114 protein-coding genes, 1 tRNA gene, 1 pseudogene and 1 other annotated feature (2 of these 117 only partly in view) are annotated in these 115,343 nt (G+C 49.0%); of the genes and pseudogenes, 85 read left to right on the top strand and 31 right to left on the bottom strand.

The window, feature by feature from the left end:
* The 9 genes from ACZGCQ_RS10320 to ACZGCQ_RS10280 all read left to right on the top strand — a co-directional run.
* Positions 1-140, top strand: the 3' end of a protein-coding gene (locus tag ACZGCQ_RS10320) for an Nramp family divalent metal transporter (protein ID WP_481266186.1). The gene continues 1,105 nt to the left of window position 1, outside the view; only the last 140 of its 1,245 coding nucleotides appear in the window; its start codon lies beyond the left edge, outside the window; its stop codon occupies positions 138-140.
* A gap of 200 nt (positions 141-340) precedes the next feature.
* A complete protein-coding gene (gatC, locus tag ACZGCQ_RS10315; protein WP_023469336.1) occupies positions 341-631 on the top strand; it encodes an Asp-tRNA(Asn)/Glu-tRNA(Gln) amidotransferase subunit GatC in 291 nt (96 codons plus the stop codon).
* Between the two features lie 15 nt (positions 632-646).
* Positions 647-2,089 carry an Asp-tRNA(Asn)/Glu-tRNA(Gln) amidotransferase subunit GatA gene (gene gatA / locus ACZGCQ_RS10310; RefSeq protein WP_029342575.1) on the top strand — a complete coding sequence of 481 codons (1,443 nt, stop codon included), beginning with the start codon at positions 647-649 and terminating at the stop codon, positions 2,087-2,089.
* Positions 2,090-2,103: 14 nt separating this feature from the next.
* Positions 2,104-3,537, top strand: a complete 1,434-nt coding sequence (gatB, locus tag ACZGCQ_RS10305) for an Asp-tRNA(Asn)/Glu-tRNA(Gln) amidotransferase subunit GatB (RefSeq protein WP_481266185.1) — start codon at positions 2,104-2,106, stop codon at positions 3,535-3,537.
* 147 nt (positions 3,538-3,684) lie between these two features.
* On the top strand, positions 3,685-4,647 hold the full coding sequence (locus ACZGCQ_RS10300) for a diacylglycerol kinase (RefSeq protein ID WP_481266184.1): 963 nt from the start codon (positions 3,685-3,687) through the stop codon (positions 4,645-4,647).
* A 25-nt stretch (positions 4,648-4,672) separates the two neighbouring features.
* Entirely contained in the window at positions 4,673-6,031 is a 1,359-nt protein-coding gene (gene rlmD, locus ACZGCQ_RS10295; RefSeq protein WP_035396153.1) for a 23S rRNA (uracil(1939)-C(5))-methyltransferase RlmD, read from the top strand.
* A 128-nt stretch (positions 6,032-6,159) separates the two neighbouring features.
* Entirely contained in the window at positions 6,160-6,354 is a 195-nt protein-coding gene (locus tag ACZGCQ_RS10290; protein WP_481266183.1) for a hypothetical protein, read from the top strand.
* A 22-nt stretch (positions 6,355-6,376) separates the two neighbouring features.
* Entirely contained in the window at positions 6,377-6,529 is a 153-nt protein-coding gene (locus ACZGCQ_RS10285) for a hypothetical protein (RefSeq protein ID WP_481266182.1), read from the top strand.
* Positions 6,530-6,611: 82 nt separating this feature from the next.
* On the top strand, positions 6,612-7,085 hold the full coding sequence (locus ACZGCQ_RS10280) for a hypothetical protein (RefSeq protein WP_481266181.1): 474 nt from the start codon (positions 6,612-6,614) through the stop codon (positions 7,083-7,085).
* Between the two features lie 57 nt (positions 7,086-7,142).
* Here the strand turns inward: ACZGCQ_RS10280 and ACZGCQ_RS10275 are convergent, their stop codons facing one another.
* Together ACZGCQ_RS10275 and ACZGCQ_RS10270 are read right to left on the bottom strand one after the other, a co-directional pair.
* A complete protein-coding gene (locus ACZGCQ_RS10275; protein ID WP_481266180.1) occupies positions 7,143-9,272 on the bottom strand; it encodes a bifunctional glycosyltransferase/CDP-glycerol:glycerophosphate glycerophosphotransferase in 2,130 nt (709 codons plus the stop codon).
* Positions 9,273-9,373: 101 nt separating this feature from the next.
* On the bottom strand, positions 9,374-10,531 hold the full coding sequence (locus ACZGCQ_RS10270; protein WP_047393095.1) for a helix-turn-helix domain-containing protein: 1,158 nt from the start codon (positions 10,529-10,531) through the stop codon (positions 9,374-9,376).
* A gap of 445 nt (positions 10,532-10,976) precedes the next feature.
* On the opposite strand from ACZGCQ_RS10270, the gene ACZGCQ_RS10265 reads away from it, so the two are divergent.
* Together ACZGCQ_RS10265 and ACZGCQ_RS10260 are read left to right on the top strand one after the other, a co-directional pair.
* Positions 10,977-11,399 (top strand): CBS domain-containing protein, encoded by a 423-nt coding sequence (locus tag ACZGCQ_RS10265; RefSeq protein WP_029342568.1) that lies wholly within the window; start codon positions 10,977-10,979, stop codon positions 11,397-11,399.
* Between the two features lie 138 nt (positions 11,400-11,537).
* Entirely contained in the window at positions 11,538-14,324 is a 2,787-nt protein-coding gene (locus ACZGCQ_RS10260) for a putative bifunctional diguanylate cyclase/phosphodiesterase (RefSeq protein ID WP_481266179.1), read from the top strand.
* 296 nt (positions 14,325-14,620) lie between these two features.
* Here ACZGCQ_RS10260 and ACZGCQ_RS10255 read toward each other — a convergent pair whose 3' ends face one another.
* Positions 14,621-16,327: a M3 family oligoendopeptidase gene (locus ACZGCQ_RS10255; protein ID WP_047393102.1), complete on the bottom strand. Its 1,707-nt coding sequence runs from the start codon at positions 16,325-16,327 to the stop codon at positions 14,621-14,623.
* A gap of 175 nt (positions 16,328-16,502) precedes the next feature.
* Here ACZGCQ_RS10255 and ACZGCQ_RS10250 point away from each other — a divergent pair, with 175 nt between their 5' ends.
* The 8 genes from ACZGCQ_RS10250 to ACZGCQ_RS10215 all read left to right on the top strand — a co-directional run bounded on the left by ACZGCQ_RS10250 (position 16,503) and on the right by ACZGCQ_RS10215 (position 24,915).
* Complete coding sequence (locus ACZGCQ_RS10250; RefSeq protein WP_035396161.1) at positions 16,503-17,006, top strand: PTS sugar transporter subunit IIA; 504 nt, start codon at positions 16,503-16,505, stop codon at positions 17,004-17,006.
* Positions 17,007-17,163: 157 nt separating this feature from the next.
* Positions 17,164-17,925, top strand: a complete 762-nt coding sequence (locus ACZGCQ_RS10245) for an ABC transporter ATP-binding protein (RefSeq protein ID WP_481266178.1) — start codon at positions 17,164-17,166, stop codon at positions 17,923-17,925.
* Positions 17,912-19,828, top strand: coding sequence for an ABC transporter permease (locus tag ACZGCQ_RS10240; protein ID WP_481266177.1), 1,917 nt, complete (start codon positions 17,912-17,914; stop codon positions 19,826-19,828). The genes ACZGCQ_RS10245 and ACZGCQ_RS10240 overlap by 14 nt, the downstream gene beginning before the upstream one ends.
* 97 nt (positions 19,829-19,925) lie before the next feature.
* The gene (locus ACZGCQ_RS10235) at positions 19,926-20,612 is read left to right on the top strand and encodes a response regulator transcription factor (RefSeq protein ID WP_047393119.1); all 687 of its coding nucleotides are present in this window, start codon (positions 19,926-19,928) and stop codon (positions 20,610-20,612) included.
* The gene (locus ACZGCQ_RS10230) at positions 20,609-21,601 is read left to right on the top strand and encodes a sensor histidine kinase (protein ID WP_481266176.1); all 993 of its coding nucleotides are present in this window, start codon (positions 20,609-20,611) and stop codon (positions 21,599-21,601) included. The genes ACZGCQ_RS10235 and ACZGCQ_RS10230 overlap by 4 nt, the downstream gene beginning before the upstream one ends.
* The gene (locus ACZGCQ_RS10225) at positions 21,594-22,358 is read left to right on the top strand and encodes an ABC transporter ATP-binding protein (protein ID WP_481266175.1); all 765 of its coding nucleotides are present in this window, start codon (positions 21,594-21,596) and stop codon (positions 22,356-22,358) included. Before ACZGCQ_RS10230 ends, ACZGCQ_RS10225 begins: the two co-directional genes overlap by 8 nt.
* Positions 22,324-24,255, top strand: a complete 1,932-nt coding sequence (locus tag ACZGCQ_RS10220; RefSeq protein WP_481266174.1) for an ABC transporter permease — start codon at positions 22,324-22,326, stop codon at positions 24,253-24,255. Before ACZGCQ_RS10225 ends, ACZGCQ_RS10220 begins: the two co-directional genes overlap by 35 nt.
* Positions 24,256-24,285: 30 nt before the next feature.
* Positions 24,286-24,915 (top strand): helix-turn-helix domain-containing protein, encoded by a 630-nt coding sequence (locus ACZGCQ_RS10215; protein ID WP_214727674.1) that lies wholly within the window; start codon positions 24,286-24,288, stop codon positions 24,913-24,915.
* 47 nt (positions 24,916-24,962) lie between these two features.
* Here ACZGCQ_RS10215 and ACZGCQ_RS10210 read toward each other — a convergent pair whose 3' ends face one another.
* From ACZGCQ_RS10210 to ACZGCQ_RS10200, 3 genes are all read right to left on the bottom strand, one after another.
* Complete coding sequence (locus tag ACZGCQ_RS10210; RefSeq protein WP_481266173.1) at positions 24,963-25,391, bottom strand: hypothetical protein; 429 nt, start codon at positions 25,389-25,391, stop codon at positions 24,963-24,965.
* 66 nt (positions 25,392-25,457) lie between these two features.
* On the bottom strand, positions 25,458-26,657 hold the full coding sequence (locus tag ACZGCQ_RS10205; protein ID WP_481266172.1) for an ABC transporter permease: 1,200 nt from the start codon (positions 26,655-26,657) through the stop codon (positions 25,458-25,460).
* A complete protein-coding gene (locus ACZGCQ_RS10200; RefSeq protein ID WP_047393127.1) occupies positions 26,647-27,540 on the bottom strand; it encodes an ABC transporter ATP-binding protein in 894 nt (297 codons plus the stop codon). Before ACZGCQ_RS10200 ends, ACZGCQ_RS10205 begins: the two co-directional genes overlap by 11 nt.
* Positions 27,541-27,718: 178 nt before the next feature.
* Here ACZGCQ_RS10200 and ACZGCQ_RS10195 point away from each other — a divergent pair, with 178 nt between their 5' ends.
* Positions 27,719-28,657 carry a VOC family protein gene (locus ACZGCQ_RS10195; RefSeq protein WP_069940950.1) on the top strand — a complete coding sequence of 313 codons (939 nt, stop codon included), beginning with the start codon at positions 27,719-27,721 and terminating at the stop codon, positions 28,655-28,657.
* Positions 28,654-29,250 carry an alpha/beta hydrolase gene (locus tag ACZGCQ_RS10190; RefSeq protein WP_047393135.1) on the top strand — a complete coding sequence of 199 codons (597 nt, stop codon included), beginning with the start codon at positions 28,654-28,656 and terminating at the stop codon, positions 29,248-29,250. The genes ACZGCQ_RS10195 and ACZGCQ_RS10190 overlap by 4 nt, the downstream gene beginning before the upstream one ends.
* 59 nt (positions 29,251-29,309) lie before the next feature.
* On the opposite strand, the gene ACZGCQ_RS10185 is transcribed toward ACZGCQ_RS10190, so the two are convergent.
* Positions 29,310-29,777, bottom strand: a complete 468-nt coding sequence (locus ACZGCQ_RS10185) for a hypothetical protein (RefSeq protein WP_029342552.1) — start codon at positions 29,775-29,777, stop codon at positions 29,310-29,312.
* A 333-nt stretch (positions 29,778-30,110) separates the two neighbouring features.
* Complete coding sequence (locus ACZGCQ_RS10180) at positions 30,111-30,851, bottom strand: SGNH/GDSL hydrolase family protein (RefSeq protein ID WP_029342551.1); 741 nt, start codon at positions 30,849-30,851, stop codon at positions 30,111-30,113.
* Positions 30,852-30,893: 42 nt separating this feature from the next.
* Between ACZGCQ_RS10180 and ACZGCQ_RS10175 the strand changes: the two genes are divergently transcribed.
* Positions 30,894-31,955 (top strand): acyltransferase family protein, encoded by a 1,062-nt coding sequence (locus ACZGCQ_RS10175; RefSeq protein WP_214727690.1) that lies wholly within the window; start codon positions 30,894-30,896, stop codon positions 31,953-31,955.
* Between the two features lie 57 nt (positions 31,956-32,012).
* Positions 32,013-32,345: an Asp23/Gls24 family envelope stress response protein gene (locus ACZGCQ_RS10170; protein WP_029342549.1), complete on the top strand. Its 333-nt coding sequence runs from the start codon at positions 32,013-32,015 to the stop codon at positions 32,343-32,345.
* 38 nt (positions 32,346-32,383) lie between these two features.
* Here ACZGCQ_RS10170 and ACZGCQ_RS10165 read toward each other — a convergent pair whose 3' ends face one another.
* Together ACZGCQ_RS10165 and secA2 are read right to left on the bottom strand one after the other, a co-directional pair.
* The gene (locus ACZGCQ_RS10165; RefSeq protein WP_481266171.1) at positions 32,384-33,145 is read right to left on the bottom strand and encodes an SLAP domain-containing protein; all 762 of its coding nucleotides are present in this window, start codon (positions 33,143-33,145) and stop codon (positions 32,384-32,386) included.
* Positions 33,129-35,492: an accessory Sec system translocase SecA2 gene (secA2, locus tag ACZGCQ_RS10160; RefSeq protein ID WP_481266170.1), complete on the bottom strand. Its 2,364-nt coding sequence runs from the start codon at positions 35,490-35,492 to the stop codon at positions 33,129-33,131. The genes ACZGCQ_RS10165 and secA2 overlap by 17 nt, the downstream gene beginning before the upstream one ends.
* 279 nt (positions 35,493-35,771) lie before the next feature.
* Between secA2 and pgmB the strand changes: the two genes are divergently transcribed.
* Entirely contained in the window at positions 35,772-36,443 is a 672-nt protein-coding gene (pgmB, locus tag ACZGCQ_RS10155) for a beta-phosphoglucomutase (RefSeq protein ID WP_481266169.1), read from the top strand.
* 93 nt (positions 36,444-36,536) lie between these two features.
* Here the strand turns inward: pgmB and ACZGCQ_RS10150 are convergent, their stop codons facing one another.
* Positions 36,537-38,024 carry an N-acetylmuramoyl-L-alanine amidase family protein gene (locus ACZGCQ_RS10150; protein ID WP_481266168.1) on the bottom strand — a complete coding sequence of 496 codons (1,488 nt, stop codon included), beginning with the start codon at positions 38,022-38,024 and terminating at the stop codon, positions 36,537-36,539.
* Between the two features lie 293 nt (positions 38,025-38,317).
* Between ACZGCQ_RS10150 and ACZGCQ_RS10145 the strand changes: the two genes are divergently transcribed.
* The 4 genes from ACZGCQ_RS10145 to chrA all read left to right on the top strand — a co-directional run bounded on the left by ACZGCQ_RS10145 (position 38,318) and on the right by chrA (position 42,194).
* The gene (locus ACZGCQ_RS10145; protein ID WP_029342544.1) at positions 38,318-38,719 is read left to right on the top strand and encodes a Rok-like winged helix domain-containing protein; all 402 of its coding nucleotides are present in this window, start codon (positions 38,318-38,320) and stop codon (positions 38,717-38,719) included.
* A gap of 59 nt (positions 38,720-38,778) precedes the next feature.
* Positions 38,779-39,822 carry a glycosyltransferase family 4 protein gene (locus tag ACZGCQ_RS10140; RefSeq protein ID WP_058705407.1) on the top strand — a complete coding sequence of 348 codons (1,044 nt, stop codon included), beginning with the start codon at positions 38,779-38,781 and terminating at the stop codon, positions 39,820-39,822.
* A 64-nt stretch (positions 39,823-39,886) separates the two neighbouring features.
* The gene (locus ACZGCQ_RS10135; protein WP_481266167.1) at positions 39,887-40,990 is read left to right on the top strand and encodes a DUF418 domain-containing protein; all 1,104 of its coding nucleotides are present in this window, start codon (positions 39,887-39,889) and stop codon (positions 40,988-40,990) included.
* Positions 40,991-41,042: 52 nt separating this feature from the next.
* The gene (chrA, locus tag ACZGCQ_RS10130) at positions 41,043-42,194 is read left to right on the top strand and encodes a chromate efflux transporter (protein ID WP_481266166.1); all 1,152 of its coding nucleotides are present in this window, start codon (positions 41,043-41,045) and stop codon (positions 42,192-42,194) included.
* 62 nt (positions 42,195-42,256) lie between these two features.
* On the opposite strand, the gene ACZGCQ_RS10125 is transcribed toward chrA, so the two are convergent.
* The 3 genes from ACZGCQ_RS10125 to ACZGCQ_RS10115 all read right to left on the bottom strand — a co-directional run bounded on the left by ACZGCQ_RS10125 (position 42,257) and on the right by ACZGCQ_RS10115 (position 44,390).
* The gene (locus tag ACZGCQ_RS10125) at positions 42,257-42,673 is read right to left on the bottom strand and encodes a GNAT family N-acetyltransferase (protein ID WP_481266165.1); all 417 of its coding nucleotides are present in this window, start codon (positions 42,671-42,673) and stop codon (positions 42,257-42,259) included.
* A complete protein-coding gene (locus ACZGCQ_RS10120) occupies positions 42,648-43,613 on the bottom strand; it encodes an LCP family protein (RefSeq protein WP_481266164.1) in 966 nt (321 codons plus the stop codon). The genes ACZGCQ_RS10125 and ACZGCQ_RS10120 overlap by 26 nt, the downstream gene beginning before the upstream one ends.
* Before the next feature lie 135 nt (positions 43,614-43,748).
* Positions 43,749-44,390, bottom strand: coding sequence for a YigZ family protein (locus tag ACZGCQ_RS10115; protein ID WP_047393173.1), 642 nt, complete (start codon positions 44,388-44,390; stop codon positions 43,749-43,751).
* Between the two features lie 99 nt (positions 44,391-44,489).
* Between ACZGCQ_RS10115 and ACZGCQ_RS10110 the strand changes: the two genes are divergently transcribed.
* The 14 genes from ACZGCQ_RS10110 to ACZGCQ_RS10045 all read left to right on the top strand — a co-directional run bounded on the left by ACZGCQ_RS10110 (position 44,490) and on the right by ACZGCQ_RS10045 (position 55,387).
* Positions 44,490-45,662: a sensor histidine kinase gene (locus tag ACZGCQ_RS10110; RefSeq protein WP_029342538.1), complete on the top strand. Its 1,173-nt coding sequence runs from the start codon at positions 44,490-44,492 to the stop codon at positions 45,660-45,662.
* On the top strand, positions 45,659-46,351 hold the full coding sequence (locus ACZGCQ_RS10105) for a response regulator (protein ID WP_029342537.1): 693 nt from the start codon (positions 45,659-45,661) through the stop codon (positions 46,349-46,351). Before ACZGCQ_RS10110 ends, ACZGCQ_RS10105 begins: the two co-directional genes overlap by 4 nt.
* A 134-nt stretch (positions 46,352-46,485) precedes the next feature.
* A complete protein-coding gene (locus ACZGCQ_RS10100) occupies positions 46,486-47,334 on the top strand; it encodes a DegV family protein (RefSeq protein WP_481266163.1) in 849 nt (282 codons plus the stop codon).
* Positions 47,335-47,563: 229 nt separating this feature from the next.
* Positions 47,564-48,772 (top strand): helicase-related protein, encoded by a 1,209-nt coding sequence (locus ACZGCQ_RS10095; protein ID WP_481266162.1) that lies wholly within the window; start codon positions 47,564-47,566, stop codon positions 48,770-48,772.
* 140 nt (positions 48,773-48,912) lie between these two features.
* Complete coding sequence (locus ACZGCQ_RS10090; protein ID WP_336798429.1) at positions 48,913-49,410, top strand: ComF family protein; 498 nt, start codon at positions 48,913-48,915, stop codon at positions 49,408-49,410.
* A gap of 81 nt (positions 49,411-49,491) precedes the next feature.
* Positions 49,492-49,833 carry a hypothetical protein gene (locus ACZGCQ_RS10085; protein WP_481266161.1) on the top strand — a complete coding sequence of 114 codons (342 nt, stop codon included), beginning with the start codon at positions 49,492-49,494 and terminating at the stop codon, positions 49,831-49,833.
* A gap of 36 nt (positions 49,834-49,869) precedes the next feature.
* On the top strand, positions 49,870-50,118 hold the full coding sequence (gene flgM, locus ACZGCQ_RS10080; RefSeq protein WP_047393186.1) for a flagellar biosynthesis anti-sigma factor FlgM: 249 nt from the start codon (positions 49,870-49,872) through the stop codon (positions 50,116-50,118).
* Between the two features lie 96 nt (positions 50,119-50,214).
* Positions 50,215-50,622, top strand: a complete 408-nt coding sequence (locus tag ACZGCQ_RS10075) for a flagellar protein FlgN (RefSeq protein WP_481266160.1) — start codon at positions 50,215-50,217, stop codon at positions 50,620-50,622.
* A gap of 12 nt (positions 50,623-50,634) precedes the next feature.
* Positions 50,635-52,161 carry a flagellar hook-associated protein FlgK gene (gene flgK, locus ACZGCQ_RS10070; RefSeq protein WP_481266159.1) on the top strand — a complete coding sequence of 509 codons (1,527 nt, stop codon included), beginning with the start codon at positions 50,635-50,637 and terminating at the stop codon, positions 52,159-52,161.
* Between the two features lie 7 nt (positions 52,162-52,168).
* The gene (gene flgL / locus ACZGCQ_RS10065; RefSeq protein WP_481266158.1) at positions 52,169-53,107 is read left to right on the top strand and encodes a flagellar hook-associated protein FlgL; all 939 of its coding nucleotides are present in this window, start codon (positions 52,169-52,171) and stop codon (positions 53,105-53,107) included.
* Positions 53,108-53,120: 13 nt separating this feature from the next.
* Positions 53,121-53,699, top strand: coding sequence for a DUF6470 family protein (locus tag ACZGCQ_RS10060; RefSeq protein WP_481266157.1), 579 nt, complete (start codon positions 53,121-53,123; stop codon positions 53,697-53,699).
* 4 nt (positions 53,700-53,703) lie between these two features.
* Complete coding sequence (fliW, locus tag ACZGCQ_RS10055) at positions 53,704-54,144, top strand: flagellar assembly protein FliW (protein ID WP_481266156.1); 441 nt, start codon at positions 53,704-53,706, stop codon at positions 54,142-54,144.
* A complete protein-coding gene (gene csrA / locus ACZGCQ_RS10050; protein WP_029342527.1) occupies positions 54,144-54,368 on the top strand; it encodes a carbon storage regulator CsrA in 225 nt (74 codons plus the stop codon). Before fliW ends, csrA begins: the two co-directional genes overlap by 1 nt.
* Positions 54,369-54,562: 194 nt before the next feature.
* Positions 54,563-55,387 carry a squalene/phytoene synthase family protein gene (locus ACZGCQ_RS10045; RefSeq protein WP_195864500.1) on the top strand — a complete coding sequence of 275 codons (825 nt, stop codon included), beginning with the start codon at positions 54,563-54,565 and terminating at the stop codon, positions 55,385-55,387.
* A 50-nt stretch (positions 55,388-55,437) separates the two neighbouring features.
* On the opposite strand, the gene ACZGCQ_RS10040 is transcribed toward ACZGCQ_RS10045, so the two are convergent.
* The 5 genes from ACZGCQ_RS10040 to ACZGCQ_RS10020 form a co-directional block, all read right to left on the bottom strand.
* A complete protein-coding gene (locus tag ACZGCQ_RS10040) occupies positions 55,438-55,605 on the bottom strand; it encodes a hypothetical protein (RefSeq protein WP_156772520.1) in 168 nt (55 codons plus the stop codon).
* Between the two features lie 15 nt (positions 55,606-55,620).
* Positions 55,621-56,517, bottom strand: a complete 897-nt coding sequence (locus tag ACZGCQ_RS10035; RefSeq protein WP_133207712.1) for an alpha/beta hydrolase — start codon at positions 56,515-56,517, stop codon at positions 55,621-55,623.
* A gap of 23 nt (positions 56,518-56,540) precedes the next feature.
* Positions 56,541-57,422 (bottom strand): YitT family protein, encoded by an 882-nt coding sequence (locus ACZGCQ_RS10030; RefSeq protein ID WP_035410093.1) that lies wholly within the window; start codon positions 57,420-57,422, stop codon positions 56,541-56,543.
* 86 nt (positions 57,423-57,508) lie between these two features.
* On the bottom strand, positions 57,509-60,334 hold the full coding sequence (locus tag ACZGCQ_RS10025) for a sensor domain-containing protein (protein ID WP_481266155.1): 2,826 nt from the start codon (positions 60,332-60,334) through the stop codon (positions 57,509-57,511).
* A 197-nt stretch (positions 60,335-60,531) separates the two neighbouring features.
* Complete coding sequence (locus ACZGCQ_RS10020) at positions 60,532-61,689, bottom strand: hypothetical protein (protein ID WP_481266154.1); 1,158 nt, start codon at positions 61,687-61,689, stop codon at positions 60,532-60,534.
* Positions 61,690-61,819: 130 nt separating this feature from the next.
* Here ACZGCQ_RS10020 and ACZGCQ_RS10015 point away from each other — a divergent pair, with 130 nt between their 5' ends.
* Together ACZGCQ_RS10015 and ACZGCQ_RS10010 are read left to right on the top strand one after the other, a co-directional pair.
* Positions 61,820-62,476 carry a response regulator transcription factor gene (locus ACZGCQ_RS10015; RefSeq protein WP_174316549.1) on the top strand — a complete coding sequence of 219 codons (657 nt, stop codon included), beginning with the start codon at positions 61,820-61,822 and terminating at the stop codon, positions 62,474-62,476.
* On the top strand, positions 62,473-63,738 hold the full coding sequence (locus ACZGCQ_RS10010; protein ID WP_481266153.1) for a HAMP domain-containing sensor histidine kinase: 1,266 nt from the start codon (positions 62,473-62,475) through the stop codon (positions 63,736-63,738). Before ACZGCQ_RS10015 ends, ACZGCQ_RS10010 begins: the two co-directional genes overlap by 4 nt.
* 83 nt (positions 63,739-63,821) lie before the next feature.
* On the opposite strand, the gene ACZGCQ_RS10005 is transcribed toward ACZGCQ_RS10010, so the two are convergent.
* The gene (locus ACZGCQ_RS10005) at positions 63,822-64,325 is read right to left on the bottom strand and encodes a hypothetical protein (RefSeq protein ID WP_029342519.1); all 504 of its coding nucleotides are present in this window, start codon (positions 64,323-64,325) and stop codon (positions 63,822-63,824) included.
* A 137-nt stretch (positions 64,326-64,462) separates the two neighbouring features.
* Here ACZGCQ_RS10005 and ACZGCQ_RS10000 point away from each other — a divergent pair, with 137 nt between their 5' ends.
* From ACZGCQ_RS10000 to ACZGCQ_RS09950, 11 genes are all read left to right on the top strand, one after another.
* Positions 64,463-64,945, top strand: coding sequence for a hypothetical protein (locus tag ACZGCQ_RS10000; RefSeq protein WP_481266152.1), 483 nt, complete (start codon positions 64,463-64,465; stop codon positions 64,943-64,945).
* Between the two features lie 63 nt (positions 64,946-65,008).
* Positions 65,009-65,839, top strand: coding sequence for a GNAT family N-acetyltransferase (locus ACZGCQ_RS09995; RefSeq protein ID WP_481266151.1), 831 nt, complete (start codon positions 65,009-65,011; stop codon positions 65,837-65,839).
* Positions 65,840-66,122: 283 nt separating this feature from the next.
* Entirely contained in the window at positions 66,123-66,515 is a 393-nt protein-coding gene (locus ACZGCQ_RS09990) for a hypothetical protein (protein WP_029342516.1), read from the top strand.
* A gap of 62 nt (positions 66,516-66,577) precedes the next feature.
* Positions 66,578-66,815: a binding site (T-box leader), on the top strand.
* A 98-nt stretch (positions 66,816-66,913) separates the two neighbouring features.
* Positions 66,914-68,422, top strand: a complete 1,509-nt coding sequence (locus tag ACZGCQ_RS09985) for a peptide ABC transporter substrate-binding protein (protein ID WP_481266150.1) — start codon at positions 66,914-66,916, stop codon at positions 68,420-68,422.
* Between the two features lie 164 nt (positions 68,423-68,586).
* The gene (locus ACZGCQ_RS09980) at positions 68,587-69,870 is read left to right on the top strand and encodes a methyl-accepting chemotaxis protein (protein WP_481266149.1); all 1,284 of its coding nucleotides are present in this window, start codon (positions 68,587-68,589) and stop codon (positions 69,868-69,870) included.
* 214 nt (positions 69,871-70,084) lie between these two features.
* Positions 70,085-71,455, top strand: a complete 1,371-nt coding sequence (locus tag ACZGCQ_RS09975) for a flagellin N-terminal helical domain-containing protein (RefSeq protein WP_481266148.1) — start codon at positions 70,085-70,087, stop codon at positions 71,453-71,455.
* Between the two features lie 504 nt (positions 71,456-71,959).
* Positions 71,960-72,316: a flagellar protein FlaG gene (locus ACZGCQ_RS09970; RefSeq protein ID WP_481266147.1), complete on the top strand. Its 357-nt coding sequence runs from the start codon at positions 71,960-71,962 to the stop codon at positions 72,314-72,316.
* A gap of 17 nt (positions 72,317-72,333) precedes the next feature.
* Positions 72,334-73,905, top strand: coding sequence for a flagellar filament capping protein FliD (gene fliD, locus ACZGCQ_RS09965; RefSeq protein ID WP_481266146.1), 1,572 nt, complete (start codon positions 72,334-72,336; stop codon positions 73,903-73,905).
* A gap of 15 nt (positions 73,906-73,920) precedes the next feature.
* On the top strand, positions 73,921-74,289 hold the full coding sequence (gene fliS / locus ACZGCQ_RS09960; protein WP_481266145.1) for a flagellar export chaperone FliS: 369 nt from the start codon (positions 73,921-73,923) through the stop codon (positions 74,287-74,289).
* On the top strand, positions 74,286-74,639 hold the full coding sequence (locus tag ACZGCQ_RS09955; RefSeq protein WP_481266144.1) for a hypothetical protein: 354 nt from the start codon (positions 74,286-74,288) through the stop codon (positions 74,637-74,639). The genes fliS and ACZGCQ_RS09955 overlap by 4 nt, the downstream gene beginning before the upstream one ends.
* Before the next feature lie 27 nt (positions 74,640-74,666).
* Positions 74,667-74,843: a hypothetical protein gene (locus ACZGCQ_RS09950; protein WP_481266143.1), complete on the top strand. Its 177-nt coding sequence runs from the start codon at positions 74,667-74,669 to the stop codon at positions 74,841-74,843.
* Between the two features lie 50 nt (positions 74,844-74,893).
* On the opposite strand, the gene ACZGCQ_RS09945 is transcribed toward ACZGCQ_RS09950, so the two are convergent.
* The 8 genes from ACZGCQ_RS09945 to ACZGCQ_RS09910 all read right to left on the bottom strand — a co-directional run bounded on the left by ACZGCQ_RS09945 (position 74,894) and on the right by ACZGCQ_RS09910 (position 81,910).
* A complete protein-coding gene (locus ACZGCQ_RS09945; protein ID WP_481266142.1) occupies positions 74,894-76,633 on the bottom strand; it encodes a diguanylate cyclase domain-containing protein in 1,740 nt (579 codons plus the stop codon).
* 88 nt (positions 76,634-76,721) lie between these two features.
* Complete coding sequence (locus ACZGCQ_RS09940) at positions 76,722-77,384, bottom strand: DUF2225 domain-containing protein (protein ID WP_481266141.1); 663 nt, start codon at positions 77,382-77,384, stop codon at positions 76,722-76,724.
* A 24-nt stretch (positions 77,385-77,408) separates the two neighbouring features.
* Positions 77,409-77,849: a YaaR family protein gene (locus tag ACZGCQ_RS09935; RefSeq protein WP_481266140.1), complete on the bottom strand. Its 441-nt coding sequence runs from the start codon at positions 77,847-77,849 to the stop codon at positions 77,409-77,411.
* Positions 77,850-77,862: 13 nt separating this feature from the next.
* Positions 77,863-78,753 (bottom strand): flagellin N-terminal helical domain-containing protein, encoded by an 891-nt coding sequence (locus ACZGCQ_RS09930; RefSeq protein ID WP_481266139.1) that lies wholly within the window; start codon positions 78,751-78,753, stop codon positions 77,863-77,865.
* Entirely contained in the window at positions 78,750-79,142 is a 393-nt protein-coding gene (locus ACZGCQ_RS09925; protein WP_481266138.1) for a flagellar export chaperone FliS, read from the bottom strand. Before ACZGCQ_RS09925 ends, ACZGCQ_RS09930 begins: the two co-directional genes overlap by 4 nt.
* Positions 79,139-79,429 carry an EscU/YscU/HrcU family type III secretion system export apparatus switch protein gene (locus tag ACZGCQ_RS09920; protein WP_029342503.1) on the bottom strand — a complete coding sequence of 97 codons (291 nt, stop codon included), beginning with the start codon at positions 79,427-79,429 and terminating at the stop codon, positions 79,139-79,141. The genes ACZGCQ_RS09925 and ACZGCQ_RS09920 overlap by 4 nt, the downstream gene beginning before the upstream one ends.
* Before the next feature lie 15 nt (positions 79,430-79,444).
* Positions 79,445-81,295 carry a hypothetical protein gene (locus ACZGCQ_RS09915; protein WP_481266137.1) on the bottom strand — a complete coding sequence of 617 codons (1,851 nt, stop codon included), beginning with the start codon at positions 81,293-81,295 and terminating at the stop codon, positions 79,445-79,447.
* Positions 81,296-81,403: 108 nt separating this feature from the next.
* Positions 81,404-81,910, bottom strand: a complete 507-nt coding sequence (locus tag ACZGCQ_RS09910) for a competence protein ComK (protein ID WP_029342501.1) — start codon at positions 81,908-81,910, stop codon at positions 81,404-81,406.
* Between the two features lie 251 nt (positions 81,911-82,161).
* On the opposite strand from ACZGCQ_RS09910, the gene ACZGCQ_RS09905 reads away from it, so the two are divergent.
* The 16 genes from ACZGCQ_RS09905 (at position 82,162) to ACZGCQ_RS09830 (ending at position 102,043) form a co-directional block, all read left to right on the top strand.
* A complete protein-coding gene (locus tag ACZGCQ_RS09905; RefSeq protein ID WP_023469248.1) occupies positions 82,162-82,362 on the top strand; it encodes a cold shock domain-containing protein in 201 nt (66 codons plus the stop codon).
* Positions 82,363-82,642: 280 nt separating this feature from the next.
* Positions 82,643-83,206 (top strand): ribosome hibernation-promoting factor, HPF/YfiA family, encoded by a 564-nt coding sequence (gene hpf / locus ACZGCQ_RS09900; RefSeq protein WP_023469247.1) that lies wholly within the window; start codon positions 82,643-82,645, stop codon positions 83,204-83,206.
* 216 nt (positions 83,207-83,422) lie between these two features.
* Positions 83,423-85,942, top strand: a complete 2,520-nt coding sequence (gene secA, locus ACZGCQ_RS09895; protein ID WP_481266136.1) for a preprotein translocase subunit SecA — start codon at positions 83,423-83,425, stop codon at positions 85,940-85,942.
* A 68-nt stretch (positions 85,943-86,010) separates the two neighbouring features.
* The gene (prfB, locus tag ACZGCQ_RS09890) at positions 86,011-87,111 is read left to right on the top strand and encodes a peptide chain release factor 2 (protein WP_023469245.1); all 1,101 of its coding nucleotides are present in this window, start codon (positions 86,011-86,013) and stop codon (positions 87,109-87,111) included.
* 60 nt (positions 87,112-87,171) lie between these two features.
* On the top strand, positions 87,172-87,939 hold the full coding sequence (locus ACZGCQ_RS09885) for a class I SAM-dependent methyltransferase (protein ID WP_481266135.1): 768 nt from the start codon (positions 87,172-87,174) through the stop codon (positions 87,937-87,939).
* On the top strand, positions 87,939-88,442 hold the full coding sequence (locus tag ACZGCQ_RS09880; RefSeq protein ID WP_481266134.1) for a GNAT family N-acetyltransferase: 504 nt from the start codon (positions 87,939-87,941) through the stop codon (positions 88,440-88,442). Before ACZGCQ_RS09885 ends, ACZGCQ_RS09880 begins: the two co-directional genes overlap by 1 nt.
* Before the next feature lie 97 nt (positions 88,443-88,539).
* Positions 88,540-89,409 carry a YitT family protein gene (locus ACZGCQ_RS09875; RefSeq protein ID WP_023469242.1) on the top strand — a complete coding sequence of 290 codons (870 nt, stop codon included), beginning with the start codon at positions 88,540-88,542 and terminating at the stop codon, positions 89,407-89,409.
* Between the two features lie 115 nt (positions 89,410-89,524).
* Complete coding sequence (gene cccB / locus ACZGCQ_RS09870) at positions 89,525-89,896, top strand: cytochrome c551 (protein ID WP_208796364.1); 372 nt, start codon at positions 89,525-89,527, stop codon at positions 89,894-89,896.
* Positions 89,897-90,090: 194 nt separating this feature from the next.
* A complete protein-coding gene (gene ftsE, locus ACZGCQ_RS09865) occupies positions 90,091-90,777 on the top strand; it encodes a cell division ATP-binding protein FtsE (protein WP_035410018.1) in 687 nt (228 codons plus the stop codon).
* Entirely contained in the window at positions 90,767-91,666 is a 900-nt protein-coding gene (ftsX, locus tag ACZGCQ_RS09860; RefSeq protein WP_058704575.1) for a permease-like cell division protein FtsX, read from the top strand. Before ftsE ends, ftsX begins: the two co-directional genes overlap by 11 nt.
* 40 nt (positions 91,667-91,706) lie before the next feature.
* Positions 91,707-93,098: a murein hydrolase activator EnvC family protein gene (locus tag ACZGCQ_RS09855; RefSeq protein ID WP_481266133.1), complete on the top strand. Its 1,392-nt coding sequence runs from the start codon at positions 91,707-91,709 to the stop codon at positions 93,096-93,098.
* Positions 93,099-93,192: 94 nt separating this feature from the next.
* Positions 93,193-94,617, top strand: coding sequence for a S41 family peptidase (locus ACZGCQ_RS09850; RefSeq protein WP_481266132.1), 1,425 nt, complete (start codon positions 93,193-93,195; stop codon positions 94,615-94,617).
* 22 nt (positions 94,618-94,639) lie between these two features.
* On the top strand, positions 94,640-95,803 hold the full coding sequence (locus tag ACZGCQ_RS09845) for a PDZ domain-containing protein (protein WP_481266131.1): 1,164 nt from the start codon (positions 94,640-94,642) through the stop codon (positions 95,801-95,803).
* Between the two features lie 205 nt (positions 95,804-96,008).
* The gene (gene uvrB, locus ACZGCQ_RS09840) at positions 96,009-97,976 is read left to right on the top strand and encodes an excinuclease ABC subunit UvrB (protein WP_481266130.1); all 1,968 of its coding nucleotides are present in this window, start codon (positions 96,009-96,011) and stop codon (positions 97,974-97,976) included.
* 1 nt (position 97,977) lies between these two features.
* Positions 97,978-100,833: an excinuclease ABC subunit UvrA gene (gene uvrA / locus ACZGCQ_RS09835; protein ID WP_133207887.1), complete on the top strand. Its 2,856-nt coding sequence runs from the start codon at positions 97,978-97,980 to the stop codon at positions 100,831-100,833.
* Between the two features lie 100 nt (positions 100,834-100,933).
* Positions 100,934-102,043 carry a DUF4097 family beta strand repeat-containing protein gene (locus ACZGCQ_RS09830; RefSeq protein WP_149427770.1) on the top strand — a complete coding sequence of 370 codons (1,110 nt, stop codon included), beginning with the start codon at positions 100,934-100,936 and terminating at the stop codon, positions 102,041-102,043.
* Between the two features lie 236 nt (positions 102,044-102,279).
* Here ACZGCQ_RS09830 and ACZGCQ_RS09825 read toward each other — a convergent pair whose 3' ends face one another.
* A complete protein-coding gene (locus ACZGCQ_RS09825) occupies positions 102,280-102,663 on the bottom strand; it encodes a hypothetical protein (protein WP_481266129.1) in 384 nt (127 codons plus the stop codon).
* Between the two features lie 126 nt (positions 102,664-102,789).
* Here ACZGCQ_RS09825 and hprK point away from each other — a divergent pair, with 126 nt between their 5' ends.
* From hprK to ACZGCQ_RS09770, 11 genes are all read left to right on the top strand, one after another.
* Positions 102,790-103,725, top strand: coding sequence for an HPr(Ser) kinase/phosphatase (hprK, locus tag ACZGCQ_RS09820; protein WP_035396292.1), 936 nt, complete (start codon positions 102,790-102,792; stop codon positions 103,723-103,725).
* A complete protein-coding gene (gene lgt / locus ACZGCQ_RS09815; protein WP_214807646.1) occupies positions 103,725-104,558 on the top strand; it encodes a prolipoprotein diacylglyceryl transferase in 834 nt (277 codons plus the stop codon). Before hprK ends, lgt begins: the two co-directional genes overlap by 1 nt.
* Positions 104,559-104,561: 3 nt before the next feature.
* On the top strand, positions 104,562-105,218 hold the full coding sequence (ppaX, locus tag ACZGCQ_RS09810) for a pyrophosphatase PpaX (RefSeq protein WP_481266128.1): 657 nt from the start codon (positions 104,562-104,564) through the stop codon (positions 105,216-105,218).
* On the top strand, positions 105,202-105,684 hold the full coding sequence (locus tag ACZGCQ_RS09805; RefSeq protein ID WP_035396297.1) for an acyltransferase: 483 nt from the start codon (positions 105,202-105,204) through the stop codon (positions 105,682-105,684). Before ppaX ends, ACZGCQ_RS09805 begins: the two co-directional genes overlap by 17 nt.
* 30 nt (positions 105,685-105,714) lie before the next feature.
* Positions 105,715-106,095, top strand: a complete 381-nt coding sequence (gene kapB, locus ACZGCQ_RS09800; RefSeq protein WP_023469227.1) for a sporulation phosphorelay system protein KapB — start codon at positions 105,715-105,717, stop codon at positions 106,093-106,095.
* 96 nt (positions 106,096-106,191) lie between these two features.
* Positions 106,192-107,676 carry a tetratricopeptide repeat protein gene (locus ACZGCQ_RS09795; protein WP_047393317.1) on the top strand — a complete coding sequence of 495 codons (1,485 nt, stop codon included), beginning with the start codon at positions 106,192-106,194 and terminating at the stop codon, positions 107,674-107,676.
* 61 nt (positions 107,677-107,737) lie between these two features.
* A complete protein-coding gene (gene trxB / locus ACZGCQ_RS09790) occupies positions 107,738-108,700 on the top strand; it encodes a thioredoxin-disulfide reductase (protein WP_023469225.1) in 963 nt (320 codons plus the stop codon).
* Between the two features lie 111 nt (positions 108,701-108,811).
* Positions 108,812-109,681 (top strand): RNase adapter RapZ, encoded by an 870-nt coding sequence (rapZ, locus tag ACZGCQ_RS09785; RefSeq protein ID WP_029342483.1) that lies wholly within the window; start codon positions 108,812-108,814, stop codon positions 109,679-109,681.
* On the top strand, positions 109,681-110,679 hold the full coding sequence (locus ACZGCQ_RS09780; protein WP_035409984.1) for a gluconeogenesis factor YvcK family protein: 999 nt from the start codon (positions 109,681-109,683) through the stop codon (positions 110,677-110,679). Before rapZ ends, ACZGCQ_RS09780 begins: the two co-directional genes overlap by 1 nt.
* Positions 110,676-111,632, top strand: a complete 957-nt coding sequence (gene whiA, locus ACZGCQ_RS09775; RefSeq protein ID WP_023469222.1) for a DNA-binding protein WhiA — start codon at positions 110,676-110,678, stop codon at positions 111,630-111,632. Before ACZGCQ_RS09780 ends, whiA begins: the two co-directional genes overlap by 4 nt.
* Positions 111,633-111,714: 82 nt before the next feature.
* Positions 111,715-111,951 carry a hypothetical protein gene (locus ACZGCQ_RS09770; RefSeq protein ID WP_023469221.1) on the top strand — a complete coding sequence of 79 codons (237 nt, stop codon included), beginning with the start codon at positions 111,715-111,717 and terminating at the stop codon, positions 111,949-111,951.
* Positions 111,952-112,063: 112 nt separating this feature from the next.
* On the opposite strand, the pseudogene clpP reads toward ACZGCQ_RS09770, so the two are convergent.
* Together clpP and ACZGCQ_RS09760 are read right to left on the bottom strand one after the other, a co-directional pair.
* Positions 112,064-112,648 (bottom strand): annotated as a pseudogene (gene clpP, locus ACZGCQ_RS09765) (ATP-dependent Clp endopeptidase proteolytic subunit ClpP); the annotation flags it as partial.
* Positions 112,649-112,830: 182 nt separating this feature from the next.
* A tRNA-Arg gene (locus tag ACZGCQ_RS09760) sits at positions 112,831-112,906 on the bottom strand.
* A 154-nt stretch (positions 112,907-113,060) separates the two neighbouring features.
* Here ACZGCQ_RS09760 and ACZGCQ_RS09755 point away from each other — a divergent pair.
* The 3 genes from ACZGCQ_RS09755 to ACZGCQ_RS09745 all read left to right on the top strand — a co-directional run.
* Complete coding sequence (locus tag ACZGCQ_RS09755; protein ID WP_481266127.1) at positions 113,061-114,203, top strand: RNA polymerase factor sigma-54; 1,143 nt, start codon at positions 113,061-113,063, stop codon at positions 114,201-114,203.
* Entirely contained in the window at positions 114,194-114,454 is a 261-nt protein-coding gene (locus ACZGCQ_RS09750; protein ID WP_069940926.1) for a glutaredoxin family protein, read from the top strand. Before ACZGCQ_RS09755 ends, ACZGCQ_RS09750 begins: the two co-directional genes overlap by 10 nt.
* 118 nt (positions 114,455-114,572) lie before the next feature.
* Positions 114,573-115,343, top strand: partial view of a sugar-binding transcriptional regulator gene (locus tag ACZGCQ_RS09745; RefSeq protein ID WP_238240119.1) — the 5' portion only. Its footprint extends 255 nt past the window's final position; only the first 771 of its 1,026 coding nucleotides appear in the window; the start codon lies at positions 114,573-114,575; its stop codon lies beyond the right edge, outside the window.

Genomic DNA, 115,343 nt, shown 5'->3' with positions numbered 1-115,343 from the left:
TTCCCTTGATTCGGGCGACAGCGAGTGAACGGTACATGGGGGAACACCGGAACAGTCGGTTCATGAACGCGTTAGCCTGGATCATCGTCTCGATCGTTATCGTCTTTAATGTCTATCTGCTCGTCGATGTATTAGTATGAATATTCAGTATTTTTGTTTCGTCTGATTTAAACCGGGTATTTCATAACTAGAAGCTTTCCGCCCGGAAGCTTTGCTACCCCTATAAGGACGATGGTGCGGACCTCCCCCCGATGCACCATCGTCTTTTTTGTCTGGACGAAAAGTGCTATGATTAGAAATAGTGTAAAATATATTGCAAAAGTTCCGGAGGTGGAATGACATGGCAAAGATTAATGAGGAGCAAGTCCGCCACGTGGCGCATTTGGCACGCCTTGCCGTGACAGATGAAGAAGTAGCACAATTCACAGGACAACTCGAGAAGATTCTCGGGTTCGCCGAACAATTAAATGAACTCGATACGACAGGCGTCGAACCGACGACCCACGTTCTCGATTTAAAGAACGTCCTACGTAAGGACGAAGTACGTCCATCACTTCCGCGTACGGAAGTAGAACGACTCGCACCCGATTGGGAAGACGGACAAGTCCGCGTCCCAGCGGTGTTCGAATAAGGAGGAAATGACCCGATGTCACTTTTTGAACATGGTGTCAAAACACTACACACACTCATTCAGGATGGCGAAGTCAAAGTTTCTGAACTCGTCCAAGAATCCTTTGATCAAATCGACCGTGTCGATGGAAAAATCGGTGCGTTTCTTTCATTGAACGAAGAAGCATTCGAGCAAGCAAAACGAATGGATGATGTCGCGAAACACGAAGCGAATCCATTGTTTGGTCTTCCGATCGGCGTCAAGGATAACATCGTCACGAAAGGGATGACGACGACATGTGGTTCGAAATTCCTTGAGAACTTCGTACCAGCACATGATGCGACGGTCGTCGAGCGTCTGCATGAAGCAGGGGCGATCACAATCGGAAAATTGAACATGGATGAGTTCGCGATGGGTTCTTCAAACGAGAACTCAGCGTACAAACCAGTTCGCAACCCATGGAATACGAAACACGTTCCAGGTGGTTCTTCGGGTGGTTCGGCAGCAGCCGTCGCAGCAGGCGAAGTCTTATTCAGCCTTGGTTCGGATACAGGTGGCTCGATTCGTCAACCGGCTGCCTATTGTGGTGTCGTCGGGTTGAAACCGACATACGGTCTCGTCTCACGTTTCGGTCTTGTTGCGTTCGCGTCGTCGCTTGACCAAATCGGTCCGTTGACACGGACAGTCGAAGACAACGCGTATCTGTTGAGCGCGATCGCAGGACACTGTGAGATGGATTCGACATCTGCGAACGTCGCAGCTACGGATTACACACAAGCGTTGACAGGTGATATCAAAGGTCTGAAGATCGCTGTTCCGAAAGAATACTTCGGTGAGGGTGTCAGTGAAGGCGTCAAAGCCAACATCCGGGAAGCAATCCAAAAACTCGAAGCACTCGGTGCGACAGTCGATGAAGTGTCACTTCCGAACTCGAAATATGCGCTTGCGACGTACTACTTACTTGCTTCATCGGAAGCTTCATCGAACCTTGCGCGCTTTGACGGTATTCGTTACGGAGTCCGTGCCGAAGCGGATGCACTTGAAGATGTCTTCAAGTATTCCCGTTCACAAGGATTCGGAGACGAAGTCAAACGCCGGATCATGCTCGGAACGTATGCACTCAGCTCAGGTTATTACGATGCGTACTATAAAAAAGCACAACAAGCCCGGACGTTGATCAAAAAAGACTTTGACGATGTTCTCGCGAACTATGACGTCATCATCGGACCAACAGCACCGACACCAGCATTCGAACTCGGTGCACAGCTCGACGATCCGGTCACGATGTATGCGAATGACATCTTGACGATTCCGATCAACTTGGCAGGTGTTCCAGCGATCTCAGTTCCAGCTGGATTCGTCGACGGTCTTCCAGTCGGCTTACAAATCATTGGAAAACATTTCGATGAGGCGACGATCTATCGCGCTGCGCATGCGTTTGAGCTTGCGACAGGCGGATTCGCGCTTCCGAAGTTATAAGGAGCGAATGTATCATGAACTTTGAAACGATCATCGGGATCGAGGTCCACGCCGAACTGAGCACGAACACGAAGATGTTCTGTGGTTGTGCGCGGGAATACGGCGCAGAGACGAACACGAAAACGTGTCCGATTTGTCTTGGACATCCGGGCGTCTTACCGAAAATTAACGAAAAAGCTGTTGAACTCGCTGTTCGTGCAGCAATGGCACTTAACTGTCAAGTGGCCGATCAAACGAAATTCGACCGGAAGAACTACTTTTATCCGGATACGCCAAAAGCGTATCAAATCTCACAGTTCGATCAACCGATCGGCTTCGATGGCTATATTGATGCGGAAGTCGATGGCGAAACGAAACGCTTCCGAATCGAACGTGTCCATTTGGAAGAAGATGCTGGTAAGATGAACCACACGGGTGCCAACCACTCGGTCGTCGACTTCAACCGGACAGGCGCACCACTCATTGAGATCGTTAGTGAAGCGGACATGCGTTCACCGAAAGATGCAGTCGCTTATCTCGAACGTCTTAAGGAAGTCTTGCAATATGCAGGCGTCTCGGACGTCAAGATGGAAGAAGGATCACTTCGTTGTGACTGTAACATCTCGGTCCGTCCATACGGACAAGAGAAGTTCGGTACGAAAACAGAACTCAAGAACTTGAACTCGTTCGGAAACGTCTTAAAAGGACTTGAGTTCGAAGAAGATCGTCACCGCAAGTTGTTGCTTGCGGGTGGAGTGATGCGTCAAGAAACACTTCGTTTCGATGAGACGAAAAAACAAACCGTCCTCATGCGTGTCAAAGAAGGGGCGTCGGATTACCGTTACTTCCCAGAGCCTGACCTCGTCAAGCTCGTGCTTGATCACGATTGGAAAGAAGCGATCCGTGCGGGTATCCCAGAACTTCCGGATGCACGTCGCGTTCGTTACCAAGAAGAACTTGGTCTTTCAGCGTATGATGCGAAACAATTGACGGTCACGCGTGAGATGGCAGAGTATTTCGAGGCGACACTTGCAGCAGGCGCAGAACCAAAAGCGGCAGCCAACTGGACGATCGGTGAAATCCAAGGTCACTTGAATAAGTCGACGGAAACGTTCGAAACAGTCAAGATGACACCGGCTCGTCTGGCGGAGATGATCGACTTGATCGCAAGCGGAACGATTTCTTCGAAAATCGCTAAACAAGTCTTCACGGCCGTCATCGAAGAAGGTGCTGAACCGCTTGCATACGTCGAAGCAAACGGTCTTGCACAAATTTCGGACGAAGGATTGCTACGTGGTCTCATCGTCGAGATGTTCGAAGCAAACCCAGCCGTCGTCGAGGAATTACTCGGTGGACGTGACCGGAAAAAAGGCTTCGTCATCGGTCAAATCATGAAGAAAACAAAAGGAATGGCAAACCCTGCCCTTCTCGATCAACTCTTCTACGAAGAGCTTGAAAAACTAAAATAAGTAGCTGATCAAACAGCGTCCGTTCCTCCTTTACTTCTGTGAGGAATCGGACGCTGTCTTTTTTGGCTTTGTAATGTCTCGAGAGTTCATGTAAAATAAAACAGTTATGTATCAAATGAACGGTTGAGTCAAAAAGGAGAAAATCTTATGAGACCTAGAGCGCGCGTGATTTATAACCCGACTTCCGGGAAAGAGATGGTTAAACGAAATTTACCGTATATCCTCGACCGACTCGAAGCAGCGGGTTATGAGACATCTGTCTACTCGACGAAAGCGGTCGGCGATGCGACGTATGAAGCAGCACGAGCATGCGAAGCAGAATTTGATCTCGTCGTCGCAGCAGGCGGCGATGGTACGTTGAATGAAGTGATCAGTGGAATGGCTGCCTACAATAAACGTCCGAAGCTTGGTGTATTACCTGTTGGAACGACGAATGACTTTGGTCGGGCGATGCGTATTCCATTGACGATTGAAGGGGCGATGGATGTCATCTGCACAGGACATACGATGCCGGTCGATATCGGTAAGATCGAAGGCTCCGCAGGCGTCCATTACTTCATCAATATCGCTGGCGGTGGCATCATGACAGAACTGTCGTATGAAGTGCCTTCGAAGCTGAAAACGGCACTTGGACAGCTCGCGTACTATGTCAAAGGGATGGAGAAGCTTCCGCAAATCCGACCGACATATGTCGAACTGGAGCATGAAAAGGGTATATTCAAAGGAGAAGTCATGCTGTTCTTGACATCCAATACGAACTCCGTCGGCGGATTCGAGAAGTTGTCACCGAACGCGTCACTCAATGACGGTCGATTCGATCTCTTCATTCTTAAGAAATGTAACCTCGTCGAATTGATTCGTGTCATGCGTCTTGCCTTAAAAGGGGATCATTTCTCGGACCCTTGCATCGAGCATGTCACGACCTCATTCGTCCGCATGAAGAATACATCAGAGATGAGTTTGAACATCGATGGTGAGTTTGGCGGCATTTGCGAAGGCGAGATGACGAATCTTCGCTCTCATTTCGAAGTCATGACACCAAAGTTCCGGATCGAAGAGATGGAACAGATTAATACACAACTACAAGAAGCAGAAATGAACCTCGCGTGAAGCGAGGTTTTTAAGGAGGATATTCATGATTCCAGTACAAAAGAACGATGAACATGTCGTCGAGATCGTCGACCTGACACATGAAGGGTCAGGGGTCGCGCGCATCGATGGCTATACAGTCTTCATCCCGGGCGCATTGCCGACGGAGCAGGTCAAGATCAAAATCACGAAAACAACGAAGTCTTACGGGTTCGGTCGCATCATCCGTCAAAAGACGAAGAGTGTCGATCGTGTCGAGCCACCTTGTCCGGTTTACAACCAGTGTGGCGGTTGCCAATTGCAACATTTATCATACGACGCAGAACTTAAGTTCAAGCACAACCGTGTTCGTGATGCTTTCGCACGCCTAGCAGGTCTTGAAATTCCGGTTCACGAGACGATCGGTATGGAAGATCCGTGGGGTTACCGTAACAAAGCACAAGTACCGGTTGCATTTCAATCGAACAAATTGATGGCTGGCTTCTATCAAAAACGAAGTCACCGGATCATCGACATGGATTACTGCTTGATTCAAAACAAAGAAAACGACGAAGCTGTCCAAGCGGTGCGTAAAGTCCTCGCTGATTTAAAAGTCCCAGCGTACGACGAGAAGAAAAAAGCAGGCGTCATCCGTCATATCATGGCACGTCATGGTTATCACACGAATGAATTGATGGTCGTGCTCGTCACAAAGGTCAAACAATTGCGTGGGATCGATAAGATTGTCGAAGGGATCTTAAAGGCGTTACCAAACGTTACATCGATCCAGCACAACATCAACCCGGATGATACGAACGTCATTCTCGGGAAAAAGAACGTCGTCTTGTACGGACCGTCCGTCATCCGCGATCAAATCGCTGGATTGACGTATGAGATCTCACCGCATTCGTTCTTCCAAGTCAACCCGCTGCAAACAGAGAAACTCTACGCGAAAGCGCTCGAGTATGCTCAGTTGACAGGCGATGAGACAGTCGTTGATGCCTACTGTGGTATCGGTTCGATTTCCTTGTCACTCGCCAAACAAGCGAAGCACGTCTACGGCATCGAAATCGTACCGCAAGCAATCGATGATGCACGCCGGAACGCACAAGCGAACGGTATCGAGAACGTGACGTTCGAGTACGGTGCAGCTGAGAAGGTCATGCCGGATCTCGTTAAAGCCGGTATCCAACCGGACGTCATCGTCGTTGACCCACCACGTAAAGGCTGTGACGAAGAGTTCTTGCGTGCTGCAGCAGATGTTGCACCGAAGCGGATCGTCTACGTCTCATGTAATGCGTCAACACAAGCGCGTGACGCGAAGTTGTTAACAGAACTCGGTTATACACTCGTTGAAGTGACACCAGTCGATATGTTCCCACATACGACACACGTCGAGAGCGTTGCCTTGTTCGTCCGGAACTAAATCGTTCATGCCTCTTTCCATTAGGAAGGAGGCATTTTTTGATTGACCTGGTGTATAAACGAAAGTAAATGAGAACCTCAATATGGTAAAATAATCAAATTGTATATAAAAATATAGGAGGGTTCGTGATGACGGCTAACGATGTTCAAGTGTACGCAACATTCCGATTGGAGCAAGACGTATTGTATCGCTATCATACATACATTCAGTGGGGGGAAAGTGAGACGTCACTAGGGGCATGTCTGATGTTGAATCCAGGATCTGCGACAGTGAATCCGGCATTACATCCACAACTTGAGATGATAGGACAAGCGACTGGGTGAGGTTGGACAATTAGATAAAACGATGTGTCAGATTGTTCGTATCGTAGAAGGAATCTACGAAGGACAAGCCTTATCGGGGCGCTTTCATCTATACAATCTATTTCCGATGCAACACGGCAATGATGTCACATCGATCAATCGTTTCGAAGAACTCTGTCAGGAAACCTCTTTATGAAAAGCAGACGTTATTTGCGTCAGTCGAAGAACTACGACGGCACCCGTTTGTAATTACAGGATGGGGCGTTCGGAGACATCTTGTGCGCTGGGAACATTTGCGACAAGCAAAAAATGAATGGATGAAGCGTCTCGAAGCGTCGGGTATTCCGCACTTTGGTATCCAGCATCCAAGAACAGATGATTTTTATCATCTGTGTCCGAATCTCGTTGCTAGCCGGGAAACGATCAAAGAGCAAATCATCGCGCGACATCGCGAAGTCATGGTACCGAGTCGGAAACGTCAATGGGAGCGAATCCTTCTGTACCGAATGGAAGGTGGACGTATCACCTTAATGGGACGCAAACGATCTGACGATACGTGGGTCTTCATGAGAACGACGGATGAGACAGCATTACTCGAAGAGGGGGATGTATCTGCGAAGACCTCTTCTGAGATCGTCGAACGATGGGACGACGTGGTAGAACATCTCCTCGGTGAGGTCGTCTTATCGTTACGCCCTAGTTTCGTTCACCCTGAATTTGAAGAGCGGATTGCACCGTATCGTAGACGATGATACGAAAAAGGAGAAAGAGCGCAAAAGCGCATCTTTCTCCTTTTTCATTGTGTCTCCTTATTCAGCATCTTCAGTATCTGCTGAGCTTGTATTCGGGAACAACTCAGCAAGAACACGTTCACTTGCCGTACCATCGTCCAGACTGCAGAACCGTTCGAGGAAGCGGTCGTACTTTTCTTGGTAAGCGATGGATTTCGTATCGATCTGTTCGATATAATCGATGACTTGATCCGTCTCTTTCAAGAGTGGTCCTGGAACGACTGCTTCAAAATCGAAGTAGAATCCACGTAACGTCGAAGCGTATTTCTCTAAGTCATACGTAAAGAAAATCATTGGACGTTGTAAGTGGGCGTAATCGAAGAAGACAGACGAGTAGTCAGTGATCAGTACGTCACTGATCAAGTACAACTCTGCGATATCACCGTACGAAGAGACGTCATAGGCGAATCCTTCGTGTCCACTGATGTCCATGTTTTGCGCGATCAAGTAATGCATCCGGAGCAAGACGACATAATCGTCACCGAGTCGGGCCTGCATCTCATTCAAGTCGAGCTGGAGATCAAAACGATATTTTCCACGAGCGATGAACTCGTCATCTCGCCATGTCGGTGCATATAAGACGACTTTCTTTTCAGCAGGGATGTCCAGGCGTGCTTTGATTTCACTGATTAAACCAGCTTGATCGTCTGCATACAAGAGGTCGTTTCGTGGGTATCCCGCCTCAAGCATCGTGTTTTGGAAACCGAACGCACTCTTGAAAATTTCGCTCGAATAGGCATTCGGAGAAATGAGGTAGTTCCATTCCTGTGCTTGGTTGTAGAAGTTCCGTTTGTAGCGGGTTGCATTCGTTCCTGCCATATGGACTTCTTCCATGTCGAGACCTAGTCGTTTTAATGGTGTACCGTGCCATGTCTGGAGATAGATCGTCTCTTCGCGTTTCGTTAAGCTGAGTGGCTGACGCGTATTGAAAATCCAGTACTTCGCACGTGCCATCGCTTGGTAATACGCGAAGCTGTTTTTGAGCACCCAGTTCGGGCAAGCTTCCTTGACGTCATCTGAAGGCTCATTCGCAAAAATCCAGACGAGCTCAAGTTCAGGACGTTGTTCTTTTAATTTCAGATAAAGAGCCTTCGGATTATCGGAGTAGCTTCGTCCGAGGAAACTCTCGAATAAGACAAGGTTCTCTTTGACCGGCATCTTTTGGAACAAACGATAGAGCATGAGACCGTTCTTGATTTTTTTACGTCGTGCCGTCCGTAACGTTTGTTTTGTCTTAACAGCAGTGATATATGAGCGGAACATGATATACGAACCCGTTGACCATGCCTGCAGGTACTTACTCTGTGCCTTCGTTCGTCTTAAATCGTAAGCGACATGACGGAAGACGTCTGCCTGCTGACTTTTTGAAGAGCTTCGCTCAAGCAATGCACGACCACGTTTTGAGATGAAACGTTTGTACCATGTATTCAAGAACTTTTGAACGTCATGATCCTGCGTATGGGCAGATAACATGCCATAAATTCGTGAGATATCGGACAATGTCGTGATATCGCGTGCTTGGTAGAGCGATTGTCCTTCGAGTGGCGTACTGCGTGAGTTTCGACCATAGACGACGTAACTGACCGATGTCAGGTTCGTCAATTTCGAGATGATCGTATGGGCGATGATCGTATCGGCGAACCATCTTGTCTCAAGAACCGGCAAATCGTTCAACAAATCCTTTTTGATCATCCAACCGTGAATCGTCGTCAGATGACGTGAACTGAACTTCGTACGGGTATAGAAGAAATAACGATCATCGTCGATCGGCATGAGCCATTTCTTCTTGTTGTAGACGGGTGAGACTTTACCGATGATGACTTCACCGCGTGATTTCTCATAGGCTTTGATATACGTATAGAACGCACGTGGTGCGAGGATATCATCACTATCGAGGAAGGTAACGTAATCACCTGTCGCGACTTCAAGACCGCGTCGACGTGCAGCGTAAGTTCCTTGATGCGCCTGTTCCACGATCGTACATGTCGGATAGAGGGAACGGAGCTCATCGATGTATGTGCTCGGACCATCAAAGACGACGACGATTTCCACCGGGATAGATACCTTCTGGTCGAGAACGGATTGAATGGCTGCCTTCGTTTGTGATTCAGTTTGGTAGACAGGAATGATGACACTAATTGAGTTCATGTTGATTCTCCTTTTTGATGAAAGAATCCGTCAAAAACGGATTCACGAAAATAGTTCCTGTTGAATAGGATATCACAAAACGAAAAAAAGGCACGACTCTCTTAAAATTCACTTCGTTGTCGATAATGTGTTGGGGTCTCACCGGTCGTCTGTTTGAAAGCTTGACTAAAATGACTTTGGCTTGAGAAATGCAACTTGTTTGAGATGTCTAGCAGCGAGTCGTCGGAAGAACGTAAGAGGCGCTTCGCTTCCCGGATGCGTTCCCGGATGACGTATCGGGCAAGTGGTAACCCTGTTTCATCTTTAAATAGAACGGACAAATAATTAGACGAGACATGGATGGCTTGACTGATCGATGAGACAGACAATGGTTCATAGAGATGTTGCTGAATATAGCGAATCGCAGCCAGTACGTGTGGGGAATGCCGTAGTGCCTGAAGTTCCTTGACGGCTTCTGCAAATGACACCGTAATACGGACGTGACGATTGCGGAGTTCGGCAATACTCGTCGCTGCTTCGATCGTCTCGATCATCCGGTCGCTTAGAGAGAACGCTTCATCGGGTTCGAGTCCTCCGCGAATCGCAGCGCGTGCGCTCAACAGAACAGTTCCAAGCAACAGATTCTTTTCTGCACGTAACGGCTGATGTCGCGCGAGCGTTCCAAATTCACCATAAGCAGGTAAGGAGTAGGTCGTTGCGAGTCGCTCACTTTGACCCGTTGCGATCCAATCGATGATTTGTTGTTCCCGTTGCCATGCTTTACGATACGCGGTCACACCAGTATGCGAGGGAGCATCTGCGACGAGCGGAATTTCAGCTTCCTGAATCTCAGACAGCTGTTCGATTTCTCGCTTCGGCAATGCTTCCCCGTGCAACAAGCGATACATCAGGTGAGCACAATCAATCAATCGGTTCTCCGTCGTGCGCGGCAAGACCTTATAAAACTGATGATACGCTTCGTCTTGAATGTGCGCCCGAAAAAGAGCGGATTGCAATAAAACAGGTCCAATCCGGTACATTCCTTGTTCCGGAACGTCTAAAAAGAGGTAAGCTGTTCCATCTTTCAGGGTATAGAGTAGAGGAGTCTTCTTAAGTACTGGCCATTCGTTCTCAATCGGCAAGGTTCCGGGATGAGGTGGAGCTTCTGGACGTAATGCAAGCGGAGTACCATGATGATCTCGGTACGTGACGAAAAAACCGGTCATCCCGTAAAGGTGCTCTGCGATTTGCGTCAAGTCAGATGTCGACAAGCGATTCATGACACGACTCCTTTCGAAATAAAGTGGATTGCTTCTAGTGTATGTCCTCTTTCACGGATAGTCGAGAACGAACCAAGAAAAAACGAAGCATTCCGAAAAAGGCTTCGTCTGCACATGCAATCGGAAAAGCCGAGGGATCTTTTGAATCTTTCATCGTCCAGTAGTGCGAGAATGGATTCTTTACACAAAAATATTTCTTCTCAACAGGTAATCTCTTAAATGGATTCATCTGTCAAAGTAAGAATCTAGTCGGCAAGGCTTCTTCCGTTGCTTGCATCAACCCGTTGATGTTACCGGTCAGTTCATCTTTCAGCTTGGAACATCGAAATAGTATAGCTAAATATGAAGGAATTATGTAGAGATTTTCATCATTTGAGAAATGAATCAACGCGGGGTTCATGATAAAATGAAAAGGGTGTCACAGAGTGGCTAGGGAGGAACAGAAATGAATATTGCTTTTTTCTTATTACCTAAAGATGAGGTGAAATATTTAGATCCTGAGTCAACGGTCAGACAAGCACTAGAAAAGATGAAACATCATCGTTTTACGTCGGTCCCACTCGTTGACAATAAAGGGAAATACGCAGGAACGCTGACAGAAGGCGATATCTTGTGGGCACTCGAAGCAAATCTCGAGCATGCCGATTATGACCACGTCTTGCAGACGCGATTAACCGATATCAAACAACGCGTCCGTTATAAACCAGTTTCAATTACAGCGCAAATGGAAGAGATGATTGAAGTCATTACCGATCAAAATTTCGTACCCGTCATTGATGACGGAAGACATTTTATCGGGATCATCCGACGACGTGATATCATCGATTATTTTGCAAAAAAAGTAGCACGAGAGAATGTCAGTTATTAAAAATGAATAAAACTAGTAAAAAAAGCACTTATTTTCACAGAAATGTGGGAAGAAGTGCTTTTTATTGACCCAAAACGACTTCACGAAACGGGAGGAGACGACGATATAGAAGCATAATGACAATTTAGGGAGGACGATGTGTTGCGACGTTTATCACCAGTCTTCATCGTAGAAGCTTTTCGAAGACGCTCCTACTATAAAACGTTCTCATGGATGATTGCGATCATCGGTTTGGTGGCGTTGATCGTCGCGTGTCAGCATTTGACGAAAACGTTGGATGAAGGGTATCGCTTCAAGAAATCGGGTAAAACGATTGCCGAAGTGACACCTTTTAATCGTGCCGAACAAGAAGTGACGCGTTACTATTTTTCATCTTTGTATGACGATACTGATTTGGCGCAAGCTTCAGAACGGGCCAATCGATCGCTCGAACAATTGACGGACCGGCTTCCGGATATGAAAGCGACCGAGTCGACACGCGAAGAAGTCCTGACAGAAATCAAAAAACTACAACGACAAGGATACGAATCGAATCATCGCTTTTTCACGACGATGACGAACTTCAAAAGTGAAATCATCTTCAATCAGCTCGTGCTTAGTAAAGAAACAGGGTCTTATTATAATGTGTTCTCCAATCTGATTTTGATGGAAGAACAACTGGGTAAGTCCGCTGAAATCTTGAAGAATGCCCGACAAAAAGAAGAACCTAGTTCCATAGATCAGTTACGGATTCAACAGATGCGGATCGATTTACCACTGCGACAGGATTCGCTCATCAAATCCTTGTATGACGTGATTCCGCTTCAAAATGATGCAGGACGTCAGGATATCGCAATCATGCGGGAACAGATGGATGCCTACACACAAACGCTCGATGACCTATTACGTGCTCCGAAAGATTCGACGTACGTTGCGTTAGCAAATCAAGCCGAACAATATGAATCCAGCATGTATCGTCTATACGATCAAGAACTTAATCAAGTCGCGCAAGAAATGCAAGATCGAGGCAATCAAATCATTCGTAATGCCTGGCTTCTGTTTGGCGCGACCAGTGTCTTAATTCTTGGATTATTGATATTGACCTTATCGTTATTACGCGCGTTTCGCCAAGATCTTTCTTTACTGAAGGGAGAAGCGAATACCTTCGCGGAAGACCGCCGACAATCCGGTTATAACGTACCAGAGCGAAATGATTTCCAACCCGTCGTCCAAGCCTTTCGGACGATGACGGCCATCATTGCTGGGTTATTAGACCATAGTGATGCGAAGACAAAAGAGATTAAACAAAAGAAAGCGGAAATCGAATCACTCTTTTCCCAAAATACCGATCCAATCTTTGCGATGTCATCGGATTACACGATCGTGAACGGGAATGAACGCTTTCGACAATTAACGGATGCGCCGGCGGGATGGACGATTGAAGAACTGATTCATCCGGCTGATTTGAACCGGATGCGCCGGGCGTTGAGACGATCGCTGGAAGGGCAGAGTCAGACGATTCGTTGTAAGATGCTCTTTAATGAAAAGATTTTGAACATGTTCGTCAATATCATCCACGTCGCAAATAAAGAGGATGACACAGGCGTCGCACTCTACTTATCCTGCCATGATGAGACGGATCAGTTCCGGCGGGAAGAACGAATCACACAACTCGCACTCTTCGATATGTTGACGGGCTTGTTGAACCGGAATGGTTTCGAGCAAAAGATGGCAGATGCCCTAAAAGCACCTCAACCGGGAGAACTCGTCACCATCAGCGTCCGGCAATTCCGACGAATCAATGATATCTACGGACATGGTGCGGGAGATCAGATTCTAAAAGATCTTGCGAATCGCCTCAAGCATCATTTCATCGGAACGGGACAAGCGGCACGGATTGGTGGAGATGAATTCGCCGTGTTGGTCGGACAACAGGATATCGTCGATTACCAGAAATTAAAGCAGGTCATCGAACATGTCTATGAGATCAACGGAGAATACGTCAATGTCAGTATCAGCATGAGCATGGTCCGTTACCCGGATGATGCAGTGGCGGTCACCTCCTTATTATCCTCAGTTGATATCGCGATGCAACATGCGAAACAACAGACAGAGGGTGGACCAATCTGGTTCGAGTCTTGGATGAGTGCGGAGTATCTTGAATCGGTCGCCCTCGAAGGGGAATTACGAGAAGCGATCGAGAAGAACGAGCTACAATTGTTCTATCAACCACAGATTAATCTTGCAACAGGTCAGGTCGATGGCTGTGAAGCACTCTTGCGTTGGTTCCACCCTGAACGGGGAATGATTAGTCCAGCAATCTTCATTCCGATCGCTGAACGATCGATGTTGATTGAAGAGATTGGGATGTGGGTCGTTGCTGAAACGGTTCGACAAGTCGAAGAGTGGAAAGACACGGAGCTCGGAATACTACGTGTCTCAGCGAACTTATCCGTCAAAGAGCTCGTCTCCGGTCGAATCGTCGATTACCTGACCGATGTCAGAGAGATTCATCCGGGGATTGAACAACGGATGGAACTTGAGATCACGGAATCGTTTGGTGTCTTTTCAGACACACGCGTATTTGATGCCTTACAGACATTGCACCAGATGGGATATCGTCTTGCGATTGACGACTTTGGTACGGGGTATTCTTCCTTGTCGTACTTAAGTCGATTACCGATCCAGCGGCTAAAAATTGATCGTTCGTTCATCAGTGGTCCGGATGCATGTTCAAACGCACCGCTCATCGAGACGATCATCAAGCTTGCTCATACGTTGAAGTATGACGTCGTCGCTGAAGGAATCGAGGAACTTGAACAAGCAGATCATTTACGAGTGCTTGACTGTGAGTATGCGCAAGGATTCTATTATTCAAGACCGATTCCAGCTGACGAGTTTCGGGTCTGGTACGGGAAGTACCATGAAAAGCTTTTATCTGAATGAAATGAGTTCTGTCGTCGTTTTACGAACGTTTTTGTCATCCTTGCTTTCCACAGGCGGGAGGTAAGCCGCGGCACCACGCACTCCATGCGGTGTGCCGGGTGTTACCTAACCCTGACGAAAGCGGATGTCATGCTTTCTTTTCCTATAGGAGTCAAGGATGAACATATACGTTCTATAATCATGTAGCAAAAAAGAAGAGGCGTTTTCCAGATGATATTCTGGAAAACGCCTCTTCTTTTATTGATGTTGCTCGAGATGTTCTGACTTTTAGCCAGTACGACCTTGCACGCAAAGAATTAAACGCGATCGAGCACGATGTCGTCTGCTTGTTCAAGGTAGGTTTTAACCGGTGCGACGGCTGCCTCGACCGTACCTGGTGCGAACGGAGACTTCAATCCAGCACGTTCGACGAGCGTGAGGAAGCTTTCCGATCCGCCGGCACGACAGAGATCGAGATACGACTTCCAAGCCGCTTCCCGGTCTTGTTCCATCCATGCATAGAACTGGAAGGCACAAACTTGAGCAAGTGTGTAATCGATATAGTAGAACGGACTACCGAAGACGTGTCCTTGTTGATGCCACCATGCACCTGAATCGAGATAATCGTTCGCTTCGTAATCACGATGCGGCAGGTATTTCTTCTCGATCGTCCGCCATGCTTCGCGACGCTCAGCTGGTGTCAATTCCGGTTGGTTGTAGATGACGTGTTGGAACTCGTCAATCGCAACGCCGTACGGAAGGAATGTGACGCTTCCTGCGAGGTGATTGAATTTGTATTTCGCCGTCTCTTCACCGAAGAACTCTTCCATCCACGGATAAGCGAAGAATTCCATCGACATCGAGTGAATCTCACACGCTTCATACGTCGGGAAAGCACTCTCTGGAGCTGTCAGGTGACGGCTCTCATAGACTTGGAAGGCGTGTCCGACTTCGTGAGTCAGGACATCGATGTCGCCTGCCGTTCCATTGAAGTTCGAGAAGATGAACGGGAGTTTTTCGTCTGCGATGTAGGTACAATACCCACCGCCGGCTTTCCCGGGCTTCGCCGTTAAATCGAGTGCTTCCCGGTCGAGCATGTAGTTGAAGAACTCGTTCGTCTCCGGTGACATCTCCGCATACATCTTTTTGCCGCCTTCGATGATGAATGACTCTTCGCCTTTCGGTGTCGCGTTACCTGACTTGAAGGCAAATCCTTCGTCATAGTAATACAACTGATCGACACCGATCCGTCGTTGCTGGCGCTCTTTAAGTTGTGTCGCGAGCGGAACGATCGTCTCACGGATTTGTTCGCGGTATTGTTCGACCATCGATTGGTTATAATCGACGCGGAGCATCCGTGCGTATCCGAGCTCGACGAACGATGGGAAACCGAGTGTCTTTGCGATGTCTGTCCGGATCCGGACGAGTTTGTCGTAAATCGTATCGATTGCTTCACCATGCTCGTTTAAATAGCCATAGCGTGCTTCAGAAGCTGCTTTACGGACATCACGATCAGGGGATTGAAGATATGGACCGAACTGCGATAAGTTGAGCGTCTTGCCATCGAACTCGATTTGAGCAGAAGACATCAGTTTTGTATATTCACTCGAGAGACGGTTCTCTTCTTGGAGTTTCGGAATGATCTCTTCCGAGAACGTCTTCAGGCTCGCTTCAGCAATCAGGAATAACTGTTTGCCTTGCGTCTGTTCGAGTTCACTGCGGAGTGGGTGCGTCGTCAACGCTTGATAATAGCTTGAGACATATCCTTGATAGATTGCACTCGCTTCATCAAAGAATCCTTGTTCCGTTTCGTAAAACGTATCACGTGTATCAATCGTATGACGGATCTCGACGAGCTGGCTTGCCGTTTCAAATTGATTTCTGAGGGTATTAATCTCAGTGATGGCTGCGTTTGCTTCATCTACCTGTGTGGCTTCCGTCAGTCGAGCGATCGCTTGATTCATTGATGTTTCAAGCAAGGCAAGGTCAGGACGGACATATGTAATTTCTGAAAATGGTAACATGTAAGCGCCTCCTTATGATTTCTAACTATTATCACACAAAAATACTTGCAAAACTAGAGGGACAAACGTATGCTTTTTGTGAGAACGTGAGCGAGCTGTCTAACAGCTTACTCCTATAAAAAATCGAAACTTCCATTCGGAAGAAAAACGATCGAGAAAGTAGAGGGATAGTATCATGGGATTCTTAAAAAAATTGTTTGGTGGTAACGACGCAGGAAACGCGAAAATCGCTTCTGCACTTACAGGTAAAATCGTCAACATCGAGAACGTACCCGATCAAGTTTTCTCTCAAAAAATGATGGGCGACGGTGTCGCGATCGAACCAACAGAAGGTAAAGTCGTCTCGCCGATCAACGCGACGGTCGAAACGATCTTCCCGACGAAACACGCAATCGGTCTTAAAGGTGAAGATGGTCTTGAACTCTTGATCCATGTTGGTCTTGATACCGTTAACCTCAAAGGCGAAGGCTTCACGGCTCACGTCCAGTCAGGTGACAAAGTCAAAGCAGGAGACGTCCTCGTCGAGTTCGACCTTGACTACATCCGTGCGAACGCACCATCGACGATCACACCGATCATCGTGACAAACCACGATCAATTCACGCTTTCAGCTGTACCAGCTGAAGGAACTTCTGTTGTCGCAGGTGACACAGAGCTCTTCAAAGCAACACATAAATAAGATACGATACGCCTCCATCCCTTGCGGATGGGGGCTTTTTTGATGTCTCCTCCCTTGTCTTACCGTTTTGTAAGAGAAGTGAAAGCAAAGTCCATTTTGAGAAAAGCATGGAAGGACTAGACTAAGTGTAATGAATCAAACACAGGAGGCATTACAGATGAAAGCAATCTTACAAGCAGAACAGATTTCAAAAACGTATCAAACGAAAACCGCGCGCCACGAAGCACTGCGTCCGACGACGCTCCGTGTTCACGAAGGAGAGTTCGTCAGTATCATGGGTCCATCCGGTGCCGGGAAATCGACATTACTCAATTTATTATCGACGATTGATCAGCCGACGGACGGCTCGATTTTAATCAACGGAGCAGACGTGACAGCGATGAAGGAAAAACAATTGGCCCGCTTTCGCCGGGAACAACTCGGCTTCATCTTCCAGGATTTTAATCTCCTCGATACGATGACGGTCCGGGAAAACATCGCCTTACCGCTATCACTCGCGAACGTTGATAAAAAGATGATCTTAGAACGTGTCGATCGTGTGGCACGTCAACTTGGTATCGAGGATCTTCTCGATAAACGCCCGGTCGAACTATCGGGTGGACAAAAACAACGGACGGCTGCCGCTCGCGCCATCATTCATGATCCGTCACTCATCTTAGCCGACGAACCGACCGGTGCGCTCGACTCGAAGTCAGCGACAGGATTACTCGAAGCAATGCAATCACTGAACGACGAAGGCGCGACGATCTTGATGGTGACACATGATCCGATGACGGCGTCTTACGCGGAACGAATTCTGTTCGTCAAGGACGGAGAGCTGTTCAAGGAAGTCCATCGCTTCGGTTCGCAGAAGGAGTTCTTCGAACAGATCATGGAAGTCCAGCGTGAACTCGGAGGTGCCGTCCGTGAGCTTGTCTAAACTGGCGTTTCAGAATCTAAAAAACATTCGTCAAAACGTGATGTACCTCGGTGCGGTCACATTTGCGATTCTCATTTACTATACGTTCCTCGCCATTCGATCGAATGAAGCGATGCTTCAGGCGAACGAATTGTACGGAAAACTGGGAACAGTCTTTACCGGAGCCAGTGTCATTCTAGCGCTCTTCTCTGCCATCTTTATCTGGTATTCAAGTGACTTCTTTTTACGCCGCCGTAAGAAGGAAATCGGACTTTATGCATTGCTTGGTTTAGAACGGGGGCAGATTGCTCGCCTGATCTTCCTTGAGACGATGGGGTATGGGGTAATCGGTCTGATCCTCGGGATTGCGATTGGTACCGTCGCTTCGAAATACTTCGTGCAATTGCTGGCTTCTGTCATGGCGATGCAAGTCGATGCGACCTTTACGATCAGCGGAGCTTCCGTCATGCAGACGATTGGTGTCTTTTTGTTGATTTTCCTGATCATCGCCTTACGTTCGGCACGAACGATTTATCGTTTTACATTGATTGAACTGTTCAAGGCAGAACAACAAGCGGAATCCTTACCAAAAGTCCATCCGATTCTGGCCGTTCTTTCGGTCGTTTTGATCAGTGTCGGTTACTATTTAACGGGACAACCATTGATGGATCACTTTACGATCGTCGCACCGCTCTTGATGCTCTGTGTCATTCTCGGGACGTTCGGAACGATGAGTTACTTCACGATCTTCTTATTGCGCGTCTTAAGTAATCAAGCGCGGCACTTTAAAGGGACGAATTTAATTCTGCACGGGCAATTGTTGTCACGGATCAAATCGAATGCCGTCATGCTGTCGACAATCACGGTCATCACTGCGGTGACATTGACGACGGTCGGTACAGCGACATCGATCTATTACTTCATCGACCAGACCGTTGAGGAACAAGTTCCGTACAGTCTATCGATTGCCAGTAAACAAGCGGAAGCGGAAAAGCTGATTGCGAAGTCTGACCAAAAGATCGACAGCCGGACGATGGTCAACGTCAAGAACGTCGACCATGAGATGACCGATCTGCCGAACCCTTTGACGTTTACACGTTACTACGCGACGTATGCATATGAAGACCAACCGGGACAATTCAGCTACGTCAACTATTCGGACTACGTCAAGCTCGCGAAAGCGAACGGGAAAACGGTCATCAAAGAACCGAAACAAGGCGAAGCGATCGTCCTTGAGACGTTCAAAGGAAACGATTTGTTAAAGATGAAAGTCAAATCGCCGGTCGGTGTTAAAATCAAGGACGTTCATGATTCCTTTCGGATCACCGCTGCGACGAATCTACCAATCGCTCAACTTTATGAGAAACAGCGACTTGCCTTCGTCGTAAACGATGATGCGTTCGCGAAGATGCCGGAAAAAGGCTTCACGCTGACGAATTATCAGTTCTCAGATGAACGTCATGACGATGGATTGATGAAACAGTTGACACAACTATATGGAAAACAAGCGGACACGGAGATGGCGGCTTATTATCCTGTCTACGCGATGACAACGGCAACGACGGGCTTACTCGCGTTTGCTGCTGGCTTCCTCGGACTCGTTTTCTTACTTGCGACAGGTTCGATCATCTACTTCAAGATGCTCGCGGAAGCAGAAGAATCGAAACAACGGTTTGCCATCATCCAGAAGATTGGTGTCGATGAGAAGGAACAGACAGGCATCATCCGTCGCCTTGTCGGATTCGTCTTCTCTTTACCGTACGTGCTCGGACTCGTTCATAGTTTAGTGGCGATGCAGGTCTTGCAGAAACTGTTGAACTACAACATCGTTCGTCCGACATTACTTGCGATTGTTTGTTATACGATCGTCTATCTGATCTATTATATCGTCACGGTCCGTGCTTATCGCCGCATCGTCACGTGATGAACTAAATAGGGGGACACAGAACTGGAAACGGAATAATCGTTTCCAGTCCTTTTTGAGTTCGTTATGATAAAGGGAGAAGGAGTTGACATGAACGATGCATACGATTTTATTAGTCGAAGATGATATGAAGATTGCTACACTATTGAAAGAACTACTCGAACGCTATGATTTTAGAGTCGTCGTTGAAGATGGGCGAGGGGATGTCGTCGCGGTCTATGAAGAGACGAATCCGGACGTCATTCTATTAGATGTCAATTTACCGAAGTTTGACGGTTTCTATTGGTGCCGGCAGTTACGGATGAAGACACGGGCGCCGATCCTGTTCATCTCGGCACGGGTCGGGGAGATGGATCAAGTCATGGCGCTCGAATACGGAGCGGATGATTACATCGTTAAACCGTTCCAAGGAGCGGTCGTCATCGCGAAGATTAAAAGTCAGATTCGCCGGGCCTATGGCACGCTGTCGAACGAGACGGATGAGCGAACGGTGACGAAAGAAGGTGTCACGTTGTACTTAGATCGTTATATCGTCGAGTACGGGGAACAGTCAATCGAGCTGTCAAAAAAAGAGGGGTTGATCCTTGAGATGCTGCTGACGGCAAGTCCCCGAATCGTCAGTCGTGGTGATTTACTCGAACGGATTTGGGATGACGAAGCGTTCGTCGATGAGAATACATTGAACGTTAATATCACGCGTGTTCGCAAACGACTTGCCGAGATTGGTGTCGCTGGACTTGAGACGGTGCGAGGCGTCGGTTATAAACTGGTTCTTGAACCATGAAGCTCTTTTTACGGCACGCGATACCAGGCATCATATTCTTTACCGGACAAATGCTGATTTTATATGCCGTCTTATGGCTCTATGATCTTTATCGCCCAGCAGCCTTCTTTTATATCGTACTTTTGAACAGTATCGGTCTCTTGATTTATCTCAGTTATCGTTTCTTCAGCATGCTTCCGTTGCTACGACGGATGCAACAGCCGGTTCAATCGGTCGCAGAACCGATTCGCAGTGATAGTGAAGAACCGATTTCCGTTGCCGTCGAACAATTTTTAGAGCGGCAACAGACATTGTTTCGAAACAGTCTGTTTGCTGAGCGACGAAAAGAAAAGGAACGGCATCGGTATGTCGATCAATGGATTCACCAGATGAAGACACCGTTATCCGTCATCGAGTTGATCCTTGAGCACCCAGGAGAACACTATCAAGCGGATTTACGTCAAGAGGTCGATCGATTGCGCAGTGGACTCGACCAGATGCTCTATTCGTCACGTTTAGAAGCAATCGAGACAGATTTGAAGGCGGAACGATTGGCACTGAAGCCGCTCGTCACGAGTATCATCAATCAAGAGAAACGATTATTCGTTAAAAATCAGGTCTTTCCGAAACTCGATATCGCTGAAGACGTGTACGTATACACGGATGCGAAGTGGTTTCGTTTCCTCGTCCTACAGCTCGTGACGAACGCCATCAAGTATACGACAGGACATGGTCGTGAAGTCGTTCTGACGGCAGAAGTGACAAAGGGGCAAGTCGTCCTTTCGGTTCAAGATGATGGCGTCGGGATTCCAAAACGAGACGTCCCACGTGTCTTTAATGCGTTCTTCACTGGCGAAAACGGACGACGTTACGGAGAATCGACCGGGATGGGGTTGTATTTCGTCCAGCAGGTCTGCTTGAAGCTCGGGCACGAGATTGAACTCGAGAGTGAAGAAGGGGTCGGTACGACATGCCGGATTCGATTAGTAGGAGGTCGCGCACATGATTGAGGTTAAACAATTAGGGAAGGTCTATCCCGGAAAGGTGACGGAACAACCGTTGACTGATTTGAACTTTCGGGTGGAGGAAGGTGAGATGGTCGCGGTCATGGGACCGTCCGGTAGCGGCAAATCAACACTAATCAACTTGCTTGCGACACTCGACGAGCCGAGTTGGGGGTCAATCCTGATCGATGGCGTCGATACAGCGACGTTCAAGCGAAAAGAGATGACACGTTTCCGGCGTGAGACGCTCGGGATCATCTTTCAGGAATTCAATCTACTCGATTCGTTAACGCTCGGTGAGAACATGCTCGTCCCGTTGATGCTGTCGGGGAAAAAGACGAAGCTCGCGCGGGAAGAGATGGAGGAGTTGGCACGTCGTCTACAAATTGATGATCTGCTAGATAAACAGGTCGATGAGGTCAGTGGTGGACAACGACAACGGACCGCGATCGGTCGTGCCTTGATTCATACACCACGTCTGATGCTTGCGGACGAACCGACGGGAGCACTCGACTTCCAAGCGACAAAACACGTCATGGACGTCCTAGCCGAGTTGAACGCGACGGGGATGACGATGGTCATCGTGACACACGATCCACAAGTCGCGTCGTACTGTAACCATGTCTTGTTCCTAAAGGACGGTAGCATTCAGACGGAGTTATTCCGCGATGAACCACGCCGCATCTTTTTCCAACGGGTCATCGAATCACTATCGCTGCTAGGAGGGGATGAGCATCAATTATCTGCAATACGCCCTACGTAATATCCGGCGTTATCAGCGCTTGTATTACGGCTATGCCTTGACGATCATCATCGCGATGACGATCGTGACGAGTTATTGGAACTTGTTGACGAATGGATCATTCCAAAACGTCGCCAAAATCCTTAGTCAATTGAACCAAGTCATCGAGATGACGATCTTCTTCGTCTTCATCGCGGAGCTGATCATCCTATTTTTCAGTGTACTGTTCATCTATTCGACGACCTATACGATGCTTGAGCACCGCAAGAACGATTTACGGACAATGCGGACGCTCGGTAGTGGACTGTCACACTTCTTAAAGTATTTTTTAATTGAAGTCTTGATCGTTGGTGGTCTAGCCATCACTGCGGGAATGATTCTAGGTAATGTCTTGACGAAGATGCTGTTGCTGTCCGTTGTCAAAGTCATGTTCTTACCAGCAATCGAATTCGAATTATCCTTTTATGCGATTCTTGCTTTGATCGGTGGTGCCTTCCTTGTGTTGCTGACGGCAACGGTCCTTGCGATCTACCGCTTTCGTCCCGATCGACCGACACGTTCCCGTTCGCTATTTCGAAAACGAGTCTGGATTCTAACGCAAATCGGAGCGTTACTTCTGTTGATCTATGGTTATGCCTTAGCCTTTGTTCGGACGGAAGGATTTTATATATTCTTTCCGCTTGTCATCTTCATCGGATCATTTTTTATTTGCCGATATGTCTTACCGTGGTTGACCAAGTTATATCGACCACGTCGTTTGTCGCTACGGAAGCTGATCGTCTCGGAAATCGCCAATCAACTCAGAACGAATAGTACGCTCATTGCCCTCGGAACGATTCTGACATCGTGTGCGTTAACAGCAGTCGGACTGGTCTTCTTGTTTCAATTGATCGGACTCGACTTATCATCCCAAAATCAATTCGGTCTCGTCTATTACGAAGAATCCGCTCAACCGACGAAGCGATTGAAGGATATCAAGCAGACGATGACGGAGGCATTCCCGAATCGCTACCAGCAGGATATTGAAGTAAAAGCAGATGGCACACGTGTCCTCTTACCGATTTCGTCGTACAACAAGATGATGCGTCAACTGCATCTTAAAGAGCGAACTGCGACGGGGCGACAAAGTTTCTTTGTACCGGCACGTCCGGTACAACTTGAAGAGAATACACCGACGATGAAAAAAGAGAAGCAGGCGATGAAGAACGCTGACTTTAAGTTACTTCCCGCTGCTTCTCACGATTTAGTATTTGGTTACAATTATCAAATCGAGACGATCTTCGTCGTCAGTGATGCCGTTTTTCAAACACTCAAGCAACCCGTCCGGCAAATCGTCGTCTTCGATACGCCAGCCTACCATGATTACGGAACGAAGGACTGGAAACAGTGGATGAAAATCGTCCGCAACATCCAGTCGGCAGCGAAGCTAGATGAGAAGCAACCGGTTCCTTATCAGTTGATCAATGAGACAGAAGATGAAATCGACGGAATCCGAATCGTGCGACTTGTCACGTTCGTCGTCGTTCTCTTGACGATCTGGTTGTTCGTCATCAATGCGAGTTTTCTACATGTATGGATGCAGATGACGGCGGAACAGGAACAAAAGCGGATGAAGACGTTGTTTGCGTTAGGGTTCGGTTCCGGGAACATTCGCAGCTACTTGTTAATGAAGTATGGTGCTGTTCTGCTCATTCCGTATCTGATTTCTGTCTTTCATGCCTTCTTATTGTTCCAAGTCGTCGTCACACAAGCTGGACTACAGACGGGATCATTTCTTAACTTAGCTGTATTTTGGATCAGTATCGTCACGGTTGGGTATTTCTTAAGTGTCCTACCGATTTGGTTGCGTTACCCGCGACATCTGTTCCGGAATTCATCCGAAAGTTCGATGTATCCGACACCGGATTCAAGGGTATGATGATACCATAGGAATAAGGGAGGGAATCGTATGCTAGACCATTCACCATATCGGGGTTACGGTGACCGGATTCGTATTTTACGGGAGCGTGCCGGGATTACGATCGAACAGCTGGCTGAACGACTCGGCGTCGCACCGTACTTCATCCGCCGGACGGAGCTCAGCGAAGTCTATCCAACCAAACCCTACATCGAAGCATTGGCGGACGTCTTGAACATCGACGCCAGTTATTTGGCACGGCATATCTGGACGGGAGAGTCATTGAAGTTCATCATGCAACAGAATACACCGCTTGAAGAGATGAAGCTTGCTTATGAACAGACGCTCGGACAAGACGGGACGTGGGTCGAAGAACAGCTCGAAGAACGGATGCGCCTGTTTGATTTAATGTATGACGAGGACGTCAAACGGATCGAGCAGACAATGAGTGCGACCGAGCAACGAATCTTCCATGAGCTCGTCGAAGCCGTGATGGAAGCAGGGGAGTTGCAACGCGATCAAGCGGAAGAGACGTATGAGTTGTTCGAGGATAAGTTACCATCGATGATGCAACTGGATGAATACCTCGACCGCATGACGGATGGTGTCTCTTTATCCAGTTCGAACTATTATGCGGATTACAGTGACCGGAAAAGTCGCTCCCGTTATCACCGAAAATAAAAAAGTCGCTGTCTTCTGATTGACGTTCAGAAGACAGCGACTTTTTATTAACGTTGTGGCATCGGGCGTGGACGACGCGTCTTTTGACGGATCCGACCGATGATAAAACCAATGATCGCATTTGCAATGACGAGTACCCAACCGACATAGCCGAAATTGAGAGTTAAGCTACCAAGCATCGCTTGCCATTTGAAAATCATCATCACATCACCACGCAAGACGAATCGCGCGATACAGACGAGTAAGACAGTCAGTCCGGCGATGAAGACACCGACCCAGCTTCCGTATAAACGGGAAGAGTGGCGGCGCACCGCAACGAAGGACCAGCAAAAGAGGCTAGAGACGAACGTCATGCCTCCATAGGCAAGGACGAGTTCCCATGTCGCACTCGCTTGCGGGAATTTCGTGAACATGACAAGTGACGAGACCATGGCAGCAGCTGTGAAAAGGATCGCTGCCCAAAAACGAGACCGCATAACGTAGTTCCTCCTAAAGGCTTTTTCTCACCTAACGATAGCGGAAACGATTCGTCTTGTAAACTGTTACCGGCGACCGCTTAAGATCCGGCGCAACTGTTTGAGTGGATTCGATCCATAGAACAGAACGCCACCCCGGTAGAATTTGGTTCCGACGAATAAGGCGAGCGAGATGCTGATCAGCATCAAAATGAGCGAAATCGACACTTGCCATAGCGGTACATCGGTCAACATGACGCGAAGGAACATGACCATCGGTGTAAAGAACGGAACAAATGACAGGACGACGACGGCTTGGTTCGTCGGTGCATTCAGACTAAACATCGAAATCATGAAAGCAGCGACGATCAACAAGATGACCGGTAACGTCACTTGCTGTGCATCCTCGACCCGGCTGACGAGTGAACCGAGTGCCGCGAGTAACGTTGCGTACAGGAAGTATCCGAGCAGGAAGAAGACGAACAGATAAATGATCGTTCGGGCACTCAAGGAATCAAGTGATAACTGATCGAATAAACTGCTGCTTTGAGCACTGTAGTAGCCGACACCAACGAGAATCGACAATTGTACGAGACTGACCGTAGCGATCGAGAGGATCTTCGCGAGCATGTGTTGGATCGGACTCGCTGCTGAGATCAGCAGCTCCATGACACGGGATGATTTTTCGTTCGCGATTTCTGTGACGATCATTCCACCGTAGATGGCAATCGTGAAGTACATCAAGAACAGCAACACGTAGACAAGCGCTGAGGCAGCGAATAATTCATCCTCGCTTTTTCCGCCAGTCGACGTCAATTCTTGCTTGATGGGAACGGGTTCAGCGAGCGAAGCAAGAACGTTCGGATCGATTTCAGCATCCGTGATGACGGCTTGGTCACGGACTTGTTTGACGACTGTTGCGACCTGTGTCTGTAATTCAGACTCAGGACTAGCGCTGACGAGTGTCACGTCATACGAATCCTGAACGATTGCCACGGCATCGAATGTACCGCGGTCGATTGCCTTTCGTGCTTGTGCGACCGTATAGTCCTTCGTCGTGATGTCTGAAGTGACACCAGCCTTCTTCAAGGCTGGACGAAGATCGGTCGACAATTCACTGACAAGAGCAACTTTCGGATCGTCACCCGAAAACCAGTCGAGAATCCGTTCGATATTGCCGAAGCCGACGAGGAACAGGACCATCAGGACAGTCGAGACCAAAAAGCTTTTCGCACGCAATTTTTGAAGTAGATTGAAGCGATATAAAGTCAGGAATTTACGGTTCATAACGTTTGCCGACCTCCTCGATGAAGATATCCTGCAGGGATAACTGATCCCAAACGAAACGATCGACATGGTGTCCTTGACTGACGATATGTTGGAGAAGTTGATCAGCCGTTTCTTTCGAAGAGACTTGGACGATATGCCCATTGTTATCTGACTCGACCTGGAGCACACCTGGTAAGCTATCCCATAGGAGTGGCGGAGCATCTGTCGTCAAAAGAACACGTGTTTTTCCGTATCCTGCCTTGATGTCAGGAAGATAACCGGCGACGACGGGTTTCCCATGATCGAGGATCGCGACATGTTCGCAGAGTTCTTCGACGTGGTCCATCCGGTGACTCGAGAAGACGATCGTCGTTCCGTCGACGGTCAACTTTTTGACAGCACGTTTCAACTGTTCGGCGTTGACCGGATCGAGTCCGCTGAACGGCTCATCTAAAATCAGCAGCTCGGGTTTATGTAGGACGGCGGAGATCAACTGGATTTTTTGTTGATTTCCTTTTGAGAGTTGTTCGACGCGCATTTTTTCATACTGCGGAATTTGGAAATACTCGAGCCATTCCGTCAAGGCTCGTTTCGCATCCTTCCGTTTCATATCGCGAAGTTCAGCAAGGAACAAGAGCTGTTCATCGACGCGAACTTTTGGATACAGCCCTCGTTCTTCCGGAAGGTATCCGATTTTTGAAGTCGGGATGCGCTCTCCATTCCAGGTGATCGATCCTTCAGTCGGTTGCAGTAGACCGAGCAGCATCCGGAACGTCGTTGTTTTTCCGGCACCGTTCGCACCAAGCAAACCAAAAATTTGCCCTCGTGGCACCTCGATCGTCAAGGCATCAACGGCCGTGAAATCGCCGAAACGCTTCGTGATGTGTTTGATTTCTAACATAAGAACCTCCTTTAAAGACGTCTGTTGCACGACAAGTGTACCATTGTTACCTAGTGTCCTACGGTCGGAAATGGATAAAGGTTCCAGAAAAGAACGAGGGAAGGCTTATCAGTTTACTTTTTGTTCTTTAGTTACTATTATTGTTTTAACAGATACGACTGAAGGAGGAACGCATCATATGAAAACGCAAGGTATCCATCATATCTCAGCGATGGTCGGCGATCCACAAGAAAATCTCGATTTTTACGGAACGATTCTCGGGCTACGATTCGTCAAAAAAACGGTCAACTTCGATGATCCAGGAACGTACCACTTCTACTTCGGTAACGAATCTGGAGCACCGGGAACGATCATCACGTTCTTTCCGTTTGAAGGCATGGCAAAAGGGCAGGTCGGTGCCGGACAAGTCGGAACGACAGCTTACGCGATTCCGGTCGGTGCAGCAGATTTTTGGAAAGCGCGACTGACAGAAAAAAACGTCTCGTTTGAAGAAACGGTTCGGTTCGGAGAGCAACAGATCGCCTTCGAAGATCCACACGGTCTTCAGATTGAACTCGTCGAACGCGAGGCGGGACAAGGCAGTCGCTATGAAATCGACGGCATCACACGTGATGTCGCCATCAAAGGATTTGCGGGAGCGACGTTACTGTCAAGGGATCCATCAGACACAGCAAAATTACTGACAGACACATTCGGACTGACACTCAGCAAACGGACGGAAACCGTTGACCGGTACATCGCAGAAGGCGAGTTCGGGAATGTAGTTGACGTCGTTCATGGTCAAATGCCAGTCGGTCGTCCGGGGACTGGAACGGTTCACCATATTGCGTGGCGGGCAACGGATCAAAAGGAACAACTCGACTGGATGAACGCCATCAACACGTTCGGTTTGTTGACGACTGAAGTGAAGGATCGCAACTACTTCACATCGATCTATTTCCATGACCGCGGTCGGATCCTCCATGAAATCGCGACCGATAATCCAGGGTTCGCGATCGATGAAGAGTTCGAGATGCTCGGAGAAGACTTGAAGTTACCGGAACAATTCGAAGCACATCGTACGGCAATCACAAATCATGTAACACCTATTACTGTACCGAAGGGGAGACTCGTATGATTCATTTATACCAAGCACCAAAAACAGCAGACGCACCGATCTTTTTATTCTTACATGGCACAGGCGGAACGGAACAAGATCTCGTTGGACTCGTCTCGTTGCTCGATTCGGAAGCAGGCTACTTGTCCGTCCGTGGGGAAGTCTCGGAAAACGGGATGCCACGCTTCTTCAAACGACTCGCAGAAGGTGTCTTTGATGAAGAAGACCTCGCTTTACGGACAGCACGTTTAATTCAGTTTTTACGTGACCAGGCAGCGGAGCGCGGTTTTGATCTCGATCGTCTGATTCCAGTCGGGTACTCGAACGGTGCGAACATCGCGGCGAATATGTTGTTCGAAGAAGCTTTGTTCAAACAAGCGATTCTGTTGCATCCGATGGTACCACGTCGTGGTGTGACGCTACCTGACTTATCGGACGTGCGCGTCTTCATCGGCGCCGGAAGCAATGACCCGATTTGTCCGGCTCAGGAAACGGAAGAGTTATCAGCACTCTTGAAGCAAGCCGGTGCATCAGTCGACGTCACGTGGTCGAATTACGGTCACCAACTCGTCATGCCAACGATTGAAGCGGCAACGGATTGGTTAAAACACTAAAAAAGGGCTGTCCCATCTGCTTCTTTCATAGAAGATGATGGGGCAGTCCTCTTTTCGTTTCAAGCGGGATGATCACTTTTTGGTCGGGAGTAGACGATCAGAACACCACGCTCGACGAGCTGGAGTGCAAGAATCTGTTTCACTTCTTCCGATGCTTTCGTCTGCGCAAGATGCCGGTAGAGCAAGCGAAGTTCACGGCGCATCGTCTTACGGATCAGCCACATGCTATCAATCGTCGTACACCAACCGGTCACGGTCTCGTGTCCGATATAATACTGCGTCTGACGTTCGAGATAACGAATCCACCACTCGTCACGCGCCATTTTTAGTACGACACCCGTGAGACCAAGTACAAGGATGGCGAGGGGAATGCTTTCATATAAAGGAAGACGACCAAGAACGGTACCAACATTCGTGACGAGGGCAAGCATCACCCATCCTATGCATCCGATGACAAGCCAATATCCAAAGTTGAGAGTACTTCGATGTCGTAACGTCACTTTCGGCGTAAGCAATGAAGTGGCCATCAGAAACACCTCCTTGTTAAATAATCGAATTTTCTGACAATTTGTAGTTGTCCTTCTACTATAGTTACTTTTTCCCGAATCGTCTAGTCATTAGACATGGAAAATGTGTTTCTTTCTTGACGAAATTCGTGTACGCTAAATGAAGAAGCGAGCGTTTACATAAAGGGGGATATAAAGAAATGATGGATCAAGTGATTTGGATTGCTGTCGGAATCGTTGCCGTTGCTGTTTTCTCAGCATCGAGCGTCGCAGCCTACATGGGTGTCAAAAACCAAGAAGATTAATAATCAAAAAACGGCTCATCTCGGAAATCGGGATGAGCCGTTTTTTGATTTAGTTATTTGCTGTCAAATCGGTTTTCAGCGCATAGGGTTTCAGCGCATCACTCCAGCGCAGGTAACCGCCACCGACGAGGTGGAGTCCGTCGTACGTCATCCGATTTTGTAGGTACCCCTGTTTATTCGTCAAGACAGGTCGCAGATCAACGAATGGTACTTCCACGGATTGAGCGAGGTTTTGTAAATTCCGATTCAATGCTTCGACGTCCCGGTTGATTCGGACGGAGTCCGAATATTTCGGTGCGACAGGAACGGTTGACTGAATGACGACGTCGATGTTATTTTTTCGAAGTGTCGTCACGATCGTCGTCATGTTCTCAGTGATTTGCGGAATCGGTGTATAGTGACGAATATCATTGATACCGCCCATCAAAAAAACGCGTTTTGGTTTCATCTCAATGATCAAGTCGAGGCGAGTCAAAAAGCCTTCTGTCGTATCACCAGGAATCCCGAAATTCACGATCGTCGGATCCTTCATCAAGATACGCCAATCGGCAAAATTCGTCATCGAGTCGCCTAACATGACAGCATTCGCAGATTTTGGGTATTGATAAGTATGGAATAGACTATTCAGACGGACATAGTTTGGATTCTTATCGTATTGGAAGGTCGTGACTGGAGTCGTACTCGTTGCAGGTAAGACGCTTTCGAATAGTTCGAGCGGTTTACGTCCCAGTAACAATGCAAGGAGAACGACGTTCAAGACGACAGATAGAATCAAGAGTGTCTTTTTCATAAACATTCGTTCCTTTCGAGGGAGTATAAGGGGTAGTGTAACATGAATCGGAATCCGTGGTTTGATAATATCAAAGGTTTTCTTGTCATTTTTGTCGTCATCGGTCACATGCTGACGGATTTACGGTTTGATTATGACGGAAAGCTACTCGAGACGGTTTATCTGTTGATTTACTCGTTTCATATGCCATTATTCATTATTTTAAGCGGTTATTTCTTCCGCGAAAACAAGTATTTACGTGTCATCCAACTATTTGCCGTCTACTGCGTCTGGCAAATCTTAATTGGATCGTGGGCGACGATTGGGGAAGGATTGCCACTCTTTTCTGGTGAAAACATCGGTACGCATTTACTACGTCCCTACTGGGCACTTTGGTATCTGTTCGTCATGGTCGTCTGGTACATCGTGACGCCGTATGTCGTTCACTTGCGTGGATACGTCTGGTTTGGCCTTGCGTTCGCCTTGCTGTATGGATTCGAACTCGAAAATACGGGATTCTTGGCACTTCGGAAGCTGATCATGTTCTATCCCTATTTCTTACTCGGGAACTATCTATCGGAACACGAATTCATCCGCATCTTCGAGATGCCGAAGAACTTCAAGCGCCGGATGAACGTCCGCTTGATCGGTGGTGTGACGTTTGCTGCCGTCATGGGATTCTTATTGTTCGAGGCGTGGCGTGACACACCGCAAGAAATCGTCGATTTCGCGAATGCCTTCAAGCACCGTTTCCCGTACGCTGAACAGTATGACAGCGATACATGGATTGGTGTACTCAAGCATAGCGTCATCTATTTCTTGTCGATCGCGGCCTCGCTCGGTTTCATGATGTTGGTTCCGATGCGTCGCCTCCCGCTCATCACACGCGCTGGAGAACTCAGTCTCTACGTTTATCTACTCCATGTCTTTTTCGTCATGGCGTGGCGTCAGTACGTGACGGATGCATTCGTACCGCAACCGTGGCTCGCCTTACTGATCATGATTGGCGTCGCCTTGTTGATCGTTGGTATCATCATACACCCGCTCGTCGTCCGTGTCCTCCGTCCTTTGATTGAGATCGACATTCGCCCGATCGTCGAGAAACGGGAAGACCTTTCAAAATAAGGCGGAATGCATTACACTTTAAGATAGATGGATTACTAGACGAAGGGCGTGGAAGGTATGTCATATAATTTAAATAATGCGGACGGTGTCGTGAACGTCTCGCAACAAGTCATCGAGGTCATCGCAGGGGTAGCCGTTCAAGAAACGGAAGGCATCGCCTTTACAGCAGATGATTCGAAACTGCAGGAAAAACAGATGGTCAAACTCGTGAAAGTCGAAGATGTCGGCGGCGACATTACGGTCAGTCTGTCCGTCCATATCAAATACGGCATGTCGATCATCAAGACAGCTGGAAAAGTCCAAGAACGGATCGCACAAGACATGGAAAACATGCTCGCGTTCCAACCAAAAGCAATCAATGTCCGCGTCATCGGACTCTTAAAAGGATAAGCAAAACGTCTCGGCATCTTGTGTGCCGAGACGTTTTTTTAGGAAGAGGGAGGAAGATAACGGAGACCGAATGCCGGGACATCTGTTGCGGTGCAGGCGAAACGGAGACGAATCGCATGTTGGCTATGAGCGGGTAAGGACAATCCAGGATGGGTGACGTCTGCGAGTGGCGTCTCGCCATTCATCAGTTCGAACGTTAGCGCCTCGAGCGTCAGTGTCTGATCGCTGGCATTACGGACGAGGACGGTCGCCGTCACAGTATCCGGCTCGCGCATGATCGAGACCGGTAAGAGAGACCAGCCATCTGCTGGGGGTGTCGGATGCGAATAAGCGACTTGACGGATGATGCGTCGTTCCGATTCCGTGAAGTCATCGTCGATGAACAGCTCGGTCAGCGTCTCACTTGAGAAGACGAGCTGCAATGGCTCCGTCAACTGTTCGAGGTCGACGAAACAGTCATCTTCTTCGAACGTCAACCAGAGCGGGAGCGTCGCCATCGGAAGGATGACCGGGACTTCTTCGATACTGAGGACTTTGCGAGCGACGAGTTCGTCACCGGATAAGGCAAGGACGACAAGATCATTCAGATGGAACGACTGAGACAACGTGTTTTGGAATAAGGCGATGACGTGAAGCGGACGACGCGATAAGACTTGGAACAGATGGATCGCCATCTGATTGACCTGTAAGTCAGGTAATTGTTTTGCGACGTGACGAAAGACGTATTCATCTTCCTTGACGATTGGCATGTCCTCCGTGAAATAGAGTGGGGGACGGAACGCTTCATTCGACGTGTGCATGGTGCAGCTCTCCTTCGCTATCCTGTGTCTGTTCGGCGCGGCAGATGCCAGAAAGGACCTGTTTCTCAAAACTCGCAATGGCATATTCGAAGTAATCCATGCCTTCTCGTTCGAAGATGCGAACGGGTTGTTCTTGACCGTAACCTCGGAGGTGGATTCCTTCTTTTAAGGTGTTCATGGCTGTTAAGTGGCGCGTCCATTGCTCATCGAGTGCAAGGAGGATGAAGCGTTTGACGGTCTCTTTTTCAGCTTCGACATGGGCAACGAGCAAGGCTTCGGTGTCAGCAATCAGCGGTTCGAGTTGTCGTTTCATCTCGTCGATCGTTTCCAGTCGTTCTAACGTGACCGGTTGATGCAACAGTTGCTCGAGTTCCGTCGTGACGAGTGCCAATGGCCATTCTTCTGGGACGAGATCTTCAGAAAGCGTTTGGTCGATGATCGACGGCAGAACACGTCCGGCAAACGGTTGGACGATGTCTTCAAGTGACATCGCATCAACGATTTTGTTGCGGAGATGATAGATTGCTTGCCGTTGTTCACTGATGACTTCTTCGAGCTGGACGAGTTCATCCCGAACACTCCGATTAACGGATTCACACGTCGACTGAGCAAACTGCAATAGATCCCGGACGTCACGTGAAGCAAGTGGACCGGAAGCATCCCGTACTTTTTGTTGCACGCGTGCGAGACGGTCACGTGCAAAACGACGTGGCAGTTCATCTTCGAGCGAGAGATAAAATTGCGTTAATCCGGGATCGCCTTGACGACCTGCCCGACCGCGGAGTTGGTTATCAATTCGGATCGATTCATGACGTTCGGTTCCGATGACGAACAATCCGCCTTGTTGTTGCGCCGTTTCATCAAGCAAAATATCCGTTCCGCGACCTGCCATGTTCGTTGCGATCGTGATTCGGCCAGCTTGTCCAGCGGCGGCGATGATCCGGACTTCCTGATCGACGGTTTTTGCGTTCAGGATCTCGTAGGTGAGTTTGTGTGCATCGAGTGTCTTCGCAACGCGTAAGGACTGTTCAATCGACGAAGTACCGATCAGAACGGGTCGTCCCGTGACGTGTGCCGATTTTGTCGCAAGCGCGATCGCTTCTAATTTTTCGTCACGCGTCGCAAAGATGACGTCCTCCGCATCGATCCGGATTTTCGGACGGTTCGATGGAATCGTCACGACATCCATCCCGTACGTCTTTTGGAACTCTTCTCGTGACGTCGCCGCTGTACCCGTCATTCCTGCTACCTGATGATAGAGACGGAAGTAGTGCTGAATCGTGATTTGTGCTGTCGTCCGGTTCTCTTCCGTGACCGGGACACCTTCTTTTGCCTCAAGTGCCTGATGTAATCCGTCAGATAGACTGCGTCCTTCCATCAGACGACCAGTAAAGAGATCGACGAGTGCGATTTTTTGATCCTTGACGATATAGTCGACATCTCGTTTGAGGACGACATGAGCACGTAAAGCTTGAATGACGTAATGGAAGAGAACGGAGTGCTCAGCTGCAAACAGATGATCAATCGCAAATGCCTCTTCGATCGCCTCAATCCCATGGTCGGTCAAGGCGACCGCTTTAATCTCTTCGTCGAACGTATAATCCCGCTCGTCTTCGAACGTCTGGACGACATGACGGACGAGTTGCTGTAATCCTTCATGGACACTGTCTCGTTCCGCCATGATGAGTGGCGTTTTCGCTTCATCGATTAAAATGCTATCGACTTCGTCGATCAAGGCGAAATGAAGCGGACGTTGCAGACGTTCCGTCGGCTCCATGATCAGATGATCGCGCAGGTAATCGAACCCGAATTCAGTTCCGACACCGTATGTAATGTCTGCTGCGTAGGCAATCCGTTTTTCCTCAAACGTAGCTTCAGCGGGATTGATTCCGACCTGCAACCCTAAAAAGCGGTGAATCTGACCGATTTGCTCCGCATCGCGTTGTGCCAGATACTCATTGACGGTAATGACGTGGACACCTTTTCCGTGAAGCGCCTGAGTGAAGCTCGCGAGTGAAGCAACGAGCGTCTTTCCTTCACCGGTCGCCATCTCGGCGATTTGTCCTTCAAGTAACGCCAGACCGCCCATGAGCTGCACGTCGTAATGCCGTAAGCCAAGCGTTCGTTTACTCGCTTCTCGGACAAGGGCGAATGCCATTGGTGTGATGGCATCGATTCGTTCCCCGGCTTGTAGCCGCTCACGTAATGAGGCGGTCAATTCACGTAACGCTTGATCGGATGTTTGTTCCATTTCTCGTTCTAGGCTATTGATCGTCGTTACGATTTTTTCATAACGATGAATTCTTCGACTTTGATCATTCAACAACTGTTTGACACGTTGAAACATCTTCGTCACTCCCTCATATGCTATGAGATTCATTATAGCAGTTAAAAAATGTAAAACGAATAGTAAAGAACGAAATAAGTAAAACATTCCCTTAAAATTGAAAGCGTTATCAAAATAAACATGTTTCGCGCTTAAAAATAGAAAATCAGAAATATTTGATAACGCTTGCAAAGATTCGGAAGAACCAGTAAAATTATTCATGAGGCAAGTGCAATCGTTTGCGCAAAGTCATTCGATTTCTTGCCTTTCATGGACGATGGAAGAAAGGATGGATGTCGGATGGCACCAACGATCGAAGCGGTCATTTTTGATTTAGACGGCGTAATTACCGATACAGCAGAGTATCATTACTTAGCGTGGAAACAATTAGGAGAGGATTTGGATATCCCGTTCGACCGGGAATTCAATGAGACATTAAAAGGTGTCAGCCGGATGGATTCACTCGAGCGGATCCTTGCGCTTGGTGGAAAACAGGACGCTTTTTCAGCGGAGGAGAAGCTAGCACTCGCTGCGAAGAAGAATGAACACTATGTCACATTGATCCAACATATTTCTGAACAGGATCTTCTTCCTGGAATCACTGCATTCCTCGATGAAATCCGAAACGCTGGGCTGAAGATCGGAATGGCGTCGGCTTCTAAAAATGCGCTGATGGTCGTCGAGGCATTAAAGGTCCGACACTATTTCGATGACATCGTAGACGCTGCGACCGTTGCACAATCGAAACCACACCCTGAAGTGTTTCTCCGTGCTGCAGAAGCACTCGACGTCGAACCGAGCCATTGCATCGGTGTAGAAGATGCGACAGCTGGCATCACTGCCATCCACGCTGCCGGCATGTATGCCGTCGGAGTTGGACCGGAGTCGGCGCTCCATGAGGCAGACTATCGTGTCGATTCGACAGATTTGCTATCCCTTGAGCAAATCCTCGCTAGTCGCTCCCTTGTCTGAACCATTTCCTGATGGTGAAGGACATTCCTTGAAAGTTATGTGTATGCAAAAAGGATCGCTTCCCTGAGCGATCCTTTTTGATATGGCGTTGACTTAAAGTGAAGCGAGGATGCCGTCCGCGATCGCTTGCGCGTAGCGTGATTGATATGTCGCGTTCGTCAGTTTCGCACGATCCGCGCTGTTCGAGAGGAACCCGAGTTCCGCTAGAATCGACGGCGCTTGTGTACCGCGAATGACAGCGTAGTTCGCGTAGTGAACGCTTCGGTCGCGCATGCCAGCGTATGAGACGAGGCGTTGTTGGACGTTACGAGCGAGGTTGATCGAAGAGGCTCCTTTATAATAGAAGGTCTCTGCTCCGTATGCTTGCGTACTCGTTGAAGCATTGATATGGACACTGACGAAAGCAGTCGTTGCATGACTGTTCGCAAGGGCACTCCGCTCTCCGAGTGACGGGTAGTAGTCGTTCGTATAGCGTGACATCGTCACATCGACTTTTCCGGCAAGACGCTCGGCGACTTGTTTCGTGACAGCAAGGACGATGTCACGTTCAGCAACGCCGTAACGAACTGCACCTGCGTCGTGTCCGCCATGACCTGGGTCAAGGACGAGAAGTGGACGATTCGATGGTGCTGGTTGGAACAACGTCAGATACGTCGCATCGATATAACCGCTTTGACCACTTGCTGTCCGGACGGCGACGAACCCTTTCGTTTGATGACGTGGATTCGTGACGACGACAGGAGTACCGCGTCCAAGACGAGCGATTTGACCACTGAGCGTCGACGCACTCGCACGAAGCGCGACACTATTGCCTGACGGGATTAACACATACATCTTTGAACCACTATAATCGATGTTTCCAGTCGTCGAGGCAGGAACGGAAGTCCCTTTCTTCAGGTACGTTCCCATGACATACCCCGTTTTCCCTTGGTACTGGACTGTATGCCAGTTTGCTTTAACGGCGAGGGAATTGACGGCAGTTCCGCTTGGAATCGTCGTCAGGACTTTTCCAGATGTCGAAGGAGACGAACGGAAATTCAAGCGATCCGTCGTCGTATAGACAGTCGTTTTGGCTGGTGTGGTCACTTTCTTTAAATAAGAACCAGAAACATAACCCGTCTTATTGGCATAGGTCACTTTGTACCAATTACCAGTTTTGAAACTTGATTGTACACCGGCTCCCTTAGGAATCGTCAGTAATCGAGTAGAAGATGTCGTTGCCGCACTGCGCAAGGACAGCGCATCTGTCGTCTTATAAGACGTCTTCGTGAAAGAAGTGCCACTCTCGATTTTTTTCAGATAAGATCCGGTCACATATCCCGTCTTTCCTTTATATGACAACTTATACCAAGAGCCTTTTCGATAGCTCGACGTGACTTTCGTCGTCTTCGGGATCGTCAGCAATTTTTTAGAAGACGTCGAGTTCGAACTGCGTAGATTCAAGGCATCCGTCGTCTGATACGAGGTTTTCGTAAAGGTTGTTCCAGAAGCAGCCGATACAGTAGAAGAAGCAGAGGCGAAGCAACCGGATACCAACGAAAGTACTAGAGCGGTCCGAAGTGTTTTAGGTAATTTGCCCATTAAATTTCCAGTCTCCTTTTCGGTAAAATAATAAAGATATATATTGGATTAGTAGAACTTAAGTATTATTAAAATAGTTAAATGTAGAAATTATATGTTCCGTTTTCACTCCTTTCTGTTAATATGAGGTGTAGCCAATTTATCGGTAAGGATATGAAAATATTACAGGATAATTAAATAATTAAAGAAATTATATATTATCAAGGCAAATTATAGTTTAAAATATTTCAAAATACATACAACTGAAACATGATTGAAACATTAATGTATAAAAAAGGAAAGAGGGGCAAGGAATGGGTAACAGTGAACATATCTACCGCGAACTAATGGAAATCGAAGAGGAATACCGTCGCTTACAGCGACGTGCCGAGTATTTGATCTCGGAATTAAGCCGTGGAACGGGAGAACATTCGCAAGAAGTCGCCGTCACGCATGAACGTCCGTTAAAACAACGTCGCGTCAACCAACGTTATCCACTAGAGGTCTACGTGCACCAAATCAGCGATTTGATGCGCGAGCGTGAATCGATGACAGCACGTGACATCCAAATGGAGCTTGAATTGCGTTACCGTCACCAAATTAGTAACATCTACCAATTGATGGCGAAAGTCGAACAGGCAAACCCTGCCATCAAAAAAGTCGGGCGCGGTATCTATACATATGATCCAGCTGCTGAAGTACCGATCTTCATGTAAGAGCCGCTCGTCGGCTCTTTTTTTTTATGATATAATTCGCGCAGGAGCGTGATGTTACTATGTTATGGACTGCGTCCATCGTCTGTTTTATCGCCGCCTTACTGATCACACCCGTCGTGAAACGCTTTGCGATTGCAGTCGGTGCCGTTGACAGTCCAGACGCGCGAAAAGTACACGTCCGAATCATGCCGCGACTTGGCGGATTAGCGATCTATATCGCTTTCATGATCGGTTATTTTATCTTACAACCTTCGAGTCCGTACGCGACGCATATTTTAGTCGGTGGGTTCGTTATTATTTTGACCGGTGCACTGGATGATCGATTCCAACTCAATGCCCGTTTGAAGCTGATGGGGCAAATCGTTGCTGCCGTCATCGTCCTAAACGGTGGGATTCGGATCGAGTTCATCAATCTACCGTTCGATCAGCAGCTCTATCTTGGATGGTGGAGTGTTCCGCTGACGTTCCTTTGGGTCATCGGGATCACGAATGCTGTCAATTTGATTGATGGATTAGACGGGTTAGCAGCGGGTGTCTCAAGTATCGTCCTGTTGACATTGATCAGTCTTGCCGTCATCCAAGGAAACGTCTACGTGACGATCGTTGCGATTCTCTTACTGATGAGTACGTTCGGTTTTCTGTTTCATAACTTTTACCCAGCGAAAATCTTCATGGGTGATACCGGTGCCTTGTTCCTCGGCTATATGCTTGGTGTGTTATCACTTCTTGGGTTCAAGAACGTGACGCTGTTCTCGCTTGCCGTTCCGGTCATTTTGCTCGGGATCCCGATTTCCGATACATTGTTTGCGATCGTTCGACGGGTGTTGCAAGGAAAACCACCATTTGCGCCGGATAAGGCCCATCTGCATCACCGGCTGCTTGATCTCGGATTTACGATGCGCCAAGCCGTGCTCGTCATCTACGGACTCTGTGCCATCTTCGGGATGACGGCGATTCTGTTCTCGCAGACGAACTCGCTCGGTGCCTTGGTCTCACTCGTCATGCTGTTGCTCGTTCTTGACATTCTCGTCGAGTCACTCGGTTTGCTTGGTGAACGCTATCGACCATTGTTGAATTTGTTGGAACGTTTTACATCGAAATAACGTATATCAAAAAAGACCGCTCATATCCGTGTGAGCGGTCTTTTTTCAGAAAGGGAGTGTTGGAATGAATCAATCATTGAATCAACGCATCGTCTATTTGGATGTGTTGCGTGGTTTTGCACTATGCGGGATATTATTCGTCAACATGCCGAGTTTTCTCGGTGATCGACCGAATGCGATGATGGGCGAGATGGATCAATCGATTCGTCTCATTTTCGATCTCTTCATCCAGACGAAATTCTATACCCTGTTTAGTGTTCTGTTCGGAGCCGGTTTTTATCTGTTCATCAACCGGTTACGACAACGTGGTCTACCGATGACGATCTTCGCAAGGCGACTTGGAATTCTGCTTATCATTGGTCTTTTGCACCTGCTTGTCTGGCAAGGGGATATCTTACATACGTATGCGTTGACAGGCTTCATTTTGTTATTGTTCGCTAAAACAAAGCCGGTCACGAAGCTCTTGTTTGCGATAGCATTTCAAATCTATGCCATTTTGCTTTATCTACTTATTTTCTTTGGTGCTCGTCAATTTGGCGACGCTCCCGTCGTCGAGCTGGATAAGACACTTCAGTCGTTCGTCGCATCGCGCGATCTCCTCGGATTTTTAGCGCATCACGCGACAGTTCAATTACCGGAAGCCCTCATGAATTCCGGTGTCATTTGGCCAGAAATTCTATCACTCTTCTTAATCGGAGCCTATTTGATGGAACGCTTCAGTGCAACGCCCCCAACGAATCGTTTCCTGTGGTGGACGCTTGGGATTAGCTTATTACTGACACTTCCATCATTTGCTGGAATCTTGCAGGCGCATGCTGACGTACCAGACGGATCAATCAATCTATTTTACGTTTGGCTCTCAGGACGCACGCTTGCAATTACCTATGCTTGTGCCGTCGCGTTACTCGTTCGTACTGGACGTATGCAATGGTTTGCTGGACTGGGGCGGATGGCATTAACGAATTATTTGATGCATACACTCGTCTTTACTGTATTTGTCTTCTTCAGTGGACAACATGGAACGACACCGTTATGGCAAGGACTGTTACTCGTTTTCCTGCTTTTGATCGCACAAGGGGTTGCATCAAACAGATATCTCCAGTCTCATCCACAAGGTCCCATGGAGAAATTGTGGCGAAAAGGGACTTATGGAAAGAAAAAACGTTGAAGTTCACAAGAACTTAACATTTTTTGTGTAGAATGAAGGATGGAGGTGAAGCATGAATCGTCTAATCGAAATCTTTCTTGTATCGTTCAAGCTCGGACTGACGTCGTTCGGAGGTCCGGTCGCCCATCTCGGGTATTTTTATGAAGAATATGTCAAACGGAAAAAATGGATTGATGAGAAAGCGTATGCTGACTTAGTTGCGCTCTGTCAATTCCTCCCGGGTCCCGCTTCGAGTCAGGTCGGAATGGGAATTGGTCTGATCCGTGGAGGAGTAGCAGGGGCAATCATTTCCTTCGTCGGCTTCACGTTACCGTCGAGTATCGCTCTGATTCTATTCGCGATTCTTGCGACACAATTCGATGTCGCGGAAGCCGGATTCATTCATGGCTTGAAACTCGTCGCTGTCGCGATCGTTGCTGACGCCGTCCTTGGGATGGGAATGAAACTTGCGACAGGCGTCAAACGGATGACGTTGATGCTACTAGCGCTAGCAGGCGTACTCTTGATCGCACATCCACTGGCGCAAGTCGGTGTCTTGTTGCTCGCAGGTCTTTTTGCGTTCTTCTGGTTTAAAGAAGAGACGGAGACGGGTGGATCCCTGTCAATTCGCGTCCCACGCCTACTTAGTATCACGGCACTCGTCTTATTCTTTGTCTTACTCGCCGTCACACCGTTTCTCGCGCAATCTGCGACGGGAACCGTCCAACTGACGAGTATCATGTACAGTGCAGGTGCCCTCGTCTTTGGTGGCGGACATGTCGTCTTGCCATTCCTTGAGCAAACACTCGTACCTGGATTGATGAACACGGATACGTTCCTTGCCGGTTATGCCGCAGCACAAGCGGTACCGGGTCCACTCTTCACGTTTGCAACGTATCTCGGTACGGTCGTCTCCGGTATTTCTGGAGGAATTCTTGCAACGCTTGCCATCTTCCTACCAGGATTCCTACTCGTCATCGGTGTTTTACCGTACTGGGATCGTATTCGGAAGAATCAAGCAGTCGGACGAATATTGATTGGTGTCAATGCCGCTGTCGTCGGTATCCTACTTGCTGCTCTCTACGATCCGATCTTTACATCAAGCATCAAAAGTGGTCTTGATTTCTTGATTGCCTTCGGTTTGTTCTGTTTACTTCGTTTTTATAAACAGTCGCCGTTACGAATCGTGTTAATCGGAGCCGCTCTCGGATTCCTTTTCTTTTAAAGCGCACAAATAAGCAGCAGACATTGGTCTGCTGCTTATTTGTTTTCGCTTATACCGCTTCATCAGAGTCGAGTCAAAAAAACGAGTTCGATCCCACTACGCCACTCGCGCCGGACTTCTGAAAAGCCGAAACGATTGTAGAGCGAGAGCGCTGGCAGATTACGTGCACCGGTCATGACATGTCTTGTGTGATGTCGCTCCATCACGTGATGCAGTAAGGACTGTGCAATTCCTTGACGGAAGTATGCCGGATCAACGACGAGTCGGGTAATCGTTCCATCAGCAATCGTGACAGCACCAACAATGTCGTCATCAATGACGTAAACGAAACCGATCGGCGCTTCAACGTCGATCTCATCGATCGTTTCGCATAATGGCGGGAAATCAGTAGCGTCGAGTAATGCGGCTTCTATCTGATAAGCGCGACGTTGTACTTCCAGTAGTGACGCATGATCAGTTGCTTGGAGTGAACGAATCATCTACAGCCTCCGACGTGATGCTGTCTGTCGTTTCATCGATTGGCAAATTAAGTTGTTCCTTCAATGTCGTCTTCGCGTCAGCCAGTGATGTTGGATCGAGCTGGTAATAATAAGCGCCATTGATTTTCGCATCGGTACCTTTTAAATCAATCCGGTTGATGGAACCGATTTTTTTGATGAACGGTTGCAGTTGGAACGCTTCTGTCAACGACATGTTCGTTTTGAAGTTGTCTCCAGTAGCATCCATCAGTGTGTTTAGTTTGGTGATTGAACCGAACGATGTCGACTGATCAATGATGGCTTCGACGATCTGTTGTTGACGTTTTGTCCGACCAATATCTCCTTCAGGATCTTGATAACGCATTCGGGCATAGGCGAGTGCTTCCTCTCCGTTCAACGTCTGTTGACCCGGTTCCAATTTAACGCCATTGCGCTTATCGGATGAGTCGAGTGTATCGATTGGTAACTTGACGTCGACATCGATGCCGCCTAATGCGTCGACGATCGCGACGACACCATTGAAGTTGATCGATGCATAATAATCGATTGGAATATCGAGCAACGTCTCGACGGTTTCAATCGTTGAATCGATGCCCCCAAAGGCATAAGAGTGGTTGATTTTATCCTCGTAACCGACAGAAGGGATCTCGACGAGTGAATCACGGGGAATGCTGACCATATCCACAGTTTGATCGTCCTTGTTGAATGTCGCGACGATCATCGTATCAGCACGGGATGAGGTGTCACCAGGTCGTTCATCCGTTCCGACGAGCAGAACGGAAAAGTGATCTTTCGTCAAATCAATGGCTGCTTCTCGTTTCTCGGACTTGTCACCGCGCGCTAAATCGACATTTGCATCGTTTGCGGTCTGGAACGTCTTATACGCGACGTAAGCGAAGGTTGCACCTCCACCTACGAGCACGACCAGAAAACTGATCACGAACACTTTAAACCACGAACGTTTTTTCTTTATCTTTTTTTTATTACTTCGGGTTCGCTCTTCCACTTTTATTAACTCCTAACATTAACTGAATTTTAAAAAAACTTTAAATTTCTTTACAATCAGTATAGCAGGTCAGGAAATAATGTCACGTTCGAGGTAGCGGGTAGAGCCGCTTGACAAATCAGCTTGACCGTTCGTCATGTTCGTCATCCAGTCGAGAAAATCAGGGACATCGGCTGTCTTGACGAGAACGTCGATCTGAACCTGATCGAGGTAATGAATCTGATCAATCGGATGGACACTCGCCCGTAGTTCGTTCTCGAGCTTTCCAAGCCATGTATAGTCGACGTTGACAGAAACGACGGTATGTTCGATCCGCTCAACGACACCGACTGCGTTCAGTGCTTCAGAGACACTCGAACCATATGCTCGAATCAGTCCACCACCACCGAGCTTGATGCCGCCGAAATATCGTGTCACGACGACGACCGTATCACGCAAGTCACGCTTCTTCAAGACTTCAAGCATCGGAACACCGGCCGTTCCGCTCGGTTCACCGTCATCATTCGCTTTTTGGATCTCATTACGCTCACCGATGACATAGGCAGAGCAGTTATGGTTCGCATCGTGATGTTTTTTTTTCAGCTCGGAAATGAACGCCTGGGCTTGTTCTTCCGTCGTTGCGCGAGCTAAATAAGTGATGAATCGTGACTTTTGGATAATGATTTCGTGGAAACCGTTTTCTTTTACTGTATAATAATTAGATAATGTCATAATCAAAAATGTCCTCCTCGTTAACTAGTTCTTTCTAGCATAACGACGTTCCAAGAGAGAGACAACCGTAGACGACTGGCAAGGAATGGAGGGAGTACCATGACGAATGAGATGAGGGAGCGGCTATCCTTGAATGATATCGTACAGAACATCATCGGCGTCGTAGAAGAGAGTCGGGAGGAAATTGTCCGGATCACGGAAAGTTCTCGCGAACAATATGCCGAAATCCAGCAAGAACTGCGCGACCTGAAAATTCGGGTGCACGACTATATAAAAGAAGCAGAACGACTCGAACGCCATATCAAGGATGCGAAGGCGCGACTCGTCGTCGTCAGTAAGAACTTCGACAGCTACTCGGAACAGGATGTCCGGTCGGCCTATGAGACAGCGAACGCGTTGCAACTCGAATCGTTCATCAATCAACGAGACGAGATGAATTGCCGAAAGCGTCGTGATGAACTCGAACGCCGACTGATTCAGCTCGATGAGACGATTGAACGGGCAGATCAATTGATTGGACGTGTCTCGGTCGTCCTCAACTTCTTGACGGACGATATGCAGATGATGAATGAAAAATATGAAAAGGCGATGCAAAAACAGGAAATGGGTCTAAAAGTCTTCCAGTCCGCCGAAAATGAACGCCGCCGCTTATCGCGCGATATGCACGATGGTCCGGCACAGACGCTTGCCCACGTCTTGATTAGGGCCGATTTGATCGAGAAGATTCACCAGCATAATGGGGCAGAGGCAGCTTTTGAAGAGATTCACCGTTTGCGGACGTTGATTCGGGATGGGCTTGCCGATATCCGCCGTATCATATACGATTTACGTCCGATGACGCTTGACGATCTCGGATTCGTTCCGACGCTCGAACGTTATCTTCGCCATATTCAAGAAATTTCGAATATTCCGGTTCACTTCAATTATCTAGGAGGCGGTGAACGGATCGATTCGACGTATGAAGTTGCCGTCTTCCGAATCGTTCAAGAAGCCGTCCAAAATGCAGTAAAGCATTCCAAAGCGAGTGACATTCGTATTATCATAGAACAATATCAACATTCCGTACGAATCCACGTGAAGGATAATGGCGTTGGATTTGATTTCGATTCCATCGTCGCATCATGCGACGAGTCATTCGGACTCGTTGGTATGCGTGAACGGATCGAATTGATCGATGGTGAATTCGATATCGAGACGCAGCCCGGAAAAGGTACGGTCATCAAGGTCAAGATTCCAATCGAGGAATCCGAAGCGAGAGGGGAAACACTGTGAACAACGAGCAAGTGAAAGTAGTCATCGTCGACGATCATCAGTTATTCCGCGAAGGCGTTAAACGAATTCTTGATTTCGAAGAAGAATTCGTCGTCGTAGCGGAAGGGGAAAGCGGAGCGGAAGTCATCTCGCTCGTCGAAACCCATCAACCGGATATCGTCTTAATGGATATCAACATGCCGCAAGTCAACGGTGTTGAAGCAACAAAACGTCTGATGGAAGTCTATCCGGATGTGCGGGTCATCATCTTATCGATTCATGATGATGAGACGTATGTCATGCATGCCCTAGGTGCCGGTGCAGTCGGTTACCTCTTAAAGGAAATGGCGACGGATGAACTCGTCAATGCGATTCGTTCCGTGTACCGGGAAGGCGGATACGTCCACCCGAAAGTCACACCGAACTTATTGCAGGAATATCGTCGTTTGATGAAGATGAAACAAACGATGGCGTCACAACCTGTTGAAAAACGGGTCGCGGAAGCGCCACTTCACGTCTTGACGCGTCGCGAATGTGAAGTCTTGCAATTGTTAGCGGACGGTTTCTCGAACCGTGCGATCAGTGATACGTTATACATCAGTGAAAAGACGGTCAAGAACCATGTTTCATCGATCCTCCGGAAGATGAATGTGCCGGACCGGACCGGTGCTGTCGTCGAATCAATCCGTCGTGGATGGGTCGTCGTTTAATATCTCGAAAGACAGGAGCTCTCGCTTCCGTCTTTCTTTTTTTATCCAGTAAAAAATGCTACACTTAAAAGCGATTGTGGCGTGTCACATTTGGCAGCGTCACGACGGAACTATAAAAGCGAGGAAATTCACGGATGAGCCAGATTGTGATCTTAACGGATAGCACAGCCTATCTGCCAACTACCTATTGTGAAGAACATCAAGTGCACGTCGCACCACTTAGTGTCATCTTCGACGGTGACGCCTACCGGGAAGGGTTTGATATCTCGGTAGCGGAATTTTATGAACGCATCCAGACAGGCAGTCTCCCGACGACCTCACAACCGAACATCGGTGATCTCGTGTCGTCGTTCGAGCAGTTGCCAGAAGGAACAGATATCATCGGTATCACACTATCAAGTGGGATCAGCGGAACGTACCAAGCGTTACATACGATCAACATGATGGTGGATCATGTCAACGTCCATCCAGTCGATTCACGTATTTCCTGTATGCCGCAAGCGTTTCTCGTCCAAGAAGCCGTTCGTTTGCGAGATGCAGGAGCGACGGCAGAGACGATCGTCCAGCGTCTTGAGACATTAAAGGAACAGATTCGTGCGTATTTCGTCGTCGACGATCTCGAACACCTCCAGCGCGGAGGACGTTTGAGTGTCGCGCAGGCATTCGTCGGCTCGTTCCTGAAAATCAAGCCGGTCCTTCATTTCGTTGATGGAAAAATCGTTCCGTTTGAAAAGATTCGAACGTTTAAGCGGGCAGTCAATCGGATTGAGGAAATGATGAAGGAAGATATCAACGGTGACGGAGCAGGTTATGTCATCGGTGTCATCCATGCCGAGGATTCTGCAAAAGCAGAAACAGAGATTTCTGAACTGAAGGCACTTTTCCCGCAGGCACGCATCGAGATGAGTGTTTTTGGACCCGTCATCGGTACACACCTCGGACCAGGGGCAATCGGTGTCACATGGTATCACGCAGCAGAATAAGATAGGAGCGGAAGCAGTAGGAATTCTCTTCATGAGGATACCTGCTGCTTTTGTTTTGTCAAAATCCTCGAAATTCATGAATGATCCTAGGGAAACGACTTTTTAGAGCTTGAAGAATGACGTTATCTCGAATTCTACGAGTCAAAAGCTCGAGTTGAGTAGTGGAACGCTCACAAGGAGATGCCGAACGCCCGCGAGAAAGAGACGAAACAGAAAAGGAGAGATGACGATGGATCTTCGAGGGCGACTCGTACCTGTTGAATGGATCGACGCACCACAAGCGACATACCGATTCAGACCAGCTGTGACATGGCGTTGCCAGCGGTGTGGCGCGCTTCCAGTGCGAGGGGATTGTACTTGTGGTAAAGCCTGTTATTATTGTCGGAAATGTCTTGCTTACGGCAAACTGCGAAGCTGTGGACGACTCGTGACGGATCAGCGGGCACTTGATCCGGTGAGACCAGCCCAACATGGACCGTTGACGTTGACGCCGGCGCAACTACGCGTTGCTCAAGTGATCCAACGAACGGTTCTAACTAAAAAACGGCTTCTCGTCCATGCCGTATGTGGTGCCGGGAAAACGCCGATGCTCTTTCCGGGGATTGCCGATGCGCTCGCAACCGGGCGCCGTGTACTTGTTGCAGCACCACGGGCAGACGTCGTCCGGGAATTGACGGGACATCTAAAACGAGCGTTTGCAGACGCCGCCATCGTCTCCTTGTACGGTGGTTCGTCTGAACGTCTTGAGCTGGGTGATATCACGGTCAGTACGACACATCAATTGATTCATTACCGGGATTGTTTCGACGTCGTCTTTTTAGATGAGGTCGATGCTTTTCCATACCGGCTCGACCGAACGTTACATCGATACGTCAAGCGCGCGATGACGAAAGATGCCGCACTGATTTTATTAAGCGCAACGCCTTCGTTTTGGCATCGACGATTTCCGACGGTTCGATTGATGCGACGCTATCATGGCTATCCGTTACCGGTCCCGAAGCTCGTCGTACCGTATAGCGAACATCTCGTGTTCGATTGGTTGGCGCGTCATAACGCTGTACCACGGCTCGTCTTTGTTTCACGGATCGCAGAGCTCGAGCGATGGCAAAACCGATTCGCGACAGCGGGCTATGACGTCGAGACCGTCCATGCCGCAGATTCGGAACGAGTCGAGAAGGTCCAACGTTTTCGACAGTCGACAGGAATCTTACTGACGACGACGATTCTTGAGCGGGGTGTGACGATTGAAAACGTTCAAGTCGCGATTCTGGATGCTGATCAAGGATTCAGTACGGCAGCCCTGATTCAAATCAGCGGACGAGTCGGACGATCGTCGGCATATCCGGATGGTGACATTATATTTTGCGCCAATGACCGGAGTGATGCGATGTACGAAGCGATCCATGAGATCAAGAAAGCGAACGCCGTGCAACCATGAATCGATGTCTATTCTGTCAAGAGGTCTATCTACCTAGTTGGGAACTTGGAAATCTCTGGACTAGGCAAGTGACCTGTCCGACCTGTAAAATAAAGTTTGTAAAAAGAGGGGAATGCGTTGATTGTGGAAAGCCGGGTCCAGTGTGCTGTGCAGACTGCGCAGAATGGCGAAGACAAGGACTGACGCTTCAAACAGCACCTCTTTATTTATACAATGATGCAGCGAAGGATTTCATGCATCGCTTCAAGTTTCTCGGTGATACTGCGTTGCTTGAGATGTTTACCGATGACTTGAAGAAGGTAAAAATCAAACAAGCAGTTCTTGTGCCGATACCGCTAAGCATCGAGCGTCTCTCGGACCGCCGTTTCAATCAAGCAGAGCTGATCGCACGTCGGATGCGCGGAAAGATTGTTCCGTGTTTAAGTCGTCTCGATGGTCCAGAACAAAGTAAGGCGGGACGACAAGCGCGACTTGCGCGTAGCAACCCGTTTTGCGTAACGAGTGACGTCAAGGGGAAGAATATCGTACTTATCGATGATGTCTATACGACAGGTGCGACGCTTCGCCAAGCGATGTTTCGACTCAAAGAAGCGGGAGCGAAAGAAATTTCTGCTGTAACTTTATTTCGAAGTGTTTAAGAAAGCAACATTCCTGCCGATACTCTATGTGAGGTGAAGGAAATGGATGTCATCAATTGTAAATCTTGCGGGAAGTTATTCATGCGTCAATCTTCAGAACTGTGTATTGATTGCATACGAAAGGATCATACGGATTTTGAGAAGGTACGCGAATTTCTGCGAGAACGACGAAAAATCCGGACTTCACCTAAAGATGTCGAGATCGGAACGGGTGTTAGTCGAGATACCGTCTTCCGTTACATCAAGGAAGGGCGCTTATTGATCTCCGAGATTTCCCAGATGGAAATCATGTGTGAGAGTTGCGGGAAGCCCTCCCGTGAAGGCACGATTTGTGCCGCATGTCGTGATCGTTTACGACGTGACCTCGCCCAGGCGATGCTTGACTCTTCTGACTCTTCGAAACCAAGGACGTATCGGACTTGAACTAAGAATCTTGTAGTCTAGAAAGCAGGTGTTCACATGCGAATTGATTCTACGAAATGGGTGAACATGCCCAAAACGTACGAAAGAACTCAATCAGTAGAAGGAACAAAAAACCAACGTACGAACCGTCCGGACGAAGTCAGTATCTCTACAGAAGCGCGTGCGCGTTTCAACGAGACACAGTCGTCACGGACTGAAAAGATTGAATCCCTCAAACAGGCGATCCAGGATGGAACCTATAAACCAGATGCGAAAAAAATCGCGGAACGTTTCTTGAACCTGTAAGTTGGACATCGTAGACAATGGAGGCGACTCGGGGCACGGATGCGCGGGTCGTTTTTTATATGAATGGAACCTTTTCAATTCGGAAGGAGAAACCGAATGCAACTCATCAATCAACTCAACGAGGCGCATGCTCATTTACTTGCGCTCGCAGAAGAAAAGAAGCAAGTCTTGATCGCAAACGACATGCGCCGTTTGTCTGAAATCGTCAAAGAAGAACCCGTACATATCAAACGAATCGAAGCACTAGAACAAGAACGGCTCGCACTCATGGGGAGCGTGACGATGACGGAATGGATCACGACACATCCAGAAGATGTCGACTCACTCCGAACGTTGTTGCAGACGATCGGTCAGCTGCGACAGTTGAATACACTAAACGCGGAGTTACTGGAACAGTCTCTGCACTATTTGGACTGGCATCTCCAACTCTTGATTCCAGAAGCGGACGACTTCACATATGGACAATCCGCACTGAACCAGACACACTTCAATCGAAACGCGTAAGGAGGAATACGGATGGGATCGACTTTCATGGGGCTTGAGACAGGGCGTCGAGCATTAACGACGAACCAGTGGGCTCTGCAATCGACTGGAAATAACATTGCGAACGCCGGCACGGAAGGATTCTCTCGCCAACGTCTCGTCATGGGAACCACGGAGCAACTTTCGATTTCACTTGGTTCTGGACGAAATGGACAAGTCGGAACCGGGGTCCGCGGAGAAATGCTCGAGCGAATTCGCGACGTCATGCTTGATAAGCAGTATCGGGATGAAGTGACGAAAGTCTCGTATTACGGTACGAAACAAGCGGCATTCGGACGGATGGAAGATATCATCAACGAACCGTCGGAAACGGGTCTTTCGAAAGCGTTCGACGGGTTCTGGGAATCCTTGCAGACTTTATCGACGAATCCGCAAGATTCAGGTGCACGCAGTGTCGTCCGTCAAAAAGCGGAGACTCTCACGCAGACCTTCAATTACATGGCGAAAGCAATCAATCAAGTCAAAGCGGACTTAAAGAGTGAAGTCGAGGTCTCGACGAAAAAAGTCAACGACCTGTTAAAGAAAATCAATAACATCAACGTCGAGATTCATACGGTCGAACCGCTCGGTGCCCTTCCGAATGCGCTCTACGATGAACGTGATCGCTACTTAGATGAACTTTCGCAATACGCTGACTTCGAGAAAGTATCCGTCGACGCGCAAGCAATCGGGAGCGGAGAGATGGGGAATGCGTTACGCAACGCAGAAGGACGGATTGATATTGAACTGAAGATGCCTGACGGGACGAAAATAAAAGCTGTTGATGGAAAAGCCTCGACAGCCGTGACGCTCCGTTTCACCGAAAACGCGGACGGAATCTACAATGGTCTTGAAGTGAACGGAGTAGCGCAGACACTTGATAAGACAAATGGATTTGCGACAGGTCGCTTATCCGGATTGCTCGAGATGTACGGGCAAGAGCGAGACGGTCAAGCTGTCGGTGAATACGTCAAGATGGAAGGTCAACTCGATGAGATGGCAAAGACATTCGCTGATGCGTTTAATGCCGCCCACGCAAAGAACACGAAAAAAGACGGTACACTTGGTACGAATGCTTTCTTCACGTCAACAAGTGTAGAGATCACGGCAGCGACGATTTCCGTCGGTTCGGACATCAAGGCGAGCCTTGATAACATCGCGACGTCAACGGACGGCAACATCGGCGATAGCCAAGGGGCGTTGAATCTAGCGAAGATGAAGACAGCGAGCATCATGTTCGTGAAGTCGAACACGACGACGACAATCGGTTCGTTCTATCAGAATGTCATCGGCGACATGGCAGTCTCGACCGATCAGGTCGGACGCCTGGGTAAGAGTGCCGCTGTCTTGATGGAAAGTGCAGATCAGCGCCGTATGTCGATGTCTGCCGTCTCGATTGATGAAGAGATGACGATGATGATTCAGTATCAACACGCTTATAATGCAGCAGCACGAAATATTACGACCGTTGATGAGATGCTTGATAAAATCATCAACGGTATGGGACTCGTAGGACGGTGATGAATAGATGAGAGTAACACAAACGATGTTGACGAAAACGAATATCGGGCACTTATCCTCAAGCTATCAGCGCTTGAGCACGCTTCAGGAACAATTGATCAGCGGAAAGAAGATTCAACGCCCGTCCGAGGATCCAGTCGTTGCGATGCAAGGCGTACGTTACCGGACGGAAGTGCGAGAAGTCGAACAGTTCAAGAAAAATGCGAGTGAAGCAACGGGTTGGATGGACTTGACGGATTCTGCCCTCAACGAAGTCACGTCAGCGATGAGTCGGATTCGTGAGTTGACGACGCAAGCGGCGACGGATACGTATGATGCGACACAACGGAAAGCGATTCAGAGTGAGGTCGGTCAATTGATCGAACACATTGGAACGCTTGCGAACACGAAATACAATGAAAAAGGGATTTTCAACGGAACGAAGACGGATACGCCATTCGTCTCGATGGACGGATTGCGTGATTATTTAGCAAGTACAGCGGGACCGATCGAAGGCGTCTTCACGGATGGGGATCCGACGGGCAAGGAGACGGAAGCGATCCAGTATGAAGTCTCTTCCGGTATTGAAGTCCAAGTCAATATCTCACCGCTTAGCGTCTTCGGACCGGAAACGTTCCAAACGTTGAAAACAGTCTACGATGCACTCGGGACGAACGCTGACAACAATGGAGCTGCCTTATCTGGTATGTTGAAGGATATCGATGCGATGCTCAACGGAGCGGTCGAGACACGTGCTGATCTCGGGGCACGCGTCAACCGGATGGACCTCAACACATCACGGCTTGAGGATCAAGAAATCATCGCAAAAACGGTCATGTCGAATAACGAAGACATCGAGGCAGAAAAAGTCATCATGGATCTGAAGTCATACGAGACGTTACACCGGGCAGCGCTCAGCGCCGGGGCACGGATCATTCAACCGACATTACTCGATTTCCTACGATAAGGGGTGAAGGCAGATGAATCTTCCGCATCTTGAAATGCGTCAGACGGCGGCACGAATCGGGATGAACATCACGCGTCCGCAAATCGAGCAGAAGCAGACACCTGCCTCCCTGTCGATTGAACAACCACGTGGGGAACTATCGATTGAGACGGTCGCAGCGCGTCTTGAAATCGATTCGACGCAAGCCTGGATCGAGATGGGGCGCGTTCCTGCGCTTGAGTCCGTTCGGCAGTATGCTACTTATGGACGACAAAAGGGACAGGAAGCTGTCGCAAAAGGAGCCTCCGAAGGCGACCAACTGATGCGGATCGAGCAGGGCGGCGGAACGGTCGCGCGAATTGCGAAAGCCAATGAGACACCGCCTGCTGAAGTGACGACCCTCGGATTCATTCCGCGAAGCCTTGATCGAGTCAAGACGACCTATACGCCGGCTGAGGTCCGATTAAGTTACACCGCGAATCGTCCGAAAATCGAAGTCGAAACGTATCGCCCGGAACTGACTGTCAAAGAAGGTCAGGTCGAGGTTTATCTACAAGAACAAAATCAACTGAATATGTGGCCGGTTGGCGGCATATTCGATGGGGAAGGATAACGACATGCAGATCGAAACGGATTTTTTTGGAACCATTACGATTGACGAGACGGAAATCATCACCTTCGCGTCCGAGTTACCAGGTTTTCCGGAAGCAAGACGCTTCATCTTGCTCCCGTTCGGAGAAGGCGTTCCGTTCTGGTCGTTTCAATCGATTGATCAGCCGGAGTGCGCCTTCGTCGTGACGAACCCGTTCTGGATTGATCCAGAATACGTCTTCGAGTTGCCGGAAGCAGCAAAAGAGCAGCTCGGAATCGAGGATACGGCGCAAGTCGCCGTCTATACGACGGTCACATTACGCGATCCGTTCACGACGTCGACGACGAACTTACGAGCACCTTTCGTCATGGAGACGAAACAACGGCTCGCGAAACAAATCATCTTAGACGATACATACACGAATCGTCATCTGATTGGTAGTCTGACGGAAGTAGGTGGTCGCTGATGCTCGTACTGAAACGAAAGACGGGAGAAGCGATTCAAATCGGTGACGACATCGAACTGACGATTCTTGCCATCGAGGGTGACCAAATCAAGATTGGTATCAAGGCGCCACGGCAAGTTGACATCCACCGCAAGGAAGTCTACTTGTCGATCCAAGAAGAGAACACGGAAGCGTCCCGTAGTACTGGATTGATCGGACAACTCTTGAAACAACAGGAAAAATGATTCCATTTGAATGTCATCGGAACGTATCTTTTTCGTGAACGATGCGCTTCAAACGAGGACGAAAAGACTCCCTTTGCCCGAATGTGCTGCAAAGGGAGTCTTTCTTATCATGAAACAAATGCTGAAACGCGTTGAATCGTGTATAGTAATGAAGAGAAAAGAAACCTTTTGAGCCAAAGAGGGAGTTGTCAGGAATGAATGAGACGAAGCAGCTGAAAAAAGACGCGAACCGTGTATTAAAAGCGACGAGTCGCACCTTCTATATCCCGATTAGTCGACTATCGCAAGACTTACAGGAAGCGGTCGGTGCTGCTTATCTATGCATGCGTGCCATCGATGAGATTGAAGACCATGAGGACTTGGCAACGGACGTCAAGACGATGTTGCTTCGCGAGACGGCGTTATTGATGCGGGGCACGTTCTCCGCTACGACCTACCTCGAGTTGATTGCGCCTTACACGGCGTATCTACCGGAAGTAACACTCCGTCTACCGGAGTGGATCGCTTATTGTCCGGCCGCGATTCGTCCGAAGGTCCTCGATTCGACGGCGGAGATGGCAGAAGGGATGGCGGTCTGGGCAGAGCGTGACTGGACGGTCGAGACGGAAGCGGATCTTGACGAGTATACGTATTATGTCGCTGGACTCGTCGGTGTCATGTTATCCGACATCTGGTACTGGAAGGCTGGGATCGTCACTGATAAACAGCAAGCGATCGGATTTGGTCGTGGTTTACAAGCCGTCAACATCCTGCGTAACCAACAGGAGGATGCGGAGCGTGGTGTCGGTTACTTCCCACCTGGTTGGACGACGGATACGATGTTTGCTTACGCGCGTGAGAATCTCGCAGAAGCCGATGCCTACCTCGCGTCCATTCCGAAGGAGACGACAATTTATGAATTCTGTCACATTCCACTTGCACTCGCACATGGAACGCTGGATGCCCTTGCAAAAGGGAAAGAGAAACTCAGTCGTCCGGAAGTCTTGAAGATCGTCGGCGCTGCCGTACTAAAACGATAAGCACAAACAACAGCCGCTCGTTTCCGTCAAGGAAGCGGGCGGCTGTTCGTTTAACGTAATAAGTAAAGGGTGAGTCCGATCAGAGCAGAGCCGGTCCAAATCAAGGCGATCGTTCGTCCATACGGTAAACGATAGCCGGCACGGCGGGAGACGAGCAGTCCGATCGTCATGACTGTCAGTGCGACGAAAAAGGTCAGGAACAACGATAACTGTTGCATGTCAATCTCCTTTCATCAGTGCAGATCTGACAAGTACGTCATGACTTTCTCTTCATACGCTTTTCGGTCGTGCGCATACGACTGGACGTGTCCACCGTTTTCCGTCACGTAGAGCTCGGAGCGCGGAGCCGCTTTTTGAATCTTCATGCTTTCCGTGACCGGAATCGCATCGTCGTCCTTCCCGTGAATCAACAGAATCGGATACTCAATCCGTCGAACCGCTTCGATTGGTTTCACCCGTTCTGGATTAAGACCCGTCAGAGGTGGCGTGATCTCCAGGATGATCGGGGTGAACGGGAAGTTCGGTAACCCGCTCCAGACGGGCAGGTTCGTTGCGAGATAGTTCTCTAAGTCGCTGAACGGGCTGTCGGCGATGACACCGACGACGTCCGCCTTTGGAGCGGTTACGAGTGACGTTGCAGCGCCCATCGAGATCCCGTAGAGGACGACTGGTTTTGAAGACCGCGATTTTGCGTAGCGGACGGCCGTCAACAAATCATCTTGTTCCTTTGCACCGACCGTGACGCGTTTTCCATCCGATTCACCGGATCCCCGGAAATCAAACGTCAGGACGTTATAGCCCGCGTCGTGGAACTTCTTGAATAACGGGAAGACCGGAACATCTTCTTGCTCCCGGTTCTTGCCGTAGCCGTGGGCGAAGACGACCGTCAGTTTTGCGTCCTCGCTAGGCATCCACCAGCCGGACAAACGTGTCCGGTCTTTATAGGAGCGGAAGGTGACGTCTTCATAGTCGAGTCCTTCCGCTTTTTTTGGTGTCGTCGTCAAGGCTTCACGTTCCGGTTGCGTCAACGAAGAGCCGACATAACCGGAAATTCCGATGACGACGATGACAGCAAGCGTCACGATGACGATCACGCCACCGATGATTTTCTTACGATGTTTTTTCCACACCCGTGTTCCTTCCTTTCGTTCGGTTAATGGATATCTTTTTTCTTGAAGCGACCGCCATGGACATCATGGATATTGCCGATCGCAATGAAGGCTTGCTCATCGAAGTCACGAACGATGTCTTTGAGTTTTGATTCCTCCAGGCGACTGATGACGCAAAAGATGACTTTTTTGCCGTCACCGGTAAAGGCACCTTCTCCGTTTAAATACGTCATGCTTCGACCGAGTCGATCCATGATTGCAAGACCGATCTCTTCGTAATTCTCCGAAATGATCCAGACACTCTTCGACTGATCGAGTCCGTCGATGACGACATCTATCGTCTTGAAGGCAACAAAATAGGTAATCAACGAGTACATTGCCCGGTCCCAACCGAAGACGAAACCAGCGGCGCCGAGGATGAAGACGTTGAAGAACATCACGATCTCACCGACTGAAAACGGCGTCGAGCGGCTGAAGGAGACGGCAAGAATCTCGGTTCCGTCGAGTGATCCACTCGAGCGGATGACGATTCCAACGCCGATTCCAAGAATCAAGCCACCAAAGACGGTCGCGAGCAAATCCACGCTTGTCAGCGGACCGATGTGTTCGAGGAGTTTCGTTGCGATCGCCATGACGAAGATGGCGTATAACGTCGACAGGGCGAACGTTTTTCCGATTTGTTTGTAGCCAAAAAAGATGAATGGAATGTTCAAGAAGAACAACCATAAGGCGAGCGTCGTATCGGTCACTTTTGAGCCGATAATTGAGATCCCGACAATGCCGCCATCGATGATGTTATTTGGAACAAGGAATCCTTTCAGTCCAAGCGCGAAGATGATGGCACCGATCGTCAGCATCAATAATCGTCGAAAAAGCTGACCTTTCGTAGAGCGGCGATGATGTTTCGTAGGTAGTGGTGACTGCATGCCATTCCTCCCTTCTGAAGTAAAACGCTTTACGATTACTATAACAAAAAAGCACGAAGACGTGTGTGAACGTCTTCGTGGAGAGGTCAAGGGCGATAGCGTAACGACTGGAAGAAACGCATGATCTGTTCCGCTTCTGTCGGATTCGTGTATTCACCGATATATTGTTCATCTTCCTGTCCGGTGATTGTCACCGTACAAGTGACGAGTTGTAATCCTTCACTCAATCGAATCTCAAACGTCGCATCCGACAACGGCAACGACGTCTTCGTCGAAAAATAGAGTGCACGCGTGCTCGTCTGATGGGCTTCGATGTCCGAAAAAGGAAGTTCGAATGGTCGTGTATGATGCGTTAACATGCGAACCTTTCCTGAGACAGAGAAGCGAGGCACCGTATCGCTCGATAAGGAACAGGCTTCGATCGGATACAAGATCTCGCGCAGGAGGAATGATTCCATGACGTCCGCTGGGACCGGACGACTAAACAGGTAGCCTTGGATACTCGGACAATTGAGCGTCCGGAACGTATCAAGTTGACGGAGCGTCTCGATGCCTTCTGCGACGACCGTTAGATTGAACTCACCTGCCATGTAGAGAATACTTTTGACGATCGCTTGGGCTTTGGCGTCATCCGTGATGTGGGTCGCGAACTGCCGGTCAATCTTGATGACGTTGATCGGATACCGTTGCAGATAGACCATCGAGGAGTAGCCTTTCCCGAAGTCGTCAAGTGCGATTCGAACGCCGATCCGACTAACGTACTCGAGCGTCCGACTCGTCATCGGGTCATCCATGATCAAGGCGGCTTCGGTGATTTCGAGTTCGAGTAATTCAGGTGCGAGCTGATACGTCGACAGCATCCGCTCGATATGATGTTCAAAACCAGGAATCAAGAATCGTTTTGGTGAGACGTTGACGGAAATCGGAACGAGCTCTGCCCCTGTCGTCTTCCAGTGCTGCATCGAACGACACGCCGTCTCGACGACCCAGTCACCGATTGCGACATGTAAGGCACTCTCTTCGGCAAGCGGAATAAAGTCGTTCGGTGGAATCCGTCCCCATTCCGGGTGTTGCCAGCGAATTAACGCCTCGAGACCGACGATTTTTCCGGTCCAGCTATCGACTTTCGGCTGATATTCTAGGAACAGTTGATTGCGCTCGATTGCATAATGCAAGTCCTGCTCAAGACGATAACGACGGTAGTAATCAATATCAAGATTCGATGCGTAGTGGTGCATCGTGCTGTGGTTTTCACGACGTGAGCGACGTAAGGCGGTATAGGAATGCTTCAATAATTCGACGGCGTCCGTACTGTCTTCCGGATACCGGCTGACCCCGACCGAGATCCGCGCGAATAAGGCATACGGTTCGATCGAGATCGGCGTTTCCGATAAGTCGAGCAACGACTGCGCACATGTCGTCACGTCTTGTTTATAGCTCGTCGGTACGAGCAAGGCGTACTCATCGCCGCCAAGGTGCCCGAGAAACGTCTCGTCCGGTTTCGTTTGTTGTAATAAAGCTGCCGTTCCTTGTAACCATTGGTCACCGGAACCGTGTCCAAAGGCGTTGTTGATCTCAGCAATCCGGTTGAAGGAGACGGTTAAGACGAAGAACGATTGATTCTTTTCTTGCCACGCGTCGATTGTCTCAATCAGCGCTTGCCGGTTTGGCAGGCGCGTCACGGCGTCACGCAAAGCGAGCTGTCGTAATTGTTCCTCGTATGCTTTTTGAAGCGTGATGTCATGCATGATGCTATTCGTGTAAGCAATCGTTCCGTCCAGTTGGAAGACCGGGATCTGTCGGTCCTCGATCCATTTGATGCGACCATCTGGAAAGTGAAGGCGGTACTGAATCGTGCCCGCCTGACCGTCGACTAACCGTCCGATGAACTGTTTCATCGCCGCATGATCGCGAACGTCTAATCGTTCGAATAACCATTCGCGACTAAGGATTAAGTCCTGCGGTAACTCTTCGAAGATGTGCAGGAACCCTTGTGAGTGAAAGAGAATTCGCCCCGAAATTAAGTCAATTTGCGAGATCGCGGCATTGACGGCTTCGTAGATTTCACGCGCCTGCGCCCGTTCCGTGACGAGTTGACGTCGTGCCTCGTCGACTTCCGATAAATCATACAGGACGACCGACAGATGATTCGGATGGTGCGGACGGTGAAAGGCTTTCAAGCGTAACAGCTGATAGGTATCGTCAGCCGTCAGCAGGGAGACTTCCATTTCAAAGCGTTCCTTTTCACCCGCAATCAAACGTTCCATCTCGAACCGGAGCGGATCGAAGTCGCGTGGGTGAATTCGACTGAACAGTTGTGCTTGATCGAGTGTCGTCGCATCGACTTCTGAAAGGCCTAAAAAATGCAGTAAGGCAGGGGAGAATTCGATCGTTTGCTTTTGAACATCAAAATGGAAGACGACGAGTTCCGGAATCTGTTCCGTCAGTTCGAGTTGAGAGCGAATCGACGTGACATCTTCTTCGAGTTGTGTCTCACGTGTGATATCGCGCGCGACACCATAGACACCGATGACTTGTCCATCTTGTTCGACCGGCATGTTCGTAATCTTCAATGTGACCCGGTGTTGATCAGCGTGGAGTCCTTGTGCCGTATAATGAACGGTCTCGCCACTTAAGGCACGTGTGAAAAAGGCAGTCACCGCTTCGATTTGATCTGGCGGATTGAACACTGCGAAATGCTCATAGAGCGTCTCAGCGGAATAACCGAGCATGTCTGGTAACTGTTCATTGAAATAGATGATCGTTCCAGAGGCATCGAATAAAAAGATTGCATCTGTCTGTTGCTGAAAGAAGGCTTCCGCCGTTTCCGGACGGGACACTTCAAGTCCACCGATATAGAGTGGGGCTGTGTCGGATTGACGAATCCGATTCATCGCTTCATGAAAAGCCATCCACGTCACCTCCTTACAATACTAGCGTTCTCTTTACTAGTATCGGGTGTAGGAAATGGAAATTGCAACCTTCGTTCAAGAAATAGACTTATTTTTCAAAAAAGTGAACCAGTATATGAAAATCACGATCAAAAGACATCTGTCCTAAATGGAACAGAAAAAACCGAAGCTCTCATGAAGGAGCTTCGGTCGAAATCTTAAATCGCTAAATCGACGGACGTGTCACTGGCATTTGGGTCGGCATCCGTTCCTTGATCCGGTGCACCTGGTCCCATGTCACCGTCCGGACCATGTCCGTGTCCTCGACCATGACCATCGCGCTCTGGACCTTTTTTGAGATCATCGTAGCTTGAGGCTTCGTCAGCTCGAGACTGGATATGTTCCTTGATCTGCTTCGCTTGTTTGTCTGTCAGCTTGCCATCTTTGACTTGTTGATCAATCGCAGCAGTTTGTGCTGTCAGGACGGCTTTCTCGAAATCGGCGTAAGCGATCTTGTTCGCTTCCGCGAATTCAGGCAAGGATTGCTCTGCAGCTTCGAATTTCGCTTCATCGAGTCCAAGTGCTTTTAAGATTGCGGATGTCGAGTCACCGAAGACACCACCTGGTCCATGGTCACCACGCTTACTGTGATCACCGCGATCCGGAAGATCGTCGTAGCTCTTCGCGTCCTTATATTCCTCAGTCAGACGAGACTTGATTTCCGTTGCTTGTTTTTTCGTCATCTTTCCATCTTTGACGAGTTGGTTGAGTTCACTTGTCTGTGCCGCAAGCAATGCTTTTTTGTAGTCAGCGAACTTGATTGACTGTGCCTTCGCATAAGCAGCAAGCGATTGATTGGCAGCATCGAATTTCGACTGGCTCAGTCCAAGTGCCTTCAAGACGTCTGCGATCAATGATTCATTGAAGAAACCTGGTCCGCCGTGGCGACCCATCGGCATCTTGTCTTTGAGTTCATCGTAGCTCTTGACGCCACTGAACCGGTCCGTTTGGCGCTTCAACATGTCGTCCGCTTGCGATTGTGTTAAATCACCCGATTTGACGAGACTTGCCAGTTGTTCCTTCGCTGCTGCGAGTTCCGCTTTTTTATAATCAGCGAACGAAATCCCTTTTGCTTTTGCGAGATCGGCGATTGATTGCCCTTTCTCCCGGGCAGTATCTGCCTCGGCTTGTGTCAGGTTCAATTTTTTCAAAAGTAACGTCATGTCGTGCTTTTTCATACCTTCGAAGTGGTGCCCGTGTTTCGCTTGTTTTGTCGTCGTGCTCGAATCGTCGTTCGTCGCAGCGTATGCTGACGCGCCTCCGACTGTTAATGCGCTAATTGTCAATGCAGTGATCCATTGTTTTTTGAATGTCATGGGATGATCACTCCTTTCACCTTTTATGGTAGAGGGTCACGAAAGAGAAGTTGTGAGGAAGTTGCAAAGAAACTGCGAAGAAAGGCAAATCTGGACAAAAAGGCGCTACACTAGGAGTGGAGGGATGACCATGAACGTACTATTGATTGAAGACGAACAAAAATTAGCGCAAGTGACGGCACGCTTCCTCCGTCACCATGCGTATGACGTAACGATTGCTGGTTCATTGGCGGAGGCGAAACAGTGCTTAACGACAGCGTTTGATGCCGTTTTAATCGACGTTCGCTTACCGGACGGTGACGGTTGGTCACTCGTGCCAGGCATCAAATCACAAGTTCAACCGCCGGTCGTCTTCATGATGACATCGCGTGGAGAGGCGGATGATCGTGTCTTCGGACTCGAACTCGGTGCCGATGACTATCTCGTCAAACCAGTCGTCTTAAAGGAGTTGACGATCCGGCTTGAACGGGCATTAAAAGTCCGTCCGGTCGCTCGCCATGCGTTCGGTGACTTGACGATTGATGAGAAGGGACGCCAAGTCAAAACAGGTGAGCGGGCGGTCAGTCTCGCGAAGATGGAGTTCGAACTATTGCTTTACTTTATTGAACATCTCGGTGAGGCACTCAGTCGGGATCAGATTCTCGACGACGTCTGGGGCTATGCATTCGGAGGCGATACCCGGACCGTTGATACACACGTTAAACAATTACGGGATAAATTGCCCGTCATTAAACGACAATTGAAGACGGTGCACCGGGTCGGTTATCGATTGGAGGCGATTGAATGAAACGACGTCCTTTGATGCGTAAGTTCTTATACGCTGTCGTCGGACCGTTGCTGGTGATGGGCATCCTCAGTTTCGTCTTGACGGCGTTCCTCGTCAATCGGTTCGCGGAAGGCGAACGGTACGATCAACTCGCCCGGGAAGCGAACATCATCAAACAAGCGATTGAAGCCGACACCCCAATTCCGCGTGATATCCAAGGATTTTTGACGACCGACGGGTTGACGCAACGGATCGGAGCGCGCGGACCCGCTGGACGATTACCACTTCTTGATAATCTCAAGAAGGAGGATGTCATCGAAGTGCAAGATGAACGGTTATTGACGTATCAGTTGACCGTTGACGGAACGCGCATCACGACCGTCCGGCAAGCACCACTTGCAAGTAGTGCGCTGAGCGGTGTTTATCTCGCGATTGGACTTGCGTTACTCGTGACACTGTTACTCGCATCCTTGCTCGCTTATTACATGGGACGGCACCTGACACGACCGATCGTGACGCTCCGGTCCGTTGCTCAAAAGATTGGTGCCGGTGAGACGGACGTTATCCTGCCAGCGCGACCGAAGGATGAAGTCGGAGAGTTGATTGACGCGGTCGATGAGATGCAGACGCAACTGAAACAGAAGGATCATCTGCAAAAGACGTTCATCGCCGGGATCACTCATGACTTAAGGACACCGCTCGCAATCATTCGAAACGAGACCGAAGCACTCGCGGCAGGCGTCATTCCCGTTGCTGAACTACCCGATGTGACGACAAGCATCATCGAGGAGACGGATCGACTCGGTCATCTGATCGATGAGACGTTACTCTATTCGAAGCTTGCCGGTGGACGGATGCCGCTTGAAAAGACGGATGTGGCACTCGACGAACTTGTGTCGATGACGGTTGAACGCCTGCGCGGGACGTTCACGCAGGCAGGACTGACGCTTGCGACAGAGCTCCAACCGGTAAAACAGTCCCTTGATCCACGAATGTTCGAACGTATCCTGATCAACTTCTTGATGAACGCTCGTTTTGCTTCACCAATCGGTGGAACAGTCACGGTTCGCTTAACAAATGAAGAATTGACGGTCGAGGATGAGGGAGCGGGAGTTCAGGTGGAAGACCGGGCAACGATCTGGGACGTTTATGTTAAACAAGAAGGTAGTGCCGGACATGGACTCGGTCTTGCGATCAGTCGGATGATTCTCGATAGTCATCAGTTTGCGTATGGTGTTCGAGACCGGAATGGTGGGGGAGCGGTGTTCTACGTTCGGTTTTAAGCGGATTCTATCAAACATACAAAAAGAGAGGTCAGTTTTCGGAAACCATTCCGGAACTGACCTCTCTTGAATTAATGTAACGATTATTGACCGTCGTTCGCATGAACGAGACTTGGTTTGACGAGAGTATAGAACTCATCGCTCATCCCGACACGGCTGCCCATCTGGCAAGCGAGTTCGAGTGTTTCCTTATAGAAGTTCGCGACAAGATCGTGATTCTTGATGTGCTCATCTTGCATCGCTTTTTTGACCCCAAGGACGACTTTTTCGATTTGCTCATCGGCATCATTACGGACCGGCACGACGTTTTCCGGAAGATCGACTTCCTTATCATGTCCGTTGAAGCGGAACGAGGCACCGAATCCGAGGTGCTCGAGGAAGAAGTGCGGTAACAGTTTACTCGCGAAGAACTGATGCCATTCCGTCTCTTTCATCGCTTCCATGTCACGCTTGAACGACGTCGTTGCGAGTGCATAACGATCGTGTGTATCCTTCATGAACTTCTCGAGGATCGGAACCTGCATTGCAAACGCATTCTTGAGCAAGTTATCGAGCTGTTCTTGCGTTAATTGTTCTTGTTCAGTCATCGCTTTAACCCCATTTCGTTTCGTTATCCCTATCGTAAGAAATTTAGACAATTCCGTCAAATCTTTTTCGAGAATAGAGTTTACCTATTTCACAAAAGGGAATCCATTACTATCGATCATTTTAAGGGGGAGTCAGCATGAAACGAATCGCAATGACAGGAGTCTTAATCGGAGCATGTCTGACTCCGGTGACGGGTTTTGCCGCAAGTAACGTGACATATAGCAAAGGAGTCGTCGAAAACAAGACGTTCGGCTATACGGTCAAGACGACGGACGCGTTGAAAAAAGTGATCCAGCAAGACAAAGTCGAGCTCGTCAAGAACAAGACGGTTAAATCGAAATACGGTGTCGTCACGCGAAGCGGCACGTTCGCGTTGTACTATAAAGTCAAAGGAGCGGATCAACTGCTCGTCAACTTGAACTACGAGCCGAAGAAGCTCTCGAAAAAACAGTTCGACCGTGAAATCGGATATGGTACATATCTCGGGACGAAAGGTAGCAAAACGTACTACTACGTCTTACCGACGGAGGCCGTCAAAGGCGCTGTCGGAAAGAAAGCGATTGAGAACTTGATCGTCAAGGACGTCCCGCAGATGATGAAGACATTCAAACTGCAATGAGCACTAGCTTTTGCTAGTGCTTCTTTTGTTCGTTCGGTATAGTTGAAAATGAGGTGAATGAATATGGAATGGAACGTCACAGACGTCAAACAAACAACAGATGTATTACAACTCGAAAAATGTGTCAACGATCACGATGGCATTGAATTAAAGGTCGCAGCGGATTGGGTCGGCGAGAACGATTTCGCAATCTATGATGGCGAGCAATTGGTTGGATATTTACAAGCATTCGCGTACTTACCGACGGAATGGGAATTGAATGTCTTTGTCGATCCAGATTACCGGAAACAAGGCATTTTCACGGCACTCGTTGAAGCAGCACGTACGCGGGCAGCGGAAGCAGGCGTCGAAGCATTCACGTTCGTCATTGACGACGCAAGTGAGTCAGGTCAAGCTGTCCTCGAAGGATTAGGTGCTGAGTACCGGATGACCGAGTACAACATGATCTTGAAAAAGGCGCAGTTGTTCTTAAAAGCCGATCCGGATTTCGAATTACGCGAAGCGACAGCAGACGATCGTCCGTTCATCGTCGAGACCCTCGGTAAATCGTTCGGGAACACGGACGAAGAAGCAGAGTCGATCTATCAAGCAATCGAATCCGATGACCGGATCACTTTCATCGGTGTCGCAAGCGGCAAACCGGTCGGCGTCATCCGTGCCTATCTTGCTTCCGATACACAAGCGAGCATCCATGCGTTTGCGGTTCGTCCAGAAGCTCAAGGCAACGGCTACGGGAAGAAGATGCTGAAGTTAATGGTTCAAGCATTGTTCCGGACAGGTCGGACACAACTCGAACTCGACGTCGAGACGGATAACGACCGGGCACTTGATCTTTACAAAGAAGCGGGATTCGTTGTCCATCGTGGCTATCAGTTCCACGTGTTGGCGGTTTAAAATAATGAGCGATTGACGGATATTCCAGTGCATGCTGGATGCTCAAGGTGCTCCACTCCTACAGGAAAAAGCGCAGTTGCGCTGTCAGAGACAAACAAGACCCGGCTCCTCGCTTGAAGCGAAAGAGTCGCGGCTTGTGTCTCGCCTGAGGAAAGGGAGCAAGCCTTGAGTACATTCGCCGATCGTTTTTTATTTGTTATTTTACAAACTAAACAAAAACGTTGGAACCTTTTCTGCAATCCGTCGTATACTAGACATATGGAAAAAAAGAGGAGGCGACGTCATGGAGAGTCGACAGGATTCATTGCGGACGTTGAAGTGGGTATCAGGTGGAATGGAAGCGGTACTCGGGATTCCGCTCTTAGGTGGTTCAATCGTCTTTTTCTCAGGTTATAATGCCCTGTGGTTGATGCTCGCGTTTCACATCGTCGTCGTCGTATTGACGGCACGTGCTGGGAATGTCTCAAAAGGGAACATCGTCGGGATCGTCGCATCAACGGTCGGTGTCATTCCGGTCGTCGGGATGCTCTTACACATGGCAGCAGCGATCACAATCTTACTTGACGCAGCGTTCAGCAACCGAATCGTTACACGGACACATGTTAAACACGTCGAACCGATTCGACCACGTCCGGTCCGTCGGGAGCAAGAAAAACAAGAAGACCATCCGTTCTGAGTTTTTTTCGTTGACAGCGAAAAACAAGCCGTGTAAAGTAAACAACAAGTTAAGCCATATCAATTACATCGACGACGCGGAGTAAGTATCGTCAACACTGCCGACCAAGCGAGTCAGGAATGGTGAGAGCCTGACACGGTAAGCTGAACGAGAATGGACCGCTGAGAGCCTGTTGAACCTTCGAGTAGACAGGACGGTTGCCCCCGTTACCGGGCTAGCTGGTTGTTGGACCAGCGACAAGTGGAGACGATTCTTCGTCTCAATCAGAGGTGGCACCGCGCGGATACAGGCGTCCTCTATGCATTAGCTGTTAGCTATGCGTAGAGGGCGCCTTTTGTTGTACGTCAAGGTATGCCGAATCATCCAACGCTCATCATATTTCTCAGGAGGCACTACACATGAAAAAGACATTGATCGCAGCGGCGAGTACGGCAGTCCTATTAGCAGGATGTGCAACGACAGAACCAGCAGAAGACAAACAAACGGACAAGAAAGTTCTGCATACGATGGAGAGTTACGACCTCCTGTCGGTTGACCCGGCAGACGCTATCACATCAAACATCTTCAACCAAATCTACGAAGGACTCTATCGCTTCGACGCGAACAACGAACTTGTTCCAGCGGCAGCGAAATCACATAGCGTATCAGAGGACGGAAAAGTCTATACGTTCAAGCTTGACCCGAATGCGAAATGGTCTGACGGAAAGCCCGTCACAGCAGAGAACTTCCGTTATGCATTTGAGCGCGTCATCAAAACGAACTCACCGTTCGCTTACTTGCTCGAGCCAGTCGAAAAAACGACAGCGGTCGACGATGAGACACTCCGGATCGAATTGAAACGTCCGACACCATACTTCCTCAGCATGACGACGTTCGGCACGTATATGCCAGTCCGGGAAGATATCGTCAAAGCAGAAGGCGACCAGTTCGGAACGGATCCAAAGACGAACGTCTACAACGGACCGTTCACGTTTAAGAAATATCAAGCGGAACAAGGCTATACGCTCGCAAAGAATGCTGAATACGCAGACCGAAAGAACGTCAAAATCGATGAAGTCGACGTCAAAATCATCAAGGATCCGATGCTTGCGATCAACTTGTTCGAGTCAGGGGAACTTGATGTCGCACCACTCAACTCGGAGAACGTCGTGACGTACAAGGATCAAAAAGAGTACAACACGTTCAGTGATTCGCGGATGTTCTTCATCCGGATGAATGAAAAAACGGCTGCTTTGAAGGATAAGAAAACACGTCAAGCAATCGACGCGGCATATGATAAAAAAGCGATGACGGAAACGTTACTCGGAAACGGATCACTGCCAGCGGATTACATCGTACCGCAAGAACTTGATCCGAAATACGATAGTGCGCGTCAAATCGAATCATCATATGATGTAGCAGCGGCAAACAAAGTGCTTGCCAAGCAAAACCTTGAGTTGACGATGTTAATCGAAGATGACGATGTCTCGAAAAAAATCGGGGAGTATATCCAAGGCGCGTTGAAGAAGCAGAATGTCGACGTTAAATTGTTGTCACTTCCGAAGAAAGAACGTCTCGCCCGTGAAGGACGAGGGGATTATGATCTGTCACTCGCGAGCTGGGCACCAGACTATCAAGATGCGACGACATACCTGAACTTGTTCACGACCGGTAACCCGTTCAACATGATGGGCTACTCGAACAAACAGTATGACCGTCTCTTGAAACAGGCTGAAAGTGAGCTCGATCAAGACAAGCGTCTTGCGTTACTCAGTAAAGCGGAAAGCGTGTTGCTCGACGATCAAGCGATCTCACCGGTCTACCAACGGAAGAATGCCTTCTTGCAAAATACGGAAGTCAAAAACCTCGCCCGTCATAATGTCGGAACAGATATCTCCTATAAGTATGTTGAGATTGAGCGGAAATAAGAAAGAAAGAGTGATGGACGATTTGGTCCATCACTCTTTTTGATGTGTTTTTGTCATCTCACTGGGAATCGTTTTTGAAAATCGGGTCAACTGACTTAAAACGGTTACAAAAGAAACCGATAGAGAGGACGGTGAAAGAAGATATAGGAAAGGGAGTTTCGGTTATGCGTAAATTACGAAGCAACTTGAAGGTGCGGTTATTCTTTTGGGTCTTAGCCATCTCAGTCATCACGAGTGGTATCTCAGCCCAGCTCGTGCTCTATCTCCATCGTGGACTTGACGTGACGGATACAAATGCCATCTGGTTCGGAGCAGGGATTGGCTTAGTGTTATCGTTGATTGGAACGTCGTTGATTCAGCTGATCTTGCGTCAACCGATCAAAGCGATTGAAAAAGCAACAGAAACGGCACGCGAAGTCGCGAACGGCAACTTCAACGTCGATTTCGAGGAAGCAAAGCGCGGGGATGAAGTCGACCAATTGATGCATGAACTCGAAGTCATGGTCTTACATATCCGCAAACAGGCGACACAGATGGGAAGCTCAAGCGATAAGCTGACAGCGTCCGCGCAAGAGATCGCAGCAGCAGTCCAAGAAGGCAATGCGTCGGGTGAAAGCATCCGTTCAGCAATGGCAGAACTGTCAGCGAAGATGAACGAAAACGTCGATCAAGCGTACTTATCGATGGATGCGCTCGGTGCCGTTAAACGGACGATGGATGAAGTCGCAAAAGAGATGAACGAAGCCTTGAAATCAGCGACGGTTATGCAGACGGAAGCCCAGAACGGGAAGACACTTGCGACCGATTCTGTCGAGGCGATGCATATGATTTCGAAAAAAATGGAACAGTCAGCAACACTGAACGGCCGTCTGACGGATATGACAGGTGAGATTTCACGAATTACGGATGTTATCAGTGACATTTCGGCACAAACGAACTTACTCAGTTTGAATGCATCGATTGAAGCGGCACGAGCAGGAGAAGCAGGACGTGGATTTGCCGTTGTTGCAGCAGAAGTTAAAAAACTTGCTGAACAGACGGCGACATCAGCAAAAGAAATTACCGATTTGATCTCCGGCGTCAAACGTCTTGTTAACGATACAGCAAACGCGATGACCGATGTTCAGAGTGAAGTCGCGACAGGTGTCGGACTCGTTGAGCAAGCAGGCTCGTCATTCGAAGAGATCCATCATTCGACGGAGAATGTCTACTCGCGTGTTAAATCGGTCGACCAGCTTGTCGTCAAATCGGATCAGGAAATTGATCAGGTAGGCTTAACGACAGCAAATATTCTCGCGATGGTTGAGGAAGCATCGAAACACGCGGAGCAAGTTTTGCAGGCGTCAAGCCATCAAGCGGCGTCACTTGGTGAAGTCAATGGAGCGATGGAAGAATTGGTAGCGGTAGCGGAGCAATTACAAGCAGAGACAGGTGCGTCGCGTCTCTAAACTATTAGGAAATCGTGCATCCAAACCGGATGTGCGATTTTTTTGCATTTTTTTGAAGAAAGTTGTTAAACATTTCGAGTGGACGACGATATATAGGGTGGAAGCAGTCATCGACTTAATCCACCGTGTCACCCTTGGGCCGGCCAGGGGGCACATCTCGGAGAAGACGGATCTTCAAAGAGACAAAAAACTGATCCTATGGAGGGAAATTACGATGATTATCAATCACAACATTACAGCTCTTAACACGCACAACAAACTTTCGAGTGCTTCTGCAGCTCAAAGTAAATCAATGGAGAAATTGGCTTCAGGTCTTCGTATCAACAAAGCAGGCGACGATGCAGCTGGTCTCGCAATCTCTGAAAAAATGCGTGCGCAGGTTCGTGGACTTGACCAAGCTTCACGTAACGCACAAGATGGAATTTCACTCATTCAAACAGCTGAAGGTGCATTAAACGAAACACACGATATTCTTCAGCGTATGCGTGAATTATCTGTTCAATCAGCAAACGATACAAATACAGATGATGATCGTAATGAAATGCAAAAGGAGATTTCTCAGTTAAAAAATGAAGTTGATCGTATCTCAACTGATACAGAATTCAACACTAAAAAACTTTTAAATGGGGATTTAGGAGTAAAGGTGAATTCTACAGCTAACACTGCTGAACTTAGACAATTAAAAGTTACAGGTTCAGACATGGCTGACGGAGCATATACTATTACTTTAACAGCTGCAGGTACTGACGCTGTAACTATGGGTGGAAATAGTGTTGCTAGCACAGGCGTTGTGGGTGACTACGGAATAGCTACTGGTGCAGAGATTGATTACGGAAAGTATACTGTTAAAGTTAGTAACAAGACTGCAACAGACGCAAAAGTTGAATTATTTAATCCTGAAGGTACATTAGTTAAAGCACAAGATGGTGTTGCCTTAAACGCTAACTTGACAAATTTCGGGGGGATTAGCCTCAACTTTAGCACGCATAATATTGATTCTGAAGGAACAATTGCTTTAAATGTACAAAATACAGGAGTTAACGTGACTGTTGCTCGTCCTGATGCAAGTACTACAGCTACTGGAGTAACGAATTTAACTTCTAATGGTAAAGTTAGCATTGGTGGATTTGAATTCAAATTGCAAACTGGACATGGTGCTAGCACATCTACTAATACTCTTACATTGACTAATAAAGCTGCTAGCTTCCAAATCGGAGCTAACGAAGATCAGAACACTAAGTTATCAATTTCATCAATGGGTTCTAGTAGCTTAGGTGTAGACGTTGTAGATGTGTCTACTAAAGACGGAGCTAACACAGCAATCACAACAATTAATGATGCTATTAAAACAGTCTCTTCTGAACGTTCAAAACTTGGTGCAAACCAAAATCGTCTTGAGCACACAATCAACAACTTGAAAACATCTTCTGAAAACCTAACAGCGGCTGAATCACGCGTTCGTGACGTTGACATGGCTAAAGAAATGATGAATCAAACAAAGAACTCGATTCTTGCACAAGCTGCACAAGCGATGTTGGCTCAAGCGAATCAAACACCCCAGGGGGTTCTTCAACTCCTCCGATGATTGATTCTACCGGGCGTCTAATTTGGTAACGGATTAGATCATGACTGGGTGAATTGCTGGAACTCCTGAGAGTCTTGATGTACGACAACGTGGCTGGAAACGGCGAGCGTGACCGTTCTGAAAAACATTAAGGATTGGACAATCAGCAGCCAAGCACCTGTAGGGAAACCTTGGTGAAGGTTCAACGACTAGGATAGACGACCTAATGGACTTGTCCGATGGTTATGAAATCCGTACTCCGTAAACGGCGGGGGAAGTGCCCAGCTCCTAGTAAATCTAGGATGAAGATATAGTCTTATCATTAGCGAAAGCTAATGCGCGTAGCAAGCGAACCAACAGCCGCAAGGCGTTCTCCAATTACTCCGTTAATCGTAGTTGGCACATATCGATTGTTCAGGTCACGGACTCGTTCCGTGGCCTTTTTTGTTTTGTTCTGTTCGAACTCTAACAAATTAGATGAATTGACCGATATACTACATAGAGAAGAAAAAGGAGTGACCGACTATGAATTCCATCAACACGGAAATTCGCCTTCATCTGCCTTCGAGCGTCCTACCGTACGAAGCGACACGCAATGTGTTTGTGGAAGCGAATCAAGAAGCACTAGCAGAAGAAGGAGTCGTTGTCCTACCGACATCCCAGCACATTACGAAACTTGAAGCAGCGATGGAACAAGCGAATATAAAACTTGAACTTCAACGGACAGGTCTCAAATTCGTCAAACATGAAAAATTAAACGAATACTATATTCAAGTCGTTGATACGAATAATAATGTTGTTCAAGAAATTCCAAGCAAAAAGGAACTCGATTTTTTTGCGGCATTTATGGAATTTAATCAATTAATCGATAAACGGATTTAACGGAAAGGACTGATTGGATGGCAGGTATTCGACTGAGTGGTCTAGCGAGTGGAATTGATACCGAAACGATGATCAAACAATTGATGCAGGCAGAACGTGCGCCGGTCGATCGATTATCACAAAAAAAGCAGACGCTGACATGGCAACGTGATGCTTATCGTGAGATGAACCGAGCACTGCTTGACTTCCGGACAGCTACAAGCGATATGTTGTTATCGAAGAACTATCAATCAAAAACGGTTACGAGCTCCAATCCGACGACATTGACGGTAACAGCGAGTCCAGCAGCGTCAGCCGGTAGTGTGACGATTGATAGTATCGATCAACTGGCCAGTGCTGCATCCGCAACTCTCGTTGCAGCAACTGGGAAGAAAAGTGATGCAACGCTTGAAGAGAGTGGATTGTTCACGAAAGATGCGAATGGCAAAATCAATGTCCAAATCAACACCTTCGATGCGACAGGTAAAGCGGTAACTGAGACATTGCAGCTTGATGCAACACAAAAAATCTCTGACTTAACAGCAGCAATCAACGGTAAAACCAGTCTCGGAATGAGCGCGGTCTTTAACGATTTAACTGGAAAACTGGTCTTAACGAAAACGAGTACCGGCAACTTGAATCCGAACGGTGCTGATATCTCCATTGTTGATGCTTCAAATAATACTGCAAAGGTTAATTCAGAGGATGGAACCTTTGGTCGTGAAGGACAGAACGCTAAGTACACGATTGGTGGACAACAACTCGAACAGACGACGAATACATTCACGCAGAACGGTCTGACGATCACCTTGAACAATGTCTCGGAAACAGCAACGACGATCAATACTACGCTCGATACACAGAAAAATTTTGATTCTATCAAAAACTTCGTCGATAAATATAACGATGTCATCGATAAGATGAATAAAAAAGTCCGTGAAGAAAAATATCGCGACTATCAACCATTGACGGATGCGCAGCGTAAAGAACTCAGCGAAGATGAAGTCAAGAAGTGGGAAGAAAAAGCAATCAGTGGAGTTCTGAAGAACGATGGCTATCTACAGGACGGTCTCAATCAATTCCGAAGTGCGATTTCGTCGAAGATCGATACTGGTTATTCCTATACATCAGGTACAGATACGATTCAACTCCAGTACATGTCGCAAATCGGGATTACCTCAACCAGTGATTTCCGAGACGGTGGGAAGTTAAAAATTGATGAGACGAAGCTGAAGAAGATGCTTGAAGAGCATCCGGAAGGTGTCTTTAAACTGTTCACAGCTGATGCTCCGGAACCGACAAAAGATGCGCAAGGTAATCCAGTCCTTAATCAAAATGGAATTGACGGATTCGTCCGCCAGATACAGGGCTTCGCAACGACACTTCGTGACAAGATTTCTGGAGTTGCGGGACGTGACGGAGCGGTTGCGACGACATATCGACTCGGAAAGTCACTCGCTGATCTTGATAAGAGTATGCTGTCGTGGGAAGATAAGCTAAAACGAAAAGAAGATAGCTACTATCGTCGATTTGCGGCGATGGAACAAGCAATGAACCAGGCGAACAGTCAGTCGGCGACGCTTGCTGGTTATCTCGGACAAGGACAATAAAAAGGAGGAAACGCGATGAACCCTTATGCTACGTATCAGACGAACTCGGTAACGACGGCGTTACCTCAAGACTTAACATTGATGTTATATGAAGGATTGATTAAATTCTCGATGCTTGCGAAACGTGCTATCGAACAAAAGATGATCGAACAAAAAAATACGAACATCCAGAAAGCGCAAGCAATCATCAGTGAGTTGCAATTAACGCTCAATCAATCGATTGCTCTTTCAAAAGATTTGAATATCCTTTATGACTATATGCAAACACGTTTAATTGATGCCAACGTCAAAAACGACCTCGTTGCAATTGACGAAGTGATTGGCTTTGCTGAAGAATTCCGCGAGACGTGGAAAGAAGCGATGAAACTCGCACGGCAACGATGAGTCCGCTCGATCCGCTTCGCCTGAAGACGAAACGACTAATTGAACTGCTTGATCAAACGCCGAATGAAGAGACGTATGACGAATGGATTGAGAAGATTCAAGGTCTGCTGAACGAACGAGAAGCGTTCATCGCGGCGCACTCGAATTTGCTTGCCGGTGCCAATCAAGCCGTCATTCAGGAACTCGTCTCGGATAGTCGGAAAATCGACTTGAAATTATCAGCAGAAACGGCTAAATTAGGGGTACAAATCAGTCAGTTGCGTCAGACGCAAACGAGTCGTAAATCGTACGTTGATCCGTACGAAGAAGTCGATCATAGTTTTTCACCGTATTTTGATTCTCGTCAGTAACTTTCTTGTGTGAGGGAGGGATCTTTCGTGACCAAGCGGGAAGACAAGAAACGTCCCGTACCGCAGCCGTATTTCCAATCGGACGGCTCGTACGATCAGTTCATTGAACCGGACGTCGAATCGGAATCATGGGAAGAGTTCGAACGCCCTGTCTCCGATGCACTGGATGCCTATGAAGAAGAAAAATATCGTCGTGAGTCGTAAGCTCACGAAAAAATGCCCTGTCCATTTCTGTGGACGGGGCATTTTGCCGTTCATTTAAAGCGGTAGGCGTTCTTCTCTTCTTGCTTGACGGTGTACATCGCTTCGTCGGCGCGAATCAAGAGTAGACTCGTCGTCCGACCATCGTCTGGATAACGGGCGATGCCGATTGACGGCGTGACCTGCATCGCAGTCGCGTCAAAGAAAAAGGGATCGTTCAAGCGAAGGAGGACATTCTCAGCGTAGGTGATCGTCTCCGCGCGACTGCGAGCGAGGAAAACGATGAATTCATCTCCACCGAGGCGTGCCGCTACATCATCCTGCGTTAAATCAAGCTGCAACCGACGTGCTGTCTCCTGCAAGACGTAGTCTCCAGCGTCGTGGCCGTAACGGTCATTGATTTGCTTAAAGCCGTCGAGATCGATGAATAGCAGTGATCCTTCAGTCAGGGTCGCCAACTGTGGACCAAGGTGATCCTCGAAGTAACGTCGGTTTGGAAGTGCCGTCAAGGCATCGTGATAACCGAGTTCTTGGAGCCACTTTTCTTGTGATAAGGCTTCCGTTAAGTCGGACAGGATGACGTACAAATCAGCTTCACCCGGAATCGGAATCAATGTCACTTCGAACGTCCGTCCGTCGACGGGTCGCATTAAGAGTTGCTTTTCACCGGTCTCAAGATTTAAAAATGCCGCAATCAATTGATCGACTAACGCATCAGGAACGTAACCGTGTGGGAAGTAACGTTCCCCTGCCGGGTTCATCGCTTTCTCATGCCCATTGCCATCGAGTTGAATGATTGGTTGTGGGTGAGCGAGAAACAGACGACGGTACTCTTCCTTTCGGAGTTCGAGTTGCGCTGTATGACGATCAATCCGGTGCGTCAGGTCAACCTCGAACGTCTCGAGTTCCGTCAGTAATCTTCGATTGAGCCGTTCGGAAAAGAACTGTCGGAACATAAACAACGAGAATAGGATGATCAGAGTCGGGAAGTAGACATCTTGTGCTATCGATAGGAATGTTATGCCCGTCAACAGAACGAGCAGACTGATGTACGGTAAATACGGTCGTCCGAGTCGGTCGCGTGCCGGTTGCTTCGGTGGCACGTCCTTAAAGTAGAGAGCTAGCTCAAACAAACTGACCGCATAGAGCGGGAAGAAGCAAGCAGCGAACGTCAACTCATCACGAACGAAGAACGTATAATAACCGAAGTTCGCCAAGATGAATAGCATCATCGCCTGAATCAGTCGTCTGTGTGCCGATCCACGAAGTCCTGTCGCATACAAAATCAAAAAGAAGAATAACTGCGCAATGAAACTGATCGCGTAGCCGAGCATAGCGACGAATTCGATGTCAGAGCGGGCGAACGTTGGTAAGTGTCGCAAGATGACCGTATAACCGAAAACGAAGACCATTCCGAACAAGAGCACACCATCAATATAGAGTAACCGTGCATGTCGAATCGAAGACCAGTCGATCAATCGGGCAAAGGCGATGGCGGTCAGAATCAAAAAGGCGGTCAACGTCAAATTGGCAGCAGAGTCGACTTCCGGCGGATGCGGAAAGAAGGTCAGGGTAAAATTGATCCAGAGACCACTTGCGAACAAGAGAATCGCGATGCCGACCGAACGCTCTGGGTGCTTCGGGAAGAACCAACGCCTGGCTTTAACAGCGACGAATGTCACAGCAAGAAGTGTCGCAAGAACGGCGACCAGGGGAATAAACGGCGTTCCGCTGACAAGTAGCATCAGCCCGTAGGTGATCAGTAAATAGAGAATCGGTAACGTCGGTCGCATCACGGACCCCCTTTCCTAAAAATAATGTATCTGCTCTTTTCGACGAGCGGTGAAAAAAATCCTTGTCCCGTCTGATGACGAACAAGGATCAGTCCTGCTCTTGCACCCATTCCCAGTGGATGCGTGCGTCTTTTTTGATTTTATCGGTCGCTGTCTTGCTTTGGAACAAACGACTGTACCAGAGGCGAGCCGTATCTTTCTCTTTCGTCACAGCGTACAGGTCCGCAATCCGCAATAGAAGGACATCTTCTGGAATCCCGCTCTCTTTGACGGACGTGTAGTTATCGTATAGGGGGACGTATTTTTCAATCGCTCGACTCGCCCAGAGTTGCTCTTCGTTCGGTTGACCGGTCAAACGATGCAACCAGGACAGACGAACACCGAGCATCGCTTGAATTGCTGGCTTTTGCTCCGTCACTTGAGCTGTGTAGAGACAAAGTTTGTAGAGCTGAACTGCCTGCTCGATCGTCCGTTCTGTGCCAGCAAACGGTAAGACGGGAAGTGTCGGTAGGATGTGATTTTGTAAGGTCGCTCGAACGTCTGGCGATAACTTTCCGAACGACTCGTGGAAGAAAAACCGACAATGGCTGCACTGAATCGGTTCATACAGATAAACGTTGACACCTTGATGGCGGATGAAGCCATCAAAATCGGTCGAGGCAACACGGATGTGCCGTGACAGGACACGTTTTGTCTCCGTCGTCTTCAAGCAGTAGGGGCAGGTGCATTTTTTAAGATATAAGTCTGGCATGTAGGGGAACTCCTCTAATCTAGATTACACGAAGACGTTGACGAGCATGCCTTTGATTTCACCGACTTGGTCGAGGATATCGAGCCGGCGCGATTCGCCAGAGATGACGGTATCCGTCAACTGAAGGAGTTTCGCATCGACTTGTTCGACGACTTTATAGATTTTCGTCCGACCGCGGCGGTTGAAGCCGCGCCTCTCTTCGAGTTGTTGTGATTGATCGAGGGCATCTTTTAAGAAGTCCTTGATCTTTTCCTTATAGCTTTCGAGATGTTCGATCGTCTGACTCTCAGCGAGCAGTTGTCCGTGTTCTTCGACGAGGGCGAGCTTTTGTTGCAACCTTTCATAACCTTTGTGGTCCCGTTTCTCTTGCATCAAGGCAGAGAAGGTCGTTGATGCTTCGACTTCACGGGGACCGCCTTTTAAGGACTGGAGTCGTTGCGTTTCTTGGATGCGGCGGATATCCATCGGGTCTGCCTCCTTAATTGAGTAGTTGTAAGACGCCTTGCGGCAGGGCGTTCGCTTGAGCAATCATCGCCATCCCCGATTGGTTAAGGATGTTGTATTTCGCATATTCCATCATCTCACGCGCCATATCGGTATCGCGAATTCGTGATTCCGATGCTGTTAAGTTCTCAACACTGACACTGAGGACGGATGACGTCGCTTCAAATCGATTCTGGATTGCGCCGAGCTGTGCTCGTTGCTGGGAGATCGTATCGATTGCTTTCGTATACCGGCTGATCGCGTCATTTGCGTCTGTTGCCGTCATGACGCTAAGAGCATACTCGGGTGCATCGCCACTCGGGAAATCAAGTGGTCGAATCGACGGATTCGTTTGTGTCGTCGAACTGACATCAAGCGCGAGAGCTTGCATGTCGTCAATCGTGATCGAGATCCCTTCGTTGGCACCGGCATTCGTTTGGATGAACAGGGCGCTGTCGGCATCATTGAACTTCCCGCTCAACAGTTCTTTGCCGTTGAACTGGGTTGTCTTCGCGATTCGCGAGACTTCGTTCGTCAGCTGGTTGATCTCTTCTTGGATTGCTGTCCGGTCTTCCGTCGCCAGTGTACCGTTACCAGCTTGGACGGCCAGTTCACGCATCCGTTGCAACAGATTATGCGTTTCACTCAAGCCGCCTTCAGCCGTCTGAATCATCGAGACGCCGTCAAGAACGTTCTGTTCCGCTTTATCGAGTGCCTTTAAGCGATTACGCATTTTCTCTGAGATCGCGAGACCAGCTGCATCATCCGCACCCCGGTTGATTTTCTGACCGCTCGACAGTTTATCCATCGTCGTCTTGACGTTCGTCTGGTTGATGCTGAGGTTGCGATAAGCCTTTAAGGCTTGTACGTTGTTCGTGATTCTCATTCGTATTCCATCCCTTCGTATCGTTGATGATGTGAGGCGCGCACGAGTGGTCGATCGACGGTCTGTGCCGCTTGCCAAGTGACGCGTAAGTCTTCTGCCAGTTCCAGTAGTTCGTCGAGGACTTTTGGTGTTTTGTAGACTTGCAACGTCTGCTCGGCAAGATAGTGATAGAGCGCATCGAGTTGTGCCGTGATGATACCACCGTCGTCATGCAGTCCTGCCTGCAGTTTATCGAGTAACTGATAGGCTTTTTGTAAGCGTTCGTTGACTTCGTCAAAGCGGTTCGCGTCACGCGCGAGAATAGCCTGGTCATATTGCAGGACGAGTCCCGTCAACATCACTTCCGTCAGCTGTTGCGGGGTCATCGCGTAAAGTTCTTGTTCTGTCATGTTTGTCGTCCTTTCGCATTGTCGAGTTCTTCGATCAATAAGAGCAGTTCTGCCATCACGTCGTATAGTTGCGGGGGAATCGCTGTCCCGAGATCAAGATCAAGTAAGTGACCGAGCAGAGACGTATCGTGTTCGATCGCGACGCCGTTCGCCCGTGCTTCTTGTAAGATTCGATCGGCGGCTTGCCCGCTGGCCCGAGCGACGACGACCGGTGCTTGACCAGATGCTTCATCATAGCGGAGGACGGCAGCCGTCTTGCGTCCGGTTAAATCGATTTTCTGATACATAACGGTCTCTCCTTTTTAGATACGGTAGTCGTAGCCACGTGGCGTCTCGTCTTGCTTGACGGTCTCCGTCACTTGCTCGCGCGTGAATGGACGGAACTGGATCCGGACGTCCTGGTAACCAGTTGCTTGCAAGGCGTCCGTCGTTCGGTCGAGGAATGGGGTCGCCAGTTGTTCAAGAACCGGGAAATCATTTTCAATCGTGATCTGCATCTTTCGGTTGACGGTCTCGACCCGGACACCGATTTCACCGAGGCGCGGTGTATTGAGCTGGACATACAACGTGTTGTTTTCCCAGTCGATCACTTCGTCCGGGCGTTTATTTTGCAAGTGAACGTGGAGTCCTGCCGTCGCTTCGACGAGTTGGACCGGTAACGCCAGTAAAATCTGATTCAACTGTTGCTGGTTGTCCGGTTTATTGACTTGCTGTTGTGCTGCAAGGAACGTCTGCAATTTGGCGGCTTCCGGATTCGCAGCCGGTGTACTCAGTTTCAGTTCCGCTGTCTGAAGCTGAAGCGTCTTTTGGACGGTTTCTTGCAAGAGGCGTGGACTATTTTGTTGCGGCTCATATGGAACGGCTTTTGTTGCCGTTTGTGTCGGTGACATTGGTGCTTGCGGCGGCAGTCCTTGCATCTCTGGTAAGTAAGTCGGACGGACGTTTGTGGGCGCATAACGGAACGCTTCGAATGCGACTCGGACTTCCTGTAAGACGGCTTTTGCCTCTGTTCCGCGTCCGAGTAATGCCAGTTCCGCGCCCCGTTCGAGTTTCGATAAGAAATGAATCAGCTGTTTTTCATCTTTCATCGAGGTATGCAATAAGGCATCTGTTTGCTGGAAGACTTGTTTTAAGCGTTGCGCCGTACTCTCGATGACGGCGACCATCTGTACCGGACGTGTCTCGACGAGCGGTTCGATTTGCCGGAGTTGTGAGACGATCGTTCGTTGCTGGCTCTTGAAATCGTTCGTGATTTCAGCGAGACGTGGTGTCACTTCGCGGACGAGTGTCAAAGCAGAACGGACCGGTGTCGTTTGCGCTGTTGGTTCCGGTTGACTTGCTCGTGCCGTCAGACCAATCAGTTGCTCGCGGACACTCGTCTTTGGCTCGAGCGGCGCTTGCGGGAAGTAGGGCGCCAGCTGTTTGCGAACGGTTTCGACATCGCCTCGTTCGAGCGTAGCGACGAGAGCCGGTCGTTTTTCCGCTGGTAGATGTTCGATGTATTGCCGGATATGCAATGGCGACGCTGTCTCGATCTCGCGTTGCGTCGGTAGCGTCACGCGGGCGACGTCAAGCGCGACGGCTTTTTCGAATGTCGGTTGTTCCTTTAAGGCGTCGCGCTCCGGCAGGACGTCCGGATAGTCTTCCGTCGTCGCGAGGAGACTTGCGATCAAGACATCAGCATCAACTGGCAGTGCTGTGTCTGGTCGCGACACGAGTTCGAGTGCTAAGTCCTTGTAAGTGCCTTGCAGTGCCGTCACGAGCTGGGCGACGATTTCTGGTGTTTGCGGCAGTTGACCGCTTGCGAGTAACTTCGCAACGGCTTGCTTTAGTTCAGCCGGTACGCCTTCTAGCAAAGCAGGGTCAACATTTGATGGAACGGACAGAACAGGTGGGGTTTCCGCATCCGGTGTCGCGGGTGTCAGTTGTTCGATCAAGTAACCTTCTGCGGTCTGTCCTTTGACCTTGAACTGAAAATCACCTGTCGGAACGTCGCCCGTGAAGGTCATCTCGATCTTATCCCGACCGACCTGGACGAGAGCCGTATGTGGACCGGTCTGCTCAAGGACCGTACCTTTATAGGTCTTCGTCTCCGAAAGCGGCGTCTGACCAGGGGATTGCGCCGGACGTGCCGGGTTCAATTGGATGTTCATCGAGAAGCCTCCTTGTTTTTTAAAACTATCATCTCATTATATATCGGCAGAAACCAAAAAGGATTGAGCGAATTCATCGCCCAACCCTGATTTTTTTACGGTCACTGCTTAAGATTTGATTGCATTAAAGCGTTCCTCTAATGTCATCGCGTTCAATTGTTGATAACGAGCCATCAGCTCGCCAGTTGCTTTCATTTGGTTGCGGACGATGTAAGGAGAGGCGTTTACGGGAAGGATCATGCCATTACGAGTCTTGAGCTTCGTCTGTCCGTCTTCCTCGATGACTTCGGACATGTGGCTCCAAGCGTACCACTCGCAATCATCACGTTTCGGTGATTTCGTTGGGAAAAACACGAGGCCAAGTGTCGGTTCAATAACGACTGGGACTTTTCCTTTCACAGATGCGACACGTTTTGCTGTCACGATGCGTTCCTCGATGGAACTGTTGTATTGCCTGCAGGAAAGCTGCAGTAGTTGATACGGCCGAAGCGGTGTCATGATGGTCGAGCCATCCTCCAGTACGATGATGGATTGCTTCATCATGTCGTAGCAGGGGAGAATCGCCACCGTCCGTTTCGTGATTCGATACTTTTCGTCATTATGGAATGGTCGCATTCGACTACATCCTCCTTAGGATAGGACAATGGATAAAATAGGTAATTACTAACGATATAATACAATAATACAACTGTAATGACAACGTAATTTTTTAAAATATAGACCAATAAGTAGGGAATATTATTCATTTTTCGGAATGAATTCAAATTAATCAGAATTTTTAATTGTCAATAATTCCTTCTTTTGATAGACTAAGCCGTAGAGAGCTTGCTCTCGAACTCTGGTTTGCGAAGGGAACGTGAATTCGAATGGAACAAGGTAAAGTAAAATGGTTTAATGCTGAAAAGGGTTATGGTTTCATCGAGACGTCTGACGCGAAAGACGTATTCGTACACTTCTCAGCGATTCAAGTCGATGGTTACAAATCACTTGAAGAAGGCGAAGAAGTGGAATTTGAAATCGTTGAAGGCGATCGTGGTCCACAAGCTGCGAACGTTTCAAAGATCTAATCCAATAGCAGCCGCCACCGTTTTTAGGCTATTCGCCTAAAAGCGGTTTTTTGTTTTGAGTTTAGATAAAACGGGTATATACGTTAACATCAACATGCTTCAATATTATCGTACGCTAAGAACAGATGGGAACGTTCATGAGAATGTCATCGTTTTCATGGTCTTCCTTCACTTATCGTGCTATAATAAAAACGAACCAAAGAATTTCGAATATTCAGAAGGAAACGACTGAAGCATCTCGAATTCATAGGTTCAACCGGTTACTTAAGGAGGAGTTTACATGATCTACAACATTCGCGGTGAAAACTTGGACGTCACAGATGCTCTCAAGGATTACGTCGAGAAAAAGCTTGAAAAGTTAACTCGTTATTTTACAACTCCTACGGAAGCGCAAACGGCTTATGTCAATCTCAAAGTCAACAATGAGAAGCAAAAAGTCGAAGTGACGATTCCAATGCCAAACCTCTTGCTCCGTGCAGAGGATATCAATGGCGATATGTATGCAGCAATCGACCTCGTCGTCGATAAGCTCGAACGTCAAATCCGGAAACACAAAACAAAGTTGAACCGGAGAGGACGCGCTAAAGAAGGCGGCATCGGAGAGTACTTCAAAACGCTCGAAGGACCGGAAGCGGAAGCGCCAGTCTATGAAGAGGACGAGGCAGAACTCGAACTCGTTCGGACGAAGCGTTTCACACTCAAACCAATGGACACGGAAGAAGCAATTCTTCAGATGGACATGCTCGGACACGCATTCTTCGTCTTCTCAGACGCAGAAACGGGCAACACGAACGTCGTCTACCGTCGTAAAGATGGTCGTTACGGTTTGATTGAACCAGAATAATGAATGCAACAGGGACTCGCTCTTACGGGCGGGTCCCTTTTTGATATGATGGAAAACTATTTTTAAACAAGGTACGTTTGCTCTATGACAAAAGACCGAGATCGCTGCTTGGTCCGCTTGTTGAAATTTGACGTCGTATTCGGTACACTGAATAAAGGAAAAATCTCGGAATTCTGTTCGTTCAAAGAATCGTTCGAAGTAAGGGGACTGTAAGGCATGGCTAATTTTCTAAAAGAATTATTTGCACCAACGAAACGTGTCCTGAAGAAAGCCGAAAAAGCAGCAGACGCTGTAGAAGCATTCGAGACACAAATCGGTGCGTTATCGGATCAAGAACTTGAAGGAAAAGTCGTTGAATTCCGTGAGCGTCTTGCTAACGGAGAAGACTTAGATGATATTTTACCGGAAGCTTTCGCGGTCTGTCGCGAGGTTTCGACACGCGTTCTCGGCATGCGCCACTACCGCGTTCAGTTGATCGGTGGATATGTCCTCCACAACGGGGATATCGCCGAAATGAAGACCGGGGAAGGTAAGACACTCGTCGCGACACTCCCTGTTTATTTGAATGCTCTCGCTGGCAACGGCGTTCACGTCGTTACCGTCAACGAATATCTTGCAAAACGTGACCGTGACATCATGGAACCTCTTTATGCGGCCCTTGGTCTCTCAGTCGGCTTGAACCTCTCAAGCATGTCGCGTCAGGAAAAACAAGCAGCCTACAGCTGTGATATCACGTACGGAACGAACAACGAGTTCGGTTTCGACTACTTGCGTGACAACATGGTTCTCTATAAAGAAGACCGTGTACAACGACCGCTCCATTACGCTGTCGTCGATGAAGTCGACTCCATCCTCGTCGATGAAGCACGGACACCACTTATCATCTCAGGGTCTGCCGAGAAATCGACAGCACTCTATTCGCAAGCCGATGCATTCGCGAAGATCATGAAAGCAGATGAAGACTACACAGTCGACATCAAAACGAAGAGTGTCCTGTTGACGGAGCAAGGGATCGACCGGGCTGAGAAGTATTTCGGCATCGATAACCTGTTCGGTCTCGAGCACGTTTCGCTTAACCATCACTTGAGCCTCGCACTGCGGGCGAACGCCGTCATGCATCGCGACGTCGACTATATGGTGCGTGAAGATGAAGTCATGATCATCGACCAGTTCACAGGTCGTGTCATGGAAGGCCGTCGTTACTCCGAAGGCTTGCACCAAGCGATCGAAGCGAAGGAAGGCGTCGAGATTCAACGCGAATCGATGACGCTTGCGACGATCACGTACCAAAACTTTTTCCGGATGTATACAAAGCTTGCCGGGATGACCGGTACAGCGAAGACGGAGGAAGAAGAATTCCGTAACATCTACAACATGCACGTTGTACCGGTTCCGACGAACAAACCAGTCGTCCGAAACGATATGCCGGACTTGATCTTCAAGACGATGAACGGGAAGTTCGCTGCCGTCGCAGACGAAATCGAACGTGCCCACCGCGAAGGACAGCCTGTCCTCGTCGGTACGGTTGCCGTTGAGACGTCAGAGTTACTCAGTAACATCCTCAAGAAACGTGGCATTCGTCACGAAGTCTTGAACGCGAAGAACCACGCGCGTGAAGCGGAAATCATCGAGAACGCCGGTCAAGCGAACTCGGTCACGATCGCAACGAACATGGCTGGTCGTGGTACCGATATCAAGCTCGGTGAAGGTGTCTTAGATAAAGGCGGTCTCTACATCCTCGGAACAGAGCGCCACGAATCACGCCGGATCGATAACCAGCTCCGTGGTCGTGCCGGTCGTCAAGGGGATCCAGGGGCATCACAATTCTATCTCTCACTTGAAGATGAGTTGATGCGTCGTTTCGGTTCCGATTCGCTACAGTCGATGATGGACCGTCTCGGAATGGATGATTCGCAACCAATCGAGAGCCGGATGGTATCTCGTGCCGTTGAATCGGCTCAAAAACGCGTCGAAGGAAATAACTTCGATGCACGGAAACAAGTCCTCGGCTACGATAACGTCATGGCGGATCAGCGGAAAGTCATGTACGCGGACCGGGCAGCGATTCTCGATGCGGGTTCCGTGTCAGATATCGTTCGTCCGATGATCGAGCAGACGATCGAAGCAGGCGTCCATCAGTACACACCGGTCGAGTTCGTCCCGGAAGAGTGGAGCATCGGTGCGCTTGCAGAATGGGCGAACCAGACGCTTGCGATCGAAGAGAAGGTCACGGAAAGCGACCTCTTCGGAAAAGAACGCGAAGAAATCATCGAGTTGCTCAAAGAGCGGACATTCGCACACTACGAGCACAAACGGTCAGAAGTACCAGCCGAAGCATTTGATGAGTTTGAAAAAGTCATCGTTCTTCGTGCCGTTGACCAACACTGGATGAACCATATCGATCAAATGGATCAACTCCGTGAAGGGATTCACCTCCGGGCATATGGTCAAAACGATCCGCTCCGTGAGTACCAATCGGAAGGTTCGATGATGTTTGATGCGATGAACGCTGCGATCGCTGAAGAAGTGACACAATTCGTCCTTCGGGCAGATCTCGATCCAAACCTCAAACGTGAAAAAGTCGTCCAAGACGAAGTCGCCGTTTCAGGTAAGGAAGATAAAGCGGTCAAGAAAAAGCCGGTCCGGAAAAATCCAAATGACCAAATCGGACGCAACGATCCGTGCTGGTGTGGATCCGGTAAGAAATATAAGAACTGTCACGGCCGTCAGGCGTAAGTGATGAATCGACTGAAAGAGAGGCAGGAGATTCCTGCCTCTTTTCACGGAAAGAGAAGGTGGAACACATGGAATTAGCAGAAATTCGCAACACCGCCGAGTGGATGGAAAAGAAACTCGACGAATATAAGGCATCACTCGACCTCGAGTCGAAGATTGCCCGGATCGAAGAACTTGAAAACGAGATGACGTACCCAGACTTCTGGAACAACCAGGAATCGGCACAAAAAGTCATCGATGAGTCGAACGGCTTAAAAGCGATGGTCGACAAATATAAAGAACTCGAAGCAGGTCACGAGAACGTCGCTTTGACGTACGAATTGATCAAGGAAGAGCCGGATGCGGATCTTCAAGAAGAGCTCGAGTCAGAACTTGGCGACCTTAAGAAGAAGTTCGAAGACTTCGAACTACAAATCCTCTTGAACGGCGAATATGACGCAAACAACGCGATCCTCGAGTTACACCCAGGTGCGGGTGGTACCGAGTCGCAGGACTGGGCATCGATGCTGCTCCGTATGTACCAACGTTTCTGCGACAAGCAAGGCTGGAAAGTCGAAACGATGGACTACCAACCGGGTGATGAAGCAGGTGTTAAATCGGTCACGCTCCGTATTCAAGGGCACAATGCCTATGGATACTTAAAAGCCGAAAAAGGGATCCATCGTTTAGTCCGGATCTCACCGTTTGACTCGTCAGGTCGCCGTCATACATCGTTCGTCTCATGTGACGTCATGCCGGAATTCAACGATGACATCGACATCGAAGTCCGTACGGAAGATTTACGGATCGATACGTACCGTGCCTCTGGTGCCGGTGGTCAGCACATCAATACGACGGACTCGGCTGTCCGGATCACACACGTTCCGACAGGCGTCGTCGTCTCCTGTCAACAAGAGCGGTCGCAGATCAAAAACCGTGAAGCGGCGATGAAGATGTTGAAAGCGAAACTTTACCAACGCGAAATCGAAGAGCAACAAAAGAAACTCGACGAGATCCGTGGTGAAAAATCGGATATCGCATGGGGTAGCCAAATCCGTTCGTACGTCTTCCACCCATACAGCATGGTCAAGGATCACCGGACGAACTATGAAGTCGGGAACACGCAAGGGGCAATGGATGGTGACATCATGGGCTTCATCGATGCGTACCTCCGTCTCATGAATATGTAAGACAACCAACCAGTCGGACGATGTTCGACTGGTTTTTTGAACGTCAAAGGGGGAACAGTGATGCAGGAGCAAAGTCGGGTCAACAAACAGGCGTGGGAGTACCGGGCGTATGAGTTTTGGGAGAAACGCGACGGAACACCGGCGGAATATGCTGCGGTCATCAAACAAGATCCAGCCGCATGTTTGAAGAAACATCGTCGTCATTTCGAAGACGTCGCCGGGAAGACGATCGCGAACATCTGTGGTTCGAACGGACGCAAGGCGGTGCCGTTAGCGTTACTCGGAGCGGACGTCACCGTGTTTGATCTCTCAGAGGAGAATGCCAAGTACGCGCTTGAACTGGCGCACCACGCTCAGACATCAATCCACTATGTCGTCGAGGATATCTACGCGATTGACCTTGAACGATATCGCGATACGTTTGATCTCCTTTACTTAGAAGGTGGCATTTTGCATTATTTTGCGGATCTCGAGCGTTTTTTACACATACTCTTTACGGTTTTAAAGCCCGGTGGACAGTTGATCCTTAGCGATTTTCACCCGGTCGGTCGCTGGATCGATGCGGACTTGATGTATCAACCGCGTTATTTCGATCAAGCGTTACAAGCGGGTGACTTGGCGTATAAGACAAACTTTCCGGACGAGGAACAAACCGATTTTCCGGATGTCTCCGTCCGCTATTTTACACTGAGTGAAATCTTAAATGGTGTTTTGCAAACACGTTTCACATTAGAACGATTTGACGAACATCGGGGCTGGAACGGTGAGAACATTCCGAAAGAGTTTACGCTTCTTGCAACAAAACCACTCGAAGGGAGCAATATCTGATGATCATTCGTAAAGAAGGCTTCAAGGATGCAGCGGGAATTCGACTCGTTCACGAAGCGGCATTCGAACAACCGAACGAAGCGAACCTCGTCGATGCCTTACGTGAGGATGAAGCAGCGCAACCAGTCTTCGGTCGCGTCGCCGTGACTGATAAAGGAGAAATCGTCGGTCATGTTCTCTTAAGCCGGATCCATATCGATGACATTCCGTCACTTGCCTTAGCACCAGTCGGCGTCCTGCCGGTCTGGCAACGAAAAGGAATTGGTTCCGAATTGATTCGCCAAGTGATTGAGGATGCGCGGGACGCTGGTGAATCACATATCGTCGTACTTGGTCACGACAGTTATTATCCGCAGTTTGGTTTTGAACGGGCAATCGACTACGGGATTGAGCCACCGTTTCCCGTTCCACCGGAAGTCTTTCTCGTCCTTGCGCTTGAAAGGAATGGGTTGCGTGGCGTTAGCGGCATCGTCCGCTACAGTCCGCCCTTTAGTGCGGTATAAAGGGAACACTGTGAGTTGGTCCGCCTATCTAGTCGTTGTCTGACTTTTCCGCTAAAATGAAACACGAGAATCAATCGATAAGGGGAAATGGAATGTCATGACATCGACACGTCAGGAAGTCGTGCGCGATTATGCGTATTTGTTAATCGGGTCCTTGTTCGTCGCAAGTGCCTTTAGTTTATTTTTAGCACCGAATCAACTCGCCTCAGGAGGCGTCAGTGGCTTATCAATCGTCTTGAACGATTTGTTCGGGATCTCACCAGGCTTGTTCCAGCTCGTCGCGAACGTCGTCTTGCTCGCAATCGGGTGGATGATCCTCGGGATGGGCTTTGGTGTCAAATCACTCGTCGGTTCAATCTTTTTACCGGTCGTCATCCTCGTCTACGAACGGTTCGATGTTCCGGCTGCGACGATGAATCCGATGCTTGCCGCGATCTTCGGCGGCGCCGGTGTCGGGATCGGGCTCGGTCTGATTTTCCGGGGACGTGCGTCGACTGGCGGAATGGATTTGATTGCGCAAATTTTGCATCGCTTCACGAAATTGCCGCTTCATCTCTGTATCGCCTTGCTCGACGGAACGATCGTCATCAGTGCGGCGACGATTTTCTCGCTCGAGATTGGATTGTATGCGCTCGTCGCCCTATTCATCACGATCAAGATGATCGACGTCGTTCAGCTCGGGATCACGAACGACAAGCTCGCCTATATCATCTCCGATCAACGGGAAGCGTTAGTGAAGGAAATCTTCGAGACGCTCGATCGCGGGGCGACGGAGATCGAGGCGGCAGGTGCGTTCACACGGACACGGAAACCGATGCTGATGGTCGTCGTCCGTCAAGGGGAGATTACGACGCTCAAAGAGATCGTCAAACATATCGATCCGTCGGCGTTTCTCGTCGTCAGTGAAGCCCATGAAGTACTGGGACTTGGTTTTACGGACGACAAACGCTACCGGAATGTGCCGTAATTGTTCCTAACGCGTGAAGTTTTTGTGAAATCACGCTTAACTCTTCCGGATAACGGTTATACTCTAACTAGGTCAGAAGTGTTTTTGCAGATACTTACAAGAGGGGGATATCCGGATGAAGCTGAAAAACTTGTTACTCGCGTTAGGGTTAGGCACGACACTTGCGCTCGCAGCATGTGGCGGCAGTGACGATTCAAGCTCTAGCGATTCGTCAAGTACGAAGGAAGAGTCGACGATGAACGATGATTCGTCGAAGACGGAAACAGCCGTCGATGCAGAAAAAATCTTCGCGAACAACTGTGCATCGTGTCACGGGAACAACCTTGAAGGAAATGTCGGACCGAACCTGACGAAGGTCGGCTCGAAGTACTCTTCAGAAGAGATTCAAGAGATCATCAAGAACGGGAAAGGGCAAATGCCTGCTGGAATCCTCAAAGAGGATGAAGAAATCGTTGCCGTTGCTGACTGGCTCGCTGAGAAAAAGTAATTATGGGATATGATGGGGTACGAGATGACACACACGACATGTGTTCGTCATTCGTGCCTCTTTTTTGTGGTATAATCGCCTGAAATGACATTTGATTGTAATGTGCGTTCAATTTTGTCCCTGTTATAATGGTGGTCGGTAGGTTTTTAGACCTATCCATTCAGCATCAGTAAATAAGTAAGGATGTGAAGTACGTGATCAAGATGCAACGAATCAGTAAGATTTATCCGAACGGCGTCACGGCACTCCGTGAGGTCGATTTGACGATCAATCAAGGCGAATTCGTCTATATCGTCGGTCCGTCGGGTGCGGGTAAATCAACATTCATGAAAATGATGTACCGCGAAGAGAAACCCACGAGCGGTTCATTTTTATTTAAAGGAATCGAAGTCGGTAAGTTGAAAAACCGTCAAATCCCCGAACTTCGTCGCCAAATCGGCGTCATCTTCCAAGATTTCAAACTACTCCCGTCCTTGACGGTTTATGAAAATGTCGCCTTCGCGCTAGAAGTCGTAGGAGAAGACAAAGCACAAATCCGGAAGAAAGTCCTCGAAGTCCTCGATCTCGTCAAACTCAAGCATAAAGAGCGCAACTATCCGGACGAATTATCTGGGGGCGAACAACAACGGATCTCGATCGCGAGAGCCATCGTCAATCGTCCGTCACTCGTCATCGCCGATGAGCCGACTGGGAACCTGGACCCGGATACAGCATGGGAGATCATGGAAGTGTTCGAAGAAATCTATCGCCGTGGGACAACGGTCGTAATGGCGACACACAACCGGGATATCGTTAACAAGATGCGTCATCGTGTCTTAGCGATCGATGGAGGAAAAATCGTCCGAGACGAAGAGAAAGGAATGTACGGCTATGAAGTTTAATGGATTCCGTCATTTACGGGAAGGGGCAAAAGGTCTCGTCCGGAACGGCTGGATGACATTCGCTTCTGTCAGTGCTGTTACCGTTACTTTACTTCTCGTAGGAATATTCGCGATGCTCATGTTCAACGTCAACAAGATTTCCGATAACGTCGAAAAAGACGTTGAAATCCAAGTGTTCGTCGAACGGGAAGCAGACCAGTCGAAGATTGATGCAGTGGGTGACTCCCTCAAGCAGATGCCGGGTGTCAACTCTGTTCGTTATAGTTCGAAAGAAGAAGAACTGGACCGCTTCAAGGAGCAACTTGGCGAAGGCTCACAAGCTTATCAGTCGGTTGAAAAGGATAACCCGCTTCACGACCGATATATCGTCAAAGCTACCTCACCAAAAGAGACAGAAACACTTGCAAATTCCATCAAAAAAATGGAAAATGTAGATAGTGTCGAATATGGTAAGGACTATGTTAAAAAGATGTTTAACTTCCTTGAAGGAGTTCGGATCGGTGGAATCATCCTGATCGTCGGATTGACATTCATGGCAATGTTCCTCATTTCGAACACGATCAAAGTCACGATCTTCTCCCGTCGCCGGGAAATCGAGATCATGCGCCTCGTCGGAGCGAAAAACGGATTCATCCGTGCACCGTTCTTCGTCGAAGGGTTATTGATGGGCATATTAGGTGCCATCATCCCGATCGTCGTCGTCTACTTCGGTTACGAAGTCTCATACAACGCGATCCAACCGCAACTTGCTACCGTGAATGCGGGAATCTTCTCGCTGATTCCGCCAGGAGAACTGTCGGCACAAGTCGTCTTGATCCTACTCGGACTCGGTGCATTCATCGGTGTATGGGGATCTACGACATCACTCGGTCGTTTCTTGAAGATTTAAGTGATTCACTCAAAAATAAAATAGAGGAGAGATGCTTCTCATGAAAGTCCGATTCTATTCTGCCGTCCTGAGCTTAGCTTTGATTGGAACTAGTGTGTCCGTTGATGCCACGTCGAAAGAAGATTTGCTGAAGGAACAACAGGAGGTCGAAAGCCGTCTGAAAGAGACGGAACGATCACAGAATCAGACATCAGAGAAGTTAATCTTGACGAAACAGGAGCGCAAGGAAGCCCGTGCGCAACTGGATGAAGTCAACAGCCGTTTGGATGATTTAGCGCTTAAAATAGCCGATCAACAAGCGGCTGTTGCTGCATCTAAAGAACAATTGCGTCTGACGGAAGAAGCGATTTCCGAGACGTTGAAGGAACTGCATCAACAAGAAGATTTGCTCGGAAGCCGATTGCGTGCCGTCCAGCAAAAAGGAGACGTCAAATATATCGAGGTCCTGCTCGACGCGAAGGACTTCGGTGATTTGATTTCGCGTTTCAGTACGGTCAGCGAGATCATCAAACAAGATGATAATGTTTTGCAAGCCTATAAGGCGAACGTCAAGCAACTGAACGAACAGCGCTCGGAACAAGCGTTATTACTGGAGAGCATGAAACAGGAACAACGGAAGTTACTCGTGCTTCAGACGCGGATTATCGCGGAGTCTGATTTGAAGCGGAAGCTCGTCGTCCAGTTGAACACGAAGGTCAAGGAACTACAACAAGAGCAGTTCTCGAAAGCTGAAGAGGCGGAAATTCTTGCGGATCAGCGTCGTCTGATCCAAAACGAATTGATCGCCTTGCAAGAAGCGGAACGGAGAGCCAAAGAAGAGGCGAAACGGAAAGCCGAAGAAGCCGCGCGGGCAGCAGAAGCCAAACGTCAAGCGGAAGCTGCTGAAGCTGCACGAGAGGCAGCAGCGCAACAGGAACAGAAAGAGGCGCCGAAAGCAGAGACACCAAAAACAGAGACGTCGGTTCCTGAGACTGAGACGCCAAGTGCAACACCGGATACGAGTGTTGATGTCGACGTCAGTCGACCATTTCACTTACCAGTCAAAGGCTATGTCTCGTCACCATTTGGTCCGCGGAACAATCCATTGACAGGGAAGCCGGAGCTGCATACGGGCATCGATCTCGTCAATGCGAAAGGGACTCCGATTCATGCGGCAGCCGGTGGGATCGTCCTCCGTGCCGGTAGTGCGACCGGGTACGGAAATGTCGTCATGGTGACGCATTTGATTGACAGACAGGTCTATACGACCGTCTATGCGCATCTCGACTCGATCAGTGTGTCTGCAGGTCAAACGGTCATGCCAGGTCAAACGGTCGGGACGCTCGGCTCAACTGGCTGGTCAACAGGACCGCATCTGCATTTCGAATTGCATAAGGGAGAATGGGCGGTCGGACAACCAAATGCAGTGGATCCGGCACCGTACATCTTTTGACATCCCATAGAATACCGAAAAGATAGGGTAACCTATCTTTTTTTGCTATACTGAAAAAAATACTGCGTTTTTTAATGGAAGTGGGGAATCAAGCGTGAAAAAATCTACAACAGCAGTCATCGCGGTCAGTACCTTCGGGCTTGGTTTAGGGGCAGGCGCCGTCGGGATGCTAGCGGCTGGCGGAACGGATTCTGTCTCGACGTCATCGTCGTCGGCGAATGCGTCGGGTGATTGGAAAAAAGTCGATCAGGTCCGTCAAATGATCGAACAGAACTATCTAGAGGACGTAACGGATAAAGAACTGCTGGACGGTGCGTTGTCTGGCATGGCGGAAGTGCTTGACGATCCGTATTCCGTCTATATGGATGAGTCGGAGACGGCATCGTTCAATACGAATCTATCGTCTTCGTTCGAAGGGATCGGTGCGACACTTGAACAAAAGGGCGAGTCGATCGTCATCGTCTCACCGATTAAGGGATCACCTGCTGAAAAAGCCGGGATCAAACCGGGTGACGTCATCTTAGAAATCGACGGCAAGTCGACGAAAGGGCAAAAGACGGATCAAGCGGTCAAGAAAATCCGTGGTGAAAAAGGAACGAACGTCGTCCTGACGATTCAGCGCAGTGGACAAGACGCGATGGACATCACGATCAAACGGGATACGATTCCGATCGAAACGGTCTATACGTCGACTGAGGACGTTAACGGGAAGAATATTGGTGTCTTGCAAGTGACGCAGTTCTCAGAACCGACGGCTAAAGAGTTCGAAAAGGGGCTCGCGAAACTTGAGAGTCAGAACATCGATGGACTCGTCATCGACGTTCGTGGGAATCCGGGCGGTCTTTTGACGGCTGTCTCAAGCATGATTGCACCGTTCATTCCGAAGGACGTTCCGATTTATCAAGTCGAGAACAATAAAGGGGAGCGGCAGCAGGAATTCGGGAAGGCAGACGAGAAGAAACCTTATAACATCGTCGTGCTCGAAGACGGCGGATCAGCGTCAGCCTCTGAGATTCTGGCAGCCGGTCTGAAGGAAGGTGCCGGGGCTGAGGTCGTCGGTACGAAATCGTTCGGTAAAGGCATCGTTCAAAGTGCGTATGATTTGAAGGACGGTAGTGATTTGAAGTTGACGACGAACAAATGGCTGACGCCGGACGGCAACTGGATCCACAAAAAAGGGGTCGAACCGACGATCGAAGTCAAGCAACCAGCGTACTTCAACGTCACGAAGATCCTGACTGATCAGAAGTCACTTGCAGTCGGTGACTACGGTAAATCGGTCGAAAACGCTCACCTCGTCCTTGAAGCAATCGGTTACGAGCCAAAAGGACAGGATGGGTATTTCGGTGACACGATGAAACAAGCCGTCGAAGCCTTGCAAAAGGATGCGAAACTCGACGTCACTGGAAAAATCGATCAGCAGACAGCGGGTGAGATGGAGACACGTCTCCTGAAGAAACTCGAAGACGACAAAAATGACGTCCAGCGGAAAAAAGCACTCGAGGTCGCTGCTCAATAATAAGGAATGGAAAGAGGTCTGAATGCGCGTGGAATTACTCGATGAAATTGGTTGGACCGCGATTAGTCTCATCGCCAGTCCGACCTTGTGGTTAGCACTCCTTGTCAGTTGGGTCATCGGCATCCGGCGTGTCAAACGGGAACGTGGATTGTTCCGCTCCCGGACACACGGAAAACGAAGCGATGTCCTCGAAACACTTTTACCAGGGTTACTCGTTGGTCTCGTCTTATCCGTCGTCAGTGGCTGGCTCGGATTGACGCTGACGCCGCAATACGCTCTGTTGTTACTTGGACTCTCGAGCGTCTTGCTGTTGGTCGGGATCGTCCGCTTAAACGTACCGCTTTGGCCGATCGTCTTGCTTGGACTTGCCGGCTGGTTCCTAATGGATTCACGTCTTGATCCAGTTCGAACGGTTGAGCCGAAAATGATTTTATTGCTTGCGACGTTAACGCTCGTCGCGGAATGTCTACTCGTCTGGTGGCGTGGGCAACGGCGCCTGTCACCGTCACTCGTCGTCTCGAAGCGTGGTCGCTTCATCGGTGGGCTGTCAGCGAATAAACTTTGGCTATTGCCTTTGCTCGTCTTTGTTCCGGGCGACGTGCTTGAAGCCTGGTGGCCACGTTACAGCTTCCCAGAGCTCGTTCCGATCGTTCTCTGGTTACCGATCGGCTTCAGCTTCCTCTTTACGGGTAAGTTGCCGAAAGAATTGATGCGTCCGCTCGTTCAAGGACGTTTGATTACGAGTCTCGTCGCGATTCTATTGACGGTTCTTGCATACGTCACCGGACAAGCTGAATGGCTGTACGGGATCGTCTTGTTGCTCGTTCTGCATATCCTATTGCATCAGCGGGTCAAACGCTTGAACCGGGCACAGACACCATTGTTCCTCAATGGAACGCGTGGTGCTGTCATTCTCGGGACGCTACCTGATAAACCAGCTGCCGAGATGGGCTTGATTCCGGGCGAAGCGATTTATAAAGTCAATGGTGAGAAGGTCGATTCGGAAACATCGTTCTACGAAGCCATCCAAAAACACAAACCGTATCTGCGTCTTGAAGTCATGAACCATAACGGCGACATCCGGTTTGCGCAACGTGCCTTCTATGAACAAGATCATCATGAACTTGGTATTCTGTTCGTCAACGAGCCGGTCCATGGTCGCACTAAAGTGCGGTCCTTGCATTAACGAGTACATCCCTGTCACGGAACAGCCGTGACGGGGATTTTTTTGTCGGCAGAAAAATCGAGGATCAACACTCGAAGCAAAAAGAAACTTTTGCATTTTCGAAAAAAAGGGTAACTTCCTAAAAGGAGCACTTCATAATCGAATGTTTGTTCGTAAAGTGGTACAATAAAAATAGATTTTTTACGTGATGAGGGGGAAGCAAACGATGGAATTTGAACTCGTTTCACCATTTGAGCCAGGCGGTGATCAGCCGACGGCAATCAAAAAATTGGTGACTGGGCTAAAACAAGGCGAACGACATCAGACGTTGCTTGGGGCGACCGGTACCGGGAAGACGTTCACGGTCTCGAACGTCATCAAGGAAATCAAGAAACCGACGCTCGTCCTTGCCCACAACAAAACACTAGCGGGACAACTCTACTCGGAGTTCAAGGAATTCTTCCCGAACAATGCGGTCGAATACTTCGTTAGTTTTTATGATTATTACCAACCGGAAGCGTATGTCCCATCGACGGATACGTTCATTGAGAAAGACTCTTCGATCAACGACGAGATTGATAAACTACGTCACTCGGCGACGTCCGCCCTGTTCGAACGGGAGGACGTCTTAATCGTTGCGTCTGTCTCGTGTATCTATGGTCTCGGTAACCCGGAAGAGTACAACAACCACGTCTTGTCACTGCGTGTCGGCAATGAGATGGGGCGGAACGAGATGCTCCGTCGTTTAATCGACATTCAGTATGAGCGAAACGACATCGACTTCCAGCGTGGACGCTTCCGTGTCCGGGGAGACGTCGTTGAAATCTTCCCGGCGTCACGCGACGAACAGTGTGTCCGAGTCGAGTTCTTCGGTGACGAGATTGAACGGATTCGTGACATGGATCCGCTGACAGGTGAGATCGTCGCGGACCGCGAGCACATCTCGATCTTCCCGGCGTCCCACTTCGTGACGGGGGATACCCGTCTGCAGAAAGCGATCGCGAACATCGAGAAGGAACTGGAAGTGCAGCTTGCGAAATTACGCGAAGATAATCAGTTACTTGAAGCGCAACGCCTTGAGCAACGAACGAACTACGATCTCGAGATGATGCGTGAGATGGGCTATTGCTCCGGAATCGAGAACTACTCGCGTCATTTGAACTTGATGCCAGAAGGGGCAACGCCGTATACGTTGCTCGATTACTTCCCGAAGGACTTCTTGCTCGTTGCCGATGAGTCGCACGTCACACTGCCGCAAATTCGCGGGATGTATAACGGAGACCAGGCACGGAAACAAGTCCTCGTCGATCACGGCTTCCGTCTTCCATCGGCAAAAGACAACCGTCCGTTACGGTTCGAGGAGTTCGAGGAAAAAGTCAGTCAGGCAATCTATATCTCAGCGACACCAGGACCATATGAACTCGAACATTCAAAAGAGATGGTCGAGCAAATCATTCGTCCGACCGGCCTCGTCGATCCGACGATTGAGATTCATCCAATCACGGGACAAATCGATTACTTGATGGATAACATCCGTGACCGGGTCGCGAAGAACGAACGTGTTCTCGTGACGACACTGACGAAGAAGATGGCAGAAGACTTGACCGATTACTTGAAAGAGAATGGTGTCAAGGTCAACTACATGCACTCGGAGATCAAGACGCTGGAACGGATTGAAATCATCCGTGACTTACGACTCGGGAAATACGATGTCCTCGTCGGGATCAACTTATTACGAGAAGGACTCGATATTCCGGAAGTCTCACTCGTGACGATTCTTGATGCCGATAAGGAAGGGTTCTTGCGGTCGGATCGTTCGCTGATTCAAACGATTGGTCGGGCGGCTCGGAACTCGGAAGGACACGTCATCTTGTTTGCCGATAAAGTTACCGATTCGATGCAACGGGCGATCGATGAGACGGAACGCCGTCGCGCGATCCAGATGGCGTTCAATGAAGAACATGGCATCACGCCGCAGACGATCAAAAAAGATGTTCGTGGTGTCATCAGTACGACGATCGAGAGCGACGACACCGTCGAAAAACTCGAGAAGTTCAACAAACTCAAAAAACCGGAGCGCGAAACGTTGCTTGAGCAGCTCGACCAAGAGATGCGTCAAGCGGCGAAAGACATGCAGTTCGAACGAGCTGCTGAGCTCCGCGACCTCATATTAGAATTGAAAGCAGGTGCCTAAGTTGGGAGAAAAGAAGAATCAGATTATCATCAAAGGCGCTCGCGTCAATAATCTACAAAACATCGATGTCGAAATCCCCCGCGATCAGCTCGTCGTCTTGACGGGTTTGTCCGGGTCAGGGAAATCGTCGCTTGCCTTCGACACGATTTACGCGGAAGGACAACGGCGTTATGTCGAAAGTTTATCTGCCTATGCCCGTCAGTTCCTCGGACAGATGGATAAACCGGATGTCGACACGATTGAAGGACTGAGTCCAGCAATTTCAATCGACCAGAAGACGACGAGTAAAAACCCACGTTCGACGGTCGGAACGGTCACAGAGATCTATGACTATTTGCGCCTGTTGTACGCACGAATTGGTAAACCGATTTGTCCGAATCACGGAATCGAGATTTCAAGCCAGACGATCAGCCAGATGGTCGACCAAGTGATGGAGTTGCCGGAGCGGACGCGTCTGCAAATCCTCGCGCCAATCGTTTCCGGACGAAAAGGAACGCACGTCAAGGTGCTCGACGATTTGAAGAAGGAAGGCTTCGTCCGCGTCCGTGTCAACGGAGAGACGATGGATCTCGCCGAAGAGATCACGCTTGAGAAAAACAAGAAACACTCGATCGAAGTCGTCGTCGACCGTGTCGTCGTGCGACCAGACGTCGAAGCCCGTCTTGCGGACTCACTTGAGACTGCACTTCGCCTCGCGGATGGTCGGGTCATCGTCGATACGATGGACGGCAACGAATTGTTGTTCAGTGAACATCATGCTTGTCCAATTTGTGGCTTCTCAATCGGCGAACTCGAACCACGGATGTTCTCGTTCAACTCACCGTTTGGTGCTTGTACGTCATGTGATGGTCTCGGAACGAAGCTTGAGGTCGATGTTGATCTTGTCGTACCGCATCCCGATAAGTCATTGAACGAAGGGGCAATCGTAGCGTGGGAACCGACGAGCTCGCAGTATTATCCACAATTACTCAAAGCGGTCTGTGACCACTTCAAGATCGATATGGATACACCGTTCGAACAATTGTCAGAAGAACATCGCGAAACGATCTTGAACGGAAACACGAAGGAAGAGATTCACTTCCGTTATGAGAACGACTTTGGGATGGTCCGAAATACGAACCTCTACTTCGAAGGGGTCCTCAATAACTTACAACGTCGTTTCAAGGAGACGTCGTCTGATTATATTCGGGAACAGATGGAAGGCTACATGGCGAAGAAAGCATGTCCGACGTGTAAAGGACACCGCTTAAAACGGGAATCGCTCGCCGTCAAAGTATCCGATCACCATATCGGTGAAGTGACGAAGATGTCCGTCAAACAAGCGGTTATGTTCTTCGACGAACTGCCGGAGAAATTGAGTGAGAAGGATCAGACGATTTCGCGGATGATCGTTCGTGAGATTCACGAACGGGCGTCGTTCCTTGAGAACGTCGGTCTCGATTACCTGACGATCTCACGCGCAGCGGGGACATTGTCCGGTGGGGAAGCGCAACGGATTCGTCTTGCGACACAAATCGGTTCGCGTCTGACGGGCGTCCTCTACGTTCTCGATGAACCATCGATCGGTTTACACCAACGTGATAATGATCGTCTGATCAATACGCTGAAGGCGATGCGTGATCTCGGCAACACGTTGATCGTCGTCGAACACGATGAAGACACGATGATGGCAGCCGACTACTTGATCGATATCGGACCTGGTGCCGGCGATCACGGTGGATTCGTCACGGCAGCCGGGAAACCGGAAGAGTTGATGCAGGATGCGAACTCGTTGACTGGTCAATACTTGTCCGGGAAGAAGTTCATTCCTGTTCCGTCGACACGCAAAGAGCCAGACGGTCGGATGCTTCATATCCACAAAGCATCGGAAAACAACTTGAAGAACGTCGATGTCGACATTCCGCTGGGTCTGTTCGTCGCTGTCACCGGTGTCTCGGGATCCGGAAAATCGACGTTGATCAATGAAATTCTCTATAAGACGATTGCGCACGAGATGAACCGGGCGAAAGAAAAACCGGGTGCCCATAAAGGGATCACGGGTCTTGACCAAATCGATAAGGTCATCGACATCGATCAATCGCCGATTGGTCGGACACCACGTTCGAACCCAGCAACGTATACCGGTGTCTTCGATGACATCCGTGACGTCTTTGCTTCGACGAACGAAGCGAAACTCCGTGGTTACAAAAAAGGGCGTTTCAGTTTCAACATCAAGGGTGGACGTTGTGAAGCGTGTCGCGGTGACGGCATCATCAAGATTGAGATGCACTTCTTACCGGACGTTTATGTTCCGTGTGAAGTCTGTCACGGGAAACGCTACAACCGCGAAACACTCGAAGTGAAATATAAAGGCAAAACGATTGCTGATGTCCTTGAGATGACGGTTGAAGATGCCCTCGCCTTCTTCGAGAACATTCCGAAGATCACGCGTAAATTACAGACGATCGCTGACGTCGGTCTGACGTACATGCGTCTCGGTCAACCCGCGACGGAACTGTCCGGCGGGGAAGCACAACGTGTTAAACTAGCGTCCGAGTTGCATAAACGCTCGACTGGGAAGACGATCTATATTCTCGATGAGCCTACGACAGGACTCCACGTCCACGATATCGCGCGTCTCTTGAAAGTCTTACAACGTCTCGTCGACAATGGTGATACGGTGCTCGTTATCGAACACAACTTGGATGTCATCAAGACGGCCGACTACTTGATTGATTTAGGACCAGAGGGTGGCGACGGTGGCGGAACGATTGTTGCTGCCGGTACACCGGAACAGATTGCTGAAGTCGAAGCATCCTACACGGGCCGATACCTCGCACCTGTCCTTGAACGCGATGCGGCACGAATTGAATCGTGAAACTTTTGTGGATGAGGATTCGTAGGAAGGAACTAAGGGAACTTAAACGAAAGTATCATGTAACACACGTTTGAGGTTCAAGAATAGGAGGGAACGGTTCATGAAGCAAGATATGCGTCAATTGATATTGGAGCAAGTCAAAGAAGGAAAGTTAACGATTGATGAGGCACTCGATAAACTCGAGCGGCTCGAAGCGATCGACGAACGTGCAACTTCTGCCAGTGAACATAAGTACGTCGATGAACCAGAACAATATGATCGGGTCGACCAGTATTCCGTCGATTCGCTGACGACGAAAGTCATGTCAGCGTTCGATAATCTCGTCAGCCGGATCAAGGACAGTGATCTTTCGCTTAATCAGGCGTCCGGTCCGAACGTCACCTACGTCAAACAATTCCCGTTTAGCGGTGAGACGGTTCACGTCGATCTGTTCAATGCGAACTTGGTCGTCGAACCGAGTGATCTCGAAGAATGCGAATTGACGGTGACAGGACGCCCGCTCCGCCGCCAACAGGTGACGGAAGAACAGGCGCTTGAGCAACTTCAAGCCGCTGTGCAACACGCAGTCTCGGCCAACACACTCTCGATTCGTTTGAAGGATAAGAGTGTCCGGGCGACAGTCCATCTGAAAGTACCACGCCGTCATTACGAATCATTCGTCTTACAGACGCTGAACGGGGAGATTTCGTTGACGTCACTCGATACGACATCTGCTCAACTGATGACAGCGAACGGTCGAGTCAACGTCCGCGATCTGTTCAGTGAGGATGTCAAAGTATCGACAGCGAACGGTTCGATTGAAATCGAAGAGTCGGAGTTGAAAGTCTTGAAGGCGAAGACAGCTAATGGACAAATCATCACGACAGGTGTCTTCGAACGTTCAGAACTGAAAACAGCGAACGGAAACGTCCGCTGCGAGCTGAAGACAGCGCAAAATGCGAAGGTCAAAGCGTCGTCGCTTGCTGGAAGCATCGCTTTGATGTTGCCACACGGCGCTGAAGTCTACGGGGAGCTTGAGACGAACTTCGGTGGTCTCAACTGCAACCTCGATGACATGGAATTAATCCGGGATCAAAAAGAGATCGTCAACCGGAAACTCCATTTTGTCTCAGGTCGCGGTCGCTCACCAAAAATTGAGGTTGAAGCGGATACGAAGACAGGTACGATTTCGGTTACACATGGTGTTCACCTCAGTCCACAAGCTTTATAAGCATACTAGCGCAACTTCTTGAAAAAGGGGTTGCGCTTTTCTTATGACGTCTTATCCGCTTTGCGTGCTTTCCTCAGGCGAGACACAAGCCGCAGCTACGTCGTTCTAGGAACGAGTAGCCGGGTCTCATTTGTCTCTGACAGCGCTTTTTCCTGTAGGAGTCACGCGAGCGGAGCTTCGTCATCTGCATAGACAAAAACACCCATCCTTACTGAAAAGGATGGATGTAGCTTACATCAATAATCGTAGTCCTGATCCATCATCGGCTCGTCGAAATTCATGTTCTCGATATTATTCATATCGTAACCGAACGAGAGTAAGGCAAAGACACCGATGATTGCAAGAACGATCGAAACGAGAATCAGACCGATTCCGAGCCAACTCTTTCCGCGTGCGCGATTCCAATAGAAGATGATCGCGAGGACGTAGGAGATGAATGAACCACTAATGAAGATTCCGATGATTGAGATGATGAAGAATAAGAGGGCAGTTTGATCTTGATTACGCGAATACGCTTTCCACATATCAATTAGTGAGATGATGAGATAGACGAAACCAGCAATCGCTAGAACCGCAAATAAGATAATGACTAAAATCAATCCGATACCACCGCCTGACATCACGGCAAAACCTCCTTCAAAATATTAACTCTTTATTCCATTCCCAAGAAATCATGCTTCTAATCCAATTCCATGAATCGAATAAAAATATGGTACAATACTTCAAGTGAAAGGGGCTGACGAAGCGTGCAACCAAAAGTGCGAACAGCTGAAATCGTAAAACAATTCAATCTCCACATCGTCACGGGAGAAGAGGGCTTACATCGCCCGATTCTGACGGCTGATTTGTGCCGACCTGGCCTTGTGCTTGCCGGTTACTATGCCTATTACCCGGCAGAACGTCTCCAGATTCTCGGAAAAACAGAATTGACGTTCTTCAATAATTTAACGTACGAGGAACAACGCGAACGAGCGAACGTCCTTTGTACGGATGAAACACCTGGTATCTTGATTACACGTGGATTCGAAGTACCGGAAGCGATCATCCAAGCCGCGGACGAAACGAACGTGCCACTGTTGACGACAAAAGGGCATACGACATCGGTCGAGTCACAGATCACGAACTTCCTCGAAGCGGAACTTGCACCAACGACGGCGATGCATGGTGTCCTCGTCGATATCTATGGTGTCGGTGTCTTCATCAAAGGGGCAAGTGGTGTCGGTAAATCGGAAACGGCACTCGAACTCGTTAAGCGAGGTCACCGCCTAGTGGCAGATGACTCAGTTGAGATTCGTCAAACGGGTGACGGGATTCTCGTTGGGACAGCACCGAAGTTGATTCAACATCTGCTTGAGATTCGTGGAATCGGGATCATCGACGTGATGACGTTGTTCGGTGCAGGTGCGGTTCGCTCGCATAAGAAGATCAGCCTCGTCTGTAACCTCGAGATTTGGGATCAATCGAAAGTCTATGACCGCGTCGGTCTCGATCAAGAGACACTCCAAATCATCGATACGGAAATTCCGTTCCTGACGATTCCGGTTCGTCCCGGACGAAACCTTGCTGTCATCATCGAAGTCGCAGCGATGAACTATCGTCTGAAGAACATGGGCATCAACACAGCAGAAGAATTCGCGGGACGTCTCGCGCAAGCAATTGAAGATGGGAATGGTGGTCTTTGATGGGAACTTTAGCCTCTGTACAACCAACGTTTGACCGCGTGGCGATCGAACTCGGTCCTGTACCGATTTACTGGTACGGCATCGTCATCGCACTCGGTGCGGTCGTCGGTCTCCTGATTGCGATCTTCGAGTCGAAGCGGATCGGCTTCAACGAAGAGTATGCGGTTGATGTCGTCATCTGGTCGATTCCGATCAGTATCATCTGTGCCCGGATTTACTACGTCGCGTTCGAGTGGAACTACTATAGTCAACATCTCGACCAAATCATTAACATTCGCCAAGGTGGGATCGCGATCCACGGTGCGATCATCGGGGCGATTTTGACGGTCATTATCTATACGCGTAAGAAAAAAATCTCGTTCTGGCAAATCGCCGATATCTTGGCACCATCGCTCTTGTTCGGTCAAGCGGTCGGACGCTGGGGCAACTTCTTCAACCAAGAAGCACACGGTGGCGAGACGACATGGTCGTACTTACAAGATACGTTGCACTTGCCGAACTGGATCGTCAATCAGATGTACATTGATGGAACATACTATTTACCGACGTTCCTCTATGAAAGCATCTGGAACATTATCGGTGTCATTCTATTGATCGTCTGGCGGATGAAGTTCAATCCACGCCGTGGGTATGTCTTCCTCGGTTATCTCGTTTGGTATTCGATCGGACGCTACTATATTGAAGGTCTCCGGACGGACAGTCTGTTGATGGGGGATGGACTCCGGACGGCGCAAATCGTCTCGATCTGTCTAATCATCTTCGGTGTGATCATGATGGTCGTTCGCCGCAACGCCGTTCGTTACTTGGACGGTTCAAAAAAGGAGGCGAAGTAATCGATGATTCGCACGCTACTGTTTGACTTAGATGGCACGTTGATCGACACGAATCCATTGATTTTAAAAAGCTTCGAGCATACGCTCAGTTACTATTATCCGGACCGGACGTTCACGGAAGCAGAACTGCTTCCGTTCATCGGTCCGACGCTTGAAAAATCATTCTCGGCGATGAATGCGGAAGAGTGGAAAGAGATGGTCGCCTTTTACCGGAGCTACAACATCGCGATGCATGACGCGCTCGTGCTCGAGTATCCAGGTGTGCTTGACGGATTACGTCGTCTGCATGAAGCAGGATACAAGATGGCGGTCGTGACGTCGAAGAGTCGTCGTGTCGCCCTCCGCGGTATCGAGTTGTTCGGATTGACGTCACTCTTTGACGCGGTCATCGCAGCCGACGACGTAACGGAAGAAAAACCAGCCGTCGAGCCGTTCGAAAAAGCGATGCAGTTGCTTGGATCAACAGCAGACGAAACGATCATGGTCGGTGACAACGATACGGACATTCTCGGTGGTAAGAACGCGGGACTGAAGACAGTCGCGGTCGGTTGGGCGATCAAAGGACGCGCGTACTTAGAAGCCCTCGAGCCGGACGTCATCATTGATTCGATGGATCATCTTGCTGCTTGGCTGGAGGAACAAAATGGCACGGCGAACTGATCGGTTTCAGGTCGGAACGACGAATCCACTCTGGCACATGTACCGGACGGTGTCGTTTTTTAAAGTGATGTGGTGCTTTACGATCATCACGATCGGTCGGTTTGCTCCGTCGCTTCGTTTCAAGAACGCGCTTTACCGGACATGTCTGCGGATGAAGATCGGGGAGAAGACGGCACTTGCCTTGATGGTGATGCCGGACACGATGTTCCCGGAGCGGATCACGATTGGTGACAATACGATCATCGGCTTCAATACGACGATTCTCTGTCATGAATATTTGACGACGGAGTACCGCTTAGGCGACGTCGTCATCGGAAGCAACGTCTTGATTGGTGCGAACGTGACGATCCTACCGGGTGTAACGATTGGAGATGGTGCCGTCGTTGGTGCCGGATCAGTTGTTCACCGGGACATTGCACCGAACGAACGGGTCTCGAGTCAGCCGCTTCGCCGGCATGAAATGTGACAAAACTGTGAGAAGGAAGAAGGAAAAAAGATGACGCACATCCGCTTTACGTATAAGACAGGAAAGTATTTCGGAAGATTATTCGCCGAACGTCCACAAGGTCTCGTCGTTGAGGTGTTGGCTGTCGAGAAGCATCCTGTTCAAGGGGATCTTCACCAGCCGAACCAAGTCGATGTCCCGCTCTTCCATATCCGGACCGCCTTGCATAAGCACGAAAAGATCACGGTTTCGCCCGCAGTCGTTTATGCATATGACGGAGAGATTCCGGATTATGCGACGAGCTTACGGCAAGCATATGACAAGGACGTGGCACGTCTTGAAGGACTGAATCCAGAGACGGATGCTTTTGTACGAAAATGCTTAGAGAATTACAAGGAACTGGAATCGATTTATGCGAAACGCTGGGGATGAACTCCGGCGTTTTTTTCTGTTGCATGCCTCCTAGAGATAGGGTATTCTTGTGTCTGCAACTACGAAACCAGTTTACTATTTATGGGGGCTTGAATCATGATGGAATTAACCAAATACAAAGCAGACCCCTTTGCGATAACAGCGCGGCAAGCGGAACTTTTTTATTTCCGCGGACGGAAGGCGCACCGGGAAGGGCGACTGGATGAAGCCGTCTATCATCTAGATGAGGCGACGACACTTCAGCCAGCGGACATCCGCTATTTGCTCCGTTATGCCCGTGTCTTATTCGAGACAGGAGAAATCAATCATGCGAATGATGTCTTGAAACAAGTACGTGCACTCGACGCATCAAATACGGAAGCACTCTTTTATTTAGCGAATAACTACGCACACGTCTCACTTTATGAAGAAGCGCGACAACATGCGATGGAATATTTAGAGCAAGCACCAAACGGCAAACACGCGGAGGCATCGGCCGCACTCGTGGAACTGATTGATCTTGAACAAGAGATGGAAGACGACGAAGAGGATGAATTGATTCGTCTGCATGGTCAGGCACAACGCCAGATCGATAAAGGGATGCTGTTCGCGGCACAGGAGACGTTGACTGGATTGATTGCCCAGTACCCGACGTTCTGGCCTGCCTACAACAACCTCGCGATCGTCGAGTTCTATTTAGGAGAGAACGATCAGGCATTCGCTTCCCTCGAACGGGTCCTTGAAGGGAATCCGGGGAATTTGCATGCCCTTTGTAACACGCTCGTCTTGCTACACGAGATGGGTCAGGACGAAGAGGCGCACCGTCTCTCCCGTCAGCTCGAACACGTCCGTTCCGTGCACCTTGAGACACGTTATAAGGTCGCATCAACTTTAGCGATCATCGGACGGTACGATATCGCTTATGAAGAGTTGAAGTTGCTCGAGCGTCGCGGTTACCGGGGAGACCCACTCTTTGGTCACTGGTTATCGATCTCTGCCTATAAGACGGGACACGTCGAAGAAGCGGCTGCTTTCTTGAAGTCGGACGAAGCACAAGCGTTAAAGGAAGAGACGGATACGTATGACATCCGCCACAACCTCCAATTTCGCTCAGCACTCATCCAAGCGTTGAAGACGGAAGATGATGTTTCACGGATCTTTACGGCACTTCTCCTTGGTAAACTGAACGATGCCGAGGCACGGCTTGCGTTATCGATGATGCCGGAAGTGACGGACCGCGAAGACGTCCTCTTATTGACAGAACAGATAGTCATCGAGATGGAGGGTCGGACTGATGTCGTGGATGAACGCATTCACCGGGCATTACAGACGATCCGTCTTGCGGAACGATTCGTTTCAGACGAAGAACGAATGAGTCTTGAAGGTGATTTTTATGAACGCTTCGCACAACTCGTCTTAAGCGGCGAGTCATTCGATTCAATCGAAGCATCGGCTGCATCGCTCCTCTATCTGTTCCATGATTTACGGGACGGGATGTTGATCGAGGAATGTGCATCGCTTGTCGATTGTTCGTTCGATCACGTCGCATCGATGATCCGGACACATGAACGGATGCTGGCACCGCTACAAGCAAAGTGTTAGACGTTTAGGCGATTCTCACCTATACTCAAACTACAATGAATTTAAAAAATGGGGTGGAATCATGGCGGAAACAGAACAAAAAATTTATGACGTCATCATCATCGGGGCAGGACCTGCTGGGATGACAGCCGCACTTTATGCATCACGTGCGAACCTTTCGACATTGATGATCGAACGCGGGATTCCGGGCGGTCAGATGGCGAACACAGAAGATATCGAGAACTACCCAGGATACGATAGCATCCTCGGACCCGATCTCTCACAAAAAATGTTCGACCACTCGAAAGCATTCGGCGCAGAATATGCGTACGGAGACGTTCGAAGCATCGAAGACGGTAAAGCATACAAAACGATTCATGCACACAACAAAGATTACTACGCACGGGCGATCATCATCGCGTCCGGTGCACAATATAAAAAAATCGGCGTACCGGGTGAAGAAGAGCTCGGCGGTCGCGGTGTCTCATACTGTGCCGTCTGTGATGGCGCGTTCTTCAAAGAAAAAGAACTCTTCGTCATCGGTGGAGGCGACTCTGCGGTGGAAGAAGGTGTCTACTTGACACGCTTCGCGAAAAAAGTCACGATCGTACACCGTCGCGATGAGCTCCGTGCTCAAAAAATTCTTCAAAAACGTGCGTTCGACAACCCGAAAATCGACTTCATCTGGAACCATACGGTCAAACAGATTAACGAACAAGACGGGAAAGTCGGCGGTATCGAGCTGATCAATACAAAAACAGCTGACGTGACGACGCATCCGATCGATGGAGTCTTCATCTACATCGGGATGAACCCAATCACTGGTTACGTCCAAGATCTCGGGATCTTAAACGACCAAGGCTACGTCGTAACGAACGAAGCGATGGAAACGAACATCAAAGGCATCTTTGCTGCTGGTGACGTACGTGAAAAAACATTGCGCCAAGTCGTTACAGCAACGAACGATGGTTCGATCGCAGCGCAAAATGCACAGCATTTCATCGAAGCGTTGCTTGAAGAATTACAAGAATCCTCACACGCATAATATCGAACCAGTTTCATTGAAGGAGACTTCAGTGAAGCTGGCTCTTTTTTTATGATATACTGAGAAAGAAGTGAAAAATACACACGGAACTGTTGTCTGGAGGGCGAAAAGATGGAACAGAATCAACCGCAACTTGTCATCATCACGGGTATGAGTGGGGCTGGGAAGACTGTCGCAATGAACAGCTTTGAGGACTTAGGCTATTTTTGTGTCGACAATTTACCCCCGACGTTACTGCCGCATCTCATCGAAGTCATTGGACAAGTGCGTCCTAAAATCGCCGTTGCCATCGATACCCGCGCGCGTGATTTCATCGACAGCTTTTTTGTCGTCTATGAGGATTTAAAGAAAACCGACTTACAAATCCGGATGTTGTACCTCGATGCACGAAATGATGTCCTCGTACGCCGCTACAAGGAATCGCGTCGTTCGCATCCGCTCGCACCGACGGATTCACCATTGATCGGGATCGAACGTGAGCGGACGTTGCTCGAAGGATTCCGTGATAAGGCACAGATGCTGATTGATACGAGTGACATCAAGCCGCTTGCACTGAAAGAACGTCTCTTGAAGGAGTTCACGGAAGGGACGCGGATTCCGTTTACGGTCAACGTCATGTCGTTCGGGTTCAAACATGGCTTACCGCTCGATGCCGATCTCGTCTTTGACCTGCGATTCTTACCGAACCCGTTCTATATTCCAGAGCTGCGTCCAAAGACGGGACTCGACGAGGAAGTCGCGTCGTACGTCATGCAGTGGCCGGAAGCGAAGCTGTTCTATAAAAAACTCGTCGATTTGCTTGAATTCCTGATTCCGCAATATGAGCGAGAAGGGAAGTCGCAACTCGTCATCGCTCTTGGTTGTACAGGCGGGAAACACCGTTCGATTACATTCGCGGAAGCGATCAGTAAAGAATTCGCGACGCAGTATCATATCGAGACGAATCACCGGGATTATGTGTATGCGAAGGAGGAGAAGTGATGAAATGGGAACGTAAAGTCGTCGCCGTTGGTGGCGGGACAGGACTCTCGACGCTTCTTCGTGGACTGAAACATTATCCGCTCGACATCACAGCCATCGTCACGGTCGCTGATGACGGCGGTAGTTCTGGTCGTCTGCGGACGGAATTCAACATGTTGCCGCCAGGAGATATTCGAAACGTCATCGTCTCCTTATCAAAGTCGGAGACGTTGATGGACCGAATCATGCAGTATCGGTTCGAAACAGGGGAAGGTCTGCATGGTCATTCGCTCGGAAACTTGATGCTGACGGCAGCGACCCAGCTTTGTAACGGTTCGTTCGTCGAAGCAATTGGTGTCATGGGACAATTGTTGAACGCAGAAGGAAAAGTCTATCCGGCGACGGAACGGACGATCACACTCTGTGCCGAGTTCGAGGACGGGACGATCGTCAAAGGCGAGTCGTTGATCCCGAAGGTCGGTAAGAAGATCGAACGGATTTTCCTTGAAGAACAAGACGTTCGTCCGGTACCAGAAGCGATTCAGGCGATTCTTGATGCCGATGTCATCGTCCTGGGTCCGGGTAGTCTCTATACGAGTATCATCCCGAATGTCCTGATCGATGAGATCCGGGAAGCGATCCAACAATCACTGGCTCCGGTCGTCTATATCTGTAACGTCATGACGCAACCCGGCGAGACGACGGCGTTCACAGCCAATGAGCATTTAGCGGCACTCGAACGCTTCCTTGGACAAGGCGTCGTTGATACGATTATCGTCAACAACGAATCGATCGATGCGAGTTACCTAAAGAAATACCAAAAAGATCACGCTGACATCGTCACTTATAATGAAAAACAATTCGAGCTCGCTGGCGTTGAAGTGCTGGCAGACGATATCGTCGACTACAATCATCATTTCATCCGTCATGACTCAGATGCCGTTGCAAGCCTTGTCATGCGAAAGGTGTTGTCGATTCGACGGATGCGTCAACTCGAAGGAAAGGAGGAGCTGACATGAGCTTTGCCTCAGAAGTCAAAAAAGAATTAACGCAGATTCCGATCACCGATCACGAGATGAAGGCGGAACTCGCGGCACTCGCCCGGATGAACGGTGCGATCTCGTTCGGGCTTGGACGTGGTCTGACGCTCGATATCTCGACCGAGAATGCCTCGATTGCCCGTCGGATCTATTCGCTGTTGAAAAAAGCATACGGGGTCCATCTCGATCTGCTCGTGCGGAAGAAAATGCGTCTGAAAAAGAATAATGTCTATATCGTCCGCGTCAAACAACAAGCGGACAAGATTTTACAAGACCTCGGAATTTTAGGGGAAGGATTCACGATGATTCGTTCCATCAGTGACACGATCCTAAATGACGAACGCAAAGCGCGCGCGTATTTACGAGGGGCGTTTCTCGCCGGGGGTTCGCTCAACAATCCGGCGACGTCGTCGTATCACTTGGAGATCTTCAGCTTATATGAGGAGCACAATGCGGCGTTACGTGGTTTATCAAACGTCTTTGATTTGAACGCGAAGGCGATTGAACGGAAAAAGGGACACATTCTCTATATCAAGGAGAGCGAAAAGATTTCTGATTTCCTCAAGCTCGTTGATGCGACACAATCGATGCTACGGTTCGAGGACGTCCGGATCTTAAAAGATATGCGTAACTCGGTCAACCGTCTCGTCAACTGTGAGACGGCGAACCTCAACAAAACGGTCGGTGCGGCATTACGTCAAGTTGAGAACATCAAGTTCCTTGAGCGGACGGTTGGACTTGATGTCTTACCGGATAAGTTGAAGGAGATCGCGATCTTGCGTGTGACACATCAAGACGTCACTTTACAAGAGCTCGGCGAGATGGTCGAAAGCGGCTCCATCTCAAAATCAGGGATCAATCACCGGTTACGGAAGATTGATCAAATCGCTGAAAAAGTACGAAATGGAGAGTCGATGACAGGGGCCTTATAAGAGGGTCGCTTGCGGGATGAACCATAGTCTACTATAATATATAGTCGATGCAACTAAATGTTCGAATTAAGGAGTTTTTGAAATGGCTAACGAAAAGAAACGTATTTCGCTGACAGTCGATGCGAAGTTTGATGAAGTGTTAACAAAAAAAGCAAAATCAATCGGTGTACCGAAAAGCACACTCGTTGCGTTCGCAACATCTTTATTCCTGAAGCAATTACAAGCAGAAGAAGAGCTTTCGCCACATGCGAACGCTATTTACTCGCTGATTCGTGAAAACCACGATATCGTTTCAGACATCACAGACTTGATCGACTGATCATCGACCTCTCGTTCTATAAGGAACGGGAGGTTTTTTTGTATGCAACGATAACCGACAAGACTTTATGGATACAAAAAAAGTGCCTCCCGAAGGAGACACTCTGGATGACTTATGCACGTTCCATGACGCGGTCGATGAGACCGTAATCAGCAGCAGCTTGTGCTGACATGAAGTTGTCACGCTCTGTATCGCGTTCGATGACTTCAAGTGGTTGTCCTGTGTTTTCAGCCATGATTTTGTTGAGGTGCTCACGCATTTTGATGATACGCTCCGCATGGATTTTGATATCCGATGCTTGACCTTGTGTACCACCGAGTGGTTGGTGGATCATGATTTCAGCGTTTGGTAACGCGAAACGTTTTCCTTTTGCGCCTGCTTGGAGCAAGAACGCACCCATCGATGCTGCCATACCGATACAAATCGTTGAGACTTGTGGCTTGATGAAGTTCATTGTATCGTAAATCGCCATACCGGCAGTGATCGAACCACCTGGGCTGTTGATGTAAAGCGAGATTTCTTTATCTGGATCTTCTGCTGCTAAGAACAGAAGTTGGGCAACGACTGAGTTGGCGACGTTGTCGTCAATCGCGCTCCCGAGAAGAATGATGCGGTCTTTTAGCAAACGTGAGTAGATATCGTAAGCACGTTCCCCGCGGTTTGTTTGTTCGATGACTGTTGGAATTAACATAGTCTTTGCCTCCTTATAGTTGGTATGTAGCTTCCTATTCGACTTATCCTTATCATAATCCTTTGGTCAATATTGGTCAAAAGATACGATGCGACTTTTAGGTATTTTTCCATTACAAGGGCAAATGAAACATATCAATATAGAAAAAAGGCAACGCCATTGCTGGCATTGCCTTGTAGTTGAATAAATGGTACACCCGGAGAGATTCGAACTCCCGACACCTGGTACCGGAAACCAGTGCTCTATCCCCTGAGCTACGGGTGCATCTGATGTACTGAACAATTAATAGTATAGCGACATTTTTTCAGAAAAGCAATAGGGAAGCATGACTTTTCTTTTCTCTAGCGACTCAAAAGGGGTTCAGAGCACGTTTTTTAAAACGTTTCTTCTATAATAAGAAGTGGGGGGAGGGGAATCGATGGATCAACGCCAGGAACAGACGCAACAGATGACGTTATCGGCGTCACAACAGTATCAGTTACATGTACTTGAGCAACCAGCAGCTGAGCTCGAGGAGGAATGGCGACGGTTGAAACGACGGTTGCATCGTCATTACCCGAATCAGGTTTCGCTAGAGGTCGAGCAGATGGCAGGACATTTGGCATCCTATGAAGACGAGCTTCTTGCACAAATACGTTTAGAATCAGTCAGACAGGAAATAGGATATATGGCGGAACAACTCATCGTGTATTTAGAAGCGGACGGTTTATTGCGGACATCGGACGAGCAGCTCGCTGCATCCTTCTCGACCGATGTCGCAACGATTACAGAAGCACGGACACTCTTACAACAATGTGAACCAGTCGGCATCGCTGCCCGCTCGGAGCGCGAGTGCCAATGGTTACAGGCGATCGAGCTAAACGACGCGGAATTGATCGGACTGACAGATCGGCTACGACATGAACCGGCGAGTCAGGTGTTCGCTCATTACAGTGAACAGGATCGAGCGCGGTTGCGAAAACGACTGACAAGGCTGAGCCGGACACCGGATCTTCCTAAAGAAGAACGATTGGTCATGGCAGAAGCGCGGATTCACCTGTTAGATGGAAAACTTCAGATCGACTGGATGACACTCGACACGGATCAGACGTGGCTTGGATTAAAAGAGGCAACGCCTTTTTTGCGCGCGTACGAACGACGCCGTGTCACGATGCATGCCATCCTCTCGGTCTTGCTTGAGCGACAAGAACGCTGGTTCAAGGGAGAGCTGCATCTTGAGCCATTGACGAAAAAACAAGTCGCTGAGGCAACGGGGCATCATCCGTCAACGATTGGTCGAGCGATTGCGTCGAAGTATGTCGAGACGGTCCACGGTCTCGTTGCCCTAGAAGACTTGTTCGTCTCACGGACGACAACCGGAGATTCGAGTTTTTTGATTAAACGGCGGATCGCCGAATACATTCAACATAGCAATCGTCCGTTAAGTGATCAGCAATTGACAGATCGCCTGCAAGCAGATGGTCTGACAGTCGCACGACGGACGGTCGCGAAATATCGGGCAGCGCTTGGTTTAACGAAAAAAACGATGCAGCAAAGGAAGGCGCAATCAGAATGGGATTAAAACGACACAGACACTTAACACTCTATTCACGTCCGGGATGTACGCTATGTGAAGAGGCCGCCATCTTACTCGACTTCGTACTCGATGAGTTTCCGGAATGGACGTTCGAGGAAGTCAACATCGATCAGGATGAAGCGCTCAGTCTACGGTTCTTATACGAGATTCCCGTCGTTATGCATGACGGTGAAATCTGGAGTTATGGCAAATTCGAGACAGAAACAGTAAGAAAACGCTTACTTCAAAAAACTTGAGAAACGAGACTTGCAAGGCGAGAAATGGACTGTTATGATAACGGTGTACCAAGTGGGACACGTTATGACATGCGGGACAAAAAGCGTCCAGCTACTTGAGAGGAGAGGGAAATACATGATTCGGCAGTTAGTCCAGATCCAAAAACGAATCGTGCCTGATCTGATCGAAGAAATGCAGACACGCTACGACATCCTTCATTATGTGCGACTGATGCAACCGATCGGACGACGTACACTTGCGACAAGCCTTGGCTTGACGGAACGCGTCTTACGGCGGGAAGTCGACTTCTTGAAGCAGCAAGACCTCCTAGAGGTCGCGACGCAAGGGATGTCCTTGACGGATGAAGGACGAAATGTTCTTCGCAGCATGCACAGCATCATGGGAGAACTCGCAGGGATCTCAGACATGGCGAAAGCCTTGAAAGAGAGACTCGGAGTACGGGACGTCGTCATCGTACCGGGTGATTCCGATGAAACCTTCTGGGTACAACGAGACATGGGACGGGCGACCGTCGCACGACTCAAACGAGAGCTTTCTTCAGACCATCACAATACGATCGCTGTCACAGGCGGTACGACGATGGCTTCAGTCGCGGCGATGATGTCGCCGGACAAGGAACACCGTCCGATGACGTTCGTTCCGGCACGCGGAGGACTGGGAGAAACGCTCGAACTACAAGCGAACACAGTATGCTCACGGATGGCGTCACGCGCTCAAAGTGATTATCATCTGCTTCACATCCCGGACATGGTCAGTACAGAGACGTTCGTCAAGATGATCGAAGAGCCGAGCATAAAAAATGTGCTTCAAATGATTAAAGGTGCTTCAATCGTGGTACATGGAATTGGTGAGGCGAAAACGATGGCAAAACGTCGTCGCGCGTCTGAG

The organism is Exiguobacterium sp. HSB13 (assembly GCF_056764755.1).
Note: the sequence above shows the minus strand (reverse complement) of the source record. Positions and strands in the feature narration are given on the sequence as shown.

Coding starts and splice junctions, on each gene's coding strand:
- csrA (WP_029342527.1), top strand. CDS start 54,144: ATGCTCGTACTGAAACGAAAGACGGGAGAAGCGATTCAAATCGGTGAC.
- ACZGCQ_RS10215 (WP_214727674.1), top strand. CDS start 24,286: ATGCTAGACCATTCACCATATCGGGGTTACGGTGACCGGATTCGTATT.
- ACZGCQ_RS10140 (WP_058705407.1), top strand. CDS start 38,779: ATGTTATGGACTGCGTCCATCGTCTGTTTTATCGCCGCCTTACTGATC.
- ACZGCQ_RS10255 (WP_047393102.1), bottom strand. CDS start 16,327: ATGTTACCATTTTCAGAAATTACATATGTCCGTCCTGACCTTGCCTTG.
- ACZGCQ_RS09795 (WP_047393317.1), top strand. CDS start 106,192: ATGATGGAATTAACCAAATACAAAGCAGACCCCTTTGCGATAACAGCG.
- ACZGCQ_RS09955 (WP_481266144.1), top strand. CDS start 74,286: ATGAGTCCGCTCGATCCGCTTCGCCTGAAGACGAAACGACTAATTGAA.
- ACZGCQ_RS09970 (WP_481266147.1), top strand. CDS start 71,960: ATGAATTCCATCAACACGGAAATTCGCCTTCATCTGCCTTCGAGCGTC.
- ACZGCQ_RS09780 (WP_035409984.1), top strand. CDS start 109,681: ATGAAATGGGAACGTAAAGTCGTCGCCGTTGGTGGCGGGACAGGACTC.
- chrA (WP_481266166.1), top strand. CDS start 41,043: ATGAATCGTCTAATCGAAATCTTTCTTGTATCGTTCAAGCTCGGACTG.
- ACZGCQ_RS10020 (WP_481266154.1), bottom strand. CDS start 61,689: ATGACATTCAAAAAACAATGGATCACTGCATTGACAATTAGCGCATTA.
- ACZGCQ_RS10175 (WP_214727690.1), top strand. CDS start 30,894: ATGAATCGGAATCCGTGGTTTGATAATATCAAAGGTTTTCTTGTCATT.
- ACZGCQ_RS10170 (WP_029342549.1), top strand. CDS start 32,013: ATGTCATATAATTTAAATAATGCGGACGGTGTCGTGAACGTCTCGCAA.
- ACZGCQ_RS10190 (WP_047393135.1), top strand. CDS start 28,654: ATGATTCATTTATACCAAGCACCAAAAACAGCAGACGCACCGATCTTT.
- ACZGCQ_RS10180 (WP_029342551.1), bottom strand. CDS start 30,851: ATGAAAAAGACACTCTTGATTCTATCTGTCGTCTTGAACGTCGTTCTC.
- ACZGCQ_RS10205 (WP_481266172.1), bottom strand. CDS start 26,657: ATGAACCGTAAATTCCTGACTTTATATCGCTTCAATCTACTTCAAAAA.
- ACZGCQ_RS09940 (WP_481266141.1), bottom strand. CDS start 77,384: ATGCCAGACTTATATCTTAAAAAATGCACCTGCCCCTACTGCTTGAAG.
- ACZGCQ_RS10275 (WP_481266180.1), bottom strand. CDS start 9,272: ATGAACTCAATTAGTGTCATCATTCCTGTCTACCAAACTGAATCACAA.
- ACZGCQ_RS10165 (WP_481266171.1), bottom strand. CDS start 33,145: ATGCACACGTCGAATGAAGCGTTCCGTCCCCCACTCTATTTCACGGAG.
- ACZGCQ_RS10265 (WP_029342568.1), top strand. CDS start 10,977: ATGAATATTGCTTTTTTCTTATTACCTAAAGATGAGGTGAAATATTTA.
- hpf (WP_023469247.1), top strand. CDS start 82,643: ATGATCTACAACATTCGCGGTGAAAACTTGGACGTCACAGATGCTCTC.
- ACZGCQ_RS10015 (WP_174316549.1), top strand. CDS start 61,820: ATGAACGTACTATTGATTGAAGACGAACAAAAATTAGCGCAAGTGACG.
- ACZGCQ_RS09925 (WP_481266138.1), bottom strand. CDS start 79,142: ATGACAGAACAAGAACTTTACGCGATGACCCCGCAACAGCTGACGGAA.
- ACZGCQ_RS10145 (WP_029342544.1), top strand. CDS start 38,318: ATGGGTAACAGTGAACATATCTACCGCGAACTAATGGAAATCGAAGAG.
- ACZGCQ_RS10230 (WP_481266176.1), top strand. CDS start 20,609: ATGAAGCTCTTTTTACGGCACGCGATACCAGGCATCATATTCTTTACC.
- ACZGCQ_RS09915 (WP_481266137.1), bottom strand. CDS start 81,295: ATGAACATCCAATTGAACCCGGCACGTCCGGCGCAATCCCCTGGTCAG.
- ACZGCQ_RS10060 (WP_481266157.1), top strand. CDS start 53,121: ATGAATCTTCCGCATCTTGAAATGCGTCAGACGGCGGCACGAATCGGG.
- ACZGCQ_RS09975 (WP_481266148.1), top strand. CDS start 70,085: ATGATTATCAATCACAACATTACAGCTCTTAACACGCACAACAAACTT.
- flgK (WP_481266159.1), top strand. CDS start 50,635: ATGGGATCGACTTTCATGGGGCTTGAGACAGGGCGTCGAGCATTAACG.
- ACZGCQ_RS09825 (WP_481266129.1), bottom strand. CDS start 102,663: ATGTCAGGCGGTGGTATCGGATTGATTTTAGTCATTATCTTATTTGCG.
- ACZGCQ_RS10290 (WP_481266183.1), top strand. CDS start 6,160: ATGACGGCTAACGATGTTCAAGTGTACGCAACATTCCGATTGGAGCAA.
- ACZGCQ_RS10110 (WP_029342538.1), top strand. CDS start 44,490: ATGACGAATGAGATGAGGGAGCGGCTATCCTTGAATGATATCGTACAG.
- ACZGCQ_RS10125 (WP_481266165.1), bottom strand. CDS start 42,673: ATGATTCGTTCACTCCAAGCAACTGATCATGCGTCACTACTGGAAGTA.
- ftsX (WP_058704575.1), top strand. CDS start 90,767: ATGAAGTTTAATGGATTCCGTCATTTACGGGAAGGGGCAAAAGGTCTC.
- ACZGCQ_RS10150 (WP_481266168.1), bottom strand. CDS start 38,024: ATGGGCAAATTACCTAAAACACTTCGGACCGCTCTAGTACTTTCGTTG.
- ACZGCQ_RS10250 (WP_035396161.1), top strand. CDS start 16,503: ATGGGATTCTTAAAAAAATTGTTTGGTGGTAACGACGCAGGAAACGCG.
- rlmD (WP_035396153.1), top strand. CDS start 4,673: ATGATTCCAGTACAAAAGAACGATGAACATGTCGTCGAGATCGTCGAC.
- ACZGCQ_RS09935 (WP_481266140.1), bottom strand. CDS start 77,849: ATGGATATCCGCCGCATCCAAGAAACGCAACGACTCCAGTCCTTAAAA.
- ACZGCQ_RS10245 (WP_481266178.1), top strand. CDS start 17,164: ATGAAAGCAATCTTACAAGCAGAACAGATTTCAAAAACGTATCAAACG.
- ACZGCQ_RS09805 (WP_035396297.1), top strand. CDS start 105,202: ATGGCACGGCGAACTGATCGGTTTCAGGTCGGAACGACGAATCCACTC.
- ACZGCQ_RS09845 (WP_481266131.1), top strand. CDS start 94,640: ATGCGCGTGGAATTACTCGATGAAATTGGTTGGACCGCGATTAGTCTC.
- ACZGCQ_RS09885 (WP_481266135.1), top strand. CDS start 87,172: ATGCAGGAGCAAAGTCGGGTCAACAAACAGGCGTGGGAGTACCGGGCG.
- pgmB (WP_481266169.1), top strand. CDS start 35,772: ATGGCACCAACGATCGAAGCGGTCATTTTTGATTTAGACGGCGTAATT.
- gatA (WP_029342575.1), top strand. CDS start 647: ATGTCACTTTTTGAACATGGTGTCAAAACACTACACACACTCATTCAG.
- uvrB (WP_481266130.1), top strand. CDS start 96,009: ATGGAATTTGAACTCGTTTCACCATTTGAGCCAGGCGGTGATCAGCCG.
- rapZ (WP_029342483.1), top strand. CDS start 108,812: ATGGAACAGAATCAACCGCAACTTGTCATCATCACGGGTATGAGTGGG.
- ACZGCQ_RS09830 (WP_149427770.1), top strand. CDS start 100,934: ATGAAGCAAGATATGCGTCAATTGATATTGGAGCAAGTCAAAGAAGGA.
- ACZGCQ_RS09985 (WP_481266150.1), top strand. CDS start 66,914: ATGAAAAAGACATTGATCGCAGCGGCGAGTACGGCAGTCCTATTAGCA.
- ACZGCQ_RS10100 (WP_481266163.1), top strand. CDS start 46,486: ATGAGCCAGATTGTGATCTTAACGGATAGCACAGCCTATCTGCCAACT.
- ACZGCQ_RS10095 (WP_481266162.1), top strand. CDS start 47,564: ATGGATCTTCGAGGGCGACTCGTACCTGTTGAATGGATCGACGCACCA.
- secA2 (WP_481266170.1), bottom strand. CDS start 35,492: ATGTTTCAACGTGTCAAACAGTTGTTGAATGATCAAAGTCGAAGAATT.
- ACZGCQ_RS10045 (WP_195864500.1), top strand. CDS start 54,563: ATGAATGAGACGAAGCAGCTGAAAAAAGACGCGAACCGTGTATTAAAA.
- ACZGCQ_RS10030 (WP_035410093.1), bottom strand. CDS start 57,422: ATGCAGTCACCACTACCTACGAAACATCATCGCCGCTCTACGAAAGGT.
- ACZGCQ_RS09770 (WP_023469221.1), top strand. CDS start 111,715: ATGGCTAACGAAAAGAAACGTATTTCGCTGACAGTCGATGCGAAGTTT.
- ACZGCQ_RS10025 (WP_481266155.1), bottom strand. CDS start 60,334: ATGGCTTTTCATGAAGCGATGAATCGGATTCGTCAATCCGACACAGCC.
- ACZGCQ_RS09990 (WP_029342516.1), top strand. CDS start 66,123: ATGGAGAGTCGACAGGATTCATTGCGGACGTTGAAGTGGGTATCAGGT.
- fliD (WP_481266146.1), top strand. CDS start 72,334: ATGGCAGGTATTCGACTGAGTGGTCTAGCGAGTGGAATTGATACCGAA.
- ACZGCQ_RS10210 (WP_481266173.1), bottom strand. CDS start 25,391: ATGCGGTCTCGTTTTTGGGCAGCGATCCTTTTCACAGCTGCTGCCATG.
- ACZGCQ_RS10040 (WP_156772520.1), bottom strand. CDS start 55,605: ATGCAACAGTTATCGTTGTTCCTGACCTTTTTCGTCGCACTGACAGTC.
- ACZGCQ_RS09750 (WP_069940926.1), top strand. CDS start 114,194: ATGGGATTAAAACGACACAGACACTTAACACTCTATTCACGTCCGGGA.
- flgL (WP_481266158.1), top strand. CDS start 52,169: ATGAGAGTAACACAAACGATGTTGACGAAAACGAATATCGGGCACTTA.
- cccB (WP_208796364.1), top strand. CDS start 89,525: ATGAAGCTGAAAAACTTGTTACTCGCGTTAGGGTTAGGCACGACACTT.
- ACZGCQ_RS10200 (WP_047393127.1), bottom strand. CDS start 27,540: ATGTTAGAAATCAAACACATCACGAAGCGTTTCGGCGATTTCACGGCC.
- gatC (WP_023469336.1), top strand. CDS start 341: ATGGCAAAGATTAATGAGGAGCAAGTCCGCCACGTGGCGCATTTGGCA.
- ACZGCQ_RS10195 (WP_069940950.1), top strand. CDS start 27,719: ATGAAAACGCAAGGTATCCATCATATCTCAGCGATGGTCGGCGATCCA.
- prfB (WP_023469245.1), top strand. CDS start 86,011: ATGGAATTAGCAGAAATTCGCAACACCGCCGAGTGGATGGAAAAGAAA.
- ACZGCQ_RS10010 (WP_481266153.1), top strand. CDS start 62,473: ATGAAACGACGTCCTTTGATGCGTAAGTTCTTATACGCTGTCGTCGGA.
- ACZGCQ_RS10225 (WP_481266175.1), top strand. CDS start 21,594: ATGATTGAGGTTAAACAATTAGGGAAGGTCTATCCCGGAAAGGTGACG.
- lgt (WP_214807646.1), top strand. CDS start 103,725: ATGGGAACTTTAGCCTCTGTACAACCAACGTTTGACCGCGTGGCGATC.
- ACZGCQ_RS10220 (WP_481266174.1), top strand. CDS start 22,324: ATGAGCATCAATTATCTGCAATACGCCCTACGTAATATCCGGCGTTAT.
- ACZGCQ_RS09910 (WP_029342501.1), bottom strand. CDS start 81,910: ATGCGACCATTCCATAATGACGAAAAGTATCGAATCACGAAACGGACG.
- secA (WP_481266136.1), top strand. CDS start 83,423: ATGGCTAATTTTCTAAAAGAATTATTTGCACCAACGAAACGTGTCCTG.
- ACZGCQ_RS09930 (WP_481266139.1), bottom strand. CDS start 78,753: ATGAGAATCACGAACAACGTACAAGCCTTAAAGGCTTATCGCAACCTC.
- ACZGCQ_RS10135 (WP_481266167.1), top strand. CDS start 39,887: ATGAATCAATCATTGAATCAACGCATCGTCTATTTGGATGTGTTGCGT.
- ACZGCQ_RS09755 (WP_481266127.1), top strand. CDS start 113,061: ATGGATCAACGCCAGGAACAGACGCAACAGATGACGTTATCGGCGTCA.
- ACZGCQ_RS10000 (WP_481266152.1), top strand. CDS start 64,463: ATGAAACGAATCGCAATGACAGGAGTCTTAATCGGAGCATGTCTGACT.
- ACZGCQ_RS09920 (WP_029342503.1), bottom strand. CDS start 79,429: ATGTATCAGAAAATCGATTTAACCGGACGCAAGACGGCTGCCGTCCTC.
- kapB (WP_023469227.1), top strand. CDS start 105,715: ATGACGCACATCCGCTTTACGTATAAGACAGGAAAGTATTTCGGAAGA.
- ppaX (WP_481266128.1), top strand. CDS start 104,562: ATGATTCGCACGCTACTGTTTGACTTAGATGGCACGTTGATCGACACG.
- ACZGCQ_RS10270 (WP_047393095.1), bottom strand. CDS start 10,531: ATGAATCGCTTGTCGACATCTGACTTGACGCAAATCGCAGAGCACCTT.
- ACZGCQ_RS10085 (WP_481266161.1), top strand. CDS start 49,492: ATGCGTCAATCTTCAGAACTGTGTATTGATTGCATACGAAAGGATCAT.
- ACZGCQ_RS09875 (WP_023469242.1), top strand. CDS start 88,540: ATGACATCGACACGTCAGGAAGTCGTGCGCGATTATGCGTATTTGTTA.
- ACZGCQ_RS10235 (WP_047393119.1), top strand. CDS start 19,926: ATGCATACGATTTTATTAGTCGAAGATGATATGAAGATTGCTACACTA.
- ACZGCQ_RS09995 (WP_481266151.1), top strand. CDS start 65,009: ATGGAATGGAACGTCACAGACGTCAAACAAACAACAGATGTATTACAA.
- ACZGCQ_RS10185 (WP_029342552.1), bottom strand. CDS start 29,777: ATGGCCACTTCATTGCTTACGCCGAAAGTGACGTTACGACATCGAAGT.
- fliS (WP_481266145.1), top strand. CDS start 73,921: ATGAACCCTTATGCTACGTATCAGACGAACTCGGTAACGACGGCGTTA.
- flgM (WP_047393186.1), top strand. CDS start 49,870: ATGCGAATTGATTCTACGAAATGGGTGAACATGCCCAAAACGTACGAA.
- fliW (WP_481266156.1), top strand. CDS start 53,704: ATGCAGATCGAAACGGATTTTTTTGGAACCATTACGATTGACGAGACG.
- ACZGCQ_RS09980 (WP_481266149.1), top strand. CDS start 68,587: ATGCGTAAATTACGAAGCAACTTGAAGGTGCGGTTATTCTTTTGGGTC.
- ACZGCQ_RS10300 (WP_481266184.1), top strand. CDS start 3,685: ATGAGACCTAGAGCGCGCGTGATTTATAACCCGACTTCCGGGAAAGAG.
- ACZGCQ_RS10115 (WP_047393173.1), bottom strand. CDS start 44,390: ATGACATTATCTAATTATTATACAGTAAAAGAAAACGGTTTCCACGAA.
- ACZGCQ_RS10005 (WP_029342519.1), bottom strand. CDS start 64,325: ATGACTGAACAAGAACAATTAACGCAAGAACAGCTCGATAACTTGCTC.
- ACZGCQ_RS10075 (WP_481266160.1), top strand. CDS start 50,215: ATGCAACTCATCAATCAACTCAACGAGGCGCATGCTCATTTACTTGCG.
- ACZGCQ_RS10285 (WP_481266182.1), top strand. CDS start 6,377: ATGTGTCAGATTGTTCGTATCGTAGAAGGAATCTACGAAGGACAAGCC.
- ACZGCQ_RS09905 (WP_023469248.1), top strand. CDS start 82,162: ATGGAACAAGGTAAAGTAAAATGGTTTAATGCTGAAAAGGGTTATGGT.
- gatB (WP_481266185.1), top strand. CDS start 2,104: ATGAACTTTGAAACGATCATCGGGATCGAGGTCCACGCCGAACTGAGC.
- whiA (WP_023469222.1), top strand. CDS start 110,676: ATGAGCTTTGCCTCAGAAGTCAAAAAAGAATTAACGCAGATTCCGATC.
- trxB (WP_023469225.1), top strand. CDS start 107,738: ATGGCGGAAACAGAACAAAAAATTTATGACGTCATCATCATCGGGGCA.
- ACZGCQ_RS09945 (WP_481266142.1), bottom strand. CDS start 76,633: ATGCGACCGACGTTACCGATTCTCTATTTACTGATCACCTACGGGCTG.
- ACZGCQ_RS09855 (WP_481266133.1), top strand. CDS start 91,707: ATGAAAGTCCGATTCTATTCTGCCGTCCTGAGCTTAGCTTTGATTGGA.
- ACZGCQ_RS09880 (WP_481266134.1), top strand. CDS start 87,939: ATGATCATTCGTAAAGAAGGCTTCAAGGATGCAGCGGGAATTCGACTC.